Below are 115,343 nucleotides of genomic sequence, written 5' to 3' on the forward strand. Positions count from 1 at the left end.
CTTTGGGAGAAAGGCAGTCCGCTGCATAAATCTACGCAACAGGTTAGAACCCAAGGCCCGATACGGCATGCGGACTGCAGGCAGAGAAAACTGGCCGATTTTCTCTGCACTGGAGGGATAATACAAGGCCTGATAAGCGAAGCGCATCAGGCAATAATACGTTTGTCACCCAGCCTCTGGATCACATCAGTTCGGGCACTTATAAACCTGACCGATAATCTGGCTATCCGTCGGGACAAAACTGGACAACATTCCCTGCGACGGGCTACTGATGCCATAAATCACGTTACCGCCCATTGCAGCCGCCTGGTTGCGCAGATCGTTTGCTGCGCCGCGCATAGAACCGCCCTCTTCTCCGTGTTGCCCGGAAAGCCAGTTGCTTTGCTTACCTGTCGCAGTACCAATCAGCTGGCACTCTGCGCCTGGCTGCTCGTCCACAATGCGTACACTCTGACCGGCAGCACTCAATTCGTTGCTGGAGCTACAACCCGCCATCAGTAGCGCGGCACCGACAATCCCTGCTAAGTATTTTACGTGCATGTTATTCCCCATAATCAATGAGCTGGACGCCACTCGCGTCGTCCGTGTCTGAATCTTATACTAGAAAGATGACCAAAAGAAAAACCCCCAGACATTTCTGCCCGGGGGTTTGTTTATTTCTGCGAGGTGCAGGGCAATTACATCATGCCGCCCATGCCACCCATGCCGCCCATACCGCCAGCAGCGCCTAAGTCAGCTGCATCATTTTTCGGCAGGTCGGTAACCATGCACTCGGTGGTGATCATCAGGCCAGCCACAGAAGCCGCGTACTGCAGAGCAGAACGGGTTACTTTGGTTGGGTCCAGGATACCCATGTCGATCATGTTGCCGTATTCTTCGGTTGCTGCGTTGTAACCGTAGTTGCCGTCGCCGCCTTTAACGGTGTTAGCAACAACAGACGGTTCTTCGCCGCAGTTCAGGACGATCTGACGCAGCGGAGCTTCCATTGCACGCAGTGCAACTTTGATACCCACGTTCTGGTCTTCGTTCTGACCACGCAGGTCAGCCAGTTTAGACGCTACGCGGATCAGCGCAACACCACCACCAGCAACCACGCCTTCTTCTACCGCAGCACGGGTCGCGTGCAGGGCGTCTTCAACGCGTGCTTTTTTCTCTTTCATTTCAACTTCGGTAGCAGCACCTACTTTGATAACTGCAACGCCGCCTGCCAGTTTCGCTACGCGTTCCTGCAGTTTTTCACGGTCGTAGTCAGAAGTTGCTTCTTCAATCTGCTGACGGATCTGAGCAACACGGCCCTGGATTGCAGCTTCTTCACCCACGCCATCGATGATAGTGGTGGTGTCTTTGTTGATCACAACACGTTTAGCCTGACCCAGGTCTTCCAGGGTTGCTTTTTCCAGCTCCATACCGATCTCTTCAGAGATTACGGTACCGCCAGTCAGGGTTGCGATATCCTGCAGCATAGCTTTACGACGATCGCCGAAGCCCGGAGCTTTAACCGCAGCAACTTTCACGATGCCACGCATGGTGTTAACAACCAGAGTTGCCAGCGCTTCGCCTTCAACATCTTCAGCGATGATCAGCAGCGGTTTGCCTGCTTTGGCAACAGCTTCCAGAACCGGCAGCATTTCGCGGATGTTAGAGATTTTCTTGTCAGCCAGCAGGATGAACGGGCTTTCCAGTTCTACTGCGCCAGTTTCCGGCTTGTTGATGAAGTAAGGAGACAGGTAGCCACGGTCGAACTGCATACCTTCAACCACGTCCAGTTCGTCCTGCAGACCGGTACCGTCTTCAACGGTGATAACGCCTTCTTTACCGACTTTGTCCATCGCTTCAGCGATCAGTTTACCTACGGTTTCGTCGGAGTTAGCGGAGATGGTACCAACCTGAGCAATCGCTTTAGAGTCAGAGCACGGTACGGACAGCGCTTTCAGTTCTTCAACTGCAGCGGTAACGGCTTTGTCGATACCACGTTTCAGGTCCATCGGGTTCATGCCCGCAGCAACAGCTTTCAGACCCTCAGTGATGATAGCCTGAGCCAGTACAGTTGCAGTGGTGGTACCGTCGCCTGCAGCGTCGTTCGCTTTAGAGGCAACTTCTTTCACCATCTGCGCACCCATATTTTCGAACTTGTCTTCCAGTTCGATTTCACGAGCAACGGAAACACCATCTTTGGTGATGGTCGGTGCACCGAAAGATTTATCCAGAACTACGTTACGGCCTTTCGGACCGAGGGTAACTTTCACTGCATCTGCCAGTACGTTTACGCCGCGCAGCATTTTCACACGAGCGTCGTTACCGAATTTTACGTCTTTAGCTGCCATTATCTTTATTCCTTAAATTCGTATGTTCAGTGTCGTGCGAGGATTACGCTTCAACAATTGCCAGAATGTCGCTTTCGGACATGATCAACACTTCTTCATTGTCGATCTTCTCAGATTTCACACCGTAGCCATCGTTGAAAATAACGATGTCGCCAACTTTCACATCCAGCGGCTTCACTTCGCCATTTTCAAGGATACGGCCATTGCCGACAGCCAGCACTTCGCCGCGGGTGGATTTAGCCGCTGCAGAGCCGGTCAGAACGATGCCGCCAGCAGATTTAGTTTCAACTTCTTTACGCTTGACGATCACGCGATCATGCAATGGACGAATATTCATTGATAACTCTCCTTTGAGAAAGTCCGTATCTGTTATGGGTGACGCCGGAGCTTACGTGGTTTCCCGGCTGGTGACCAGAGAAATGGGGATGAGGATTCGCCCCTTCAAGGGGGAAAAAGAAAAAAAAATTCTGATCAGCACAAAATCGGGTGAAAACCCTGATTCACCTCACATTTCATCGCAATTTCTTCATCGCCGTCATAAGCGAATCTGATTGTGCTACCATCGAAAATCTACGCAGTTGCCCAAAATTTGGGCGCAATCGGATATCAACCCATGAGTGGACTCAAACAAGAACTGGGGCTGGCCCAGGGCATTGGCCTGCTATCGACGTCATTATTAGGCACTGGCGTGTTTGCCGTTCCTGCGTTAGCTGCGCTGGTAGCGGGCAATAACAGCCTGTGGGCGTGGCCCGTTTTGATTATCTTAGTGTTCCCGATTGCGATTGTGTTTGCGATTCTGGGTCGCCACTATCCCAGCGCAGGCGGTGTCGCGCACTTCGTCGGTATGGCGTTTGGTTCGCGACTTGAGCGAGTCACCGGCTGGTTGTTTTTATCGGTCATTCCCGTGGGTTTGCCTGCCGCGCTACAAATTGCCGCCGGGTTCGGCCAGGCAATGTTTGGCTGGCATAGCTGGCAACTGTTGTTGGCAGAACTCGGTACGCTGGCGCTGGTGTGGTATATCGGTACTCGCGGTGCCAGTTCCAGTGCTAATCTACAAACCGTTATTGCCGGACTTATCGTCGCGCTGATTGTCGCTATCTGGTGGGCGGGCGATATCAAACCTGCGAATATCCCCTTCCCGGCACCTGGTAATATCGAACTTACCGGGTTATTTGCTGCGTTATCAGTGATGTTCTGGTGTTTTGTCGGTCTGGAAGCATTTGCCCATCTTGCCTCGGAATTTAAAAATCCAGAGCGTGATTTTCCTCGCGCATTGATGATTGGTCTGCTGCTGGCAGGATTAGTCTACTGGGGCTGTACGGTAGTCGTCTTACACTTCGACGCCTATGGTGAAAAAATGGCGGCGGCAGCATCGCTTCCAAAAATTGTAGTGCAGTTGTTCGGTGTAGGAGCGTTATGGATTGCCTGCGTGATTGGCTATCTGGCCTGCTTTGCCAGTCTCAACATTTATATACAGAGCTTCGCCCGCCTGGTCTGGTCGCAGGCGCAACATAATCCTGACCACTACCTGGCACGCCTCTCTTCTCGCCATATCCCGAATAATGCCCTCAATGCGGTGCTCGGCTGCTGTGTGGTGAGCACGTTGGTGATTCATGCTTTAGAGATCAATCTGGACGCTCTTATTATTTATGCCAATGGCATCTTTATTATGATTTATCTGTTATGCATGCTGGCAGGCTGTAAATTATTGCAAGGACGTTATCGACTACTGGCGGTGGTTGGCGGGCTGTTATGCGTTCTGTTACTGGCAATGGTCGGCTGGAAAAGTCTCTATGCGCTGATCATGCTGGCGGGGTTATGGCTGTTGCTGCCAAAACGAAAAACGCCGGAAAATGGCATAACCACATAATCCGGCGTTTCGACATTAATCCTGGCGATCGTCTTTATGATCAAGGCGGTCGCGCTCATCATCCTTTCGCTGGTACTCACCATCAAAAGTATTACCGCCACCGGTCCCGGCGCTAAAACCGCCGCCTGGCATACGAGAAAAGCGCAAATGCGGCATCAACTTCACTGTCAGATGCTTTTGCACCGGCGGTAATAAAAGCAGAAGACCGAGGAAGTCGGTGAAAAAGCCCGGTAATAAAAGCAGCAAACCGGCAATGATCAGCGAAACACTTTTAATCATCTCCGCCGCTGGGTTTTCACCCGCCGCCATTTTTTGCTGCATCAGCACGAAATTCTTAAAGCCCTGGTTACGTACCAATGACATCCCGATAACTGACGTGAATATAACCAGCACGAGGGTCAGCAATACCCCCAATACATGGGCAACCTGAATAAAGATTGAAATCTCAATATAGACATAAAGGAAAATGGCAATAAAAGGTAACCAGCGCAAAGGTTTCTCCTGTAATAGCAGCCGGTAAAACCCGGCTACCTGAATGGGTTGCGAATCGCGTTCAGCTTATATTGTGGTCATTAGCAAAATTTCAAGATGTTTGCGCAACTATTTTTGGTAGTAATCCCAAAGCGGTGATCTATTTCACAAATTAATAATTAAGGGGTAAAAACCGACACTTAAAGTGATCCAGATTACGGTAGAAATCCTCAAGCAGCATATGATCTCGGGTATTCGGTCGATGCAGGGGATAATCGTCGGTCGAAAAACATTCGAAACCACATATATTCTGTGTGTTTAAAGCAAATCATTGGCAGCTTGAAAAAGAAGGTTCACATGTCAAACAACATTCGTATCGAAGAAGATCTGTTGGGTACCAGGGAAGTTCCAGCTGATGCCTACTATGGTGTTCACACTCTGAGAGCGATTGAAAACTTCTATATCAGCAACAACAAAATCAGTGATATTCCTGAATTTGTTCGCGGTATGGTAATGGTTAAAAAAGCCGCAGCTATGGCAAACAAAGAGCTGCAAACCATTCCTAAAAGTGTAGCGAATGCCATCATTGCCGCATGTGATGAAGTCCTGAACAACGGAAAATGCATGGATCAGTTCCCGGTAGACGTCTACCAGGGCGGCGCAGGTACTTCCGTAAACATGAACACCAACGAAGTGCTGGCCAATATCGGTCTGGAACTGATGGGTCACCAGAAAGGTGAATATCAGTACCTGAACCCGAACGACCATGTTAACAAATGTCAGTCCACTAACGACGCCTACCCGACCGGTTTCCGTATCGCAGTTTACTCTTCCCTGATTAAGCTGGTAGATGCGATTAACCAACTGCGTGAAGGCTTTGAACGTAAAGCTGTCGAATTCCAGGACATCCTGAAAATGGGTCGTACCCAGCTGCAGGACGCAGTACCGATGACCCTCGGTCAGGAATTCCGCGCTTTCAGCATCCTGCTGAAAGAAGAAGTGAAAAATATCCAACGTACCGCTGAACTGCTGCTGGAAGTTAACCTTGGCGCAACAGCAATCGGTACTGGTCTGAACACGCCGAAAGAGTACTCTCCGCTGGCAGTGAAAAAACTGGCTGAAGTCACTGGCTTCCCATGCGTACCGGCTGAAGACCTGATCGAAGCGACCTCTGACTGCGGCGCTTATGTTATGGTTCACGGCGCGCTGAAACGCCTGGCTGTGAAGATGTCCAAAATCTGTAACGACCTGCGCTTGCTCTCTTCTGGTCCACGTGCCGGCCTGAACGAGATCAACCTGCCGGAACTGCAGGCGGGCTCTTCCATCATGCCAGCTAAAGTAAACCCGGTTGTTCCGGAAGTGGTTAACCAGGTATGCTTCAAAGTCATCGGTAACGACACCACTGTTACCATGGCAGCAGAAGCAGGTCAGCTGCAGTTGAACGTTATGGAGCCGGTCATTGGCCAGGCCATGTTCGAATCCGTTCACATTCTGACCAACGCTTGCTACAACCTGCTGGAAAAATGCATTAACGGCATCACTGCTAACAAAGAAGTGTGCGAAGGTTACGTTTACAACTCTATCGGTATCGTTACTTACCTGAACCCGTTCATCGGTCACCACAACGGTGACATCGTGGGTAAAATCTGTGCCGAAACCGGTAAGAGTGTACGTGAAGTCGTTCTGGAACGCGGTCTGTTGACTGAAGCGGAACTTGACGATATTTTCTCCGTACAGAATCTGATGCACCCGGCTTACAAAGCAAAACGCTATACTGATGAAAGCGAACAGTAATCGTACAGGGTAGTACAAATAAAGAAGGCACGTCAGATGACGTGCCTTTTTTCTTGTGAGCAGTAACTTAAAAATAACAACCTAATATCAACTTGTTAAAAAACAAGGAAGGCTAATATGCTAGTTGTAGAACTCATCATAGTTTTGCTGGCGATCTTCTTGGGCGCCAGATTGGGGGGAATAGGTATTGGTTTTGCAGGCGGATTGGGGGTGCTGGTTCTTGCCGCTATTGGCGTTAAACCCGGTAACATCCCGTTCGATGTCATTTCCATTATCATGGCGGTTATCGCCGCTATTTCTGCCATGCAGGTTGCTGGCGGTCTGGACTATCTGGTTCATCAGACAGAAAAGCTGCTGCGCCGTAACCCGAAATACATCACGATCCTCGCACCGATCGTGACCTATTTCCTGACTATCTTTGCTGGTACTGGCAACATATCTCTGGCGACACTGCCAGTTATCGCTGAAGTTGCGAAGGAACAAGGCGTCAAACCTTGCCGTCCGCTGTCTACTGCAGTGGTATCCGCGCAGATTGCGATCACCGCATCGCCAATCTCAGCGGCAGTGGTTTACATGTCTTCCGTGATGGAAGGTCATGGCATCAGCTACCTCCATCTGCTCTCCGTGGTCATCCCGTCCACCCTGCTGGCGGTTCTGGTGATGTCCTTTCTGGTCACTATGCTGTTCAACTCCAAACTCTCTGACGATCCGATTTATCGCAAGCGTCTGGAAGAGGGCCTGGTTGAACTGCGCGGTGAAAAGCAGATTGAAATCAAATCCGGTGCAAAAACGTCCGTCTGGCTGTTCCTGCTGGGCGTAGTTGGCGTGGTTATCTATGCAATCATCAACAGCCCAAGCATGGGTCTGGTTGAAAAACCGCTGATGAACACCACCAACGCAATCCTGATCATCATGCTCAGCGTTGCAACTCTGACCACCGTTATCTGTAAAGTCGATACCGACAACATCCTCAACTCCAGCACCTTCAAAGCAGGTATGAGCGCCTGTATTTGTATCCTGGGTGTTGCGTGGCTGGGCGATACTTTCGTTTCCAACAACATCGACTGGATCAAAGATACCGCTGGTGAAGTGATTCAGGGTCATCCGTGGCTGCTGGCCGTCATCTTCTTCTTTGCTTCTGCTCTGCTGTACTCTCAGGCTGCAACCGCAAAAGCACTGATGCCGATGGCTCTGGCACTGAACGTTTCACCGCTGACCGCTGTTGCTTCTTTCGCTGCGGTGTCTGGTCTGTTCATTCTGCCGACCTACCCGACGCTGGTTGCTGCGGTACAGATGGATGACACGGGTACAACCCGTATCGGTAAATTCGTCTTCAACCATCCGTTCTTCATCCCGGGTACTCTGGGTGTTGCCCTGGCCGTTTGCTTCGGCTTCGTGCTGGGTAGCTTCATGCTGTAATGACCAATCGCGGGGCGTTCAAGCCCCGCTTTCTTTCCCGCCGACTAACATCCTTCCCCCGTCCGTTGTATAGTGACCTCTCTCTTGCGGTTCCATCTGTTCTTGCGAGGTGTTTATGCTTGATGAAAAAAGTTCGAATACCGCGTCTGTCGTGGTGCTATGTACCGCACCGGATGAAGCGACAGCCCAGGATTTAGCCGCCAAAGTGCTGGCGGAAAAACTGGCGGCCTGCGCGACCTTGATCCCCGGCGCTACCTCTCTCTATTACTGGGAAGGTAAGCTGGAGCAAGAATACGAAGTGCAGATGATTTTAAAAACTACCGTATCTCACCAGCAGGCACTGCTGGAATGCCTGAAGTCTCATCATCCATATCAAACCCCGGAACTTCTGGTTTTACCTGTTACACACGGAGACACAGATTACCTCTCATGGCTCAACGCATCTTTACGCTGATCCTGCTACTTTGCAGCACTTCCGTTTTTGCCGGATTATTCGACGCGCCGGGACGTTCACAATTTGTCCCCGCGGATCAAGCCTTTACTTTTGATTTTCAGCAAAACCAACATGACCTTAATCTGACCTGGCAGATCAAAGACGGTTACTACCTCTACCGTAAACAGATCCGCATTACGCCGGAACACGCGAAAATTGCCGACGTGCAGCTGCCGCAAGGCGTCTGGCATGAAGATGAGTTTTACGGCAAAAGCGAGATTTACCGCGATCGGCTGACGCTTCCCGTAACCATCAACCAGGCGAGTGCGGGAGCGACGTTAACTGTCACCTACCAGGGCTGTGCTGATGCCGGTTTCTGTTATCCGCCAGAAACCAAAACCGTTCCGTTAAGCGAAGTGGTCGCCAACAACGCAGCGTCACAGCCTGTGTCTGTTTCGCAGCAAGAGCAGCACACCGCGCAATTGCCCTTTTCCGCGCTCTGGGCGTTGTTGATCGGTATTGGTATCGCCTTTACGCCATGCGTGCTGCCAATGTACCCACTGATTTCTGGCATCGTGCTGGGTGGTAAACAGCGGCTCTCCACTGCCAGAGCATTGTTGCTGACCTTTATTTATGTGCAGGGGATGGCACTGACTTACACGGCGCTGGGTCTGGTAGTTGCCGCCGCAGGGTTACAGTTCCAGGCGGCGCTACAGCACCCATACGTGCTCATTGGCCTCGCCATCGTCTTTACCTTGCTGGCGATGTCAATGTTTGGCTTGTTTACTCTACAACTCCCCTCTTCGCTGCAAACACGTCTCACGTTGATGAGCAATCGCCAACAGGGCGGCTCACCTGGCGGTGTGTTTGTTATGGGGGCGATTGCCGGACTGATCTGTTCACCATGCACCACCGCACCGCTTAGCGCGATTCTGCTGTATATCGCCCAAAGCGGGAACATGTGGCTGGGCGGCGGCACGCTTTATCTCTATGCGTTGGGCATGGGCCTGCCGCTGATGCTAATTACCGTCTTTGGTAACCGCTTGCTGCCGAAAAGCGGCCCGTGGATGGAACAAGTCAAAACCGCGTTTGGTTTTGTGATCCTCGCACTGCCGGTCTTCCTGCTGGAGCGAGTGATTGGTGATGTATGGGGATTACGCTTGTGGTCGGCGCTGGGTGTCGCATTCTTTGGCTGGGCCTTTATCACCAGCCTACAGGCTAAACGCGGCTGGATGCGCGTGGTGCAAATAATCCTGCTGGCAGCGGCATTGGTTAGCGTGCGCCCACTTCAGGATTGGGCATTTGGTGCGACGCATACCGCGCAAACTCAGACGCATCTCAACTTTACACAAATCAAAACGGTAGATGAGTTAAATCAGGCGCTCGTTGAAGCCAAAGGCAAACCGGTGATGTTAGATCTTTATGCCGACTGGTGCGTCGCCTGTAAAGAGTTTGAGAAATACACCTTCAGCGACCCGCAGGTGCAAAAAGCGTTAGCAGACACGGTCTTACTTCAGGCCAACGTCACGGCCAACGACGCACAAGATGTGGCGCTGTTAAAGCATCTTAATGTCCTTGGCCTACCGACAATTCTCTTTTTTGACGGACAAGGCCAGGAGCATCCACAAGCACGCGTCACGGGCTTTATGGATGCTGAAACCTTCAGCGCACATTTGCGCGATCGCCAACCGTGAACGACACTTGCAGTGGGAAAGACGGAGGAAAATAGCGTGCAACGTGAAGATGTACTGGGAGAAGCCCTGAAATTATTAGAATTACAAGGGATTGCCAACACCACGCTGGAGATGGTTGCTGAACGTGTGGATTATCCACTGGACGAGCTACGCCGCTTCTGGCCAGACAAAGAGGCAATCCTCTACGATGCGCTGCGTTATCTTAGCCAACAGATAGATGTCTGGCGTCGTCAGCTGATGCTGGACGAAACGCAAACCGCCGAACAAAAGCTGCTGGCACGTTATCAGGCGTTATCGGAGTGCGTTAAAAACAACCGCTATCCGGGCTGTCTATTTATCGCTGCCTGTACGTTTTATCCCGATCCTGGCCACCCTATTCATCAACTGGCCGATCAGCAAAAAAGCGCGGCCTACGATTTCACCCACGAACTGTTAACCACACTGGAAGTTGACGATCCGGCGATGGTAGCAAAGCAGATGGAACTGGTGCTGGAAGGCTGTTTAAGCCGAATGCTGGTGAATCGTAGCCAGGCGGATGTCGACACTGCACATCGGCTGGCGGAAGATATCCTGCGCTTCGCCCGCTGCCGCCAGGGTGGTGCATTGACCTGACAGAAACACAGAAAAGAAGCGATTTGCCGCAATCTTAAGCAGTTGAATCGCTTTTACTGAAATTAGGTTGACGAGATGTGCAGATTACGGTTTAATGCGCCCCGTTGCCCGGATAGCTCAGTCGGTAGAGCAGGGGATTGAAAATCCCCGTGTCCTTGGTTCGATTCCGAGTCCGGGCACCAAATTCATATAAACGGACCTCCACGGAGGTCCGTTTTTCGTTTCAGGACGCCACGATTTAAGCGTTCTGCCTCCAAATCAATTCTCCCGAACTCAACCAGATTCTCCCCTCATCACCAGCAATTTGCGGGCATATCCCAATTCGGGAAAATTTGTTCCTGAGCGATAGCACTAACTGACGTGAAATGTCGTGCGGCCCCGTGATGTTGTTGAACGTCAAATGACGTCATCAGGAGCGTAACGCATCCATAAAGCACAACACCGGTCTGAACGCCGACTGATGAGATTTTCTGAATGAGAACAAAGAGAAATGTATCAGTCCGCTTGCTCATGCAAAGACTAACAATCCATTAAAATAGTAAGCGCTCCGGACAATTTTCCATGGATTATTTTCTGAACATTTTTCTTTGGCAAAGATGATGAATTTTGATGGTAAGGAATATTACTTCTGGTTCTCAGTAAAATCCTTTCGTAATACTATGTAATCAAGAAGTTTATGGCTGGTAAAAATAACGTCTTACATTCACCAATAATATGTAAATAAACCCATCTATAGATGGTAAAAATAGGTTGTGGCAATTATCATTGCATCATTCCCTTTTCGAATGAGTTTCTATTATGCAACAACCTGTAGTTCGCGTTGGCGAATGGCTTGTTACTCCGTCCATAAACCAAATTAGCCGCAATGGGCGTCAACTTACCCTTGAGCCGAGATTAATCGATCTTCTGGTTTTCTTTGCTCAACACAGTGGCGAAGTACTTAGCAGGGATGAACTTATCGATAATGTCTGGAAGAGAAGTATTGTCACCAATCATGTTGTGACGCAGAGTATCTCAGAACTACGTAAGTCATTAAAAGATAATGATGAAGATAGTCCTGTCTATATCGCTACTGTACCAAAGCGCGGCTATAAATTAATGGTGCCGGTTATCTGGTACAGCGAAGAAGAGGGAGAGGAAATAATGCTATCTTCGCCTCCCCCTATACCAGAGGCGGTTCCTGCCACAGATTCTCCCTCCCACAGTCTTAACATTCAAAACACCGCAACGCCACCTGAACAATCCCCAGTTAAAAGCAAACGATTCACTACCTTTTGGGTATGGTTTTTTTTCCTGTTGTCGTTAGGTATCTGTGTAGCACTGGTAGCGTTTTCAACTCTTGATACACGTCTTCCGATGAGCAAATCGCGTATTTTGCTCAATCCACGCGATATTGACATTAATATGGTAAATAAAAGTTGTAACAGCTGGAGTTCCCCGTATCAGCTCTCTTACGCGATAGGCGTGGGTAATTTGGTGGCGACATCACTTAACACCTTCTCCACCTTTATGGTGCATGACAAAATCAACTACAACATTGATGAACCGAGCAGTTCCGGTAAAACATTATCTATTGCGTTTGTTAATCAGCGCCAATACCGTGCTCAACAATGCTTTATGTCGATAAAATTGGTAGACAATGCAGATGGTTCAACCATGCTGGATAAACGTTATGTCATCACTAACGGTAATCAGCTGGCGATTCAAAATGATTTACTGGAGAGTTTATCAAAAGCGTTAAACCAACCGTGGCCACAACGAATGCAGGAGACGCTCCAGCAAATTTTGCCTCATCGTGGTGCGTTATTAACTAATTTTTATCAGGCACATGATTATTTACTGCATGGCGATGATAAATCATTGAACCGTGCCAGTGAATTATTAGGTGAGATTGTTCAATCATCCCCAGAATTTACCTACGCGAGAGCAGAAAAAGCATTAGTTGATATCGTGCGCCATTCTCAACATCCTTTAGATGAAAAACAATTAGCAGCACTGAACACAGAAATAGACAACATTGTTACACTGCCGGAATTGAATAATCTGTCCATTATATATCAAATAAAAGCGGTCAGTGCTCTGGTAAAAGGTAAAACAGATGAGTCTTACCAGGCGATAAATACTGGCATTGATCTTGAAATGTCCTGGCTAAATTATGTGTTGCTTGGCAAGGTTTATGAAATGAAGGGGATGAACCGGGAAGCGGCTGATGCATATCTCACCGCCTTTAATTTACGCCCAGGGGCAAACACCCTTTACTGGATTGAAAATGGTATATTCCAGACTTCTGTTCCTTATGTTGTACCTTATCTCGACAAATTTCTCGCTTCAGAATAAGTAACTCCCGGGTTGATTTATGCTCGGGAATATTTGTTGTTGAGTTTTTGTATGTTTCTGTTGGTATAATATGTTGCGGCAATTTATTTGCCGCATAATTTTTATTACATAAATTTAACCAGAGAATATCCCGCAATCCATTGTAAACATTGAATGTTTATCTTTTCATGATATCAACTTGCGATCCTGATGTGTTAATAAAAAACCTCAAGTTCTCACTTACAGAAACTTTTGTATTATTTCACCTAATCTTTAGGATTAATCCTTTTTTCGTGAGTATTCTTAGCGCCAGTTTGGTCTGGTCAGGAAATAGTTATACATCATGACCCGGACTCCAAATTCAAAAATGAAATTAGGAGAAGAGCATGAGTTCTGCCAAGAAGATCGGGCTATTTGCCTGTACCGGTGTTGTTGCCGGTAATATGATGGGGAGCGGTATTGCATTATTACCTGCGAACCTAGCAAGTATCGGTGGTATTGCTATCTGGGGTTGGATTATCTCTATTATTGGTGCAATGTCGCTGGCGTATGTATATGCCCGACTGGCAACAAAAAACCCGCAACAAGGTGGCCCAATTGCTTATGCCGGAGAAATTTCCCCTGCATTTGGTTTTCAGACAGGTGTTCTTTATTACCATGCTAACTGGATTGGTAACCTGGCGATTGGTATTACCGCGGTATCTTATCTTTCCACCTTCTTCCCAGTATTAAATGATCCTGTTCCGGCGGGTATCGCCTGTATTGCTATCGTCTGGGTATTTACCTTTGTAAATATGCTCGGCGGTACTTGGGTAAGCCGTTTAACCACTATTGGTCTGGTGCTGGTTCTTATTCCTGTGGTGATGACTGCTATTGTTGGCTGGCATTGGTTTGATGCGGCAACTTATGCAGCTAACTGGAATACTGCGGATACCACTGATGGTCATGCGATCATTAAAAGTATTCTGCTCTGCCTGTGGGCCTTCGTGGGTGTTGAATCCGCAGCAGTAAGTACTGGTATGGTTAAAAACCCGAAACGTACCGTTCCGCTGGCAACCATGCTGGGTACTGGTTTAGCAGGTATTGTTTACATCGCTGCGACTCAGGTGCTTTCCGGTATGTATCCATCTTCTGTAATGGCAGCTTCCGGTGCTCCGTTTGCAATCAGTGCTTCAACCATCCTCGGTAACTGGGCTGCGCCGCTGGTTTCTGCATTCACCGCCTTTGCGTGCCTGACTTCTCTGGGCTCCTGGATGATGTTGGTAGGCCAGGCAGGTGTACGTGCCGCTAACGACGGTAACTTCCCGAAAGTTTATGGTGAAGTCGACAGCAACGGTATTCCGAAAAAAGGTCTGCTGCTGGCTGCAGTGAAAATGACTGCCCTGATGATCCTCATCACTCTGATGAACTCTGCCGGTGGTAAAGCATCTGACCTGTTCGGTGAACTGACCGGTATCGCAGTACTGCTGACTATGCTGCCGTACTTCTACTCTTGCGTTGACCTGATTCGTTTTGAAGGCGTTAACATCCGCAACTTTGTCAGCCTGATCTGCTCTGTACTGGGTTGCGTGTTCTGCTTCATCGCGCTGATGGGCGCAAGCTCCTTCGAGCTGGCAGGTACCTTCATCGTCAGCCTGATTATCCTGATGTTCTACGCTCGCAAAATGCACGAGCGCCAGAGCCACTCAATGGATAACCACACCGCGTCTAACGCACATTAATTAAAAGTATTTTCCGAGGCTCCTCCTTTCATTTTGTCCCATGTGTTGGGAGGGGCCTTTTTTACCTGGAGATATGACTATGAACGTTATTGCAATATTGAATCACATGGGGGTTTATTTTAAAGAAGAACCCATCCGTGAACTTCATCGCGCGCTTGAACGTCTGAACTTCCAGATTGTTTACCCGAACGACCGTGACGACTTATTAAAACTGATCGAAAACAATGCGCGTCTGTGCGGCGTTATTTTTGACTGGGATAAATATAATCTCGAGCTGTGCGAAGAAATTAGCAAAATGAACGAGAACCTGCCGTTGTACGCGTTCGCTAATACGTATTCCACTCTCGATGTAAGCCTGAATGACCTGCGTTTACAGATTAGCTTCTTTGAATATGCGCTGGGTGCTGCTGAAGATATTGCTAATAAGATCAAGCAGACCACTGACGAATATATCAACACTATTCTGCCTCCGCTGACTAAAGCACTGTTTAAATATGTTCGTGAAGGTAAATATACTTTCTGTACTCCTGGTCACATGGGCGGTACTGCATTCCAGAAAAGCCCGGTAGGTAGCCTGTTCTATGATTTCTTTGGTCCGAATACCATGAAATCTGATATTTCCATTTCAGTATCTGAACTGGGTTCTCTGCTGGATCACAGTGGTCCACACAAAGAAGCAGAACAGTATATCGCTCGCGTCTTTAACGCAGACCGCAGCTACATGGTGACCAACGGTACTTCCACTGCGAACAAAATTGTTGGCATGTACTCTGCTCCGGCAGGCAGCACCATTCTGATTGACCGTAACTGCCACAAATCGCTGACCCACCTGATGATGATGAGCGATGTTACGCCAATCTATTTCCGCCCGACCCGTAACGCTTACGGTATTCTTGGTGGTATCCCACAGAGTGAATTCCAGCACGCTACCATTGCTAAGCGCGTGAAAGAAACACCAAACGCAACCTGGCCGGTACATGCTGTAATTACCAACTCTACCTATGATGGTCTGCTGTACAACACCGACTTCATCAAGAAAACACTGGATGTGAAATCCATCCACTTTGACTCCGCGTGGGTGCCTTACACCAACTTCTCACCGATTTACGAAGGTAAATGCGGTATGAGCGGTGGCCGTGTAGAAGGGAAAGTGATTTACGAAACCCAGTCCACTCACAAACTGCTGGCGGCGTTCTCTCAGGCTTCCATGATCCACGTTAAAGGTGACGTAAACGAAGAAACCTTTAACGAAGCCTACATGATGCACACCACCACTTCTCCGCACTACGGTATCGTGGCGTCCACTGAAACCGCTGCGGCGATGATGAAAGGCAATGCAGGTAAACGTCTGATCAACGGTTCCATTGAACGTGCGATCAAATTCCGTAAAGAGATCAAACGTCTGAGAACGGAATCTGATGGCTGGTTCTTTGATGTATGGCAGCCGGATCATATCGATACGACTGAATGCTGGCCGCTGCGTTCTGACAGCACCTGGCACGGCTTCAAAAACATCGATAACGAGCACATGTATCTTGACCCGATCAAAGTCACCCTGCTGACTCCGGGGATGGAAAAAGACGGCACCATGAGCGACTTTGGTATTCCGGCCAGCATCGTGGCGAAATACCTCGACGAACATGGCATCGTTGTTGAGAAAACCGGTCCGTATAACCTGCTGTTCCTGTTCAGCATCGGTATCGATAAGACCAAAGCACTGAGCCTGCTGCGTGCTCTGACTGACTTCAAACGTGCGTTCGACCTGAACCTGCGTGTGAAAAACATGCTGCCGTCTCTGTATCGTGAAGATCCTGAATTCTATGAAAACATGCGTATTCAGGAACTGGCTCAGAATATCCACAAACTGATTGTTCACCACAATCTGCCGGATCTGATGTACCGCGCATTTGAAGTGCTGCCGACGATGGTAATGACTCCGTATGCTGCATTCCAGAAAGAGCTGCACGGTATGACCGAAGAAGTTTACCTCGACGAAATGGTAGGTCGTATTAACGCCAATATGATCCTTCCGTATCCGCCGGGAGTTCCTCTGGTAATGCCGGGTGAAATGATCACCGAAGAAAGCCGTCCGGTTCTGGAGTTCCTGCAGATGCTGTGTGAAATCGGCGCTCACTATCCGGGCTTTGAAACCGATATTCACGGTGCATACCGTCAGGCTGATGGCCGCTATACCGTTAAGGTATTGAAAGAAGAAAGCAAAAAATAATTAGCTCGTACAAGGGAAGTGGCTTGCCACTTCCCTTTTTTGCTCATAAGGAGAACACATGAAAACACCCTCACAGCCGCGCGCGATATACTATATCGTGGCGATCCAAATCTGGGAGTACTTCAGTTTTTACGGCATGCGTGCCTTACTCATTCTCTATCTCACCCATCAGCTTGGTTTTGATGATAACCATGCCATCAGCCTGTTCAGCGCATATGCTTCTCTGGTTTACGTTACCCCTATTCTCGGCGGCTGGCTTGCCGACCGCCTGCTCGGCAACCGCACTGCAGTGATTGCCGGCGCGCTGTTAATGACCCTTGGCCATGTGGTGCTGGGCATTGATACAAATTCAACCTTTAGCCTGTATCTGGCGCTGGCAATCATTATTTGTGGCTACGGTTTATTCAAATCAAACATCAGCTGTTTGCTTGGCGAGCTCTACGACGAGAACGATCATCGACGTGATGGCGGTTTTTCGCTGCTGTATGCTGCAGGCAATATCGGTTCTATCGCCGCCCCAATCGCCTGCGGCCTGGCTGCTCAGTGGTATGGATGGCATGTTGGCTTTGCCCTTGCGGGTGGCGGCATGTTTATCGGTTTGTTGATTTTCTTAAGCGGGCATCGTCATTTCCAGTCCACGCGTAGTATGGATAAAAAAGCGCTCACTAGCGTGAAATTTGCCTTACCAGTATGGAGCTGGTTAGTGGTGATGCTCTGTTTAGCCCCAGTATTTTTTACCCTGCTGCTGGAGAACGACTGGTCGGGATATTTGCTGGCGATCGTTTGCCTCATTGCCGCACAAATCATTGCCCGCATGATGATCAAATTCCCCGAACATCGCCGTGCTCTTTGGCAAATTGTATTGTTGATGTTTGTCGGGACATTGTTCTGGGTACTGGCACAACAGGGCGGCAGTACCATCAGCTTGTTTATCGATCGCTTTGTGAATCGTCAGGCATTCAATATTGAAGTACCTACAGCACTATTCCAGTCGGTGAATGCAATTGCGGTGATGCTCGCTGGGGTTGTACTGGCCTGGCTGGCGTCGCCAGAAAGCCGCGGCAACTCAACATTGCGCGTCTGGCTGAAGTTTGCCTTTGGCTTACTGCTGATGGCTTGTGGCTTTATGTTGTTGGCATTTGATGCCCGACATGCAGCGGCTGACGGTCAAGCGTCAATGGGCGTGATGATATCCGGGCTGGCGCTAATGGGCTTTGCCGAACTCTTTATTGACCCGGTGGCGATTGCGCAAATCACGCGTCTGAAAATGTCTGGCGTATTAACCGGGATTTATATGCTGGCAACAGGCGCGGTCGCCAACTGGCTGGCAGGCGTCGTGGCACAGCAGACGACAGAGTCGCAAATTAGCGGTATGGCAATTGCAGCTTACCAGCGATTCTTTTCTCAGATGGGAGAGTGGACGTTGGCTTGTGTCGCGATCATCGTCGTATTGGCCTTTGCTACCCGTTTTCTGTTTAGCACGCCGACGAATATGATACAGGAGAGCAACGATTAACTGTCGTAAAAACAATTGGTTATGAATAAATTAACTTTCAGTTTATAACACTAACAAATCGAGATTAATAAGTCATTTAAACCATTTTGATGGTTATTTATTAGTGATATCAACTTGAGGTAAGCGTTAGTTTCGATAAGATAAACTGAGTTACTAATAGTCGAGGCAGATAATACAGTGTACCGATCTGTCTCTTTATCTACGCTAAATTGAAAGCTGGATTTAGAGGAACCAAAATGTCTGAACAAGAAACACGGGGAGCCAATGAGGCTATTGATTTTAACGATGAACTGAGAAATCGCCGCGAAAAACTGGCGGCACTACGTCAGCAAGGTGTGGCGTTTCCCAATGATTTTCGCCGCGACCATACCTCTGACCAGTTGCACGAAGAGTTTGATGCGAAGGATAACCAGGAACTGGAATCCTTAAACATTGAAGTCTCGGTTGCTGGCCGAATGATGACCCGTCGTATCATGGGGAAAGCCTCCTTTGTAACGTTGCAGGATGTCGGTGGCCGTATTCAACTGTACGTTGCAAGAGATAGCCTGCCAGAAGGTGTTTATAACGATCAGTTTAAAAAATGGGATCTGGGTGACATTATCGGTGCCCGCGGTACGCTGTTTAAGACGCAAACCGGTGAGCTTTCCATTCACTGTACTGAGTTGCGCCTGCTGACAAAAGCACTACGTCCTTTACCAGATAAATTCCATGGTCTGCAGGATCAGGAAGTCCGTTATCGTCAACGTTATCTGGACCTCATCGCTAACGATAAATCCCGTCAAACGTTTGTTGTCCGTTCAAAAATTCTGGCCGCTATCCGCCAGTTCATGGTCGCGCGCGGCTTTATGGAAGTAGAAACCCCGATGATGCAGGTAATTCCAGGTGGGGCATCTGCTCGCCCGTTTATTACCCATCATAACGCTCTGGATTTAGATATGTACCTGCGTATCGCGCCGGAGCTGTATCTGAAACGTCTGGTTGTAGGCGGTTTTGAACGGGTATTCGAAATCAACCGTAACTTCCGTAATGAAGGTATTTCTGTTCGCCATAATCCTGAGTTCACAATGATGGAACTCTACATGGCGTATGCGGATTACCACGATTTGATTGAACTGACAGAGTCCCTGTTCCGCACCCTGGCACAAGAGGTTCTGGGTACCACTAAAGTCACTTATGGCGAGCATGTGTTTGATTTCGGCAAACCGTTTGAAAAACTCACCATGCGCGAAGCAATCAAAAAATATCGTCCAGAAACCGATATGGCCGACCTGGATAATTTTGATGCTGCTAAAGCATTAGCTGAATCTATCGGAATTACGGTAGAGAAAAGCTGGGGGCTGGGACGTATTGTCACGGAGATCTTTGATGAAGTGGCAGAAGCACATCTGATTCAGCCAACCTTTATTACGGAATATCCGGCAGAAGTGTCACCGCTGGCGCGCCGTAATGATGTTAACCCGGAAATCACCGACCGTTTTGAATTCTTCATCGGTGGTCGTGAAATCGGTAATGGTTTTAGCGAATTAAACGACGCAGAAGATCAGGCTGAACGTTTCCAGGAACAGGTTAACGCTAAAGCTGCAGGTGACGACGAAGCCATGTTCTATGACGAAGATTACGTGACTGCGCTGGAATATGGTCTGCCGCCAACCGCTGGTCTGGGTATTGGTATCGACCGAATGATTATGCTGTTTACAAACAGTCATACTATTCGCGACGTTATTCTCTTCCCGGCGATGCGCCCACAGAAATAAATTTCACTTTAATGAACGAAGCAGTCAGGCGACTGCTTCGTTCGTCGTTCCGCAAATCCAGTTTTGAGGAGAGACGCTTCGTTTCACGATAACCAGCGGGTCCACTCAACTACAGCTCCTAAAAGAGAGAAAAAAGTAATGCCACAGGCAGACTCATTGGCCAGGTTATTCCGACCAGGAATGCACTAAGTAAACGAATATGTGTTTTCTCATGTGAGATAAACCAGATAATGACAAAGGATATGTTCACACCAATCACATAAAAAATTAATATTTTAGAGAATAGTGCCATTTTTTATGTTCTTCTTATCCTTCCTGGCTACTTGTAAAACTGACGGAAATAGTCATCAACTGTCATAATGTTGAGGTCAAAATCAATATCCGGTAAGTCTAAGCATTTAAGCCTGATTAAATCTTCGATTTCACTTGCGGCTAACGATGTCGTTATTGCGAAAGAATTTTCATTCAATTGTCGTGGTATCCCATATTCATCAGCCACGATAGAAGAGAAATTCATATCATACATCAATGATCTTAACCTTAAGAACACTGAGGAATAAGATGATGGATAATCAAAAGAAACAACATAAGTATTGAACTTGTTTTTACCTTCCATAATATGACTCCTATCAATATTGAATGCTCTGGGGACGCAAAAATTATTAACCCCGATTGATGATTCTCATATAGGAGATATTCTTTTTTTTGCTCAGTAAAGGGGATGACTTGGGACAAAAAAACGCGCTCTCTGCCCATTCTTTGTGCATCCCCCTACCCTTCAGATGCTCTCCTGCATCACTCCGCGGAGAGCATGAAAAATATCGTGACTCTGTACTCTCCCATCAACTGCGAATATCATCATACTCCCGCGTTTTATCAAATTCGTGTTTCGCAAATGGGCATAGTGGGATAATTTTTCGTTTTTCCCGACGCATTTTTTCCACGACTTTCGCAACCAGCTGTTTACCAATCCCCTGCCCTTTCAGGCTTTCATCGACATCGGTATGTTCGATAATCGCTAAATTCTCTCCGGTCGGCACAAAGACAATTTCAGCGATTTGCTTGCCCTGTTCGTCATTAATGTAAAATTTATTGTGGCCTTCGCGTATTTCCATTTTACCCTCGCTTATTTATGACGGTATTTCAGCGCACCACTCGGGCACGTATCAATCACTTTCACCACAGTGGCAACGTCGACTTCATCCGGCATGATCCACGGCTTTCGTTTGAGATTAAATAACTTGCCGTTGCCACGTACGCAATTGCCAGAATGCTGACATATCGCAGTGTTGAAATAGACATCGATCTTTTCGCCGGTATAACAGCGATAACCCTCGTCCAGTAGCGCCTGATCCATGACTTTCCCTCTCTCATCAGTATGATTATCGCTATAAGCATAGCCCTGGAATCTTCATACAGCACTGGCAGTTTCCGTTGCCAGAGTCTCTTCCCCTATATAGCCAATCATTCTTACTCCCTTTGAATTACCCGCCTCATCAGAGATAATGCTTAAGAAATTTGTCACACAAGGAAGCTGATGAGACATTCATTGCCCTACCGCATGTTACGCAAACGTCCGATGAAATTGAGTACCACAGTGATCTTAATGGTCAGCGCGGTACTGTTCTCGGTGCTATTGGTGGTGCATCTGATTTACTTCTCGCAAATCAGTGATATGACGCGAGACGGGCTGGCCAACAAGGCACTGGCAATGGCGCGTACCCTCGCCGACTCGCCGGAAATCCGTCAGGGCTTGCAGAAAAAACCGCAGGAGAGCGGAATCCAGGCCATCGCGGAAGCCGTGCGCAAACGCAACGATCTGCTGTTTATTGTCGTTACCGATATGCAAAGTCTTCGCTACTCGCATCCTGAAGCCCAGCGTATTGGTCAGCCATTTAAAGGTGATGACATCCTTAAAGCGCTGAATGGCAAAGAAAATGTCGCTATCAATCGCGGTTTTCTGGCACAGGCTTTACGCGTATTTACCCCCATCTACGATGAAAATCATAAACAAATTGGCGTGGTGGCGATCGGCCTTGAGTTAAGCCGCGTGACCCAACAAATCAATGACAGTCGCTGGAGCATTATCTGGTCGGTATTATTTGGCATGCTGGTCGGACTGATTGGCACCTGCATTCTGGTTAAGGTACTGAAAAAAATCCTTTTCGGCCTGGAACCCTACGAAATCTCCACGCTGTTTGAGCAACGCCAGGCCATGTTGCAGTCTATCAAAGAAGGCGTCGTTGCCGTGGACGATCGCGGCGAGGTCACGCTGATCAACGATGCCGCACAAGAATTGCTGAATTACCGTAAGTCGCAGGACGATGAGAAACTGTCGACGCTAAGCCACTCATGGTCACAGGTGGTAGATGTCTCGGAAGTGTTACGCGACGGTACGCCGCGCCGCGACGAAGAGATTACGATTAAAGACCGGCTATTACTGATCAACACCGTTCCGGTGCGCAGTAATGGCGTTATCATCGGTGCCATTTCAACCTTCAGGGACAAAACTGAAGTTCGTAAACTGATGCAGCGACTCGACGGTCTGGTCAACTATGCTGATGCACTTCGTGAACGATCCCACGAATTTATGAATAAATTGCATGTGATTCTCGGATTATTGCATCTGAAGAGTTATAAGCAGTTGGAAGATTACATTCTCAAAACAGCCAATAACTATCAGGAAGAGATTGGCTCTCTGCTGGGTAAGATCAAATCTCCGGTTATCGCTGGTTTTTTAATCAGCAAGATTAACCGCGCGACCGATTTAGGCCATACGCTGATTTTAAACAGTGAAAGCCAGCTGCCAGACAGCGGCAGTGAGGACCAGGTCGCGACGCTGATTACCACATTGGGAAATCTGATAGAAAACGCGCTGGAAGCATTAGGGCCGGAACCCGGTGGCGAAATTAGCGTAACATTGCACTACCGTCACGGCTGGCTGCACTGCGAAGTTAACGATGATGGACCGGGGATCGCACCCGACAAAATCGATCACATTTTTGACAAAGGTGTCTCGACAAAAGGAAGCGAGCGAGGCGTCGGTTTAGCACTTGTCAAACAACAGGTAGAAAATCTCGGCGGCAGCATCGCCGTGGAATCGGAACCCGGGATTTTCACACAATTTTTTGTCCAGATACCCTGGGACGGGGAGAGGTCGAACAGATGATCAATGTATTAATTATCGATGACGACGCAATGGTCGCGGAGCTGAATCGCCGATACGTAGCACAAATCCCAGGCTTTCAATGCTGTGGAACAGCCTCGACGCTGGAGAAAGCCAAAGAGATTATCTTCAATAGCGATACGCCTATCGACCTGATATTGCTCGATATCTATATGCAAAAAGAGAACGGGCTCGATTTACTGCCTGTCCTGCATAACGCGCGTTGCAAAAGTGATGTGATTGTCATCTCCTCCGCAGCCGATGCGGCAACCATTAAAGATTCGCTGCATTACGGTGTCGTGGATTACCTGATCAAACCCTTCCAGGCTTCCCGCTTTGAAGAGGCGCTCACCGGCTGGCGGCAAAAGAAAATGGCGCTGGAAAAACATCAGTATTATGACCAGGCCGAGCTTGATCAGCTAATCCACGGCAGCAGCTCCAACGAACAGGATCCTCGTCGCTTGCCAAAAGGCTTAACGCCGCAGACGTTACGCACGCTGTGCCAGTGGATTGACGCGCATCAGGACTATGAGTTTTCAACCGACGAGCTGGCTAACGAGGTTAACATCTCGCGTGTTTCCTGCCGAAAATACCTCATCTGGCTGGTCAACTGCCACATCTTGTTCACCAGTATCCATTATGGCGTCACGGGGCGTCCGGTTTACCGTTACCGTATTCAGGCAGAACACTACTCACTGCTGAAACAATATTGCCAATAACGGATCGCTGGTTATCTGTAAGTAATAATTATTACCGTAATGCAAAATACCCCTGGCACAAGTTACATCCTTCATCAGTAAAACTTGTGCCAGATCAAATATAATTATCCCTCCATCATCGCTAAAAATTAATATCTCTTCAGGTGAACGGTGTTTTTAATTTCAAAACGCTAACAAAAGTTAATTAACTATTATGTCACCCGCATTATGTGTATTTTTACCCACAAATGGGTAGATCAGATTAATCTTTAAACCTAATGATATCTGCCCTGAGAACAAAAAATAGACCGATAAATATCAATAAGATAACAGCAAACAAAACATTAACATCTGCGCAGTACAAACTATAAACCCATCGCCAGAGAGTTTTTCTCTCTGAAAAAGCCGCTTATCACAGTGCATAAATTTGCCGCTGCTTTAATCAGCCAATATTTACTGTGAGGTATTTGCTAAAGCCGGTAACGACCAAACGGATATTTAGTCAGGCTCTGAAAACAGTTCATACAAAACAGAACGTGACTGTGATCTATTCAGCAAAAATTTAAATAGGATTATCGCGAGGGTTCACACATGTTATTTACTATCCAACTTATCATAATACTGATATGTCTGTTTTATGGTGCCAGAAAGGGTGGTATCGCGCTGGGTTTATTAGGCGGTATCGGTCTGGTCATTCTGGTCTTCGTCTTCCACCTTCAGCCAGGTAAACCACCAGTTGATGTCATGCTGGTTATCATTGCGGTGGTGGCGGCATCGGCGACCTTGCAAGCTTCGGGCGGTCTTGATGTCATGCTGCAAATTGCCGAGAAGTTGCTGCGCCGCAACCCGAAATATGTCTCAATTGTCGCGCCGTTTGTGACCTGTACACTGACCATTCTTTGCGGTACGGGTCATGTGGTTTACACCATTCTGCCGATCATCTACGACGTCGCCATTAAGAACAACATCCGTCCGGAACGTCCGATGGCGGCAAGTTCTATCGGTGCACAGATGGGGATTATCGCCAGTCCGGTGTCGGTTGCGGTCGTGTCTCTGGTTGCAATGCTGGGTAATGTCACCTTTGATGGTCGCCATCTTGAGTTCCTCGACCTGCTGGCAATCACCATTCCATCGACGTTAATCGGTATCCTGGCGATCGGTATCTTCAGCTGGTTCCGCGGTAAAGATCTGGATAAAGACGAAGAGTTCCAGAAATTCATCTCCGTACCGGAAAACCGTGAGTATGTTTACGGTGATACCGCGACGCTGCTCGATAAAAAACTGCCGAAAAGCAACTGGCTGGCAATGTGGATTTTCCTCGGTGCAATCGCTGTAGTCGCCCTTCTTGGTGCTGATTCGGACCTGCGTCCATCCTTCGGCGGCAAACCGCTGTCGATGGTACTGGTTATTCAGATGTTTATGCTGCTGACCGGGGCGCTGATTATTATCCTGACCAAAACCAATCCCGCGTCTATCTCAAAAAACGAAGTCTTCCGTTCCGGTATGATCGCCATCGTGGCGGTGTACGGTATCGCATGGATGGCAGAAACCATGTTCGGTGCGCATATGTCTGAAATTCAGGGCGTACTGGGTGAAATGGTGAAAGAGTATCCGTGGGCCTATGCCATTGTTCTGCTGCTGGTTTCCAAGTTTGTAAACTCTCAGGCTGCGGCGCTGGCGGCGATTGTTCCGGTCGCGCTGGCGATCGGCGTTGATCCGGCATACATCGTGGCTTCAGCACCGGCTTGCTACGGTTATTACATCCTGCCGACTTATCCGAGCGATCTGGCAGCGATTCAGTTTGACCGTTCCGGCACCACCCACATCGGTCGCTTCGTCATCAACCACAGCTTTATTCTGCCGGGGTTGATTGGTGTGAGCGTATCGTGCGTCTTCGGCTGGATCTTCGCCGCGATGTACGGGTTCTTATAAATGCACTTTGCGTGCCGCCCGTGACTACGCGGCACGCCATTTTCGAATAACAAATACAGAGTTACAGGCTGGAAGCTATGTCAAACAAACCCTTTATCTACCAGGCACCTTTCCCGATGGGGAAAGACAATACCGAATACTATCTACTCACTTCCGATTACGTTAGCGTTGCCGACTTCGACGGCGAAACCATCCTGAAAGTGGAACCAGAAGCCCTGACCCTGCTGGCGCAGCAAGCCTTTCACGACGCTTCTTTTATGCTCCGCCCGGCACACCAGAAACAGGTTGCGGCTATTCTTCACGATCCAGAAGCCAGCGAAAACGACAAGTACGTGGCGCTGCAATTCTTAAGAAACTCCGAAATCGCCGCCAAAGGCGTGCTGCCGACCTGCCAGGATACCGGCACCGCGATCATCGTCGGTAAAAAAGGCCAGCGCGTGTGGACCGGCGGCGGTGATGAAGAAGCGCTGTCGAAAGGCGTCTATAACACCTATATCGAAGATAACCTGCGCTATTCACAGAATGCGGCGCTGGACATGTACAAAGAGGTCAACACCGGCACTAACCTGCCTGCGCAAATCGACCTGTACGCGGTAGATGGCGATGAGTACAAATTCCTTTGCGTTGCGAAAGGCGGCGGCTCTGCCAACAAAACGTATCTCTACCAGGAAACCAAAGCCCTGCTGACTCCCGGCAAACTGAAAAACTTCCTCGTCGAGAAAATGCGTACCCTCGGTACTGCAGCCTGCCCGCCGTACCATATCGCGTTTGTGATTGGCGGTACGTCTGCGGAAACCAACCTGAAAACCGTCAAGTTAGCAAGCGCTCACTATTACGATGAACTGCCGACGGAAGGGAACGAACATGGTCAGGCGTTCCGCGATGTCCAGCTGGAACAGGAACTGCTGGAAGAGGCCCAGAAACTCGGTCTTGGCGCGCAGTTTGGCGGTAAATACTTCGCGCACGACATTCGCGTTATCCGTCTGCCACGTCACGGCGCATCCTGCCCGGTCGGCATGGGCGTCTCCTGCTCCGCTGACCGTAACATTAAAGCGAAAATCAACCGCGAAGGTATCTGGATCGAAAAACTGGAACACAACCCAGGCCAGTACATTCCACAAGAACTGCGCCAGGCCGGTGAAGGCGAAGCGGTGAAAGTTGACCTTAACCGCCCGATGAAAGAGATCCTCGCCCAGCTTTCGCAATACCCGGTATCCACTCGTTTGTCGCTCACCGGCACCATTATCGTGGGCCGAGATATTGCACACGCCAAGCTGAAAGAGCTGATTGACGCCGGTAAAGAACTTCCGCAGTACATCAAAGATCACCCGATCTACTACGCGGGTCCGGCGAAAACCCCTGCCGGTTATCCATCAGGTTCACTTGGCCCAACCACCGCAGGCCGTATGGACTCCTACGTGGATCTGCTGCAATCCCACGGCGGCAGCATGATCATGCTGGCGAAAGGTAACCGCAGTCAGCAGGTTACCGACGCGTGTCATAAACACGGCGGCTTCTACCTCGGTAGCATCGGCGGTCCGGCGGCGGTACTGGCGCAGCAGAGCATCAAGCATCTGGAATGCGTCGCTTATCCGGAGCTGGGTATGGAAGCTATCTGGAAAATCGAAGTAGAAGATTTCCCGGCGTTTATCCTGGTCGATGACAAAGGTAACGACTTCTTCCAGCAGATCGTCAACAAACAGTGCGCGAACTGCACTAAGTAACCTCTTCGGCCCAGCGCCTGGCAGCATGCTGCCAGGTGATCCCCCTGGGCCACCTCTTTTGCGATTGTAATTTCACGCTTGCTGGTGAATAGTCAGTATTTTCCCTGACTTGCGAACTCACCATGACCCGCACACTCAAGCCGTTAATTCTTAACACCGGCGCACTGGCGCTAACGTTAATCCTGATTTATACCGGCATTTCGGCCCATGACAAACTCACCTGGCTGATGGAAGTGACACCGGTGATTATTGTCGTGCCGCTACTCCTTGCCACCGCGAAACGTTATCCGTTAACGCCGCTGCTCTATACGCTCATTTTCTTTCACGCCATCATCCTGATGGTCGGCGGACAATACACCTACGCGAAAGTCCCCGTTGGTTTTGAGGTGCAGGAATGGTTAGGGTTGAGCCGTAATCCGTATGACAAGCTGGGGCATTTTTTCCAGGGGCTGGTGCCTGCACTGGTGGCACGAGAAATTCTCGTTCGCGGGATGTACGTGCGCGGACGTAAAATGGTGGCGTTCCTGGTCTGCTGCGTGGCGCTGGCGATAAGCGCGATGTATGAATTAATCGAGTGGTGGGCGGCGCTGGCAATGGGCCAGGGAGCGGATGATTTTCTCGGCACCCAGGGCGACCAGTGGGACACGCAATCCGATATGTTCTGCGCGCTGCTTGGCGCATTAACGACGGTGATATTCCTCGCTCGCTTTCATTGCCGCCAGCTACGGCGCTTTGGCTTGATAACCGGATAACAACGTGCGCTTTGTTGATGCCGGATGCGGCGTGAATTCCTTATCCGGTCTACAAAATTTGCAAATCCAAAGCATTACATTAAGACGTGGCCTGATAAACATATCGCATCAGGCCATTTTCGTTAGCTATTGTCCACGTCAGGCTTTCACATCACTCACTGCACCGACCGGAATATCAGCATGAACAGGCTCGGGCGGTACTTTGCGATATTTATCCAGCAGATGAATCTGGATCCTGCGCAGCGTGTCGCCATTGAGGCGATAGAAACGGAAGTAGAGAATCAGCGTTACCATGAAAAACAGAGTTGGTAGAGCAATCATAATAAACTGCATACCTAATAGGGCTTGCGTAGACTGTTCAACATTCGGTACATAGCCAATCATCCCTAACACAACCGCAATGAAAAAAGCCGCAAAGGCTGAACCGCCCTTCACCACCATAGTCTGCACGGAGTAAGCGATACTTTCACAGCGTACGTGCAGTTTATATTCACCGTAATCAACGGTATCTGCCACCATGATGACCTGTAATACCCAGAAAAGCGCCGTTCCCACATTCAGCAAAATACCCGCAATCACAATGAGGACGACGTTGTGATAGCTCATTAATGCCATTAACAGGAGAACACCACAGCTTAACACCGGAAGAATAGATGCTCCGGCCCATAAAATGCGTCGGGATAATGATTTAACTAAGCGTGGGAAGAATACTAACGTCACCAGGTTAGCAGCTCCCGCATACGACAGATAATAGGGGAACAAATCCGCATCACCGATAACATATGAGAAATAATAGATAGCAAATCCGGTAATAATGTTGCTGGCTACATTATAAGCAAGAGCCATACCCAAGAGGCATGAAAGCTGATCGTTTTTATAAATTAGCGCAACGATGGCTTTAAGTGTCAGATGGCTTCCTTCAGCAGACGGTTGATTGTCTGACGAAAAGACTTCATGCACATTGCGCAGAGTGATGATGGTTGAAACAATAAAAAAGGCGATTAGTACCAGAGTGAACATCTGAAAGCCAAATCCCCGATCGCCACCGCCGACATAATTAACAAATGGTAGCGTCACACCTGCCGTAACAAAGCCTGCCAGACTGGCAAAAAAACGCGGATAAGGAACCAGTTGTTCGCGCTCACGTTTATCGAGCGTGATGGTTGGAACCAGCGACCAGAAGGGAATATCCATAATGGTGTAAGTCATGCCCCAGAGGATGTAGGTCACGCAAACAAAGACAATCTGAGTAGTACCTTCAAACAGATGCGCACTAAAGAGGAGAAATAAGATTACAGAGTTTGCCAACGTACCGATCAGGATCCAGGGTTTGAACTTACCCCATCGCGATCGCGTAGCATTTACAATCCATCCCATAATCGGATCGTTAATAGCATCCCAGATCCTCGCCACCAGAAACAAAGTACCGACCAAACCCACAGACAGCCCAACGACATCGGTGTAGTAATACATGAGGTACATATACACAATGCCGATCGCAAAATCCTTCCCGAACGCTCCAAATCCATAACTGAGTTTTGTAGTCATTGAAATGCTCATAGGGTATCGGGTCGCTGTTACCAACGCCCGCCTTCTGTTATTGGTATCGTCAGAGGTGTGCGCCGGAATAAATCCCCCGGCGCAGTAGCGTTTAGTCGCGTTTTAACGGTGCAACCAGCCTGGCAGCCAGTCGCCGTGGGCGGCAATCAGGTCGTCAACAAGAGCATATATTTCATCAATGCCCAGCACGGCAGCAGTATGCGGGTCCATCATCGCGGCGTGGTAAACACGGTCGCGATTTTCCGTAAGAATAGCTTCGGTCAGCAGCGTCTGTACGTTGATGTTGGTTTGCATCAGGGCGGCCAGATGCGAAGGTAGCGTACCGACTTTGGTCGGCTGAATGCCATTAGCATCAACCAGACAGGCTACTTCCACGCAACATCCTTGTGGCAGGTTATCAATCAAACCATCGTTACGGACGTTGCCGTAAATCACACTCGGCTCGCCAGTCCAGATAGCGTTCATGATTGTGCTGGCATATTCCCGTGACGGTTTAATATCAATCCGGGAGGCGTTTTTATACTCCTCCAGCTCTTTATGCCAGTTCGCCAGCTGCTCGACGCAGCGTTTCGGGTACTCATCCAGCGGTACTTTATAACGCTCAATCAAATCCTCACGACCTGGCTTAATAAACCACGGTGTGTACTCAGCAAAATGTTCTGACGATTCCGTGACGAAGTAGCCCAGCTTTTTGAACATTTCGTAGCGCACAATATTCTGGCAGCGAGTATTGCCATGAATATTCGGCTTCGGTGCCTGCCCTGCTTCATAAGCCGCCAGCAGTTCCGGGTAGAGATTCACATAACTGCCGTCGGCGGTTTTGCGCTCCAGCTCCAGGTAAAACGCCATATGGTTGATACCTGCGCAACGGTAACGCAGCGTAGCTGGGTCGATATTGAGGTCACGCGCCAGCTCTTCCGCCGTTCCCTGCACCGAATGGCACAGCCCGACCTGTTTGATATGCGGATAGCGGGCATACATCGCCCAGGTATTCATCGCCATTGGGTTAACATAGTTGAGCATGGTGGCATCGGGGCAGACTTCCGTCATGTCCTCGCAAATTTGCCACAGATGCGGAATGGTACGTAGCGCGCGCATAATACCGCCCGGCCCCAACGTATCGGCAATGGTTTGTTCCAGACCATGCCGCTTACAGACCTCGAAATCAGTCACCGTGCAAGGTTCATAACCGCCAATCTGAAATGCCACCACGACAAAATCGGCATCCTGTAAGGCTTCTTTCTGTTGGGTGTGGCAGGTGATTTTGCCGCTGGCCCCTGCTGAATCCATAAGCTTACGCACCACAATATGCGACTCTTCCAGGCGGGTAGGATCAATGTCCATCAGGGCAATATGCGCCGTTTTCAGCGCCTCGCGATGGAACACATCACCAAGAATATTTTTAACGAAAATCGTCGAACCAGCGCCGATAAATGTAATTTTGGGTGCAGTCATCATGCAGATCTCCTGGCTTGCTTGAATAACTTCATCATGGCAGGCGAATCTGCAGAAAACCTCCGGCTTCCAGGTTGAGCATTCCCATAAACTCAGATCCTGCGTGAAGCAGCAGTAAATCTGAGTTTATGGTAATAAGTTACCTGAAAAGCAGAGTTTTCGGCCTCATGATGCTCGGACGCTCCCCTCGCCTCTCTGGGAAGAGGGTGAAAACCGTGCTCCCACTCGCAGTCATCCTCCCTCACTCCTGCCATAATTCTGATATTCCAGGAAAGAGAGCCATCCATGAATACAGATACGTTTATGTGCAGCAGCGACGAAAAACAGACCCGCAGCCCGCTGTCGCTGTATTCGGAATACCAGCGGATGGAGATTGAGTTTCGCGCACCGCATATCATGCCCACCAGCCACTGGCATGGTCAGGTCGAAGTGAATGTGCCTTTCGATGGCGATGTGGAATACCTGATCAACAATGAAAAAGTGAATATCAATCAGGGTCATATCACGCTGTTCTGGGCCTGTACACCGCACCAACTAACAGATACCGGAACCTGTCAGAGCATGGCGATTTTTAATCTGCCGATGCATCTGTTTCTCTCCTGGCCGCTGGATAAAGACCTGATTAACCACGTCACTCACGGCATGGTGATCAAATCACTGGCCACACAGCAACTTAGCCCGTTTGAAGTGCGCCGCTGGCAGCAGGAATTAAACAGTCCGAACGAGCAAATTCGCCAGCTCGCCATTGATGAAATTGGCCTGATGCTCAAGCGATTTAGCCTCTCTGGCTGGGAACCGATTCTGGTCAATAAAACCTCGCGCACACACAAAAACAGCGTCTCGCGCCATGCGCAATTTTATGTTAGCCAGATGCTGGGCTTTATTGCCGAAAACTATGATCAGGCGCTGACCATCAACGATGTGGCTGAGCACGTCAAACTTAACGCCAACTATGCAATGGGGATATTCCAGCGGGTCATGCAATTGACGATGAAACAGTACATTACCGCGATGCGCATCAACCACGTTCGCGCGTTACTGAGCGATACCGATAAAAGTATTCTCGATATTGCCCTGACGGCAGGCTTTCGTTCAAGTAGTCGTTTTTACAGCACGTTCGGCAAATATGTCGGCATGTCGCCGCAACAATACCGCAAACTTAGCCAACAGCGCCGCCAGACGTTTCCCGGCTAAAGACGATATCAGTATCAGCCAAAAAAATAGTTTAGCCGTCGATAATAAGCAGTGAAAATAATTTAAAATAATCACATAACGCATTGTTTATAAAAATAAATATTTCAAAAATGTTTGTTTTTCACGCGCTTTACAGCCCGAAAAGGCCGGAAGATACTTGCCCGCAACGAAGATTCCTTCATAACCGGGTAAGCAATGATGAAAGTATTAATTGTTGAAAGCGAGTTTCTCCATCAAGACACCTGGGTCGGTAACGCCGTTGAGCGTCTGGCAGATGCTTTAAGCCAGCAAAATGTTACCGTGATTAAATCCACCTCCTTTGATGATGGTTTTGCCATTCTCTCTTCAAACGAAGCCATTGACTGCCTGATGTTCAGTTATCAAATGGAACATCCGGACGAACATCAAAACGTCAGACAATTGATCGGTAAGCTTCATGAGCGCCAACAAAACGTGCCGGTCTTCCTGTTGGGCGATCGGGAAAAAGCCCTCGCCGCAATGGATCGCGACCTGCTGGAGCTTGTCGATGAATTCGCCTGGATTCTGGAAGATACCGCCGACTTTATCGCCGGACGCGCTGTTGCCGCGATGACCCGCTACCGCCAGCAGCTGTTGCCGCCACTGTTCAGCGCGCTGATGAAATATAGCGACATCCATGAATATTCCTGGGCAGCGCCAGGCCACCAGGGCGGCGTTGGTTTTACCAAAACACCCGCCGGACGTTTCTACCATGACTACTATGGAGAAAATCTGTTCCGCACCGATATGGGCATCGAACGAACTTCCCTCGGTTCTTTGCTTGACCATACTGGCGCATTTGGCGAAAGCGAAAAATATGCCGCACGCGTATTTGGTGCCGATCGCTCCTGGTCGGTAGTCGTCGGTACTTCCGGCTCTAACCGCACCATCATGCAGGCTTGCATGACCGATAACGATGTCGTGGTCGTTGACCGTAATTGCCATAAATCCATCGAACAAGGCTTGATGCTGACAGGCGCGAAACCAGTCTACATGGTGCCAAGCCGCAACCGCTACGGCATTATCGGGCCAATCTATCCGCAGGAAATGCAACCTGAAACCTTGCAGAAGAAAATCAGTGAAAGCCCGCTGACTAAAGACAAAGCTGGGCAAAAACCGTCTTACTGCGTGGTGACCAACTGCACCTATGACGGCGTGTGTTATAACGCTAAAGAAGCGCAGGATCTGCTGGAAAAAACCTCCGATCGTCTGCACTTTGACGAAGCCTGGTACGGCTATGCACGTTTCAACCCGATCTATGCCGATCACTATGCCATGCGCGGCGAACCTGGCGATCACAACGGTCCTACCGTTTTCGCCACCCACTCCACCCACAAACTGCTGAATGCGCTTTCACAGGCTTCTTATATTCATGTACGTGAAGGTCGTGGGGCGATTAACTTCTCCCGCTTTAACCAGGCCTACATGATGCATGCCACCACCTCCCCGCTGTATGCCATCTGCGCATCCAACGACGTGGCGGTGTCGATGATGGACGGCAACAGCGGCCTGTCACTGACGCAGGAAGTGATCGACGAAGCGGTTGATTTCCGTCAGGCGATGGCGCGGCTGTATAAAGAGTTCACCGCTGACGGTAGCTGGTTCTTCAAACCGTGGAACAAAGAAGTCGTCACCGACCCACAAACCGGCAAAACCTATGACTTTGCTGACGCACCAACCAAACTGCTGACCACCGTTCAGGACTGCTGGGTAATGCATCCGGGCGAAAGCTGGCACGGCTTCAAAGATATTCCGGATAACTGGAGTATGCTCGACCCGATTAAAGTCAGCATCCTTGCTCCGGGAATGGGTGAAGATGGTGAACTGGAAGAAACCGGTGTTCCGGCGGCGCTGGTCACTGCCTGGCTTGGTCGCCACGGCATTGTGCCTACCCGCACCACTGACTTCCAAATTATGTTCCTGTTCTCTATGGGCGTAACCCGTGGGAAATGGGGGACTCTGGTTAACACCCTTTGCTCCTTCAAACGCCACTATGACGCCAACACACCGCTGGCGCAGGTGATGCCGGAACTTGTTGAACAATATCCTGACACTTACGCGAACATGGGGATTCACGATCTGGGTGACACCATGTTTGCCTGGCTGAAAGAAAACAACCCTGGCGCACGGTTGAACGAAGCCTATTCCGGCCTGCCGATGGCGGAAATCACCCCGCGTGAAGCGTACAACGCGATTGTCGACAACAATGTCGAACTGGTATCCATTGAAAATCTGCCAGGACGCATCGCGGCAAACTCAGTTATCCCGTATCCGCCAGGAATCCCGATGCTGCTGTCTGGTGAAAACTTCGGCGATAAAAACAGTCCGCAAGTAAGTTATTTACGCTCGCTGCAATCCTGGGACCACCATTTCCCTGGATTTGAACACGAAACTGAAGGGACTGAAATTATTGACGGTATTTACCACGTTATGTGCGTGAAAGCGTAACCACTATTCCGCTGAAGGCGTAATTGTTTAAATAACATTACGCCGCCTGGCCTTAGGCCTTTTGAGTATGGCAACGTTTTCATAAAAATTGCTGCAAACAAAAATGTCATACTTTTTGCGCGGCCCCACCCCGCGCTTTTTTTTGCCTGTTATTTATCCTGTAAAAAAATATGTACATGAGAAATTACTATAAAAATTTGTAATATTAGTAAAACTCGTTATTTTTATGCATGTTTATATTCATCATACAATTATATAACCATTTCCCGGTATCGCTTTGCTTTAGCGAGAACTGGTCTTTTATTTGCACTCAGGAGTACATGTATGAGGATTTGCAGCGACCAACCTTGTATTGTTTTATTGACTGAAAAAGATGTCTGGATAAGGGTGAATGGGAAAGAACCTATTAGCCTTAAAGCTAACCATATGGCGTTATTAAATTGTGAAAATAATATTATCGACGTCTCCTCTCTTAACAACACTTTGGTTGCTCATATTAGTCACGACATCATCAAAGATTACCTCCGGTTTCTGAATAAAGATCTCTCGCAAATACCAGTATGGCAACGTAGCGCTACGCCCATACTCACCCTGCCATGCCTGACGCCAGACGTCTTTCGCGTTGCCGCGCAACACAGCATGATGCCCGCAGAAACTGAGTCAGAAAAGGAACGAACACGCGCATTATTATTCACGGTGCTATCCCGTTTTCTCGACAGTAAAAAATTCCTTTCATTAATGATGTATATGTTACGTAATTGTGTAAGTGACAGCGTTTATCAAATTATTGAAAGCGATATTCACAAAGACTGGAATCTTAGTATGGTAGCCAGTTGTTTATGTCTTAGCCCAAGTCTGTTAAAGAAAAAGTTGAAAAGCGAAAACACCAGTTATAGCCAAATAATCACCACCTGCCGCATGCGTTATGCCGTAAATGAATTAATGATGGACGGTAAAAATATCTCTCAGGTATCACAGTCCTGCGGCTACAACAGTACGTCGTACTTTATTTCTGTCTTTAAAGACTTCTACGGTATGACGCCGCTGCATTATGTTAGTCAGCACAGAGAACGCACTGTCGCCTGATTTTTAACCTTAACGAAGAGCTATATTAATAACGGCATCAGCGATAACCCGGTCGATAATAATTCAACTATCGAATGCAGGCGTATGATATGACGTAATTTATTGTCACGAAGCTCGCCTTCGCAGGAGTTTAATTATGTCTTCGGATGCTGATGCTCACAAAGTGGGCTTAATCCCCGTCACCCTGATGGTGTCGGGGAATATTATGGGGTCAGGTGTTTTTCTGTTACCTGCAAACCTGGCCTCTACTGGCGGGATTGCCATTTATGGATGGTTGGTGACGATTATCGGTGCACTGGGGCTCTCGATGGTATACGCCAAAATGTCGTTCCTCGACCCAAGTCCTGGTGGTTCTTACGCTTACGCCCGCCGCTGCTTTGGCCCGTTTCTCGGTTATCAAACCAACGTCCTCTACTGGCTGGCCTGCTGGATCGGCAATATCGCCATGGTGGTCATTGGCGTAGGATATTTAAGTTACTTCTTCCCGATTCTGAAAGATCCATTGGTATTAACCATCACCTGCGTCGTGGTGCTGTGGATCTTCGTCCTGCTGAACATTGTCGGTCCGAAAATGATCACCCGTGTGCAGGCAGTTGCCACCGTGCTGGCGCTGATCCCCATCGTCGGGATTGCCGTATTTGGCTGGTTCTGGTTCCGTGGTGAAACCTATATGGCGGCATGGAACGTCAGCGGCCTGGGCACCTTCGGTGCAATTCAAAGTACCCTTAACGTTACGCTGTGGTCGTTCATCGGTGTGGAAAGTGCCTCCGTTGCCGCAGGTGTGGTGAAAAACCCGAAACGCAATGTCCCTATCGCCACCATTGGTGGGGTATTGATTGCCGCCGTTTGCTATGTACTTTCTACCACCGCGATTATGGGGATGATCCCTAATGCCGCACTGCGCGTTTCTGCTTCGCCATTCGGTGATGCCGCACGGATGGCGTTGGGTGACACCGCCGGGGCCATTGTTTCCTTCTGCGCAGCTGCGGGTTGCTTAGGTTCACTGGGCGGCTGGACGTTGCTGGCGGGTCAAACGGCGAAAGCCGCTGCCGATGACGGACTGTTCCCACCAATTTTTGCCCGTGTAAATAAAGCGGGTACGCCAGTGGCGGGGCTGATTATCGTCGGTATTTTGATGACCATCTTCCAGCTCAGCAGCATTTCACCAAACGCGACCAAAGAGTTCGGTCTGGTTTCTTCCGTCTCGGTCATCTTTACACTGGTGCCATATCTTTACACCTGTGCGGCGTTACTGCTGCTCGGACACGGTCACTTTGGTAAAGCACGCCCGGCATATCTGGCAGTTACTACCATTGCCTTCCTCTACTGCATCTGGGCCGTGGTGGGGTCCGGAGCGAAAGAGGTTATGTGGTCATTTGTCACCCTGATGGTCATCACCGCCATGTATGCGCTGAATTACAACCGGCTACATAAAAACCCGTATCCCTTAGATGCACCAATAAGCAAAGATTAATTCCCCTTAATCCAGCAAACATAAAAGCCAACCTTAAGAACTTAAGGTTGGCTTAATTTTGCTTTGCGAGCATATGCGCACTTTGTTCGATGGAAACACCGTGATGTTGAAGCGCCTACTAAAAAGACCCTCTTTGAATTTACTCGCCTGGCTATTGTTGGCCGCTTTTTATATCTCTATCTGCCTGAATATTGCCTTTTTTAAACAGGTGTTGCAGGCGCTGCCGCTGGATTCGCTGCATAACGTACTGGTTTTCTTGTCGATGCCGGTCGTCGCTTTCAGCGTGATTAATATTGTCCTGACACTAAGCTCTTTCTTATGGCTTAATCGACCACTGGCCTGCCTGTTTATTCTGGTTGGCGCGGCTGCACAATATTTCATAATGACTTACGGCATCGTCATCGACCGCTCGATGATTGCCAATATTATTGATACCACTCCGGCAGAAAGTTATGCGCTGATGACACCGCAAATGTTATTAACGCTGGGATTCAGCGGCGTGCTTGCTGCGCTGATTGCCTGCTGGATAAAAATCAAACCTGCCACCTCGCGTCTGCGCAGTGTTCTTTTCCGTGGAGCCAATATTCTGGTTTCTGTACTACTGATTTTGCTGGTCGCCGCACTGTTTTATAAAGACTACGCCTCGTTGTTCCGCAATAACAAAGAGCTGGTGAAATCCTTAAGCCCCTCTAACAGCATTGTTGCCAGCTGGTCATGGTACTCCCATCAGCGACTGGCAAATCTACCGCTGGTGCGAATTGGTGAAGACGCCCACCGCAACCCGTTAATGCAGAACGAAAAACGTAAAAATTTGACCATCCTGATTGTCGGCGAAACCTCGCGGGCGGAGAACTTCTCCCTCAACGGCTACCCGCGTGAAACTAACCCGCGGCTGGCGAAAGATAACGTGGTCTATTTCCCTAATACCGCATCTTGCGGCACGGCAACGGCAGTTTCAGTACCGTGCATGTTCTCGGATATGCCGCGTGAGCATTACAAAGAAGAGCTGGCACAGCACCAGGAAGGCGTGCTGGATATCATTCAGCGAGCGGGCATCAACGTGCTGTGGAATGACAACGATGGCGGCTGTAAAGGTGCCTGCGACCGCGTGCCTCACCAGAACGTCACCGCGCTGAATCTGCCTGGTCAGTGCATCAACGGCGAATGCTATGACGAAGTACTGTTCCACGGGCTGGAAGAGTACATCAATAACCTGCAGGGTGATGGCGTGATTGTCTTACACACCATCGGCAGCCACGGTCCGACCTATTACAACCGCTATCCGCCGCAGTTCAGGAAATTTACCCCAACCTGCGACACCAATGAGATCCAGACCTGTAGCAAAGAGCAACTGGTGAACACTTACGACAACACGCTGGTTTACGTCGACTATATTGTTGATAAAGCGATTAATCTGCTGAAAGAACATCAGGATAAATTTACCACCAGCCTGGTTTATCTTTCTGACCACGGTGAATCGTTAGGTGAAAATGGCATCTATCTGCACGGTCTGCCTTATGCCATCGCCCCGGATAGCCAAAAACAGGTGCCGATGCTGCTGTGGCTGTCGGAGGATTATCAAAAACGGTATCAGGTTGACCAGAACTGCCTGCAAAAACAGGCGCAAACGCAACACTATTCACAAGACAATTTATTCTCCACGCTATTGGGATTAACTGGCGTTGAGACGAAGTATTACCAGGCTGCGGATGATATTCTGCAAACTTGCAGGAGAGTGAGTGAATGAAAATTCTGATTGTTGAAGACGATACGCTGTTATTGCAGGGATTGATTCTGGCGGCGCAAACTGAAGGCTACGCGTGCGATGGCGTGACAACCGCGCGGATGGCGGAACAAAGCCTTGAGGCCGGTCATTACAGCCTGGTGGTACTGGATTTAGGGTTACCCGACGAAGATGGACTGCATTTTCTCGCCCGTATCCGGCAGAAAAAATATACCCTGCCGGTACTGATCCTCACCGCTCGCGATACGCTGACCGACAAAATCGCCGGGCTGGATGTCGGTGCCGATGACTATCTGGTGAAGCCTTTTGCGCTGGAAGAGTTACACGCCCGTATCCGCGCCCTGCTACGACGCCATAATAATCAGGGCGAAAGTGAGCTGATTGTTGGCAATCTGACGCTGAATATGGGTCGCCGTCAGGTATGGATGGGCGGTGAAGAGTTGATTCTGACGCCCAAAGAATATGCTCTGCTGTCACGGTTAATGCTCAAAGCAGGCAGTCCGGTGCATCGGGAAATTCTCTACAACGACATCTATAACTGGGACAATGAACCCTCGACCAACACCCTGGAAGTGCATATCCACAATCTGCGCGACAAAGTGGGCAAAGCCCGTATCCGCACCGTGCGCGGCTTTGGCTATATGCTGGTCGCGAATGAGGAAAACTAATTGAATCTGATGCATTTTCTGCGCCGACCAATATCGCTGCGCCAACGGCTGATATTGACCATCGGGGCCATTTTGTTGGTGTTTGAGCTGATCAGCGTCTTCTGGCTATGGCATGAAAGTACCGAGCAGATTCAGCTGTTTGAGCAGGCGCTACGCGACAATCGCAACAACGATCGCCACATCATGCGTGAGATCCGCGAGGCGGTCGCCAGCCTGATTGTCCCCGGCGTCTTTATGGTCAGCCTGACGCTATTTATCTGCTATCAGGCGGTACGCCGCATCACCCGCCCGCTGGCGGAGCTGCAAAAAGAGCTGGAAGCGCGCACCGCCGACAACTTAACGCCCATTGCCATTCACAGCGCCACCCTCGAAATCGAAGCGGTGGTTTCGGCGTTGAACGATCTGGTCAGTCGCCTGACCAGCACGCTGGATAACGAAAGGTTGTTTACCGCTGACGTCGCGCACGAACTGCGAACGCCACTGGCGGGGGTGCGTTTGCATCTGGAACTGCTGGCGAAAACGCATCACATTGATGTAGCACCGTTAGTGGCACGGCTTGATCAGATGATGGAGAGCGTCTCCCAGCTGCTGCAACTGGCGCGTGCCGGACAGTCATTTTCTTCCGGTAATTATCAACATGTAAAACTGCTGGAAGATGTCATTCTCCCCTCGTATGACGAACTCAGTACCATGCTCGACCAGCGACAGCAAACCCTGCTATTGCCAGAGAGCGCCGCCGACATCACCGTTCAGGGTGATGCAACCCTGCTGCGGATGTTATTGCGAAACCTGGTAGAAAACGCCCATCGTTACAGCCCGCAAGGCAGCAACATTATGATTAAGCTGCAAGAAGATGGCGGAGCGGTCATGGCAGTTGAAGATGAAGGACCAGGTATTGATGAGAGTAAATGCGGGGAGTTGAGTAAAGCGTTTGTACGTATGGACAGCCGTTATGGCGGGATTGGTCTGGGGTTAAGTATTGTCAGCCGCATTACACAGTTGCATCACGGGCAGTTTTTCCTGCAAAACCGGCAAGAGACTTCCGGCACGCGGGCCTGGGTACGGCTGAAGAAAGATCAGAACGTGGCAAACCAGATATAAAGAAAGCTGCTGACCACCAGCACGCTGAACACGGTAGTTAAACTTTCATAAACACGGTTTTTCATTGCACTCTCCTCCGTTAACCTGGAGGAGAGTATGCGCGTCAGAGATTAAGTGAACCTTAAGAGTTCAATTGGCCTGATAAGACAGCGTCACATCAGGCCATCCGTTTCAGCTTATTCATCAATTCGCGGATGTTGCTGCACCAGGCGGGTACGTTTCGCCTGCAAATCGGCAATCTCGTGGTCAATATTATCGATTTTCTGCTCGATATTATCGTAATGCTCGACGAGAATTTCCTTCGCTTCCTGTATATCTGACGCCGCCGGTGTCGCACCTTTCAACGGACGATTTGCCGTCTCTTTCATGGTTACGCCGGTGATTAAACCAATCACCGCCACTACCATCAGGTAATAGGCAGGCATCATCAGATTCTGCGAGCTTTCGACCAGCCAGGCCGCCAGTGTTGGCGTCAGACCGGCAACCAGCACCGAAATATTAAATGCCGCCGCCAGCGCGCTGTAACGGATATGCGTCGGGAACATCGCTGGCAAGGTAGAAGCCATAACGCCCGTAAAGCAGTTAAGGATCACCGCCAGCATCAGTAACCCGGCAAAAATCAGGCCGATGACGTTACTGTTAATCAGAATAAACGCCGGGATCGCCAACACAAACAGGGCAACACTACCAAGTAGCACAAACGGACGACGGCCAAAACGGTCACTCAGCAAGCCCATCACCGGCTGGACAAACAGCATACCGATCATAATGGCGATAATAATCAGCACCCCGTGGTCTTCGGAGTAATGCAGGTTATGCGACAAATAACTCGGCATATAGGTCAGCAACATGTAGTAAGTCACGTTGGTGGCAATTACCAGACCAATACATGTCAACAGGCTGCGCCAGTGTTTGGTGGCAATCTCTTTAAACGAGACTTTCGGGCCATCCTGCAAACCTTCGCGGTCGCCCTGTTCCAGTTTATCGACATGCTGCTGGAACGCCGGAGTTTCTTCCAGCGCATGGCGCAGGTAAAGCCCGATAATCCCTAACGGCAGAGCAATAAAGAACGGAATACGCCAGCCCCAGTCGAGGAAGTTCGCTTCGCCGACAATGGTCGAAATTAACACCACTACGCCAGCACCCAGCACAAACCCGGCAATAGAACCGAAGTCCAGCCAGCTGCCCATAAAGCCACGTTTACGGTCAGGTGAGTATTCCGCAACAAATATCGACGCCCCGGTATATTCACCGCCGACCGAGAAACCTTGTGCCATCTTACAGATCAACAGCAGAATCGGTGCCCAAATACCAATCGTGTCGTAGGACGGTATTAAGCCAATACAGAACGTACTGATCGACATAATCACAATAGTGATAGCGAGGATCTTCTGGCGACCATATTTATCGCCCAACATACCAAAGAAGAGCCCGCCAAGCGGTCGAATCAGAAAGGGAACGGAGAACGTGGCAAGTGCAGCAACCATCTGCACGCTGGGGTCAGCCCCCGGGAAAAAAACTTTACCTAATGCGTAAGCAACAAAACCATAAACACCAAAATCAAACCATTCCATTGCATTACCCAGTGATGCTGCGGTAATGGCTTTACGCAGTTTACCGTCATCAATAATGGTGACATCACGAAGGGTAATCGGTTTTACTTTTTTCCTTTTCAGCATAGCTTTCCTCGCAGAGTTGGCCCATTTCCGCAAACGCCAGAAAAATCAGCGCGACGGCCGCAAAAGGGGAGCGGGAATTGCAGGATGCAATCTCTGTAACAAGCGTAGCGGGTTTGCTTACACCCTCCGGTTAAGGAATGTACAATCAAACCAGTTGACGCCTGAATTGGGCAGTTAATGACCTTTTTACCCTACCAGTGTTTAAATTTGTGATCAACTTCACACATGGATTTCGTTTAGGACTCATTGATGTAACTGATTATTTACGCCAAATTTACAGAGAAGATTTCCTCGACCATTGCCCCCGCCAGACGCTGCGCTGAACAGAGTCGTGGCATCCCCAGCGCGACAGTTTGCCAGCGTTGGGTCACTGACCAGCAAACGGGTTGTTTATCTGCCGTGGTCCACTTTCCCAGCCAACTTAAAAAATCAGCATGATCCCCGCCCGTCGGAACGGTCGAAGAGGCAAACCACTGATGGTAATAGTGACGCGTGGTCGGGGCCGCATTGATACTCTCTGCCAGATGTTGTGTCGCTTTCACGCGCAAATCACCCAGCAACAACGCCACCGCTTGCGGGCTTCCCAGACGACAGGCATCGCCAAATGCCCCCCAACGCAACTCTTCGAGAACGATAAAACAGCGCCCAGGCAACGACCAGGCGTTATACGCCCCAGCACGCCAGCGGGTAAAAATTTGCTCGCTCTGATCACCTGCCTGCACCAGTAGGCCTCGTTGCGTTAACGCCTTTTCCTTCCAGCGGCAACGGGCTGAAAACCACTCATACAAGGCGGCAATTTGCTGGGGGAGCTCCGGGAAAGCAGAGTGCTGGCGGTGATCCATTTTTTGCAGCAGCGCCAGATGCTGCGCGATCTGCGTCAGCGCCAGATGACCGGGATCCAGCATCGACGCCAGTTTTTCCACCATTGTCAGTCGCAGGCTAAGCGGCGCATTTAACATGCCGCCGTTCGTCCATGTCTGAAGCTGCACGCGCGCAAGAAGTTCCTGCATCAGTCGTTCACGAAACTGCTGCTGATGGGCTTGTGGAAGGCGGGCATCATCGCCCTGCGCCAGATCCACTAAAAAGCGGGGATAAACCGACTCCAGCACGCGACCGGGGCCGTCAAGTAACGTCTTGGTCAATATCGTTCTGCCGTGAAAAGTGTTTGAATATCATCGCGTAACAGCTGGGCGTCGGTGTAAATCCAGCCGTGAGTCATCACAGTCTGCTGCAATTGCTGCTGCATCAGCCTGACCACCGATTCATTTTGTTGACGCAGAGCCAGACTTTCGCGTAAACGCGTCTGTAATTCCGTCAAACATGAAGCGAACTCAGCGAAAAAAGTATTCATGCCTGCCGTAACAGATTCATCGACCTGCTCTGCCAGAACTTTAGCCATTTGTTGGCAATAAAGATCGACTTCTGCGCTTAAAGCTCGTTGCAACACACTGTAATCAACCGTTTCTGTCGGGGATTTCTCATTTCCCCGTCCCCAGTCGGGCTGATTCAACCAGCGCGAAAAAGTCTCACGCACAACGCCTAAACGCGTGCTCTGCTCGTCCGTTGCATCCTGGCGCGAAATGACTTCACTGAACAGCTGGCGAGTGTTGAAGTGGGGAACTACGCCGTGAAAAACAGGAAAATGAAACCCAGGACGAAACCCTGACTCGCTCAATTCCATTTTGACTTGTTGCTCAATGGGCCGAATAACATCGGTTAACACCCGGCAAAGGGTGGATTCAAGCTCGGCAAAACGCAGCGTAAAGTCGCGACTGATGGTGTTCTGCGCCGTCTGTAACAGTGTCTCACAGCAGGTACGAATCTCGCTTAACGGCTCCGAATCATCCTGAAACAAGGCGGCTAACTGCGCATTCAGCGCATCTTGCTGTTGACGCAGAAAGTGGTTGGCGGAGGTCAGGGCCAGCTCGATTTCATGTTTAACCTCGCCGCTCACCTGCGCCTGATTGAGTTGCAATAGCTGCAAACTTTCTTCGACCTGATGGATATTTTGCCGCAATTGTTCACAAGCGACGTTTAACCCGTGCGCACGAAAATCCAGGTATCCCCGCGCCTGCTGCGCGTAATTCAACAGTTTATGCGCAGCAGATCGCAGAGCATACAACGAGGCGTTAGCGTAAGCGGCATGAAGCAACGCCTGAATTGGCTGGGCGAACAGCGAATCTTCCCACAACTGATCGGCAGCATGACGAATATGTTCGAGGTCCGCCAGATCGTCATGACGCCAGCGCCTGCCGAGCGCAGCATGGGCAAAATCTTCCACCCAGCGTTGTTGCTCTGGCGCTGGTAACTTACCGTTGTTGGCTAACTCATGGCGCGCTCGATTCGCCAGGTAGCCCCACATCGACGACACCGGAAATATCTGCTGTGGCGTAATACAGCCTTTCATCAGCGTCCCGGAAATCAGTGCCCGCACCTGGTCGGCGTCGTCACTGTTACGATCCTGTTGATCGAACTTATTGACCAGCACATACAGCGGCACCGATTGCCCCACCGCCAAAATCGCCTCACGGACCTCTTCATCGGAGATCGATTTCAGTTGCGTATAATCCAGCACCGCCAGTACCGCCGAGGCGCGTGCCAGCTGCTGGTTAAGCATTTTTTGCAGATGCGGTTGCCCGGCTTCATTTGGCCCGGGGGTATCCAGTAACGTCAACTGACCGGGATAACTCTCCAGCCCCGCCAGATGGACAAACTCCACTTCAATCACGGGAATATGCTCAATGGCGGCGTAAGCAGAAAAAGGAAAATCGACGTCCAGCGCCTTCGCCAGTCGCACTAAATCATTCAAACTTTTCAGACAATGAAAAATAGGCTGGGCACCCAGATAATATTTTTCGAAAGCGACGCCATTTTCGATCCGCTGCATAAGCGCACGCATATCTTTATCTATTTCCAGCACATCGGTCAGATGCTTAATATCGCAATCACGCAGGCGCTGTTGTAATTGTTGAATTAAACAATCGATTGGCGCGACATGTGAAAAATGCAGTACCGGTTCCTTTTGCCCGGGCGTATGGCGAATAAGCGTCGGCAGCGCAGTCATTGGGCGATTACGATTAGGCAGAACCTCCGTACCAACAATGGCATTAATGGTGGTTGATTTCCCTGCTTTCATGGTACCGACAATTGCCAGCACCATTTCCAGTCGGGAAATTTTACGCAACTCATTATTCAGCATCGCGTGACGTTCGGCGATATTAGGCTGACTCCAGGGTAAAGCCAGTTGTGGCGCGTCGTCTCCGGGTACAGAGAGAGGCATTTTTTCCAGTAACTGCAACTGTTGGCGAGAAAGCTGTAACAGGCGTTCAGCCTCCTGACTTAACTCATACAGGGTCTGTGTGTACATAGAAAATTCTTCCTTAAAGCAAATTTTGTTACTTTTATTTAGCCAGATTGTTTTTGAGTTCTGTTTTCGGCTTTTATAATTACTGCAAGAAATAATTTTATATTTAGTGTGTTGTTTTTTATCAGAATAAATAACGTCTTCTGATACGTTTAAAACGTCAGAAAGATAAAAATATCATGTGAATAAAAAAAAGAACAAGTAGAGCATTAACATTATCTTAAATAATAAATAGAGGCAAAAAGATTATTTTCTTTTTGCGTTTCCTTTCAAATGAAAACGATCGTCGTCTAAAATCAGCAGTACCCCCGACAAACTCAGGGATTTTGTGTATAATTGCGGCCTTTTTCGGCAATCTGCCGTTTTTTGGCGCTTTTGCCCTGCTGACTTTTGAGGAAATCCACATGTCATTACCACACTGCCCAAAATGCAACTCCGAATACACTTACGAAGATAACGGCATGTACATCTGCCCGGAATGTGCCTACGAATGGAACGACGCAGAACCTGCACAGGAAAGCGACGAGCTGATCGTTAAAGATGCTAACGGCAATCTGCTGGCTGACGGCGACAGCGTTACCATCATTAAAGATCTGAAGGTGAAAGGTAGCTCTTCGATGCTGAAAATTGGCACCAAAGTGAAAAACATCCGCCTGGTTGAAGGCGACCATAACATCGATTGCAAAATCGACGGTTTTGGTCCGATGAAACTGAAATCTGAGTTTGTGAAAAAGAACTGATTGTATTGTGATCGGTAAGCCGGATAAGGCGCTCGCGCCGCATCCGGCAACGATGCCGACTGCCTGATGCGACGCTGACCGCGTCTTATCAGGCTTCCCTCTCATCTGTATAAATTTCGAACTACACTTAACTGGCTTCTCTTAACTGAGGTCACCATCATGCCGTTAAGTCCCTACCTCTCTTTTGCCGGTAACTGTGCCGACGCAATTGCTTATTATCAACGTACGTTGGGCGCTGAACTGCTCTATAAAATCAGCTTCGGCGAAATGCCAAAATCAGCGCAGGACAGCGCCGAGAACTGCCCTTCCGGAATGCAATTTCCCGATACCGCCATCGCTCATGCCAACGTGCGCATTGCCGGAAGCGACATCATGATGAGCGATGCCATGCCGTCAGGAAAAGCCAGCTACTCCGGCTTTACGCTGGTGCTCGATTCGCAACAGGTCGAAGAAGGAAAACGCTGGTTTGACAATCTTGCCGCTAACGGAAAAATCGAAATGGCCTGGCAGGAAACTTTCTGGGCGCATGGCTTTGGCAAAGTCACCGATAAATTTGGCGTACCGTGGATGATTAATGTCGTCAAACAACAACCAACGCAATAATCCGCCGGGAGGCCCGCCCTCCCGCACTGTCATCGAATTCCCGTTAACTCTTCATCTGTTAGTCACTTTTAATTAACCAAATCGTCACAATAATCCGCCACGATGGAGCCACTTTTTTAGGGAGGCTGCATCATGCAAACGATTATCCGTGTCGAGAAGCTCGCCAAAACCTTCAATCAGCATCAGGCGCTGCATGCGGTTGATCTGAACATTCATCACGGTGAAATGGTGGCTCTGCTTGGGCCGTCGGGTTCCGGCAAATCCACCCTTTTACGTCACTTAAGCGGTTTGATTACCGGCGATAAATCCGCCGGCAGCCATATCGAGCTGCTGGGCCGCACAGTCCAGCGCGAAGGCCGTCTGGCGCGCGATATCCGCAAAAGCCGCGCCAACACCGGCTACATCTTCCAACAATTCAACCTGGTGAACCGCCTGAGCGTACTGGAGAACGTGCTGATTGGCGCGCTCGGCAGCACGCCGTTCTGGCGCACCTGTTTTAGCTGGTTCACCGGCGAGCAGAAACAGCGCGCGTTACAGGCGCTGACCCGCGTTGGCATGGTGCATTTTGCCCATCAGCGCGTTTCCACCCTCTCCGGCGGACAGCAGCAGCGTGTGGCGATTGCCCGCGCGCTGATGCAGCAGGCGAAGGTGATTCTGGCCGATGAACCCATCGCCTCGCTGGACCCGGAATCCGCCCGCATCGTGATGGACACCCTGCGCGACATCAACCAGAACGACGGCATCACCGTGGTCGTCACGCTACATCAGGTGGATTACGCCCTGCGCTACTGCGAACGCATCGTCGCCCTGCGCCAGGGGCACGTTTTCTACGACGGCAGCAGCCAACAGTTTGATAACGAACGTTTTGACCATCTCTACCGCAGCATTAATCGCATCGAAGAGAACGCGAAAGCTGCCTGACATCCCCATCATTGAGGAAAACGAATGAACGCTAAGATAATTGCCTCGCTGGCCTTCACCAGCATGTTCAGCCTCAGCACCCTGTTAAGCCCGGCACACGCCGAAGAGCAGGAAAAGGCGCTGAATTTCGGCATTATTTCAACGGAATCACAGCAAAACCTGAAACCGCAATGGACGCCATTCTTACAGGATATGGAGAAGAAGCTGGGCGTGAAGGTGAACGCCTTCTTTGCCCCAGACTACGCAGGCATTATCCAGGGAATGCGCTTCAATAAAGTGGATATCGCCTGGTACGGCAACCTGTCGGCAATGGAAGCGGTGGATCGCGCCAACGGCCAGGTCTTCGCCCAGACCGTCGCGGCGGACGGATCGCCGGGTTACTGGAGCGTGTTGATCGTCAACAAAGATAGTCCGATCAACAACCTGAACGATCTGCTGGCGAAGCGGAAAGATCTCACCTTCGGCAATGGCGATCCTAACTCCACCTCTGGCTTCCTCGTCCCCGGCTACTACGTCTTCGCCAAAAACAATATCTCCGCCAGCGACTTCAAGCGCACCGTCAACGCCGGGCATGAAACCAACGCGCTGGCCGTCGCCAACAAGCAGGTGGATGTTGCCACTAACAACACCGAAAACCTCGACAAGCTGAAAACCTCCGCGCCGGAGAAGTTGAAAGAACTGAAAGTGATCTGGAAGTCGCCGCTGATCCCAGGCGATCCGATCGTCTGGCGTAAAAACCTTTCCGAAACCACCAAAGACAAGATCTACGACTTCTTTATGAACTACGGCAAAACGCCGGAAGAAAAAGCGGTGCTGGAACGCCTGGGCTGGGCGCCGTTCCGCGCTTCCAGCGACCTGCAACTGGTGCCGATTCGCCAGCTCGCACTGTTTAAAGAGATGCAGGGCGTAAAAAGCAATAAAGGACTGAATGAGCAGGACAAGCTGGCGAAAACCACCGAGATTCAGGCGCAGCTGGATGACCTGGACCGCCTGAACAACGCGTTAAGCGCGATGAGTTCGGTGAGTAAAGCGGTGCAGTAATGTGCTCGATCGGTCCCCTCTCCCTTGAGGGAGAGGGTTAGGGTGAGGGGGAATGCGCACGCTGATGCCCTCACCCCGGCCCTCTCCCACAGGGAGAGGGAGAAAACATTAAACGGAGCCAAACATGCAAACCATCACCATCGCCCCACCCAAGCGTAGCTGGTTCTCGCTTCTGAGCTGGGCCGTTGTTCTCGCCGTGCTGGTCGTCTCGTGGCAGGGCGCGGAAATGGCCCCGCTTACGCTGATTAAAGACGGCGGCAACATGGCAACCTTCGCTGCCGACTTCTTCCCGCCCGATTTCAGCCAGTGGCAGGATTACCTCACCGAAATGGCCGTCACGCTGCAAATCGCCGTCTGGGGCACCGCGCTGGCAGTGGTTCTCTCCATCCCCTTCGGCCTGATGAGCGCCGAAAACCTGGTGCCGTGGTGGGTTTACCAGCCCGTTCGCCGCCTGATGGACGCCTGCCGCGCCATTAACGAAATGGTCTTCGCCATGCTGTTCGTGGTCGCCGTCGGTCTCGGACCGTTCGCTGGCGTGCTGGCGCTATTTATCCACACCACCGGCGTGCTCTCCAAGCTGCTTTCCGAGGCGGTGGAAGCGATTGAACCCGGCCCGGTGGAAGGCATTCGCGCCACCGGTGCCAAAAAGCTCGAAGAGATCCTCTACGGCGTGCTGCCACAGGTGATGCCGCTGCTGATCTCCTACTCCCTCTATCGCTTCGAATCCAACGTCCGCTCGGCGACCGTCGTCGGCATGGTCGGCGCAGGCGGGATCGGCGTCACCCTGTGGGAAGCGATTCGCGGTTTCCAGTTCCAACAAACCTGCGCCCTGATGGTGCTTATCATCGTCACGGTCAGCCTGCTGGATTTCCTCTCTCAACGGTTGCGTAAGCACTTTATCTGATAAGCGAGGCATTGATATCTATGCACTTGTCTACACATCCGACCAGCTACCCAACACGCTATCAGGAGATAGCCGCAAAACTTGAGCAGGAGCTTCGTCAACACTACCGCTGCGGCGACTATCTTCCCGCCGAGCAGCAACTGGCGGCGCGCTTTGAGGTGAACCGCCACACCCTGCGCCGCGCCATCGACCAACTGGTGGAAAAAGGCTGGGTACAGCGCCGTCAGGGCGTCGGCGTGCTGGTGCTGATGCGCCCGTTCGATTACCCGCTCAACGCCCAGGCGCGTTTTAGCCAGAACCTGCTGGACCAGGGTAGCCATCCCACCAGCGAAAAACTGCTGTCGGTATTGCGCCCCGCGTCCGGTCACGTCGCTGACGCGCTGGGGATTACCGAGGGCGAGAACGTTATCCATTTGCGCACCCTGCGTCGCGTCAACGGCGTCGCGCTCTGTTTAATCGACCACTACTTTGCGGACCTCACCCTTTGGCCGACGCTGCAACGCTTCGACAACGGTTCGCTGCACGATTTTCTGCGCGAGCAAACCGGAATTGCGCTGCGCCGCAGCCAGACGCGGATCAGCGCCCGTCGCGCCCAGGCCAAAGAGTGCCAGCGTCTTGAAATTCCGAATATGTCGCCGCTGCTGTGCGTGCGCACCCTTAACCACCGTGACGGTGAAAGCAGCCCGGCGGAGTACTCCGTCAGCCTGACGCGCGCCGACATGATTGAATTCACTATGGAGCACTGAATGCACGCAGATACCGCGACCCGCCAGCACTGGATGTCCGTACTGGCGCACAGCCAACCGGCTGAACTGGCAGCCCGCCTGAAAGCACTGAACATCACCGCCGACTATGAGGTTATCCGCGCCGCCGAAACCGGCCTGGTGCAGATTCAGGCGCGGATGGGCGGCACCGGCGAACGCTTTTTTGCCGGCGACGCCACGCTCACCCGCGCCGCCGTACGCCTGACTGACGGCACGCTCGGCTACAGCTGGGTGCTGGGGCGCGACAAACAGCACGCCGAACGCTGCGCGCTGATTGACGCGCTGATGCAGCAATCTCGCTATTTTCAAAACTTATCAGAAACCCTTATTGCCCCGCTGGACGCTGACCGTATGGCACGCATTGCCGCACGCCAGGCCGAAGTGAACGCCAGCCGGGTCGACTTCTTTACGATGGTTCGCGGAGACAACGCATGACCCTGGAAACCGCTTTTATGCTTCCCGTGCAGGATGCCCAGCACAGTTTTCGTCGCCTGTTAAAGGCCATGAGCGAGCCGGGCGTGATTGTCGCCCTGCATCAGCTCAAGCGCGGCTGGCAGCCGCTGAATATCGCCACCACCAGCGTGCTGCTGACGCTGGCCGATAACGACACGCCGGTGTGGCTTGCCGCGCCATTGAGTAACGATATCGTCAGCCAGAGCCTGCGTTTTCATACCAACGCGCCGCTGGTCAGCCAGCCGGAACAGGCGACCTTCGCGGTGACGGATGAGGCGATTTCCAGCGAACAGCTTAACGCCCTTTCCACCGGCACCGCCGTTGCGCCGGAAGCGGGTGCAACGCTGATTTTACAGGTCGCCAGCCTGAGCGGCGGGCGCATGTTACGTCTCACCGGCGCGGGCATTGCCGAAGAACGAATGATCGCTCCGCAGCTGCCGGAGTGCATTCTGCACGAACTCACCGAGCGCCCGCACCCGTTCCCGCTCGGCATCGACCTGATCCTGACCTGCGGCGAGCGCCTGCTGGCTATTCCGCGAACCACTCATGTGGAGGTGTGCTGATGTACGTTGCCGTGAAAGGGGGCGAGAAGGCGATCGACGCCGCTCACGCCCTGCAAGAGAGCCGACGCCGGGGCGATACCGATTTGCCTGAACTGAGCGTCGCCCAGATTGAACAGCAGCTTAATCTTGCGGTGGATCGCGTGATGACCGAAGGCGGCATTGCCGACCGCGAACTGGCGGCGCTGGCGCTGAAACAGGCCAGCGGCGATAACGTCGAAGCAATTTTCCTGCTGCGCGCCTACCGCACCACGCTGGCGAAGCTCGCGGTAAGCGAGCCGCTCGACACCACAGAGATGCGTCTCGAACGGCGTATTTCGGCGGTTTATAAAGACATTCCCGGCGGCCAGCTGCTTGGCCCAACCTACGACTACACCCATCGCCTGCTCGATTTCACCCTGCTGGCAAACGGTGAAGCGCCGACGCTGACCACCGCCGACAGCGAACAACAGCCGTCGCCGCACGTTTTCAGCCTGCTGGCGCGTCAGGGGCTGGTGAAGTTTGAAGAAGATAGCGGCGCACAGCCGGATGACATCACCCGCACGCCGCCGGTTTACCCCTGCTCACGCTCCTCCCGCCTGCAACAATTAATGCGCGGGGACGAAGGCTATTTGCTGGCGCTGGCCTACTCCACCCAGCGTGGTTACGGGCGCAATCACCCGTTCGCGGGCGAGATCCGCAGTGGTTACATCGACGTGTCGATTGTGCCGGAAGAGCTGGGATTTGCGGTAAACGTCGGCGAACTACTGATGACCGAGTGTGAAATGGTCAACGGTTTTATCGACCCGCCGGATGAGCCGCCGCACTTCACGCGCGGCTACGGGCTGGTATTCGGCATGAGCGAGCGCAAAGCGATGGCAATGGCGCTGGTCGATCGTGCGTTGCAGGCTCCGGAATACGGCGAGCACGCGACAGGCCCGGCGCAGGATGAAGAGTTTGTGCTGGCACATGCCGACAACGTCGAAGCCGCAGGCTTTGTCTCGCACCTCAAACTCCCCCACTACGTCGATTTCCAGGCCGAACTGGAGCTACTCAAACGTCTGCAACAGGAGAAGAACCATGGCTAATCTGAGCGGCTACAACTTTGCCTACCTCGACGAGCAGACCAAACGCATGATCCGCCGCGCTATCTTAAAAGCGGTGGCGATCCCCGGTTATCAGGTGCCGTTTGGCGGGCGCGAGATGCCGATGCCATACGGCTGGGGAACCGGCGGCATACAGCTCACCGCCAGCGTGATTGGCGAAAGCGACGTGCTGAAGGTGATTGACCAGGGTGCGGATGACACCACCAACGCCGTGTCGATTCGCAACTTCTTTAAGCGCGTGACCGGGGTAAACACCACTGAACGTACGGACGATGCGACGCTTATCCAGACGCGTCACCGCATCCCCGAAACGCCGCTGACCGAAGATCAGATCATTATCTTCCAGGTGCCAATCCCGGAACCGCTGCGCTTTATCGAGCCGCGCGAAACGGAAACCCGCACCATGCACGCGCTGGAAGAGTACGGCGTGATGCAGGTGAAACTGTATGAAGATATCGCCCGCTTCGGTCATATCGCCACTACCTACGCCTATCCGGTGAAGGTGAACGGGCGCTACGTAATGGACCCGTCGCCGATCCCGAAATTCGATAACCCAAAAATGGACATGATGCCCGCCCTGCAACTGTTCGGCGCGGGGCGCGAGAAGCGCATCTATGCGGTGCCGCCGTTTACCCGCGTGGAAAGTCTCGATTTCGACGATCACCCGTTCACCGTTCAGCAGTGGGATGAGCCATGCGCCATCTGCGGATCGACCCACAGCTATCTTGATGAAGTGGTGCTGGATGACGCCGGAAACCGCATGTTTGTCTGCTCCGATACCGATTATTGCCGCCAACAGAGCGAGGCGAAAAGCCAATGAATCAACCGTTACTTTCGGTCAATAACCTGACCCACCTTTACGCGCCGGGCAAAGGCTTTAGCGATGTCTCTTTTGATTTATGGCCGGGGGAAGTGCTGGGCATTGTCGGGGAGTCCGGCTCCGGGAAGACCACGCTGCTGAAATCAATCTCCGCGCGCCTGACGCCGCAGCAGGGGGAGATTCACTATGAGAGCCGTTCGCTGTACGCAATGAGCGAGGCCGACCGCCGTCGCCTGCTGCGCACCGAATGGGGCGTAGTGCATCAGCATCCGCTCGACGGCCTGCGCCGCCAGGTGTCGGCAGGCGGCAATATCGGCGAGCGGCTGATGGCGACCGGGGCACGTCATTACGGCGATATTCGTGCCACCGCGCAGAAGTGGCTGGAAGAGGTGGAAATTCCCGCCAACCGGATCGACGACCTGCCGACCACCTTTTCCGGCGGCATGCAGCAACGTTTGCAGATTGCCCGCAACCTGGTGACGCATCCGAAGCTGGTGTTTATGGATGAACCGACCGGCGGGCTGGATGTGTCGGTGCAGGCCCGCCTGCTCGACCTGCTGCGCGGCCTGGTGGTGGAGCTGAACCTGGCGGTGGTGATTGTCACCCATGATTTAGGCGTTGCCCGCCTGCTGGCGGACCGTTTGCTGGTGATGAAGCAGGGGCAAGTGGTGGAGAGTGGGTTAACCGACCGCGTGCTCGACGACCCGCATCATCCGTATACACAGCTGCTGGTGTCATCGGTTTTGCAGAATTGAGCCGGTGCCGGATGCGGCGTAAACGCCTTATCCGGCCTACAAATGCGCTCCCCGTAGGTCGGATAAGACGCGTCAGCGTCGCATCCGACACCCGAACCACGAGGCGAAAAATGATTAACGTACAAAACGTCAGTAAAACCTTCATCCTGCACCAGCAAAACGGCGTGCGCCTGCCCGTCCTCAACCGCGCCTCGCTCACCGTCAACGCGGGCGAATGCGTGGTGCTCCACGGTCACTCCGGCAGCGGCAAATCAACCCTGCTGCGCTCGCTGTACGCCAACTATCTGCCCGATGAAGGTCAAATCCAGATCAAACACGGTGACGAGTGGGTAGACCTGGTCACCGCGCCAGCCCGCAAAGTGGTGGAGATCCGCAAAACCACCGTCGGCTGGGTGAGCCAGTTTCTGCGCGTCATCCCGCGTATTTCAGCACTGGAAGTGGTGATGCAGCCGCTGCTCGATACCGGCGTTCCGCGTGAAGCCTGCGCCGCTAAAGCCGCGCGTCTGCTCACCCGCCTGAACGTGCCGGAACGCCTGTGGCACCTGGCGCCATCAACCTTTTCCGGTGGCGAACAGCAGCGCGTCAACATCGCCCGCGGCTTTATCGTCGACTACCCCATTCTGCTGCTCGACGAACCTACCGCCTCGCTGGACGCCAAAAACAGCGCCGCCGTAGTCGAGCTGATTCGCGAAGCCAAAACCCGTGGCGCGGCCATCGTCGGCATCTTCCATGACGAAGCCGTACGTAATGACGTCGCCGACCGCTTGCACCCAATGGGAGCCTCTGCATGATTATCAATAACGTCAAACTGGTGCTGGAAAACGAAGTGGTACACGGTTCGCTGGAGGTGCAGGATGGCGAAATCCGCGCCTTTGCCGAAAGCCAGAGCCGCCTGCCAGAAGCGATGGACGGCGAAGGTGGCTGGCTACTACCCGGCCTGATTGAGCTGCATACCGACAACCTCGATAAATTCTTCACCCCGCGCCCGAAAGTCGACTGGCCCGCCCATTCGGCGATGAGCAGCCACGACGCGCTGATGGTGGCAAGCGGCATCACCACCGTGCTGGACGCGGTGGCGATTGGCGACGTGCGCGACGGCGGCGATCGGCTGGAGAATCTGGAGAAGATGATCAACACCATCGAAGAGACGCAGAAACGCGGCGTCAACCGCGCCGAGCACCGTCTGCACCTGCGCTGCGAGCTGCCGCATCACACCACACTGCCGCTGTTTGAAAAACTGGTTCAGCGCGAACCGGTGACGCTGGTGTCGCTGATGGACCACTCACCGGGCCAGCGCCAGTTCGCTAACCGCGAGAAGTATCGCGAATATTATCAGGGCAAATACTCCCTCACCGATGCGCAGATGCAGCAGTACGAAGAAGAGCAATTGGCGCTCGCCGCACGCTGGTCGCAGCCGAATCGCGAATCCATCGCCGCCCTGTGCCGCGCGCGACAAATTGCGCTCGCCAGCCACGATGACGCCACGCACGCCCACGTTGCCGAATCCCACCAACTTGGCAGCGTGATCGCCGAATTTCCCACCACGTTCGAAGCGGCGGAAGCCTCGCGTAAGCATGGCATGAACGTGCTGATGGGTGCGCCAAATATCGTGCGTGGCGGCTCGCACTCCGGCAATGTGGCGGCCAGTGAACTGGCGCAGCTTGGTCTGCTGGATATCCTCTCTTCCGACTACTACCCAGCCAGCCTGCTGGATGCGGCGTTCCGCGTCGCCGATGACGAGAGCAACCGCTTTACGCTACCGCAGGCGGTGAGGCTGGTGACCAAAAATCCGGCGCAGGCGCTGAATCTTCAGGATCGCGGGGTGATTGGCGAGGGTAAACGCGCTGACCTGGTGCTGGCGCATCGCCAGGGCAATCACATTCATATCGACCACGTCTGGCGTCAGGGTAAAAGGGTGTTCTGATGATGGGAAAACTGATTTGGTTAATGGGGCCGTCCGGCTCCGGGAAAGACAGCCTGCTGGCGGAACTCCGCCTGCGGGAACAAACGCAGTTACTGGTGGCGCATCGCTACATCACGCGCGACGCCAGCGCCGGAAGTGAAAACCATATCGCCCTGAGTGAGCGGGAGTTTTTTACCCGCGCGGGGCAAAACCTGCTGGCCTTAAGCTGGCACGCTAACGGTCTGTATTATGGCGTCGGCATCGAGATTGACCTCTGGCTGCACGCTGGATTCGACGTAGTCGTCAACGGTTCACGCGCGCATTTGCCGCAGGCACGGGCGCGCTATCAATCGGCGCTGCTGCCCGTCTGTTTACAGGTTTCGCCGGAGATCCTGCGCCAGCGCCTGGAAAACCGTGGCCGTGAAAACGCCAGTGAAATTAACGCCCGCCTGGCGCGCGCCGCCCGCTATACTCCACAGGATTGCCATACGCTCAACAATGACGGCAGCCTGCGCCAGTCGGTCGACACGCTGCTGACGCTGATCCATCAGAAGGAGAAACACCATGCCTGCTTGTGAGCTTCGCCCGGCCACGCAGTACGATACCGACGCGGTTTACGCGCTGATTTGTGAGCTAAAACAGGCGGAGTTTGACCACCATGCGTTTCGCGTGGGCTTTAACGCCAACCTGCGCGACCCAAACATGCGCTACCATCTGGCGCTGCTGGATGGCGAAGTTGTCGGCATGATCGGCCTGCATTTGCAGTTTCATCTGCATCATGTCAACTGGATCGGCGAAATTCAGGAACTGGTGGTGATGCCGCAGGCGCGCGGTCTGAACGTCGGCAGTAAATTACTGGCATGGGCAGAAGAAGAAGCCCGCCAGGCCGGGGCCGAAATGACCGAGCTTTCCACCAACGTGAAGCGCCACGACGCACACCGTTTTTACCTGCGTGAAGGCTACGAGCAGAGCCACTTCCGCTTCACCAAGGCGCTGTAACATGAGCCTGACCCTCACGCTCACCGGCACTGGCGGCGCACAGGGCGTTCCGGCATGGGGCTGCGAGTGCGCGGCCTGCGCCAGAGCGCGGCGCTCGCCGCAGTATCGCCGCCAGCCATGCAGCGGCGTAGTGAAGTTTAACGACGCGATCACCCTGATCGACGCCGGGCGGCACGATCTCACCGATCGCTGGTCGCCTGGATCGTTCCAGCAGTTTTTGCTGACGCACTACCATATGGATCACGTCCAAGGGCTATTTCCGCTACGCTGGGGCGTGGGCGATGTGATCCCGGTCTACGGCCCGCCGGATGAACAGGGCTGCGACGATCTGTTTAAACATCCGGGCCTGCTTGATTTCAGCCACACAGTGGAACCGTTTGTGGTGTTTGATTTGCAGGGGTTGCAGGTCACGCCGCTGCCGCTTAACCACTCAAAACTGACCTTCGGTTATCTGCTGGAAACGGCACATAGCCGGGTGGCGTGGCTGTCTGACACCGCTGGCCTGCCGGAAAAAACGCTGAAATTTTTACTCAATAATCATCCGCAGGTGATGGTGATTGATTGCAGTCACCCGCCGCGCGCGGATGCACCGCGTAATCACTGTGATTTAAATACCGTGCTTGCGCTGAATCAGGTTATCCGCTCGCCACAGGTGATTCTGACCCATATCAGCCACCAGTTTGATGCGTGGCTGATGGAAAACGCACTACCGTCAGGGTTTGAGGTGGGGTTTGATGGGATGGAGATTGGGGTGGCGTGATGAGAGGGAATGTGCGCGCTGGCCCCCTCACCCTAACCCTCTCCCCAGAGGGGCGAGGGGACCGATTGTGCTCAATATTGAATATTGCGCTCGTTTTCTCCCTCTCCCCATTGGGGTGAGGGGCGATGCCTGCTCCATACCCAACCTCATCGCCCATACTCATCTTCCATTCTCCGCTCTTCATCCTCCAGTTGCCGACGCTCCAGATCAAGCTGGCGCTGGCGATCGTCCAGCTGCCTGCGGCGATCTTCAAACTGGCGGCGGCGGTCGTCATATTGTCTGCGCCGATCGTCGCTCACTTCACGCTGCCAGCCGTCGTCGCGCGAATCTTCATAGTCTCGCCCACGGTCAGGGTTATAAGCGTCATTAATCGCCTGCTGAATATTACCAATAGTATCGTCGATAATATCAGCCTGGGCCGGAACGGTGGACAGCGTGAGCAGGGTGAATAAAAGAAATAGCGGAAAGCGTTTCATTAGCCAACCTCAAAAAGAAACTCTATCCACATTAGTCATTACTCATCCATGCAAGTAGTGGATGAATCTCAATTTCTCCGCTGCTCTATTGCCGTAATCGCCTCCACGCGTTGTTGATGACGACCGCCTTCGTACTGTGCGCCCAGCCACGCATCCACAATCATTTTTGCCAGTTCGAGGCCAACCACTCGTGAACCAAAAGCCAGTGCAACTTCACTGGCATAATGCGGATAATCAGTGCGCTCTGACGACCTGGTGTCTTTATCAATCACCTCACTCATTGACCATGAATAAAAGGCTGGCACAGCAACGCAGAATCCTGCGGTGCCAGCGACATGACCGCCCATTGCTCCGGTACGTTTTTTAAAAAGAAACACCGGTTGCATTGATAAATTGTGCTCAGTATTTGCCGAAGTACAATATATATAATAAATATATAAAACACCTCATATTATTTACAGAGATAATAAATTCGCGTAATTTTCCCCCTTCAGCACAAATGCCTAATAAAATGGATCGTTCCGCTCACACTTCCACTTATTAAAGTCGAAAATTCCCAATTATGATAACCCCAGCTTTAAATGACGTATTTTGCATGGATTACATATTTACGACATAAATGATAAATGGAGATTTATATGAATAACTCTCGGTTATTCCGTTTGAGCAGGATTGTTATTGCGTTAACTGCTGCCAGCGGCATGATGGTAAATACCGCTTACGCAACAGATGAAGCGAAAGCCGCCACTCAATATACCCAACAGGTTAATCAGAATTACGCCAAATCATTACCGTTTAGCGATCGTCAGGATTTTGACGACGCTCAGCGTGGATTTATCGCTCCGCTGCTGGATGAAGGTATTCTGCGCGATGCTAATGGCAAACCATATTATCGCGGGGAAGATTATAAATTTGATATCAATGCGCCCGCGCCCGAAACCGTTAACCCTAGCCTGTGGCGTCAGTCGCAGTTAAACGGTATTTCCGGCCTGTTTAAAGTCACCGACAGAATGTACCAGGTTCGCGGTCAGGATATCTCCAACATCACCTTTATCGAAGGTGATACCGGGATTATTGTCATCGACCCGCTGGTGACGCCACCGAGCGCAAAAGCCGCCCTTGACCTTTACTTCCAAAATCGCCCGCAAAAACCGATTGTTGCGGTTATTTATACCCACAGCCATACCGACCACTATGGCGGCGTGAAAGGCATTATCTCTGAAGCCGATGTGAAATCCGGTAAAGTGCAGGTTATCGCCCCTGCTGGCTTTATGGACGAAGCCATCAGCGAAAACGTACTGGCGGGTAATATTATGAGCCGCCGTGCACTTTACTCCTACGGCCTGCTGCTGGCGCATAACCCTCAGGGTAACATCGGCAATGGTCTTGGCGTAACGCTGGCATCAGGCTACCCGAGCATCATCGCACCGAACAAAACCATCACCAAAACCGGTGAGAAGATGATTATCGACGGCCTGGAGTTTGACTTCCTGATGACCCCAGGTAGCGAAGCACCAGCCGAAATGCACTTCTATATTCCGGCCCTGAAAGCGCTGTGTACCGCCGAGAACGCCACGCATACCCTGCACAACTTCTACACTCTGCGCGGCGCGAAAACCCGCGACACCAGCAAGTGGACCGAGTATCTGAACGAAACGCTGGATATGTGGGGTAACGACGCGGAAGTCCTGTTTATGCCGCACACCTGGCCGGTCTGGGGCAATAAGCATATCAATGATTATATTGGTAAATATCGCGATACTATCAAGTACATTCACGACCAGACCCTGCACCTGGCGAACCAGGGCTACACCATGAATGAAATCGGCGACATGATTAAACTGCCGCCTGCACTTGCCAATAACTGGGCCAGCCGTGGCTATTACGGTTCTGTCAGCCACAACGCCCGCGCGGTGTATAACTTCTATCTTGGCTATTACGACGGTAACCCGGCTAACCTGCATCCGTATGGTCAGGTGGAGATGGGTAAACGTTACGTGCAGGCGCTGGGCGGTTCCGCACGCGTTATTAACCTGGCGCAAGAAGCGAACAAGCAAGGTGATTACCGCTGGTCGGCAGAACTGCTGAAACAGGTGATTGCCGCCAACCCGGGTGACCAGGTCGCGAAGAATCTGCAAGCGAATAACTTTGAACAGCTGGGCTATCAGGCCGAGTCCGCCACCTGGCGCGGTTTCTACCTGACCGGCGCGAAAGAGCTGCGCGAAGGGGTGCATAAGTTCAGCCACGGCACCACCGGTTCCCCGGACACCATTCGCGGGATGTCGGTCGAAATGCTGTTCGACTTTATGTCCGTTCGCCTCGATAGCGCGAAAGCCGCGGGTAAAAATATCAGCCTGAACTTCAATATGAGCAATGGCGATAACCTCAACCTGACGCTGAACGATAGCGTGCTTAACTACCGTAAAACGCTGCAACCGCAAGCTGACGCCTCTTTCTACATCAGCCGTGAAGATCTGCACGCCGTGCTGACCGGACAAGCCAAAATGGCGGATCTGGTAAAAGCGAAGAAAGCCAAAATTATTGGCAATGGCGCGAAACTGGAAGAAATTATCGCCTGTCTGGATAATTTCGATTTGTGGGTGAATATCGTAACCCCAAATTAATGTCACTCGCTTTTGGGGGCGCTGAAGCCCCCAAAAGCATTTATTTTAAAAATATATACAGCCAATTAATAAATAAAATATATAAGTTATGAATGCGGTGGCTGAATAAAGCTATTTTTATTCATCAAGAAAATAGCCATACTGACGCCTTCAATGGATGTTGATATTCACTACAGATATTGTTCGCAGCAGACAGGATGTATTTAATATGCCAACAGTTCTCTCTCGCATGGCGATGCAACTCAAAAAAACAGCCTGGATAATTCCCGTCTTCATGGTTTCGGGATGCTCATTATCTCCGGCAATCCCGGTGATCGGCGCTTATTATCCCAGCTGGTTTTTCTGCGCCATTGCCAGCCTTATTTTGACGCTCATCACGAGGCGAGTTATTCAGCGGGCAAATATCAATCTGGCATTTGTCGGAATTATTTATACCGCCCTTTTTGCTCTCTACGCCATGCTGTTCTGGCTGGCATTTTTCTAATCTATTTGAGACGCGCTCATGGAAAGTACGCCGAAAAAAGCTCCTCGCAGTAAATTCCCTGCTCTGTTAGTGGTTGCGTTGGCGCTGGTTGCCCTTGTTTTCGTTATCTGGCGCGTAGACAGTGCGCCATCAACTAATGACGCTTACGCGTCAGCAGATACCATTGATGTGGTGCCGGAAGTCAGCGGTCGCATTGTAGAACTGGCGGTCACCGACAACCAGGCAGTCAAACAGGGCGATTTGCTGTTCCGCATTGACCCGCGCCCGTACGAAGCCAATCTGGCGAAAGCTGAAGCCTCCCTCGCGGCGCTGGATAAGCAAATTATGCTCACCCAGCGTAGCGTTGACGCGCAACAGTTTGGTGCCGACTCGGTTAACGCCACGGTAGAAAAAGCCCGTGCCGCCGCGAAACAGGCCACAGATACATTACGCCGCACCGAGCCATTACTGAAAGAAGGTTTTGTCTCAGCGGAAGACGTTGACCGTGCGAGGACCGCGCAGCGCGCTGCAGAAGCCGATCTTAATGCTGTATTGTTGCAGGCGCAGTCAGCCGCCAGCGCCGTCAGCGGCGTGGATGCATTAGTTGCCCAGCGTGCGGCGGTCGAAGCGGATATTGCCCTGACCAAACTGCATCTGGAAATGGCGACCGTTCGCGCGCCGTTTGATGGCCGGGTCATTTCCCTCAAAACCTCCGTCGGGCAGTTTGCATCTACGATGCGCCCTATTTTTACCCTAATCGACACTCGTCACTGGTACGTGATCGCCAACTTCCGCGAAACCGATCTGAAAAATATTCGCTCAGGTACACCCGCAACGATTCGCCTGATGAGTGACAGCGGCAAAACCTTCGAGGGTAAAGTGGATTCGATTGGCTACGGCGTGCTACCGGATGACGGCGGCCTGGTGCTGGGCGGCCTGCCGAAAGTTTCTCGCTCTATTAACTGGGTCCGCGTTGCCCAGCGTTTTCCGGTCAAAATCATGGTCGATAAACCTGACCCGGAAATGTTCCGCATCGGCGCTTCGGCAGTCGCTAATCTTGAGCCGCAATAATGAGCGCGCTCAACTCCCTGCCATTACCGGTGGTCAGGCTGCTGGCGTTCTTTCATGAAGAGTTAAGCGAGCGGCGACCAGGCCGCGTGCCGCAGACCGTGCAACTCTGGGTAGGCTGCCTGCTGGTGATTCTGATCTCGATGACCTTTGAGATCCCTTTCGTGGCGTTATCGCTGGCAGTGCTGTTTTACGGTATTCAGTCGAACGCGTTTTACACCAAATTTGTCGCGATCTTATTTGTGGTCGCCACGATGCTGGAGATCGGCAGCCTGTTTTTGATCTACAAATGGTCATACGGCGAACCGTTGATCCGATTGATCATCGCCGGGCCGATCCTGATGGGCTGTATGTTTTTGATGCGCACCCATCGGCTGGGACTGGTCTTTTTCGCAGTCGCCATTGTCGCCATTTACGGGCAAACCTTCCCCGCCATGCTCGACTATCCGGAAGTGGTCGTGCGCTTAACGCTGTGGTGTATCGTTGTTGGCCTCTATCCAACCTTGCTGATGACGTTAATCGGCGTGCTGTGGTTTCCCAGTCGTGCCATTTCGCAAATGCATCAGGCGCTTAATGATCGGCTTGATGATGCCATTAGCCACCTGACGGACAGCCTCGCACCGCTACCCGAAACGCGGATTGAAAGAGAGGCGCTGGCGCTGCAAAAACTGAATGTCTTTTGTCTCGCGGACGATGCCAACTGGCGAACTCAAAGCGCATGGTGGCAAAGCTGCGTGGCAACGGTAACCTACATTTACTCGACGCTGAATCGCTACGATCCCACCTCTTTTGCTGATTCTCAGGCAATTATTGAATTCCGACAAAAATTAGCTTCAGAAATCAACAAGCTGCAGCATGCCGTTGCTGAAGGTCAGTGCTGGCAAAGCGACTGGCGGATCAGTGAAAGTGAAGCGATGGCGGCACGGGAATGTAACCTGGAGAATATCTGCCAGACGTTGTTACAACTGGGTCAGATGGACCCGAATACGCCGCCAACGCCCGCAGCCAAACCGCCATCAATGGCCGCCGATGCTTTTACCAATCCAGACTATATGCGCTACGCGGTAAAAACGCTGCTCGCCTGTTTGATCTGTTACACCTTTTACAGCGGCGTGGACTGGGAAGGCATTCACACCTGTATGCTGACATGCGTGATCGTCGCTAACCCAAATGTCGGTTCGTCGTACCAGAAGATGGTGCTGCGTTTTGGCGGGGCCTTTTGCGGCGCGATTCTGGCGCTGTTATTCACGCTACTGGTCATGCCCTGGCTGGACAATATTGTCGAATTGCTGTTTGTGCTGGCCCCGATTTTCCTGTTGGGCGCATGGATTGCCACCAGCTCTGAACGCTCTTCTTATATCGGCACACAGATGGTGGTCACCTTCGCGCTCGCCACGCTCGAAAACGTTTTTGGCCCAGTGTACGACCTGGTGGAAATTCGCGATCGCGCCCTGGGTATCATCATTGGTACCGTGGTGTCCGCGGTGATTTACACCTTTGTCTGGCCTGAAAGTGAAGCGCGCACGCTGCCGCAAAAACTGGCTGGCGCGCTGGGTATGTTAAGTAAAGTAATGCGGATCCCACGGCAGCAGGAAGTCACGGCTCTGCGCACTTATCTGCAAATTCGTATCGGTCTGCATGCGGCGTTTAATGCCTGTGAAGAGATGTGCCAACGCGTGGCGCTGGAGCGTCAACTGGACAGCGAAGAACGCGCCTTACTGATTGAACGTTCGCAAACGGTTATTCGTCAGGGCCGCGATATTCTTCACGCCTGGGATGCCACCTGGAACTCGGCGCAGGCGCTGGATAACGCACTACAGCCGGACAGAGCAGCTCAGTTTGCCGACGCCCTGGAGAAATACGCTGCCGGTCTGGCAACCGCACTCAGCCGTTCTCCTCAAATAACGCTTGAAGAGACACCCGCCTCGCAGGCCATCCTGCCCACCTTATTAAAACAGGAGCAACACGTCTGCCAGCTTTTCGCCCGCTTGCCAGACTGGACAGCCCCGGCATTAACGCCCGCCACGGAACAGGCACAAGGAGCCACGCAATGATCAATCGTCAACTTTCACGTCTGCTGTTGTGCAGCATTCTCGGCAGCACGACGCTGATTTCCGGCTGTGCCCTGGTACGTAAGGATTCTGCACCTCATCAACAGCTCAAACCGGAACAAATCAAACTGGCCGACGATATTCATCTTGCCAGCTCCGGCTGGCCGCAGGCGCAGTGGTGGAAACAACTCAATGACCCGCAGCTGGATGCGCTGATCCAACGGACGCTAAGTGGTTCACACACCCTCGCCGAAGCGAAACTGCGGGAAGAAAAAGCGCAGTCCCAGGCCGATTTGTTAGATGCCGGTTCACAATTACAGGTCGCAGCGTTAGGGATGCTCAACCGCCAACGCGTCTCGGCGAACGGCTTTTTAAGCCCTTATGCGATGGATGCGCCCGCACTGGGTATGGACGGGCCGTACTATACGGAAGCCACAGTAGGTTTGTTTGCCGGACTGGATCTTGATTTGTGGGGTGTGCATCGCTCAGCGGTTGCCGCCGCCATTGGCGCGCATAATGCCGCGCTGGCAGAAACCGCAGCAGTAGAGCTATCGCTGACCACGGGCGTAGCGCAGCTTTATTACAGTATGCAGGCCAGCTATCAGATGCTCGATCTGTTAGAACAAACTCGCGATGTGATTGATTACGCGGTGAAAGCGCACCAGAGTAAAGTGGCGCACGGTCTGGAAGCACAAGTGCCTTTCCACGGCGCGCGGGCACAGATTCTGGCGGTCGATAAACAAATTGCTGCCGTCAAAGGGCAAATCACCGAAACGCGAGAATCTCTGCGTGCATTGATTGGCGCGGGGGCCAGCGATATGCCGGAGATCAAACCGGTGGCATTACCACGAGTCCAGACCGGCATTCCGGCGACACTCTCTTATGAGTTGCTCGCCAGACGCCCGGATCTGCAAGCCATGCGCTGGTATGTTCAGGCGTCATTAGATCAGGTGGATTCCGCGCGGGCGCTGTTCTACCCGAGCTTTGATATCAAAGCGTTTTTCGGCCTTGATGCCATCCACCTGGATACCTTATTCAAAAAAACCAGTCGCCAGTTCAACTTCATCCCGGGTCTGAAATTGCCGCTGTTTGACGGTGGACGGTTGAATGCCAATCTCGAAGGCACGCGCGCCGCCAGCAACATGATGATTGAACGTTACAACCAGTCAGTACTGAACGCGGTGCGTGACGTTGCCGTCAACGGCACGCGTCTGCAAACGCTCAACGACGAGCGAGAAATGCAGGCTGAACGCGTGGAAGCAACGCGCTTCACCCAGCGCGCTGCCGAGGCCGCCTATCAGCGCGGCTTAACCAGCCGCTTACAGGCCACTGAAGCCCGGTTGCCAGTACTTGCCGAAGAGATGTCATTACTGATGCTGGACAGCCGCCGGGTGATCCAAAGCATTCAGTTGATGAAATCGCTGGGCGGCGGGTATCAGGCGGCTCCCGTCGTCGAGAAAAAATAAAATGTCTGCCGCGTGATGGCTGTCACGCGGTATTTCGTTTCGTCACGTCAAAACTGACGACAGCCTGTTTTTCGTCAGAGTTTTGAATAAATAGTGCCCGTAATATCAGGGAATGACCCCAAATAAAATGTGGCATAAAAGATGCATACTGTAGTCGAGAGCGCGTATGCGTGATTTGATTAACTGGAGCGAGACCGATGAAAAAAGTCGTCACGGTTTGCCCCTATTGCGCATCAGGTTGCAAAATCAACCTGGTCGTCGATAACGGCAAAATCGTCCGGGCGGAGGCAGCGCAGGGGAAAACCAACCAGGGTACCCTGTGTCTGAAGGGTTATTATGGCTGGGATTTCATTAACGATACCCAGATCCTGACCCCGCGCCTGAAAACCCCCATGATCCGTCGCCAGCGTGGCGGCAAACTCGAACCTGTTTCCTGGGATGAGGCACTGAATTACGTTGCCGAGCGCCTGAGCGCCATCAAAGAGAAGTACGGTCCGGATGCCATCCAGACGACCGGCTCCTCGCGTGGTACGGGTAACGAAACCAACTATGTAATGCAAAAATTTGCGCGCGCCGTTATTGGTACCAATAACGTTGACTGCTGCGCTCGTGTCTGACACGGCCCATCGGTTGCAGGTCTGCACCAATCGGTCGGTAATGGCGCAATGAGCAATGCTATTAACGAAATTGATAATACCGATTTAGTGTTCGTTTTCGGGTACAACCCGGCGGATTCCCACCCAATCGTGGCGAATCACGTAATTAACGCTAAACGTAACGGGGCGAAAATTATCGTCTGCGATCCGCGCAAAATTGAAACCGCGCGCATTGCTGACATGCACATTGCACTGAAAAACGGCTCGAACATCGCGCTGTTGAATGCGATGGGCCATGTCATTATTGAAGAAAATCTGTACGACAAAGCGTTCGTCGCTTCCCGTACAGAAGGCTTTGAAGAGTATCGTAAAATCGTTGAAGGCTACACGCCGGAGTCGGTTGAAGATATCACCGGCGTCAGCGCCAGTGAGATTCGTCAGGCGGCACGGATGTATGCCCAGGCGAAAAGCGCCGCCATCCTGTGGGGCATGGGTGTAACCCAGTTCTACCAGGGCGTGGAAACCGTGCGTTCTCTGACCAGCCTCGCGATGCTGACCGGTAACCTCGGTAAGCCGCATGCGGGTGTAAACCCGGTTCGTGGTCAGAACAACGTGCAGGGTGCCTGCGATATGGGCGCGCTGCCGGATACGTATCCGGGATACCAGTACGTGAAAGATCCGGCTAACCGCGAGAAATTCGCCAAAGCCTGGGGCGTGGAAAGCCTGCCTGCTCATACCGGTTATCGCATCAGCGAGCTGCCGCACCGCGCAGCGCATGGCGAAGTGCGTGCCGCGTACATTATGGGCGAAGATCCGCTGCAAACTGACGCGGAGCTGTCGGCAGTACGTAAAGCCTTTGAAGATCTGGAACTGGTTATCGTTCAGGACATCTTTATGACCAAAACCGCGTCGGCGGCGGATGTCATTTTGCCGTCAACGTCGTGGGGCGAGCATGAAGGCGTGTTTACTGCGGCTGACCGTGGCTTCCAGCGTTTCTTCAAAGCAGTTGAACCGAAATGGGATCTGAAAACGGACTGGCAAATCATCAGTGAAATCGCCACCCGTATGGGTTATCCGATGCACTACAACAACACCCAGGAGATCTGGGATGAGTTGCGTCATCTGTGCCCGGATTTCTACGGTGCGACTTACGAGAAAATGGGCGAACTGGGCTTCATTCAGTGGCCTTGCCGCGATACTTCAGATGCCGATCAGGGGACTTCTTATCTGTTTAAAGAGAAGTTTGATACCCCGAACGGTCTGGCACAGTTCTTCACCTGCGACTGGGTAGCGCCAATCGACAAACTCACCGACGAGTACCCGATGGTACTGTCAACGGTGCGTGAAGTTGGTCACTACTCTTGCCGTTCGATGACCGGTAACTGTGCGGCACTGGCGGCGCTGGCTGATGAACCTGGCTACGCACAAATCAATACCGAAGACGCCAAACGTCTGGGTATTGAAGATGAGGCATTGGTTTGGGTGCACTCGCGTAAAGGCAAAATTATCACCCGTGCGCAGGTCAGCGATCGTCCGAACAAAGGGGCGATTTACATGACCTACCAGTGGTGGATTGGTGCCTGTAACGAGCTGGTTACCGAAAACTTAAGCCCGATTACGAAAACGCCGGAATACAAATACTGCGCCGTGCGCGTCGAGCCGATCGCCGATCAGCGCGCCGCCGAGCAGTACGTGATTGACGAGTACAACAAGTTGAAAACTCGCCTGCGCGAAGCGGCACTGGCGTAATACAGTCCTTTCTACAGCCTCCTTTCGGAGGCTGTTTTTTTATCCATTCGAACTCTTTATACTGGTTACTCCCTACCCAATCGTATTATCAAAATGAAAAAAATTATCGCATTGATGTTGTTTTTGACATTCTTTGCCCACGCGAACGACTCCGAGCCTGGCAGCCAGTATTTAAAGGCAGCAGAGGCCGGGGACCGACGCGCACAATATTTTCTTGCCGACAGCTGGTTTAGCTCCGGCGATTTGAGCAAAGCCGAATATTGGGCACAGAAAGCCGCCGACAGCGGTGATGCTGATGCCTGCGCGCTGCTGGCGCAGATCAAAATCACCAATCCGGTCAGTCTGGACTATCCACAAGCAAAAGTTCTTGCAGAGAAAGCGGCGCAAGCGGGCAGTAAAGAAGGTGAAGTAACGCTGGCGCATATTCTGGTAAATACTCAAGCGGGTAAACCGGATTATCCAAAGGCGATTTCGCTGTTAGAAAACGCCTCGGAAGATCTGGAGAATGACTCCGCCGTCGATGCCCAAATGCTGCTTGGTTTGATTTACGCCAACGGCGTGGGCATTAAGGCCGACGATGACAAGGCAACCTGGTATTTCAAACGCAGCTCTGCAATTTCCCGAACCGGTTATTCCGAGTACTGGGCGGGAATGATGTTCTTAAACGGTGAGGAAGGTTTTATCGAGAAGAACAAACAAAAGGCGCTGCACTGGTTGAACCTGAGCTGTATGGAAGGGTTTGATACCGGGTGTGAAGAGTTTGAAAAATTAACCAACGGTTAAGGTAGGCCTGATAAGACGCACCAGCGTCGCATCAGGCATCCACACATTGCCGGGTGGATAACCCCGGCAATCTTCAATTATTGATCCGCAGTTTTATCAAATTTGCCCAGCACTTCACGCTCATAAGCCAGCGCCTTTTTGCGGTCAAATTTGTGTTCCCACTTGGCAATCACCAGCACCGCCAGCGCATTACCCACCACGTTCAGCGCAGTACGCGCCATGTCGAGGATACGGTCAACACCAGCAATAAACGCCAGGCCTTCCAGCGGAATACCTACGCTACCCAGCGTTGCCAGCAGCACCACAAACGACACGCCCGGCACGCCAGCAATCCCTTTCGAGGTCACCATCAGCGTCAGCACCAGAATGATTTCCTGCCAGATGGACAGGTCAATGCCATACAGCTGAGCGATGAAAATAGCGGCAATACTTTGATACAGCGTCGAACCATCAAGGTTAAAAGAGTAACCGGTCGGCACCACGAAGCTGGTGATCGACGCCGGTGCTCCGTAGGCTTCCATCTTCTCAATAATTCGCGGCAGTACGCTTTCAGAGCTGGCAGTGGAGTACGCCAGAATCAGCTCATCTTTCAGAATACGAATCAGGATCCAGACGCTTAACCCGCACAGGCGCGCCACAATTCCCAGCACTACCAGCGCGAAGAACAGAATGGCGAAATGCACCAGCAGCACCAGTTTCGCCAGTGGCCACAGAGAAGAGAAACCAAAGTTAGCCACCGTCACCGCAATCAGCGCAAACACACCCACCGGTGCATAACGCATCACCATGTGAGTCACTTTAAACATGGTTTCAGAGATGGAGCGGAACACGGTCACCAGCGGTTCACGATGCGTCGCGGGCAGGGAGGAAAGCCCCAGACCAAACAGCACCGAGAAGAAGATGATCGGCAGCATTTCGCCTTTCGCCATCGACGCCACAATGTTCGTCGGCACCAGCGACAAAATCGTGCCCATAATGCCGTGGGAACTGCTTTGTACCGCTTCCGTAGTGCTCTGATATTTCGAGATATCGACGGTCGCCAGCTGCGACATATCCACCCCGGCACCGGGCTGGAAGACGTTCGCCAGAGTGATCCCCAAAATGATGGCGACGGTGGTGATCACCTCGAAGTAAATAATGGTTTTCGCGCCAATACGCCCGAGCTGTTTGGCATCACCAACACCCGCGATACCCACCACCAGCGTGGAGATCACAATCGGCACAACAATCATTTTGATCAGATGGATGAAGATATCACCCGCCGGAGAGAGCAAATTGACGACCAGCCAGTCGCGGCTGTCGCTATGGTAGTGCAGGTAGCTTCCCAGGAGAATGCCCAGCACCATAGCAAACAGAATCTGCCAGGCCAGGCTGAATTTTATACTTTTCATCAGAATAACTTCCTCAATGGAGCGCCGTTCCCCGTTCAGAAACGCGAGAACGTGACATACTGCCAGGGCATGAATTGTGTTGCGTTGGTTTGTAGATTTTTTTAACGCTTATGATCAGTATCATTTGCGCGGTATGTTGCGCAACCCTTTAACAACAGAGCTTTTCGCTGCATTAATGCATAATAACGCGAGTTTATGGCAGGATTAATGAATAACCATTTGTTATGGAAAGATTTTTATTTGTTTAATCTGCAATAATACTGATTGGTGATTATTTTTGGCATATGTTCATTCGATTATTTTTTATACAACTCAATAACATAATCTTCATCACCAGATGATTAATCTGATCTCCGCTGCAACAATTTCGCCATATTAATCGACTCGACCAGCTGTGTCCGGTTGATCCGGGGTGAGTTGAGATCCATCACTTTTTGCCATAGTTCGATGGCTTGCGCGTAATTCGCCTGCATAAACGCATCGGAAGCCAGCAGCATCAGAGCGGTGATTTCGTTAGAGTCCAGCGCGAGGGCTTTGTCGATCATTGCGCGAGTCTGGGCGGTCATATGCTGGCTGGCCTGGTAATAAAGCACCGTCGCCAGCGCCGCATACAGTTCAGCGTTCTCACCACGTAGTTGCAACGCCTGACGGTACGCCAGCAGCGAATTGCTGTAATCGTTTTGCCACAGATAGTACTCGCCCAGTAACGCCCATTGTTCGCTGTTTTGTGGATTAGCGCGGATTTTATCCTGCAATGCCTGAAGCTGCGCTTCCGGGGTTTGCTGGCTGGCAAACTGATGTAGCGGATCGCGCTGACGCTGATATTCCGCATGTACCGCCTGCCATTTTGGACTTAACAGATAACTGCCGACACAGAGAAATACCATCAAAATCGTGAGTGTTGTCAGCATTTTCACCGGTATTTTGGGCTCTTTCATCGCTTCGCCCTCACTCGCCAGAGGATCAGTGCCATCAGCAGTAACAACACCACTGGCAGCGCCCACAACACCAGCGTCTGACCCGTTAACGGTGGGTTATAGCGAACAAAATCTCCGTAGCGTTCGGTCATCCAGCCAATGATTTCGACTTCGTTCTTCCCCTCCGCCACCATGCTGTAAACCTGATGGCGCATACTGACTGCCACCGGCGCGTTGGATTCCAGTAAGTTTTGATTCTGGCACTGCGGACAACGTAACTGGCTGGCAATATTTAACGCCTGTTGCTGTTGTTGCGGATTGGCGAATTGCCAGGTGTCTACGACCTGAGCGCGCGCAAAACAGGTAAATAACAGCAGTAGCGTGAGAAGTCCTTTATTCATCGCGCTTCCTCCCCCGCCATCCGCTTAACAATGCGCCCGCAATCATCAACAATCCTCCCCCCCAGATCCAGCGCACACCGCTTTGTACATACAAGCGAAAAGCGTAACGATCCGCTCCGGTTTTTTCACCCATGACCGCATACCAGTCATGGATGCCGTTCCAGCGAATTGACGGTTCCATCATTTGCTGACGACGTGCTTCGTAAAAACGCCGCTCCGGCATCAGTTCACCAATGCGTTGCTGATGGTCAAACAGTGCCACTATCGCTTTTTCGCTGGTGTAATTGCCTTTGGCTTGCAGATCGAGGCGCTCAAAACGGAAGGTGTATCCTGCCAGCGTCACCTGCTGACCCGGCTGTAAATTCAGGCTGATCTCCTGACGGCTGACGCTGGAAACCACGATCCCAGCGGCAAATAACAGCACGCCCGCATGAGCTACCAGCGCCGGAAGCTGCACGCGTTTGCCAGAGACAAACGTCGCCAGCACAATCACCACCAGCATCAACAGGCCAAACGGTAACGTCGCGCGGTTAAAATACGGCGCGCCAACGGAGAGGCGTCCCCAGCCCAGCAGACCGTAAATCATCGGATAAAGCGTTCCCACCAGCACGATCAGTAGCACTGCGCAAAACAGCAACAGCGTAGCGAGGATTAACATTTCCCGCGATAACCCCGAAAAACGCACCACCGGGCCACCGTCCCGCGCTCGCCAGCCATACAGAGCCAGAGACGCAAGGCTAATCAGTGCAAACAGGCTGAACAACGGCACGGCGCGGACGTTATCCAGTGCGAACGCATGAACCGAAACCAGAATGCCAGAACGGACAATTAAGGTACCCAGTAGCGACAGCATCAGAGTTACTATCGCCAGCAACAGCGACCAGTGGCGGAAAATCTCCCGCTGGCGTGTCAGGGACAAACTGTGCAGCAGCGCAGTGGCAGAAAGCCAGGGTAATAAAGAGGCGTTTTCCACCGGATCCCAGAACCACCAGCCGCCCCAGCCCAGTTCGCAATAGGCCCACCAGGAACCGAGGATGATCCCCGCCGTTAATGCGCTCCAGCCAGGTAGTGCCCAGCGCCAACAAATTCTGGCGCAGGCACCATCAAACTCGCCGCGCAGTAAACTCGCCAGCGCCACGCTCGCCGCCACCATCAAACCGCCATAGCCAAGGTAAAGCAGCGGTGGATGAAAGATAAGACCGGGATGTTGCAGCATCGGATTGAGATCGCGGCCTTCGATTGCTGGTGGAAATATCCGCACGAAGGGATCGGACCACAGCACTACAAACAGTAGCAGTGCGGCGAGCATGAGAGATAAAACGGCTAGCGTCAGCGGAAATAGCGGATCGGTTTGCTGCCGATAATGCCAGGCAAACAGCGCGCTCCAGGCGGAAAGCAGCAGCACCCAAAGCAGCAGCGAACCTTCATGGCCGCCCCACACCGCTGCCAGCTTGAGTTCCCACGACAGCAGGCTGTAGCTATGTTGGGCGACATAAATGACCGAGAAATCGCTGATGAGAAAACAATACGTCAGTACGCCAAAGGCGAGCAACAGGAGCGCGAACTGCGCCAGAATGCCGATGCAAGTGAGTCGCATCATGGCAGGCCAGCGCAACCGCACTCCCGCAAAGGCCGTCAACGGGGTCAACACGTTGACCCCGAGACTTAACAACAACGCCAGAAAACCGACTTCAGGAAGGAATACGTCCAGAAACCACCTCTTTTCTGGCTTACGCCACCGTTAACTGCCCGGCGTAGAGAATGAAAAAGCGCAGCATCAACACGCCGACCAGACTGGCCCCACACGCCGCCAGCACGGCAGGAATGCCGGAACTGCGATTGACCCACGGTTTGAGCAACATTGGCACAATCAGCCCCAGCCCGGCGACACCAAGCCAGAACCACCACGTCCAGAAACCGCCACCTAATGCCGCCACCAGCGCACGCACTTTACCGTCATCGCCCAGCGCCAGACCGACAAAAAACGCCACCAGCAGGAAGATTTCACCCCATACCACGGGGATTTCCATACGGTGTACAAACTGCGCTTCCATGGAATGCGGGTTACTGCGTTGGCGTATCGCCATGGCGATCAGCGCCACCGCCGCACCGGACGAGATGCCGGAGAAGAGGAACAGCACCGGCAGGATCGGGTTATTGAGGAACGGATACGATTTCAGCGCCGACAGCAGAAAGCCGGTATAAGCCCCCAACAACACCGCCAACACCAGCATCAATGTTTCCAGTCCGCGATGAACGGGCGTCAGCAGGCTCAGAACCTTTTGCACGATCCCCAGCTTCGGCAACCAGCGTTGTTGCAGGGCAAGCAAATCATGTTCAAAGATTTTCGCCAGCCACAGCACCAGCACCACCATGTAGAGCTGAAACAGCATCACCCCCATCGACATCACCGAGGTAAAACTGTAGTGGAACATCAGCTTCCAGAAGGTCCACGGTCTTGTCAGGTGGAAGACGAGGATCAACAGACCGAGGATCACCGCGCCCGGCCCGACAATCAGCGTGGTGCGCAGCAACGTACTGTCTGCACCGCCCGCCTGCGGGTAGAAGCGACGTAACAGCACGGCCAGCGTCACCAGACCGGCAGAAATACCAATCAAAAACAGGTAGATGGCAATCGGCCAGTCCCACACCAGCGATTCAAAATGAAATGCGGAAGTCTGCGTCATTGGCTCACCTCCCCGTATTTAAACGGTACGCGGTACAGCTTCGGTTTGGTTCCCAGCGCCAGCTTGTAGCGGTAAGTAGGCTTCTGGCGCAGCAGTTGCGAAATCTCACTGTTAGGATCGTCCAGATTGCCAAACGTCAGCGCCTTCGTCGGGCAAGCCTCAACGCACGCGGGCAGCTTACCGGCCTGCAAATTGGTTTTACGGCAGAAATCGCATTTGTCCGCCGTCTTCGTGACCGGATGGATAAAGCGCACGCGGTACGGACAGGCGGCGATGCAGTACTGACAACCGACGCAGAGATCAGGATTAACATCGACAATCCCGCTAGCGGCATCACGAAAAGACGCACCGGTCGGGCAGACGTCAACGCACGGCGCATGATCGCAGTGCTGGCAAGACTTACGGAAGAAGCGATATTTCACATCAGGAAATTCGCCCTGCGGCTCGCTACGAATAATCGTCAGGCGCGAGACGCCTTCCGGCACCTTGTTCACTTCCCGACAAGCATCCATACAGGCGGTACAGCCGATGCATAACGACTCGTCATGCACCATGCCGTAACGCACCCCATTGATATTCAACGTTTTCGCCACCACGCGCCCTGCGGTGCCGCTGACGGCTGCCAGCACGCCGACGCCGGTGAGAAACTGGCGACGAGACCAGGTCATGGCTGCTCCTTAAGCAACGGAACAGACGCCGGGTTAAAGTTCGGATTGGTGCGCTGATCGCTGTGGCAATCGACGCAAATCTTAATCCGTCCTTTGTCACTTAACGTCTGCATCGTATCTTGCTGTGGATGCAGGGAATGGCAGCTGGCGCACGCCACTTTGGTTACGTGGACATCGTGCGGCCAGAACGCTTTTTGCAACTGTTCCGGCAGATGACAGGACATACAGACGCTGTTCTGCTCTCCAACCTTGTACATCGGCTCGTTAAAGCGCATCACATCTTTCACCCCTTCGCGGTGTTGCGGTGATGGCTGGCCGTGACAGTTGGTGCAGGTGACCGGCAGTTTGTTATTCGGGTTGATAACGGAAGCATGTTTTCCATGCATACCTTCGGTATCTGGCTTATGACAGTCCAGACAGGCGGCATCCGGGTTACGCTGCTGGGTAACTTCGTAGCGATCATCAGATGCCTGCGCCGCAGGGGTAGCGGTAATTCCGTTCAGGCTCCACAACAGGCCCGACGCCAGCACCCCGGCAGTTAATAACGAACGTAATACGCTCATATTCACTCCATTGTGTTTTCCGCCCCTTGCGAGGCGGAACGGGGTTATTGGCTTAACAGACCGTTTTTACGTGCCTGTTCTTCCCACTGCGGGATCACCGTTTTGATGAAGTCCTGCTTCTCGGCCTTGATTTGTTCCATGTTCAGGCCAATAGCCTGCTGGGCTTTCTCTTTGGTTGAGATATCCGGGATCTGGATTTCATGGGTGATGCCTTTGGTCGCCAGCAGGCGCGCCAGTTTGGTGCGTGCATCCGCCGCTTTATCCATCGCCGTACCGAGCATCCGTAAACCTTCTTCCGGTGCGTGCATATGAATGCCGTGGGAAGCGATCGCCAGATCCCAGCGCCACTGGGCATGACGGATATCGTCCTGAATTGGCTTCATTTCGGCTTCCGTCGCGCCTGCATCCAGCGCTGCTTTCGCTTCGAAGTGAGCGTGAACCAGTTGATCTTCAACCTTGATTTTCAGGTCGTTAATCGACTGCTTACGTTCCGCGACCACTTTTTGCAAGGCAGCTTTGTCCTGGGTATGGCAGTTCGCACAAGTCTGGGCGAAGTTATCAAACGGATTACCAATTTTATGGTCGGTGTAGAGTTTGCCTTCGGCGTTCTGCACTTTTGGCATATGGCAGTCGATACAGGTCACGTTGTTTTTACCGTGAATGCCCGCTGTCCAGGTTTCATATTCCGGGTGCTGCGCTTTCAGCATTGGCGTTTTCGACAGGGAGTTAGTCCAGTCAGAGAAGGCAATTTTGTCGTAATACTGCTCCATATTTTCGACTTTCATGCCGTCATCCCACGGGAATTTAACCGCTTTGTTTTTGCCGTCGAAGTAATACTCCACATGGCACTGACCGCAAACCATCGATTGCTGGTCGAAACGTCCGGCTTTCTCAAAAGGTTTACCAATGGCTTCCATCGCGCGAGCCGCATACGGACGGGAAAGGGTTAACTCCGGTTTGCCTTTGGCGAACTCTGGTGAGGCGGTGTTATGGCAGTCGGCACAACCTAAGTTGTTGACGATTTCCGGGCCGCCGCGCGCCCACTTACCGTGGAAGTAGCCATCTTCGCCGTCTTTCTGGATCAGACGCGCCACATCCGGGCTTTTACAACTCCAGCACGCCATCGGTAGCGGACCATCTTCAGCGTTTTTCGGCGCACCGGTACGCAGGGTTTCACGCACATCGGTCACAGCAAAGGCATGTCCACGCGGCTTGTTGTAATCGCGCGAGAAGGGATACCCCGCCCACAGGATCACCAGCCGTGGATCTTCCGCCAGGGCGTCAACACGCTCTGACTGTTCCGAGGTGGCTTTCCAGGAGAGATATTGATCGGGATGCTGCGGGGCAAAGGTTTCATTCTTCGCTTCCACAGTTACAGGTTTTGCGGGAGCTGCCGTTTGTTCAGCGTGAACAGAAGTGAAAAAGAAAAAAGGAATCAATAAGCTGAAGATACGGCGTGCGTTTATTTTTATCCTTGTCATAGGGGCTTCATCCGAATTGCGCCATTGTTGCAATGGCGGTTTTTATTGTTTTCACGACAGTAACCGCACCTACACTGTCATGACATTGCTCGCCCCTATGTGTAACAAATAACCACACTGTGAATGTTGTCTTTAATCAATTGTAAGTGCATGTAAAATACCACTTTAGAGTTAGTCAGTATCTTCCTCTTTTTCAACAGCATGCATAACTGCATGTTCCTCAAAGAATTAATCAACTTTTGTTGCTGACCTTCAAAAATTACCCTGCCGTTTATTTGCACAATTCTACTTTTGCGTGATCTGTCGCCCAAATACTAAACAAAACTGCCAATACCCCTACATTTAACGCTTATGCCACATATTATTAACATCCTACAAGGAGAACAAAAGCATGAGCCAAATTCACAAACACACCATTCCTGCCAACATCGCAGACCGTTGCCTGATAAACCCTCAGCAGTACGAGGCGATGTATCAACAATCTATTAACGTACCTGATACCTTCTGGGGCGAACAGGGAAAAATTCTCGACTGGATCAAACCTTACCAGAAGGTGAAAAATACCTCCTTTGCCCCCGGTAATGTGTCCATTAAATGGTACGAGGACGGCACGCTGAATCTGGCGGCAAACTGCCTTGACCGCCATCTGCAAGAAAACGGCGATCGCACCGCCATCATCTGGGAAGGCGACGACGCCAGCCAGAGCAAACATATCAGCTATAAAGAGCTGCACCGCGACGTCTGCCGCTTCGCCAATACCCTGCTCGAGCTGGGCATTAAAAAAGGTGATGTGGTGGCGATTTATATGCCGATGGTGCCGGAAGCCGCGGTTGCGATGCTGGCCTGCGCCCGCATTGGCGCGGTGCATTCGGTGATTTTCGGCGGCTTCTCGCCGGAAGCCGTTGCCGGGCGCATTATTGATTCCAACTCACGACTGGTGATCACTTCCGACGAAGGTGTGCGTGCCGGGCGCAGTATTCCGCTGAAGAAAAACGTTGATGACGCGCTGAAAAACCCGAACGTCACCAGCGTAGAGCATGTGGTGGTACTGAAGCGTACTGGCGGGAAAATTGACTGGCAGGAAGGGCGCGACCTGTGGTGGCACGACCTGGTTGAGCAAGCGAGCGATCAGCACCAGGCGGAAGAGATGAACGCCGAAGATCCGCTGTTTATTCTCTACACCTCCGGTTCTACCGGTAAGCCAAAAGGTGTGCTGCATACTACCGGCGGTTATCTGGTGTACGCGGCGCTGACCTTTAAATATGTCTTTGATTATCATCCGGGTGATATCTACTGGTGCACCGCCGATGTGGGCTGGGTGACCGGACACAGTTACTTGCTGTACGGCCCGCTGGCCTGCGGTGCGACCACGCTGATGTTTGAAGGCGTACCCAACTGGCCGACGCCTGCCCGTATGGCGCAGGTGGTGGACAAGCATCAGGTCAATATTCTCTATACCGCACCCACGGCGATCCGCGCGCTGATGGCGGAAGGCGATAAAGCGATCGAGGGTACCGACCGTTCGTCGCTGCGCATTCTCGGTTCCGTGGGCGAGCCAATTAACCCGGAAGCGTGGGAGTGGTACTGGAAAAAAATCGGCAACGAGAAATGTCCGGTGGTCGATACCTGGTGGCAGACCGAAACTGGCGGTTTCATGATCACGCCGCTGCCTGGCGCTACCGAGCTGAAAGCCGGTTCGGCAACACGTCCGTTCTTCGGCGTGCAACCGGCGCTGGTCGATAACGAAGGTAACCCGCTGGAAGGCGCTACCGAAGGCAGCCTGGTGATCACCGACTCCTGGCCGGGTCAGGCGCGTACGCTGTTTGGCGATCACGAACGTTTTGAACAGACCTACTTCTCCACCTTCAAAAATATGTATTTCAGCGGCGACGGCGCGCGTCGCGATGAAGATGGCTATTACTGGATCACCGGGCGTGTGGACGACGTGCTGAACGTCTCCGGTCACCGTCTGGGGACGGCAGAGATTGAGTCGGCGCTGGTGGCGCATCCGAAGATTGCCGAAGCCGCCGTAGTAGGTATTCCGCACAATATTAAAGGTCAGGCGATCTACGCCTACGTCACGCTTAATCACGGGGAGGAACCGTCACCAGAACTGTACGCAGAAGTCCGCAACTGGGTGCGTAAAGAGATTGGCCCGCTGGCGACGCCAGACGTGCTGCACTGGACCGACTCCCTGCCTAAAACCCGCTCCGGCAAAATTATGCGCCGTATTCTGCGCAAAATTGCGGCGGGCGATACCAGCAACCTGGGCGATACCTCGACGCTTGCCGATCCTGGCGTAGTCGAGAAGCTGCTTGAAGAGAAGCAGGCTATCGCGATGCCATCGTAACCCACAATTGCCGGATGCGAGTCGGTAACGGTTTGTAGGCCTGATAAGACGCGACAGCGTCGCATCAGGCATTGATTGCCGGATGCGGCGTAAACGCCTTATCCGGCCTACATTCGGCAAGGGTTACCCGAGCGTTAACCTTCTCCCATAAGGGAGCGGGAATTAAAACAATCCCTACATTACCTCTGGAGAATCTGTGATGAATGGCACTATTTATCAGCGGATAGAAGACAATGCGCATTTCAGGGAGTTAGTCGAAAAACGGCAACGGTTTGCCACCATCCTGTCGATTATTATGCTGGCAGTTTATATCGGCTTTATTTTACTGATCGCCTTCGCGCCCGGCTGGCTGGGCACGCCGCTGAATCCGAACACCAGCGTCACACGCGGTATTCCAATTGGTGTTGGAGTGATTGTGATCTCCTTTGTTCTCACCGGTATCTACATCTGGCGGGCGAACGGCGAATTCGACCGTCTTAATAATGAAGTCCTGCATGAGGTACAAGCATCATGAAAAGAGTTCTGACGGCGCTTGCCGCCACACTCCCTTTCGCAGCTAACGCCGCGGATGCTATTAGCGGGGCCGTAGAGCGCCAGCCAACGAACTGGCAGGCGATTATTATGTTCCTGATTTTCGTCGTGTTTACGCTCGGCATTACCTACTGGGCATCAAAACGCGTACGTTCTCGTAGCGACTACTACACCGCAGGCGGCAATATCACTGGCTTCCAGAACGGGCTGGCGATTGCCGGGGACTATATGTCCGCCGCCTCATTCTTGGGGATCTCCGCGCTGGTGTTTACCTCCGGCTATGACGGCTTAATTTACTCGCTGGGCTTCCTGGTGGGCTGGCCGATCATTTTGTTCCTGATTGCCGAACGTCTGCGTAACCTGGGGCGCTACACCTTTGCCGATGTGGCCTCTTACCGTCTGAAACAAGGGCCGATTCGTATTCTTTCGGCCTGTGGTTCTCTGGTGGTGGTGGCGCTTTACCTTATCGCCCAGATGGTGGGCGCAGGTAAACTGATCGAGCTGCTGTTTGGCCTTAACTATCACATTGCGGTGGTGCTGGTCGGCGTGCTGATGATGATGTACGTCCTGTTCGGCGGCATGCTGGCGACCACTTGGGTACAGATTATCAAAGCCGTGCTGTTGCTGTTCGGTGCCAGCTTTATGGCCTTTATGGTGATGAAACACGTCGGCTTTAGCTTCAACAATCTGTTCAGTGAAGCGATGGCGGTACACCCGAAAGGTGTCGACATCATGAAGCCGGGCGGGCTGGTGAAAGATCCGATCTCCGCGCTCTCTCTGGGTCTGGGACTGATGTTTGGTACGGCGGGCTTGCCGCACATTCTGATGCGCTTCTTTACAGTCAGCGATGCCCGCGAAGCACGTAAGAGCGTGTTCTACGCCACCGGGTTTATGGGCTACTTCTATATTCTGACCTTTATTATCGGCTTCGGCGCGATCATGCTGGTTGGTGCGAATCCGGAATATAAAGACGCGGCGGGCCATCTGATTGGTGGTAACAACATGGCGGCCGTTCACCTGGCGAATGCAGTGGGCGGCAACCTGTTCCTCGGTTTTATTTCAGCGGTTGCTTTTGCCACCATTCTTGCGGTGGTTGCTGGTCTGACGCTGGCGGGCGCATCAGCGGTTTCGCATGACCTGTACGCTAACGTCTTCAAAAAAGGCGCGACCGAACGTGAAGAACTGCGGGTATCGAAAATCACCGTGCTGATTTTAGGTGTGATTGCCATTATCCTCGGCGTGCTGTTTGAGAATCAGAACATCGCCTTCATGGTAGGCCTGGCGTTTGCCATCGCAGCGAGCTGTAACTTCCCGATCATTCTGCTTTCTATGTACTGGTCGAAACTGACCACTCGTGGCGCGATGATGGGTGGCTGGCTGGGGCTGATTACCGCAGTGGTACTGATGATCCTCGGCCCGACGATTTGGGTACAGATCCTTGGTCACGAAAAAGCCATCTTCCCGTATGAATACCCGGCGCTGTTCTCTATCAGCGTGGCATTCCTCGGCATCTGGTTCTTCTCGGCAACCGATAACTCAGCGGAAGGTGCGCGCGAGCGTGAACTGTTCCGTGCACAGTTTATCCGCTCCCAGACCGGCTTTGGCGTTGAGCAAGGCCGCGCACATTAATCTCTCCCCTTCCCCGGTCGCCTGACCGGGGAATACTCTTCCTCTCCAGCATGCATCACCTTTTCCCATAATATTAAACAAATAAACTCATTAAAAAATGAGCGATTTTTGACAGTCGTAGAAAATGATAATGCAGAGAATATGCCTTTTCTTTCTTGTTAATTATAAGGATATTTTATGCGCTATAATGGTTTAAATAATATGTTTTTCTCTCTTTGCCAGATTAACGATAACCACTCTTTCACAAGTTCATCACATACAAAGAAAACAAAATCATATAATTACAGCAAACATCATAAAAACACGTTAATTGACAATAAAGCCCTCTCTCTTTTCAAGATGGATGATCATGAAAAAGTGATAGGTTTGATTCAGAAAATGAAAAGAATTTATGATAGTTTACCATCAGGAAAAATCACGAAGGAAACGGACAGGAAAATACATAAACATTTTATAGATATAGCTTTATATGCAAATAATAAATGTGACGATAGAATTACGAGAAGAGTTTACCTTAGTAAAGAAAAGGAAGTATCCATTAAGGTGGTATATTTTATAAATAATGTCGCCGTCCATAATAATACTATCGAAATTCCACAGACAGTAAATGGTGGTTACGATTTTTCACACCTTAGCCTGAAAGGTATCGTGATTAAAGATGAAGATTTATCCAATTCGAATTTTGCAGGTTGCAGACTACAAAACGCTATTTTCCAGGACTGTAATATGTATAAAACGAATTTTTATTACGCCATAATGGAAAAAATACTTTTTGATGATTGTATTCTCGATGACTCAAATTTCGCTCAGATAAAAATGGCCGACGGAACTCTAAATGCATGCTCCGCTATGCATGTTCAATTCTACAATGCAGCAATGAATAGAGCCAATATTAAAAATACCTTTCTTGACTATTCAAATTTTTATATGGCGTACATGGCTGAGGTAAATCTTTATAAAGTAATAGCGCCATATGTTAATTTATTTAAAGCCGACCTTAGTTTCTCTAAACTCGATTTAATTAACTTTGAACATGCTGATCTGTCTCGCGTCAATCTGAACAAAGCAATCCTCCAGAATATAAACTTAATTGATAGCAAACTCTTTTGTACGTGGCTAACAAATACATTCCTCGAAATGGTTATATGTACCGACTCTAATATGGCTAATGTTAATTTTAATAATGCCAATTTAAGCAACTGCCATTTCAACTGTTCTATTTTAACAAAAGCCTGTATGTTTAATACCCGTCTCTATCGGGTTAATTTTGATGAGGCTAGCGTCCAGGGAATGGGCATTTCCATACTCCGTGGGGAGGAAAATATCCCCATTGATAGTGATACCCTGGTAACACGACAGAAATTCTTTGAAGAAGATTGTACCTCTCATACTGGCATGTCACAAACTGAGGATAATATTAATGCAGTCGCTATGAAGATTACTGCAGATATTATGCAACACGCAGATTGAGGTTAAATCGAAGAACAGCCAATGAATTGACTTTACAAGAGAGATAACTTATTTGTTTTAGAATCATGAATGTTAGCCCGAGCTAACCTGTTAAAGGTGCAAAAGATTGCACCTTTTTCAGATTACCTCGGGCCTGGTTACGTCGCTTTCGGCTTACTGATTTTCCTCAATTAGCAACGCTTCAAGCAAATCGAGATCGTGCAGTAATTTTTGCAGCGTTTCGTTGCTGATCTCCCGCGTGGCGCGCAGGTGGTACAGTTCAGCACGTTCAGAACGCAATGCCGCCAGACGGAAGCGACGCTCAAGGTTCTCTTCCTGCACGGAACTTTCAACGTCGTTACGTCCATCGGCGCGACGACGCAGGTTACCAATGACGCGAGAACTGACCTCCGTAAGCAGCTGGTTATCGATATTCTCTTCGGTATCCGCCGCCAGACGCTCCTCCATTTTCTGGATCGCCACAATCGCCACTTCTGCCGTTGCCGCTCGCGCAATACGTTCCTCTTTCAATTGTTGCGAATGATCCGCGACTTCAATGTGTTGTAGCAGAATAGGCAACATCACCACGCCGACAAACAGCGAGAAGAGAATGACGCCAGCCGCCAGGAACACCAGCTCATAGCGCGCCGGGAAGACGTTACCATCCGGCAAGAGCAGCGGGATAGAGAGCACACCGGCCAGAGTGATCGCCCCACGCACCCCAGCGAAAGACGCGATCAGGATTTCTCGTGTGGTCCACGAACCAAACTCCATCGGCTTCTTCTTCAGGAAGCGGTTGCTGAACTTTTTCATCGTCCACAGCCAGCCGAAACGGACCAGCATCAGCGCCGCATATATCAGAATAATATCGGTAAACAGCATCCAGATTTCGACGTTAGGGTCGATTTCTGCCGCCATCAGCGACGTCTCCAGAATACCCGGTAGCTGCAGACCTAACAGCAGGAACACCATGCCGTTAAAGACAAATTCCAGCATCGCCCAGGTGCTGTTTGCACGCAGGCGCATTGCCAGCGGCGCACGGCGCATCACACCGGAGCGGGTGATGGTCATCCCGGCGGCAACCGCAGCGAGGATGCCGGAAACGCCAATATGTTCGGCAATCAGATAAGAAGCGAATGGCAGCAGGAACAGCAGGACGATCTGCGTCGCGGGTTCATCACCGCCCCAGCGGCTGAGGAATCGCAGCGAGCGACCGTACAGCCAGCTAACCACAAAACCGGCGAGAATACCGCCAATGGCTACTTTCATAAATTCGACCGTCGCACCGCCGACGGTGAAGATCATCGTCCCCATCGCCACTGCTACGGCAAACTTCAACGACACCAGGCCGGAAGCGTCATTCATCAACGCTTCGCCCTGCAAAATGCCCATGATTTTTTTCGGGATACGCCCTTCGCCAACAATCCCGGAGAGCGCCACAGCATCGGTCGGAGAAAGTACCGCCGCCAGCGCAAAGGCGGGGATCAGCGGAATGCCCGGCACCACCCAGTAAATAAGGAAGCCAATGCCGACCACGGTGACCACCACCAGCGCCAGCGCGAGGCCAAAAATCTCTCGACCATGTTCGAGAAATTCACGGGTCGGCGTTTTCCAGCCATCAGCGAACAGCAACGGCGGGATAAACAAGACTAAAAAGAGTTCAGGATCAAACTCCACATGCAAACCAAACGTCGGCCACGCCAGTAGCGCACCGATGGCGATTTGCATAAGCGGAAGCGGGATCTGAAAGGGCATGACACGAGTGACCACCCCGGACAGCGAGACCACGAGGGTCATTATCAGTATGGTGAAGAAGATTTCCATGCGTTCCCTGTTTGCGATGTTTTTTATGATCTGAGAAAGACGTTATGCCTGAATTCTCATTTTTTCAGAATATCGCAAAAGCTCACACAATGTGCGGAGAAAATAAAAACGGGCAGCCATTGCCACCCGTTTTCAGAATCCGATGAAAGATTAGATAGCCCAGCCACCCGCATAGAAGGTCACCAGCGCCACGGCGATAACGACCGTACCGATGTTCAACTTGCGCCATTCGCCGGAAACCAGACGACCAATCACCAGAGTCGCGAAGCCGATCATGATGCCTGTTACGATGTTACAGGTCAGCACGATGAATACCGCCGTAACCAGACCCGCCATCGCATCAACAAAATCAGCAAAGTCGATTTTCGCCACGTTGCTCAGCATCAGCAGGCCAACGTACATCAGCGCCGGAGCCGTTGCATACCCCGGAACGAGGTAAGAGAGCGGAGAGAGGAACAGAATCAGCAGGAACAGCACGCCAACGGTGATAGCCGTCAAACCGGTTTTACCGCCCGCCGCCGTACCCGCCGCAGACTCGATGTATACCGCTGCCGGAGCTGCACCCACCAGGCCAGAGAAAACGCTGCTCATGGAGTCAGTGGTCAGTGCTTTCCCACCGTCGATGATCTGCCCATCTTTATCCAGCAGGTTCGCCTGGCCGGCGACGGCACGGATAGTTCCGGTGGCATCAAATACTGCCGTCATCACCAGCGCCAGAACGCTTGGCAGGACTACAGGATTCAGCGCGCCCATAATGTCCAGGCTGCCAATCAGTGAATTGCCGTTTTCATCGCTCAATGAAGGCATGGCGAAAACGCCGGAGAAATGGACGTTAGGATCGAAGATCAAACCGACAATTGAGATACCGATAATGGTCAGCAGAATGCCACCAGGGACTTTCAGTTTTTCCAGGCCGATGATCACCGCCAGACCTACCAGTGACATAATCACCGGGAAGGTCGCGAAATCACCCAGCGCAACGGGCAGACCATCAAGCGGGTTTTTAATCACCAGACCGACACCATTAGCGGCAATGAGCAGCAGGAACAGACCGATACCGATCCCCGTGCCGTGCGCCACACCGTGAGGCAAGTTGCGCAAAATCCAGCTACGGATACCCGTGGCAGAAATTACCGTAAACAGCACACCCATCAGGAACACGGCACCCAGCGCGACAGGTACGCTAATATGTTGCCCCAGCACCAGGCTGAATGCGGTAAATGCCGTCAGGGAGATGGCGCAACCAATCGCCAACGGCAGATTAGCCCACAGACCCATCACGATAGAACCGAGTCCGGCAACCAGACAGGTTGCAACGAAAACTGCCGCAGGCGGGAAGCCTGCTTTACCCAACATACCTGGAACGACGATGACCGAGTAGACCATCGCCAGAAACGTTGTTAACCCGGCAACCACTTCCTGACGGACAGTGCTTCCACGTTGTGAAATTTTAAACCAGGCGTCGAGTGAACCGCCGGTACGCGCTGATGGCGTAGACATAAGAAAACATCCCCTGAGAGTTTAATTTTCGTCAAGATGCGTGGCGGACAATCCCCTGCCAGCGAAACGTTATCTTCCTGCTCCAGGTTTGCGACAATTTGCTGCGTCGCAAAAAAGCAAACGTTTAGCTCCGCGCATACAAAACGGGTGGTAAAAAAAGCAAACGATTATCCGGCGATCATAGCGGCTTTTTCAACCGAAGTTTGCTGCTTTTTTCTCTTTTATTGTCTTGACGATGAAAAACCAGGCAATTGATGCGCAAACGTTATCGTCGGTGCGCAAGATTGCAGCGTTATCGAGCCGTATACCGTTCAGGATTGCGATAAAAAATCGTCTGAGATGACAAAAATATTGCGGTTAAAAAGTATACTTTTACACTGGCGAAGAAACGTCGGTGACATACAATTAAAGCATCAACACCAACCGGAACCTCCACCACGTGCTCGAATGAGGTGTGTTGACGTCGGGGGAAACCCTCCTGTGTACCAGCGGGATAGAGAGAAAGACAAAGACCGGAAAACAAACTAAAGCGCCCTTGTGGCGCTTTAGTTTTGTTCATCTTCCAGCAAGCGTGCGCCGGTACCTTCTTCTCCTAAGCGGTCGCCCGGGTTACGCAACGGGCAATCACTGCGCGAAAGGCAGCCACAACCAATACATCCGTCCAGTTCGTCACGCAGCGCTACTAAGGTATGAATGCGCCGATCCAACTCTTCTCGCCATTGGGACGAAAGCTGTTTCCACTCTTTCGCACTTAACGTATGCCCTTCGGGCAACACGCCAAACGCTTCACCAATGGTCGCCAGCGGAATGCCAATACGCTGAGCAATTTTGATAATTGCAACATATCGCAACACATCACGTTTATATCGCCGCTGATTGCCGCTGTTACGGATACTGGTAATCAACCCTTTACTTTCATAGAAATGCAGCGCCGATACCGCCACACCGCTGCGTTTCGCCACTTCGCCGGGGGTTAGCAGCGCTTTAATGCGGGGTAATTTCTTTTCCATAAATCGCTTTACCTCAAGTTAACTTGAGGAATTATACTCCCCAACAGATGAATTAACGAACTGAACACTGAAAAGAGGCAGATTTATGTCCCATCAGAAAATTATTCAGGATCTTATCGCATGGATTGACGAGCATATTGACCAGCCGCTTAACATTGATGTAGTCGCAAAAAAATCAGGCTATTCAAAGTGGTACTTGCAACGAATGTTCCGCACGGTGACGCATCAGACGCTTGGCGATTACATTCGCCAACGTCGCCTGTTACTGGCCGCCGTTGAGTTGCGCACCACCGAGCGTCCGATTTTTGATATCGCAATGGACCTGGGTTATGTCTCGCAGCAGACCTTCTCCCGCGTTTTCCGTCGGCAGTTTGATCGCACTCCCAGCGATTATCGCCACCGCCTGTAATTTTATTGCCCGCGCGTTAACTCCCGCGCGGGTAATTGCTCCATCCATTGCATAAACACCTGCGGCGGCATCGCCTTCGCAAAGAACCATCCCTGGCAATAGCGCACGCCGCGTTTGCGCAGCCAGTTAACCTGCTCCTCAGTTTCGACGCCTTCAGCGATCGTTTTTAACCCCAGGCTGTGCGCCAGCTCGATGATGTGTTCCGCAATCAAATGACTGGTTTTGTGGGTGGTCAGCGTTTCAACAAACGATTTGTCGATTTTCAAAATATCGACATTCAATGATTTAAGGTTATGCAAGTTAGAGTAGCCAATACCAAAATCATCAATTGCCACTTCGTAACCAGCCTGGCGGAAAGCCAGAATAATCGGCGTCATTTTTTCGACATCAAGAAATGCATGCTCAGTCACTTCAAATTTAATTTGCTGCGGACGCACCGCGTATTGCTCTGTTTTCTGATTGATTCGCGCTATCAACCGTGACGTATGAAAATCGGAGGCCGACAGGTTAATAGAAACATAGCGATCTGCATGTGTTGCCAGGTAATCGCCCAGATCGCGGAAGACATTATCAATAACATAATCAGTTATCTGTTCTATCATCCCCTCCTTTTCTGCCAGCGGAATAAACTCTGCCGGATTCATTATTTGCCCCTGCTCACCAAGCCAACGTAACAACGCTTCAGCGCCGATACATTTTTCTGTTTTGATATCGATTATTGGCTGGTAATAAAGACAAAGTTGATGTTTTTCGAGGGCGCGTTGCAATTTACGTTTGGGAGATAAATAGTTTTGTCGAATACGTAGCCAGAGTAATAGCAGAACAAGACTCCCCAAAATACCGGCGGGCAACGCAAAAATAAGATGATTATAAAAATGGGTTATAAGACGTTGATATGAAGTCGCAACAATGGCTGCAATTGGGCGTTTTGTCGAATAAACTGTCGCATATAAATAGCCATTTCTTTGTACGGTTAAATCCTTCAAATGAATCAGCGGAGAAAACGTTGCTGCCGAGGCCTCTTTGCTTAACGAGAAAAAGGTTTTCGTCACCGTATCATACACACCCCATTGCAATGTCGGATCATCAGACATCACTTCACTCCAGAAGAGAGGGTTGATAACCGCCACATAATTTCCCCGCTGCATATAGGTCATTTTATAGCCAGAGAAAAAAGGCGTATCGCGGTAATAATAGATAGAAACGTTAGGTTCACGCTTATAATCGGCCGGTGCAATCGTATAGCCGTTTACAGGCGCTATCAGCGATGAGCATAAAAAATGGTTATCACGGGCATAGATCAATTCATTAATATAAAGATAGCCACGAATAATATTCAACATTCGCTTTTGATGGGCTGGAGTGCAAACTTGCCCCTGATAGCGTTCAGCTGCATCGCTCACTAAATCTGCCTGGCGAATGACCAGCTCGGATTTATCCAGTGCCAGTTGAGCAAAGGTTCGGAGCTGATTATTCACTTCTGATTTTGCCCAAAGGAAGGCAATCCATAGCGAAAGAATGATGGGAAAGAGAACTAAAAAGATAATGCCCGGCAACGCCAGTAATTGGTGTCGTGCACGATGACTCATTGCTATCAATTTCCTGCCTGTTTATACCCGGCCATTGCAAGGTGAAAACCCTGGGTACCGACGTCTTTAGATAAATCTTACGGTATAAATAGCACTTTTGCCTGATTTGAAATTGATACCTTTCTAATCGTCACCTGGATGAAAATAATTCATTGATATTCAAAATTAATTTCCTACAGGAATGCAGAGGCGGCGGGAAGATATGCCCTTAATGCCACTGAAAAACCACATAATCTGTACAGCAATAAAAGTCACGGCCTAATATGGCTAACAAACAATCAATTGTGATATAGTTCACAAAATTAATGAAACAAACAGAGTGTTTCATTTTTGTGTTCTGCAAGCCCCGCGATAGCCAGAGTGTACCACGCCTCCCGTGAACAACGCCGCGCTGTCCAGGGCATCGGCTCTTTTCAGAGGAATTGTTTGATGGCTACCCTCACCACTGGCGTGGTTCTTCTTCGCTGGCAACTTCTTAGTGCCGTAATGATGTTTCTGGCCAGCACACTCAACATCCGTTTTCGTCGGTCTGATTATGTCGGGCTTGCGGTGATCAGCAGCGGTCTGGGCGTTGTTTCCGCCTGTTGGTTCGCAATGGGGTTGCTTGGCATCACAATGGCGGACATCACCGCTATCTGGCACAACATCGAGTCGGTGATGATAGAAGAGATGAATCAGACACCGCCACAATGGCCAATGATTTTGACCTGATACGTAGAAGCCTCCATAACGGAGGCTTCTTTTTTATGGCTGGCAGATGCTTTAATCATCCACCTTAAAACAATATAACCTATTGTTTTAATGACAAATCAGAACGGAATGTCATCATCAAAGTCCATCGGCGGCTCGTTAGACGGCGCTGCCGGAGCGGACTGCTGCGGGCGAGACTGCGCGCCGCCGCTGAACTGATTGCCACCCTGCGGCTGCTGTGGCTGACCCCAACCGCCCTGCGGCTGACCACCACCGATATTGCCACCTGCCGGAGCGCCACCACCCTGACGACCACCCAGCATCTGCATGGTGCCGCCAACGTTCACCACGACTTCTGTGGTGTAGCGATCCTGACCGGATTGATCGGTCCATTTACGGGTACGCAGCTGACCTTCGATATAAACCTGAGAACCTTTACGCAGATATTCGCTCGCCACTTCTGCCAGTTTGCCGAACAGCACAACGCGGTGCCATTCAGTCTGTTCTTTCATCTCGCCGGTCGCTTTATCACGCCAGGATTCGGAAGTAGCCAGCGTAATGTTGGCAACTGCGCCACCATTTGGCATGTAGCGTACTTCCGGGTCCTGACCCAGATTACCAACGAGAATAACCTTGTTTACGCCTCTGCTGGCCATGTTCGTGTCTCCTGAAAAAAATCGTTCTGAATAAGTGTAAACGCGCGATTGTACCATTACCAATAGCGCTTTTACTATGTTGTGACCTCGGTTCCGGGAAACAAACCTGGCCAGACATTGTTACACAACACTCCGGGTAATGCATTCCAATACTGTATATTCATTCAGGTCAATTTGTGTCATAATTAACCGTTTGTGATCGCCGGTAGCACCATGCCACCGGGCAAAAAAGCGTTTAATCCGGGAAAGGTGAATGGATAAGATCGAAGTTCGGGGCGCCCGCACCCATAATCTCAAAAACATCAACCTCGTTATCCCCCGCGACAAGCTCATTGTCGTGACCGGGCTTTCGGGTTCTGGCAAATCCTCGCTCGCTTTCGACACCTTATATGCCGAAGGGCAGCGCCGTTACGTTGAATCCCTTTCCGCCTACGCGCGGCAGTTTCTGTCACTGATGGAAAAGCCGGACGTCGATCATATTGAGGGGCTTTCTCCTGCCATCTCAATTGAGCAGAAATCGACGTCTCATAACCCGCGTTCTACGGTGGGGACAATCACCGAAATCCACGACTATTTGCGTTTGTTGTTCGCCCGCGTCGGCGAACCGCGCTGTCCGGACCACGACGTCCCGCTGGCGGCGCAAACCGTCAGCCAGATGGTGGATAACGTGCTGTCGCAGCCGGAAGGCAAGCGTCTGATGCTGCTCGCGCCAATCATTAAAGAGCGCAAAGGCGAACACACCAAAACGCTGGAGAACCTGGCAAGCCAGGGTTACATCCGTGCTCGTATTGATGGCGAAGTCTGCGATCTTTCCGATCCGCCGAAACTGGAACTGCAAAAGAAACACACTATTGAAGTGGTGGTTGATCGCTTCAAGGTGCGTGACGATCTTACCCAACGTCTTGCGGAGTCGTTTGAAACCGCGCTGGAGCTTTCCGGTGGTACAGCGGTAGTGGCGGATATGGACGACCCGAAAGCGGAAGAGCTGCTGTTCTCCGCCAACTTCGCCTGCCCAATTTGCGGCTACAGTATGCGTGAACTGGAGCCGCGACTGTTTTCGTTTAACAACCCGGCAGGTGCCTGCCCGACCTGTGACGGCCTTGGCGTACAGCAATATTTCGATCCTGACCGCGTGATCCAAAACCCCGAGCTGTCACTGGCTGGCGGTGCGATCCGTGGCTGGGATCGCCGCAACTTCTATTATTTCCAGATGCTGAAATCGCTGGCAGATCACTATAAGTTCGACGTCGAAGCGCCGTGGGGCAGCCTGAGCGCGAACGTGCATAAAGTGGTGTTGTACGGTTCTGGCAAAGAAAACATTGAATTCAAATACATGAACGATCGTGGCGATACCTCCATCCGTCGTCATCCGTTCGAAGGCGTGCTGCACAATATGGAGCGCCGTTATAAAGAGACAGAATCCAGTGCGGTACGTGAAGAATTAGCCAAGTTTATCAGCAATCGCCCATGCGCCAGCTGCGAAGGGACGCGTCTGCGTCGGGAAGCGCGCCACGTTTATGTCGAGAATACGCCGCTGCCTGCTATCTCCGACATGAGCATCGGTCATGCGATGGAATTCTTCAACAATCTCAAACTAGCTGGTCAGCGGGCGAAGATTGCAGAAAAAATCCTTAAAGAGATCGGCGATCGTCTGAAATTCCTCGTTAACGTCGGCCTGAATTACCTGACACTTTCCCGCTCGGCAGAAACACTTTCCGGCGGTGAAGCCCAGCGTATCCGTCTGGCGAGCCAGATTGGTGCGGGCCTGGTTGGCGTTATGTATGTACTGGACGAGCCGTCTATCGGCCTGCACCAGCGCGATAACGAGCGCCTGTTGGGTACGCTTATCCATCTGCGCGATCTCGGTAATACCGTGATTGTGGTGGAGCATGACGAAGACGCAATTCGCGCCGCTGACCATGTGATCGATATCGGTCCTGGTGCGGGTGTTCACGGCGGTGAAGTGGTCGCAGAAGGTCCGCTGGAAGCGATTATGGCAGTGCCTGAATCGTTGACCGGGCAGTACATGAGCGGTAAACGCAAGATTGAAGTGCCGAAGAAACGCGTTCCGGCGAATCCAGAAAAAGTGCTGAAGCTGACAGGTGCACGCGGCAACAACCTGAAGGACGTGACGCTCACGCTGCCAGTCGGTCTGTTTACCTGCATCACAGGGGTTTCAGGTTCCGGTAAATCGACGCTGATTAACGACACACTGTTCCCGATTGCCCAACGCCAGTTGAATGGTGCGACCATCGCCGAACCGGCACCGTATCGCGATATTCAGGGGCTGGAGCATTTCGATAAAGTGATCGATATCGACCAAAGCCCAATTGGTCGTACTCCACGTTCTAACCCGGCGACCTATACCGGCGTGTTTACACCTGTGCGCGAACTGTTTGCGGGCGTACCGGAATCCCGTGCGCGTGGTTATACGCCAGGACGTTTCAGCTTTAACGTCCGTGGCGGGCGCTGCGAAGCCTGTCAGGGCGACGGTGTGATCAAAGTGGAGATGCACTTCCTGCCGGATATCTACGTGCCGTGCGATCAGTGCAAAGGTAAACGCTATAACCGTGAAACGCTGGAAATTAAGTACAAAGGCAAAACCATCCACGAAGTGCTGGATATGACCATCGAAGAGGCGCGTGAGTTCTTTGATGCGGTGCCAGCTCTGGCGCGTAAGCTGCAAACGTTGATGGACGTTGGTCTGACGTACATTCGCCTGGGGCAGTCCGCAACCACACTTTCTGGTGGTGAAGCCCAGCGCGTGAAGCTGGCGCGTGAGCTGTCAAAACGCGGCACCGGGCAGACGCTGTATATTCTCGACGAGCCGACCACCGGTCTGCACTTCGCCGATATTCAGCAACTCCTCGACGTGCTGCATAAACTGCGCGATCAGGGCAATACCATTGTGGTGATTGAGCACAATCTCGACGTGATCAAAACCGCTGACTGGATTGTCGACCTGGGACCAGAAGGCGGCAGTGGCGGCGGCGAAATCCTCGTCTCCGGTACGCCAGAAACCGTCGCGGAGTGCGAAGCTTCGCATACGGCACGCTTCCTCAAGCCGATGCTGTAATCGTTAAGGCCGCTTTCTGAGCGGCCTTTTCCTTTCAGAGTTGTACCAGCAATTTACGCTTTTCTTCCGGTAGTAAATTCACTGCCTGCTGATAAGACGCATCCACCAGATAATAGATTTGCGAATCCGGCAGCGAACCGTCGAGATACACGGTGCTCCAGTGCGCTTTATTCAGATGGCGGCTAGGACGCACATCGCTGTGCTGCTGACGTAGCAGCTCCGCCAGCTCCGGGCTGGTTTTCAGCGAAACAGCTGGGCGATTTTCTACTTCTTTCACCATCGCAAACAGTACATCTTCCACTTTGATCTGCGTCGCTTTCCAGTCGTTATGCACGCTCTGTTCTGCGCCTGGTTTTGCCATGCAATATTGTAGCAACTCCGAAATGGTCATTTTTTACTCCCCTTGTAGTGTCGCGATGATGCGACGCGATCCGCCGTGGATGCGATGTTCCCCCAGCCAGATGCCTTGCCAGGTGCCGGTCTGAATACGCCCTTTATGTAACGGCAATACAAGCGATGTTCCCAGCATTGAGGATTTGATATGAGAAGGCATATCGTCTGCTCCCTCATAGTCATGCTCATAATTTCCGTTGTCGGGAACGGTGCGGAGGAAAAAACGCTCCATGTCGTGGCGTACGGTGGGATCGCAGTTCTCATTAAGTGTCAGAGAGGCGGAGGTATGTTGCAGCAACAGATGCAGTAAGCCGATGTTAACGCGCGGCATATCAGCCAGCTGATTCAGAATTTCATCCGTTACCAGATGAAACCCACGAGATTTGGCGCTAAGCGTGAGCGTCTTTTGATACCACATGTGCTGCTCCTTGATAAAACTCTCTTAATCAGTTTGCAGCAAGACAGCGAAAGGATAAAGGTGTGATTAAAAAAACAGCATTCGGGAGAGCATCACGCTCTCCCGCTCTGTCAGTATTCTGAATTGACGATCACCTCTTCACCAAACGCACCCGCTTGTGGCAAGGGTTTGTAGGTAGAGTTGGAGGCGCGCAGAATGCGGATACCACGAGCGCCGATATCGCGTGCGGCGGTAATATCGTTATCGGAATCGCCATAAAAAATTCGGATATTTTTATCCTGCAGCCATTGCGATTTTGTATTTTGCCCTGGTTTATCGCCCGCAAAGATTACTGGATTCATGTTGGTGGCAGGAATATGAAAATTATCCGCCAGCGTTTTTGAAACCGTTTCTGTTTTCGTCGGGCTACGACCAGTCACAAAGAAGATCGCGTCACCGCGGCGTACATGCATATCAATCAGCTGGCGAGCGACCTCTTTTGGAATGCTGAATTCATCCCAGCCATTGTTCATTTTTTCCCAGAACACAGGATTTTTCAGATAATCTTCGCTTTCTGGTGAGAAGGTTTTTTTGCCGCGCCAGAAGCCCGGGCTGGAAAAAAGTACCGTGTCATCGATATCAAACCCCACCGCCATTGGCGGACGCCCTGCGAGGCTATTTTCAATTTGTGCGACCGAAACCCAATGAATTGGTGCCTGTTCAGCAAGCCTGGCAACGTTAGTCCCAGGGTTAAGCGGTGAAGGAGATGAGGCCAGGGCAACAGCGGAACTGTTTAGAGCGAACAATAAGCAAACGGCACTGATTGCCTGTGTGATCTTGCGCATATTTTTCCCTAAATAGTCAGTATGTTGAAACTTTTTATTGTGAGATTTGTTGCAAAAACCATCTGACCATAACGCCAGCTGCCGGGGAAAGGAAGGATTATCTGCGGTTTTTGTGATGAAAAGCAGGATGATTATATTTAACCCAGTAAATACGTTCCTGTCTTTTTTTGTATAAAAAATGTTTATTACTCGATGTAAGGATACATTAATTTTACGTTTATTATGATGAATCCTCGGCAAATGAGCGAAATTTGATAGAACATTTATCTGCTGTACGATTTAATGAACTTAATGATACAGCATTACAAAAACAATCGAAGTTTATAAAGATGATTCCTGATTGACCAGAACCCTATCCTACAATGGTGACTAATTTTATTACTCCCGATGGAGATGATGATATGAATATATCATATGTGAATAGCAACAAAACGACATCTTTACCTGTTGAGCTAGATGCACTAAATAATAAAGATATCTCTTATGCCAAAGATTTTTCTTATGCTAAAGATTTCTTTTTATACATAGAAACACAGTTAAAAATTGCAAAAGATTTTTGTAGACCTGGAGAAGAAGTATCAAGTTCTATTGCAAGTAAAGTTTTTCACGCATTTATTGATTTAGTTAACAAAATCAGGGGTAAGAAAGACTTTATGTATATTTGCACGCTTTGCTGTTTTGCCGAGGAGGTTAAAGGTGATTATTCTCATTACAGGACCTTTTTATTTGATATTGGTAATCAATATAAGGTTAAACTTACACAAAGCGGAAAAAAAGAGCTCTCTTTAACTTTAGAATTTAACGATACTATAATTGAATCTCAGAAAGTCACAGGCAATAAGGCAAAGCATATTCTTGAGGATATAGAAAAATTCTATCGTAACAAACCCGATACTTATTATTAAATTTAATAATAGTTAGATGTGCAGAAATTATTACTCCACCCAAAAAAACAGGATAAGGAATTCCAGATAATTAGGATAAGCTTAACAATAAAAGAACTAATAACGTTTATTATCTCTCACGTAGAACGATGGCATCAAAAAAATCATCTATAAAGAAAGAGTGAAAGCGACGACAGTTTAATTTCACTGCAGGCTGGGTAGCTCCAGCCTGCTTTCCTGCATTACATCACCGCAGCAAACGCCTTTGCCACACGTTGTACATTTGCCGTATTTAACCCGGCGACACACATGCGACCGCTGGCGATGAGATAGACACCAAATTCTTCACGTAGTCGGTCAACCTGAGCGGCACTTAAACCGGTATAACTGAACATGCCGCGCTGATTAAGCAGATAATCGAAATTGCGTTCTGGCATCTCTGTGCTTAATACCTTCACCAGTTCCTGACGCATTGCCAGAATGCGAGTACGCATCTCTTCTACTTCCGCCAGCCAGCTGGCTTTCAATGCCTCGTCATTCAGCACTGCAGCCACCACCTGCGCACCAAAATTCGGCGGGCTGGAGTAGTTGCGGCGAACTGTTGCTTTCAATTGCCCCAGTACGCGGCCAGCGGCTTCGGCATCTTCACACAGAACAGAAAGTCCGCCGACGCGCTCGCCGTAAAGGGAGAAAATTTTCGAGAACGAATTGCTCACCAGAGCGGGTAATCCAGCGCTGGCAATGGCGCGAATAGCGTAGGCATCCTCTTCCATACCGGCACCAAATCCTTGATAGGCAATATCGAGGAATGGAATAAGCTCGCGGGATTTGAGAATTTCAATCACCGCATCCCACTGATCATTAGTGAGATCGGCACCCGTTGGGTTGTGGCAACATGGATGCAGCAACACAATACTGCGGGCAGGTAATGTTTTCAGCGTCGCCAACAGGTCATTAAAGCGCACGCCGTTAGTCGCTTCGTCATACCAGGGGTAAGTACTCACTTCGAATCCAGCCCCGGCGAATATTGCTACGTGGTTTTCCCAGGTAGGATCGCTGACCCAGACGCCTGATTCCGGGAAGTAGCGTTTCAGGAAATCCGCGCCCACTTTCAATGCCCCTGAGCCGCCAAGGGTTTGAATGGTTGCTACGCGCTGTTGTTGCAGTACTGGATGGTCCGCACCAAACAGCAGCGGCGCAATGGCATGGCGATAGCTGTTAAGCCCTTCCATCGGTAAATAAAGCGAAGCGCCATGAGGCTGCGCATTCAGGCGCGCTTCCGCCTCCGCCACGGCTTGCAGTTGTGGAATAATTCCGTCTTCGTTGTAGTACAGACCGATACTTAAATTCACTTTGTCGCTGCGAGGGTCTTCTTTAAAACGCTCCATAAGCGTAAGAATCGGGTCGCCAGCGTAGGCGTCAACTTTTTGAAACACGCGATGGTTCTCCAGGTTTACGGGCAGGTGGTTAAAACACAATAAACCGGAAGAAGGCGAAGATCGAGTGGATGTTCAGGAGCGAACGGCAATTAGCAACAGAGTGAGACTCATGACAAACGTACATCCGCCAGAGGCACGACCTTTATAAGAGCATGAAAGAACATCAACTTATTGAATTTTTAGGATTTTATTGGCCGGATAAGGCATTCACGCCGCATCCGGCACAGACAATCAAATATTACAGAACGATTAATCCACGTATTTCATCGCGACCCTTGAAGTCAGGCGCGTAATAAGTTCGTAAGCGCTTACTTTCGTCATTTCAGCGATACGTTCTACGGGCAAACCTTCGCCCCATAGAATGACCGGATCCCCGGCTTTGTCCTGCGCTTGTGGACCTAAGTCTACGCAGATCATATCCATCGCCACGCGCCCGACAATCGGTACTTCGCGACCGTTCACCAGCACTGGCGTACCGGACGGCGCGGCGCGCGGATAACCATCGCCATAGCCCATCGCGACTACGCCAAGACGGGTATCACGTTCGCTTACCCAGGTTCCACCATAACCAACAGGTTCTCCGGCTTTATGCTCACGCACGGCAATCAGGCTGGAGGTTAGTGACATCACTGGCTGACAGCCAAAATCGGCACCGGTGGAGCGATCTTCCAGCGGCGAGACGCCATAAAGAATGATGCCCGGGCGCACCCAGTCAAAATGCGACTGTGGCCACAGCAGAATGCCACCCGATGCGGCAATGGAACGTTGACCAGGTTTGCCTTCGCAAAAGGTATTAAAGATAGCGAGTTGTTTCTCGGTTGCGCCACATTTTGGTTCATCCGCGCGCGCAAAATGGCTGACGATATTCACCGGCTGACGAACGTTTTTGCACTGGGTCAGGCGATGATAAAACGCCTCAGCCTGTTCCGGCCTTACGCCCAGACGGTGCATACCGGTATCGAGTTTCATCCAGACGGTAACCGGCTCGTCCAGGCTAGCCTCTTCCAGCGCAGCCAGCTGTTCTTCGTTATGCACGGCGGTATGAAAATGTTGCGCAGAAATCGTCGGCAGATCTCTGGCATCAAAAAAGCCTTCGAGTAACAGTACAGGTTTGGTGATTCCCCCCGCACGCAGTCGCAGAGCTTCTTCGAGACGGGCTACGCCAAAGGCGTCAGCATCGGGGAGCGTTCGCGCGGTCTCAAGAAGACCGTGACCATAAGCGTTCGCTTTCACCACCGCAACCATTTTACTGGCAGGGGCCAGTTCACGAAGACGTTGCAGGTTGTGTCGCAGAGCGCGGCGGTTAATCACAACAGTTGCCGCTTGCATTTGTGTTCCTTGATAAGTGTTTGCTTTAATTACCTAATTCATAAAATAATTATTATTCGTCGTCGTACTGCGGCCCCGCATAGTTGTCGAAGCGCGACCATTGACCGTTAAAGGTCAGGCGTACCGTCCCGATTGGGCCGTTACGTTGTTTACCGATAATAATTTCCGCGATGCCTTTTAAATCACTGTTTTCGTGATACACCTCATCACGATAGATAAACATGATCAAGTCCGCATCCTGCTCGATAGAGCCAGATTCACGCAGGTCGGAGTTGACCGGGCGTTTGTCGGCACGTTGTTCCAGAGAACGGTTCAACTGGGACAGCGCCACCACCGGCACGTTCAGTTCTTTCGCCAGTGCTTTCAGCGAGCGGGAGATTTCTGCAATTTCCAGCGTACGGTTATCGGAAAGCGCCGGTACGCGCATCAGTTGCAGGTAGTCGATCATGATAAGCCCGATGCCGCCGTGTTCACGGGCAATACGGCGTGCGCGGGAACGCACTTCCGTTGGCGTCAGGCCGGAGGAGTCATCGATATAGATATTGCGTTTTTCGAGCAAAATACCCATGGTGCCGGAAATGCGCGCCCAGTCTTCATCATCGAGCTGCCCGGTACGGATTTTAGTCTGGTCAACGCGCGACAGCGACGCCAGAGAACGCATCATAATCTGTTCTGAAGGCATCTCCAGCGAGAAGATAAGTACCGGTTTATCCTGCAACATCGCCGCGTTTTCGACGAGGTTCATCGCAAATGTTGTTTTACCCATCGACGGACGCGCGGCGACGATGATCAAATCCGACGGCTGCAAGCCAGCGGTTTTTTTGTTGAGATCGTCATAACCGGTGTTTACTCCGGTAACGCCATCGTGTGGCTGCTGAAACAACTGCTCAATACGCGCCACGGTTGCGTCGAGCACATCGGCGATGTTCTTCGGCCCTTCGTCTTTGTTTGCACGACTTTCGGCAATTTTAAAGACGCGGGATTCAGCAAGGTCCAGCAGATCTTCGCTGGTACGCCCCTGCGGATCAAAACCGGCTTCAGCAATCTCATTCGCAACCGAGATCATCTCACGGACAACGGCACGTTCACGCACGATGTCCGCATAGGCACTGATGTTCGCCGCACTTGGCGTATTTTTTGACAGCTCTGCCAGATAAGCAAAACCACCGACGCTATCGAGTTGCCCCTGGCGTTCCAGCGATTCCGCAAGGGTAATCAGATCGATAGGACTACCGCTTTCCTGCAAACGCGCCATTTCAGTAAAGATATGGCGGTGTGGGCGGGTGTAAAAATCGTCTGCCACCACACGCTCGGCTACATCGTCCCAGCGTTCGTTATCCAGCATTAAACCGCCCAACACCGACTGCTCCGCTTCGATCGAGTGCGGAGGCACTTTCAGCCCGGCAACTTGTGGATCGCGTTCGCGGGGTTCAGCCTGCTGTTTGTTGAAGGGTTTATTTCCTGCCATAGTGAATGGAGTTACCGAGATAAAGAATGGGTCGAAACTTTACCATATGAAGCAGACCCTGACGATACGTTCTGGAGGACACATGGCAACACGAATTGAATTTCACAAGCACGGTGGCCCGGAAGTACTTCAAGCCGTAGAGTTCACTCCTGCCGATCCGGCAGAGAATGAAATCCAGGTCGAAAATAAAGCCATCGGCATCAATTTTATCGACACGTATATCCGCAGCGGCCTTTACCCGCCGCCATCACTACCCAGCGGATTAGGTACCGAAGCGGCAGGCATCGTGAGTAAAGTCGGCAGTGGTGTAAAGCATATTAAGGCAGGCGATCGTGTAGTCTATGCGCAGTCGGCGTTAGGCGCTTACAGCTCTGTGCATAACATTAATGCGGATAAAGCGGCGATTCTGCCTGCGGCAATTTCTTTTGAACAAGCTGCAGCATCTTTCCTGAAAGGCTTAACGGTTTATTATCTGCTGCGCAAAACCTATGAAATTAAACCCGATGAACAGTTCCTGTTCCACGCAGCGGCTGGCGGCGTTGGCTTAATTGCCTGCCAGTGGGCAAAAGCCCTGGGCGCGAAACTTATCGGCACCGTAGGAACCGCGCAAAAAGCGCAGAGCGCGCTAAAAGCCGGCGCGTGGCAGGTTATTAACTATCGTGAAGAGAATCTGGTCGAGCGATTGAAAGAGATCACCGGCTGTAAGAAAGTGCGCGTAGTGTACGATTCCGTGGGCAGAGACACCTGGGAACGGTCGCTGGATTGCCTGCAACGCCGCGGCTTAATGGTCAGTTTTGGCAACTCATCAGGTGCGGTTACCGGTGTGAACTTAGGCATTCTCAATCAAAAAGGCTCGTTGTATGTGACACGCCCTTCCCTGCAAGGCTATATCACCACGCGGGAGGAATTAACCGAGGCCAGTAATGAACTGTTCTCTTTGATTGCCAGCGGTGTGATTAAGGTCGATGTCGCCGAGCAGCAGAAATATCCGCTGAAGGATGCGCAGCGTGCGCATGAGATTCTGGAAAGCCGGGCGACGCAAGGTTCCAGCCTGCTGATTCCATAAAAGAAATAGGGCTTCCACCTGGGAAGCCCTTTCTTTTTATAGTTCGGCTGTATGTAGGGTACAGCACGATGAATCTGTTAGAGGCGCAATAGTGACAGATTTGATTATCAATTCCTATTTTGTTCTAAGGATAAAACCTTAGGTTGTGATCATCCGCACAATCCCTTAGTAACGCCAGCGGTCATAACGCTGATATTTCGGCACTTTTGGTGCTTTAATCGCCTTAATAACCCACACCACCGCAATCGCCAGTAGTAACCACGGCAGCAACTTAATCATCAATGCCAGCATACCGCCGAGGAACATAATGGCCGTCGCCACAACCAGCGCGGCGATAATGCCCAGCAACGAAACGCCGGTGACCATCAGCATGACAAAAAAGCCAAACACAAAAAGTAGTTCCAGCATGATGCTCTCCCAAATATGAAATCTCTTGCTGGCATTACAAGAATCATGCCAAAAATAATCTATTGATTTAACAGCAAAACGCCCCGCGACGGTGCGCAGGGCGTGGTGAATTTGACTACTTTTTGGTGAAAAGTTAACGCTTATCCGCCACCAGTTTGAGCGCGTGTTCCAGCACATTAATGTCTGCACCCGCTTTATGGGCATTTTCACTTAAATAACGCCGCCACTGCCGCGCGCCAGGAATACCCTGGAACAAGCCCAACATATGCCGGGTAATATGGCCGAGATACGTCCCCTGGCTGAGTTCACGCTCAATGTACGGATACATGGCGCGCACTACCGCCACCGGATCGGCATCGGTATCCGAGGAACCAAAGATCTCCCGGTCTACCGCCGCCAGAATACCCGGATTCTGATACGCCTCGCGCCCGACCATCACGCCATCCATATGTTGCAGGTGTGCTTTGGCCTCTTCCAGCGACTTGATACCACCGTTAATCGACATTGTCAGATGCGGAAAGTCACGCTTCAGTTGATACACACGCGGATAATCGAGCGGCGGGATTTCACGGTTTTCTTTCGGGCTTAACCCCGAAAGCCAGGCTTTACGTGCGTGGATGATAAACATCTCACACTCGCCTTTGCCGGAAACGGTGTTGATGAAATCGCAGAGAAATTCATAGCTGTCCTGGTCATCGATGCCAATACGCGTTTTCACCGTCACTGGAATCGACACCACATCGCGCATCGCTTTCACGCAGTCGGCAACCAGCTGCGCATTACCCATCAGACACGCACCAAACATGCCGTTCTGCACCCGGTCAGACGGGCAGCCGACATTCAGGTTGATCTCATCATATCCGCGCGCTTCTGCCAGCTTTGCACACTGCGCCAGCGCCGCCGGATCGCTACCGCCGAGTTGCAACGCTACCGGATGTTCTTCTTCACTGTACGCCAGGTAATCACCTTTACCGTGAATAATCGCCCCTGTGGTCACCATTTCGGTATACAGCAACGTATTGCGGGAAAGCAGACGCAAGAAATAGCGGCAATGTCTGTCCGTCCAGTCGAGCATTGGTGCAACGCTAAACCGACCACTCCAGTGAACGTCAGTTTTTTCAGGCATTGCGCTGGTTTGGTTGATTTTTTGCATTTCAGAATTACCGTGCATTTTCAAATGTAGAGATTATTTTATCGATATATCATTGGGTTATGTTATTCAGCATCACTGTTCAGGAGGCTCAATAGCGGGGTACTATACCATAACAACAGGAAGCGCCTGTCTCATTGCAAAAGAAAATTGAGATCAAATCAAGGCATGAAGCTCTCACGAAGTGATGGAAATAATCTTATTAGCCGTTAGCCTTGTTAAGGACAATGATAAACAATCCAGGTTCGACGATAAATAAAAAATCACACATTAAACTCCGGTGATATCTCTTCCTGCTAATGGCACTGATAGAAGAAAAAAGAACCCAATAAGTATTAGGTTCTTTTATGTAATGCCTTCCATACCATCGAAGAACTTCACATATTATTTCGCCGATTTAACCCCGAACAAATCATAAATTAAATTAGAAGTATCTGTAAGTATTTTAATCTTTTCCTTTGAGTTTGGGTCAAACGACTTAGCAAAGTCAATTAATTTCGGTGCAGCATCTCGCATTTTGCTTAAAATATCAGGTTCGAGCTTTCCTTCATTCACCAGAAGTGACATTTTATCCAGATAGTCATCAAATTTCATCCCCCCCGGTCCGCCAGATGCTTCATCTCTCCCAGGTACTTCTTCATATCACGTTGAGATAATTCTTCAAACTGAGCTGTCAGATAGTTCTCATTATATTCATTAATATTCACTTTTTCTGCTCCGGCTAAATCTGTGTAGGCACTAGAATATGAAATTGAAATTAACAGCGAAGCAAATAATTTTAAGCTGTTGTCATCATGTTCCTGGCAGGCATTAACAAACGTTAAAAAACCAGAACCTATTGCTTGAAAATGTATATTCGCTAAAGGTTCATTATCCTTAGATTCCTCATAAAATAGCTGAACCGTGGAGGGAAGGCCATTCTTAGTTTCTACATCAAAAGTACATCGTTCAATGGGAGTCGCATCTTTATTATCCCCAGGATTACATATACTATTAATCGCGAAATGAAAAATAGCCCGGTCAACAACTGATGCAATAAAGTCACGATCGTTTAAATCCTCATCAGTGCAATCGTCAATATACTTATTGACCCACATTTTGAGATCATTTATTTGCTCAATTAAAAACACATTTTTTTACGTGCATGCCATAAATTATGCGTGATTCGTTGAATAAACAAATCTATTTTTGCAATAATTATATCCCGATGACGCAGCGCTGCATAATCAATAGATTTACCATATATATTATTTAATTTACCTTTGATTGAACCTCTATTATCTAATTTATCTTTGATTGCATCTTCATTATCGAATTGATTTGAATTGAGTGTTTTATTAAAGTATCCAGTTGCACCGGGTATTATCTTCAACATGATTCATCTACCTTTTTTGTCGTACCGTGTCCTCCTTATAATTCTTTTGCCATCTGGTCACTATCAAAAATCGCTCATAATTTCTGAACTACAGGTATGCGTTTAAACCCAGTTAAATAAATAGCGAGTTAACTTGAAGCAATTTATTTAAAAATGAATTATTAATTATTATCGTGTTGATAATGGTACGACAAGGCAACACAACACCTTACCTACAAAACAGAAAATCAACATTACGGCAACAATAAGGGTTCTCGGTGTTTTTCCTGGAACATGGTAAAGTAAGGACATTCTTAACCCCCACTTTGAGGTGCCCGATGGAAAAGACCACAACGCAGGAGTTATTAGCGCAGGCTGAAAAAATCTGCGCGCAGCGTAATGTGCGCCTGACCCCACAGCGCCTGGAAGTGTTGCGCCTGATGAGTCTGCAGGATGGCGCTATCAGCGCTTATGATCTGCTTGATTTACTGCGCGAAGCTGAACCGCAAGCCAAGCCGCCAACGGTTTATCGCGCGCTGGATTTTCTGCTTGAGCAAGGTTTTGTGCATAAGGTGGAATCCACCAACAGTTATGTGCTCTGTCATCTGTTCGACCAGCCCACGCATACGTCAGCCATGTTTATATGCGATCGCTGCGGCGCGGTGAAAGAAGAGTGTGCAGAAGGCGTGGAAGACATTATGCATACGCTGGCGGCAAAAATGGGGTTTGCCCTGCGGCATAATGTGATTGAAGCACATGGGCTCTGTGCGGCATGCGTGGAAGTGGAAGCGTGTCGTCATCCTGAACAGTGCCAGCATGATCACTCTGTGCAGGTGAAAAAGAAACCGCGTTAAGAGGGCGTACATCCTTGTACACGTCGGGCAGGAGGGATTAATTACCAGCGATATTCATTGCGGGTTTCCCAATCCACGACCTCTTTTTCTGCCTGATCTTTCTGATAACCATAACGTTCCTGGATTTTACCGACCAGTTGATCACGTTTACCTTCAATGATCGTCATATCATCATCGGTCAGTTTGCCCCATTGCTCTTTCACTTTACCTTTAAACTGTTTCCAGTTACCGCCGGCTTCATCTTTATTCATAATCAAGACCTCATCGTTAGGTTGTGAATGAGAGTACGTTCACTTTTCTTCTGAACGTGAGATTAAGTGTAGTCAGCAATTTGGCTTAGGATAATTTATTCAGAATTTTTAACCGTCACGTTGCGGCAAACCAGGTACCGTTGCGCCAGTGACGCCGCCAGATAGCCGCCAGAGAAAGCCCGCGCAACGCCAGAAAGACGGTTAATGCCAGCCACAAACCATGATTACCCAGCCACGGCAGCGTAAGGAGCGTCAGCGCAAAACCTGCGGCGGCCACCGCCATACTGTTACGCATTTCGGCGGCACGCGTTGCGCCTATAAACATGCCGTCCAGCAGATAACACCAGACGCCAACCAACGGCAAAATCACCTGCCAGATAAGATAGCGGTCAGCCAGCTGCTGAATCTGGGTTAACGACGTCAGCAACGCAATGATGTGTTCCCCTGCCAGCAAATAAACCACCGAAAACAGTAACGCTACAATCCCCGACTGGCGGCACGCTGCCCGCCATACATCCAGCAACTGGCTACCGTCGCGCGCACCGTATGCCTGACCGGAGTGCGCTTCAACCGCGTAGGCAAAACCATCAAGCGCATAGGCGGTAAAGGTGAGTAGCGTCATCAGAACCGCGTTAACAGCGACAATGTCACTCCCCAGTCGCGCACCAAGTACGGTGATCGCGCCGAAACAGAGTTGCAACAACAGCGAACGCAGCATGATATCGCGGTTAAGCGCCAGCAAGCGACGGAAGTTTCCTCGCCAGGCAGTTTTCAGCATTTCGCCGGAAATTCCGCGTAGTTTGAGGATTTTACGCACCATTAGCAGACCAATCAGCAATGTTGCATATTCCGCAATAACCGTCGCCAGCGCCGCGCCCTGCACGTTCATATGCAGCCCCATCACCAGCCAGACATCCAGCACAATGTTGAGGATATTGCCGACCACTAACAAAATTACTGGCGCACGGGCATATTGCACGCCGAGTAACCAACCGAGTAATACCAGATTCGCCAGCGACGCCGGAGCGCTTAACCAGCGGATTTCAAGAAAGCGCCGCGCCTGTTCCAGGACCGCTTCACTACCGCCAACAATATGCAGCGCCAGATCGATAATCGGTGTACGCAGCAGCGCAATTAACGCCCCAGCCCCCAACGCCAACAGCAACGGTTGCACCAGCGCACGGGCTAATGCCTGAGGATTTTTGGCACCATAAGCCTGCGCAGTCAGCCCGGTGGTGCTCATGCGTAAAAACAGCAACAGCATAAAGAGAAAGCTGGTCGCCGTTGCACCAACCGCCACGCCGCCCAAATAAACCGGGCTATCAAGATGACCAATTACCGCCGTATCGACCAGTCCCAGCAACGGAACGGTGATATTGGAGAAAATCATGGGTAAGGCGAGATGCCAAAGTGCTTTATCAGATGAAGTGAGGAATGCCATGCAGACAAGCCTGATGAAGAGAGATGAAAAACAAACCGCGACGCCTGGCGGCATCGCGGTCTCAGAGATATGTTACAGCCAGTCGCCGTTGCGAATAACCCCAACCGCCAGCCCTTCAATGGTGAAGCTCTGCTGACGAAGGTCAACGACAATTGGTTTAAACTCGCTATTTTCTGGCAACAGTTCGACTTTATTGCCCTGTTTTTTCAGGCGCTTAACGGTAACTTCGTCATCAATACGTGCGACAACGACCTGACCGTTACGTACATCCTGAGTTTTATGCACTGCCAGCAAGTCACCATCCATAATGCCGATATCTTTCATCGACATCCCGCTGACGCGCAGCAGGAAATCAGCATTCGGCTTGAACAAGGAAGGATCGACCTGATAATGACCTTCAATATGCTGTTGCGCCAGAAGCGGTTCACCGGCAGCCACACGACCTACCAGCGGCAACCCTTCTTCCTCTTCCTGCAACAGACGAATCCCGCGTGATGCGCCGGAAACAATTTCAATAACGCCTTTGCGTGCCAGCGCCTTCAGATGTTCTTCAGCCGCGTTTGGGGAACGGAACCCCAAACGCTGCGCGATTTCCGCACGCGTCGGCGGCATACCTGTCTGGCTGATGTGATCACGGATGAGATCAAACACCTCTTGTTGCCTGGCCGTTAACGCTTTCATTCCGCCCCCTGGGTGTATATACAGTTATGCTGTGAGTATATACAGCAAAAGGCGATTTTGGAACCATAAACTGCACAATAAACCAGAGATTTATCGAAATCTGGAAGGGTTATCCAAAATGCGACCATAACAGAATGCACCAGGTAATCACGGCGACGATAATGGCAATCAGCACCGCGGCGGATCCCATATCTTTAGCGCGTCCGGAAAGCTCATGGTATTCAGAGCCAATTCGGTCAACCACTGCTTCGATGGCGCTATTGAGAATTTCCACAATCATCACCAGCATCACGGAGCTGATAAGCAGCACGCGGGTAATTGCGTCCACATCCAGCCAGCAGGCGATGACCACCGCCAACAATACCGCTACGCCTTCCTGACGGAATGCCGCTTCGTTGATCCATGCAGCGCGTAAACCTTTCCAGGAATAGCCAGCAGCTTTGATAATTCGGGTGAATCCAGTGGTATTATTGGCCATTGAAAGAACCTTTTTACATTATGAGCGTCAATATCAGTGTACCGTTAAATCCGATGATTCGGGTTTGCGTAACGCCGCGCGAAACATGAGCGGATACCACAGAATTTCCCATGACTTTCTGCTATCCTTGCCGCGCATTTGCATTATTAACCAGAGGCTTTACATCGTTTATGTCCGGCTGGCCACGAATTTACTACAAATTACTGAATTTACCATTAAGCATCCTGGTAAAAAGCAAGTCTATTCCGGCAGATCCTGCCCCGGAACTGGGGCTGGATACTTCTCGTCCAATTATGTACGTTTTACCGTACAACTCGAAAGCAGATTTGCTGACGTTACGCGCCCAGTGTCTGGCTCATGACTTGCCTGACCCGTTAGAGCCGCTGGAAATCGACGGCACGCTACTGCCGCGCTATGTGTTCATTCACGGCGGGCCGCGTGTATTCACCTATTACACGCCGAAAGAAGAGTCTATTAAGCTGTTCCACGACTATCTCGATTTGCACCGTAGCAACCCAAATCTGGATGTGCAGATGGTGCCAGTATCGGTGATGTTTGGTCGCGCGCCGGGGCGTGAAAAAGGCGAAGTAAACCCGCCGCTGCGTATGCTTAACGGCGTACAGAAATTTTTCGCCGTACTGTGGCTCGGTCGCGACAGTTTTGTGCGTTTCTCGCCGTCAGTTTCGCTGCGCCGTATGGCGGATGAACACGGCACGGATAAAACTATCGCACAGAAACTGGCGCGCGTGGCGCGTATGCACTTTGCCCGTCAACGTCTGGCTGCTGTGGGCCCACGTCTGCCTGCTCGTCAGGATCTGTTTAATAAGCTGCTCGCCTCCCGCGCCATTGCCAAAGCGGTAGAAGATGAAGCGCGCAGCAAAAAAATCTCCCATGAAAAAGCGCAGCAGAACGCGATTGCGCTGATGGAAGAGATTGCGGCGAATTTCTCTTACGAGATGATCCGCCTGACTGACCGCATTCTGGGCTTCACCTGGAACCGACTTTATCAGGGCATCAACGTCCATAACGCCGAGCGCGTTCGCCAGCTGGCCCACGACGGTCATGAGCTGGTGTATGTGCCTTGCCACCGCAGTCACATGGACTACCTGCTACTTTCTTACGTGCTGTACCACCAGGGGCTGGTGCCGCCGCATATCGCCGCCGGGATCAACCTGAACTTCTGGCCGGCCGGGCCGATTTTCCGCCGTCTGGGGGCGTTCTTTATTCGCCGTACTTTTAAAGGCAATAAACTTTATTCCACCGTTTTCCGTGAGTATCTCGGCGAACTGTTCAGCCGTGGTTATTCCGTCGAGTACTTCGTGGAAGGCGGTCGTTCCCGCACGGGGCGTTTGCTGGATCCGAAAACCGGTACGCTGTCGATGACCATTCAGGCGATGCTGCGTGGCGGCACGCGTCCGATTACGCTGATTCCGATCTATATCGGTTATGAGCACGTCATGGAAGTGGGTACTTACGCCAAAGAACTGCGCGGCGCGACGAAAGAGAAAGAGAGCCTGCCGCAGATGCTGCGCGGTTTAAGCAAGCTGCGTAATCTCGGTCAGGGTTACGTCAACTTCGGTGAACCAATGCCGTTGATGACCTACCTTAACCAGCACGTACCAGACTGGCGTGAATCTATCGATCCCATCGAAGCGGTGCGTCCGGCCTGGTTAACGCCGACGGTCAATAATATTGCTGCCGATCTGATGGTACGCATTAACAACGCAGGCGCGGCAAACGCCATGAACCTGTGTTGTACTGCGCTTCTGGCATCACGTCAGCGCTCACTCACCCGCGAGCAGTTAACCGAGCAACTCAACTGCTACCTGGATCTGATGCGCAACGTACCTTACTCCACAGACTCTACCGTTCCTTCAGCCAGCGCCAGCGAGCTTATCGATCACGCGCTGCAAATGAACAAGTTTGAAGTCGAGAAAGACACTATCGGCGACATCATCATTCTGCCACGCGAGCAAGCGGTGCTGATGACCTACTATCGCAACAACATTGCGCATATGTTGGTGCTGCCTTCGCTGATGGCGGCAATTGTCACCCAGCATCGCCACATCTCCCGCGACGTATTGATGGAGCACGTCAATGTGCTTTACCCAATGCTGAAAGCGGAGCTGTTCCTGCGCTGGGATCGCGACGAGTTGCCGGACGTTATTGATGCGCTGGCAAATGAGATGCAACGTCAGGGGCTGATTACCCTGCAAGATGATGAGTTGCATATCAACCCGGCGCATTCTCGCACCCTACAGCTGCTGGCCGCAGGCGCGCGCGAAACGCTGCAACGTTATGCCATCACCTTCTGGTTGTTGAGTGCCAACCCGTCGATCAACCGCGGTACGCTGGAGAAAGAGAGCCGCACCGTCGCGCAACGTCTCTCCGTGCTGCACGGCATCAACGCGCCGGAGTTCTTCGACAAGGCGGTGTTCAGTTCTCTGGTGCTGACGCTGCGTGATGAAGGGTATATCAGCGATAGCGGCGACGCCGAACCGGCAGAAACGATGAAGGTTTATCAGTTGCTGGCGGAGTTGATTACATCAGACGTGCGTTTGACGATTGAGAGTGCGACGCAGGGCGAAGGGTAATCAGAGAGAATTGCCGGATGCGGCGAAAACGCCTTATCCGGCCTTCCATAATCTGCAAATTCAATAAATTGCGATGTGTTGTGTAGGCCTGAGAAGCGCCGCGCATAAGGCAACCCAGAAGAAAGCCGGATGATCATCCGGCTTTTTTACATCATCAGAAATGCCAGTAACTCATTGCCAGTCCTAAAAACAGTACCAGACCAACATAGTTATTATTCATAAATGCTTTAAAGCAGGCTTCACGCTCGCGGTTGGCAATCAGTTTTTGTTGATAAACAAACAGCGCGCCAGCCACCACAATTGACCAGTAATATCCCCAGCCTAAGCCATTTAACTCACCGATGATCGCCATCAGTGCCAGTACGCCAATCTGCAAAATACCAATAATCAATTTATCGTATTGGCCGAACAGGATTGCCGTGGATTTAATGCCAATCTTCACATCATCATCGCGGTCAACCATCGCATACTGCGTGTCGTAAGCCACCGCCCAGAGAATATTGGCGAGGAACATTAACCAGCAACTCAATGGCACCGACTCACTCACAGCGGCAAAAGCCATTGGAATCGACCAGCCAAACGCCGCGCCCAGCACCACTTGCGGGAGATGGGTATACCGCTTCATAAACGGGTACACCCACGCCAACGCCAGAGCGGCAATCGACAACAGAATGGTCATCGTATTCAGCGTCAGTACCAGTAAAAACGAAATCAGTACCAGCACTACAAACAGCGCGCGCGCCTCTTTCTCTGTTACCGCGCCGCTGGGAAGTGGTCGGTTCGCCGTGCGCTTAACATGACCATCAAACTTTCGGTCAGCATAATCATTCACCACACATCCAGCAGCGCGCATCAGCCAGACACCCGCGACAAATACCGCCAGGATCCAGAGCTGAGGAACGCCCGGTGTCGCCACCCACAACGCCCATAATGTTGGCCAGAGCAGCAGTAACGCGCCAATTGGCTTATCCGTACGCATTAAGCGATGAAACGCCAGCAGCTTATTCTGCGTCAGACTCCACTCCATATTTTTTTCCTCTTAGTACAACGGTGACGCCGGTAAAAACAGTTCTGTTAGCAACAGCGGTTTACCGCTTAATCGCAGGCGGGAACGTCGCCCCCACAGTCCGGCATCACGGCCTATCTCAATAAAGTCCCGGGTTAATGTCGATGATGTGAACAGATAGCGTCCTAACGGCGTTTTACCCAATTTTTGTAACGCCAGCTCCGGCCCGCTTAACGTTGACACAGGAACGACGGTACGACCGGCAAGCCACGGTTCACCATCGGCACATAACAAAATTTCACGTAACCAGTAACGAGACTCTTTCGGCAGCAGCGGCAGTTCTTCGGGGATTTCATTCTGCTCGACAAACCCTTCGCGGATCATCGTCACGCTTACCGTTTTTCCCTGCTGTTCAAAACGTTTTGTCATGGAATCCTCCAGCAACAGCCAGTCGAGCAGTTGCGGTTCCAGGGCAGGGATCTCTTTAAAATAGCGCAGCGCACGCAGTTGCGTTAACGCGGGGTGTGACATGCCGAACTCTCCGTTACATAACGTAAAGGCATTGTATCGCAGAAAAGTGTTTACGGGAGATGTAAAGCAAATTAAGTGATCTAATACGCAACAAAAACGCAACAATCGCATGAAGTGGTAAAACGCTGTTGAACCTTACGCTTTGCCGATGCCCGCGCTGGAGAGGGCAACCATAGGGGCATCACCGCCCAGGATGCCAGGAACGGTGATGTTTTCCTTTACTTAAACACCCTTATTCATTATACGATGAGCTCGCCAACTCGCAGTAAAAATGGGGAAAAGCGCATATTTACCATGAGATTTGGAGCTGAAAAGTGTTTCCTGAGTAAGATTAACAGGCAACATCTCATGTCTGGATTTGTAGATATACGTGGAATTCCAATTGGTATCTTTTGTAGGATTCAACATATCATGTAAGCGCTGGGAGCTTACCACCATAACAGGCCCATCATCGACAGAGGAGAACAGGATAAATATATTATCGTTTCGTGTTAATTTATTAGTGTTAAAGGTTCTTAACTTTTCTTCAGTTTCTATAAATATAGGTGAAACATCATCACTACGAATCCACTCTTTATAAAGATACCAGGCATTTGCTTTGATCATATCATCCGTTGATCGTAAGGCCTGATCGATAAGTTGGATAAAAAAATTGTTATTTTTATCAATCAGCCCTTTATTCATATTAAACCTGTTAATAAAATGGATCATCTGTTGGGTATCGAAATCCACCTTGCTGAATCGATGTTGACGCATAAAATCATCGAACTTGTTATCTTCACCAGAATGGATATAACTGCGTATAATTGGATCTTTTATATAAGGACAATGGCTAAATGTTTTCTTCATATTCTCAATAAAGTTTTTATTAACAATATTAAGAATTTTTAATTGCATAACCAGTTTTACTGCCAGAACGGATTTCAATATCATTGCATTATCTGGCAATGTATCAATCATTTTTATAATGTTATTGATATAACCATCGAGATCTTCATTCCCAAATATATCTGAATAATCAATAGTTAATTCCAATTGTTCTGTAATGCAATCTTTAAAATTCCCTGTCGATATTCGCACATGATCAAACATAACAGCTGTCATATTCGATTTAATAAATGATATTTCTTTGGCAGACAGAAACTCTGCTCTGGTGAAGTGCGAAGCGTAAAGATAACAATTATCGAAGTTTGAATTTCTAATCTGATATTCGCGAAAATTACTCTGAGTAAGTTGACTCTGCGAGAAGTCAACTGTATCAAGAATATTTTTGCTGAAATCGACACATTCACCACTCGCTTTGATAAAAATCACATTGTGTAAACGTCGACATCTAAATATGACATTATCAACTATTGCAGTAGTAAAATTGCAATCCCCAATTTCTTTACATTCGAATGTTACATGTTGTAGATTTGATGATAAAAAAGACACCTTCGATATAACGTCACCTTTAAAATGACAACTTGTTAAATCCAAATCAGACAGGTCGATATACCCCTGCGCATCTTTATCCATCAGAAAATTGCAAGCGCATTCAATTTTTTTCATTTCTGTAGAATTTTACACTTATAGTATCATTACTGATTGAGACTTCACGAAACATATTTATTGCATGATTTTTTCGTTCCGTTGTTTTATATTTGAAAAAATATTGCTGATATAAATAAAGTTATCTCTGTTTAAACCTGGCACCCCATTGAAATTACGTAGTAAATCAAGATCTACTATATTATTTCCTTGCACCACATCATGTTTCATCAAAGAGTTATTGCCGCCAGAATTTAGGATATGACTTATCATAAAACCTCTGCATAACAGAAATAAAATAACCTGGAAAAGTAGCCTGAATGTCCAGACACTACCGGCGAAAGGAAAAGAATCTCTGATAAGGCATTGAGATAATGGATATTCTTAGTGAAGAAGAAGTGAGTTACTATAAAAAATCGCTCATATCCCAGGAAGGAAGCATAAAAAAAGGTGCGCCAGGAGACGCACCAGTTGTTGCAAAATCAGCACTGTGGGGCGTAATTACCCCTTGCCTTTTACACTGCTGATAAAGGTGGAACGGGCAGATGTCGATCCCAGGCGTTCAGCTTCATCAAGCAGTTTTAACGCCTTATCAACATCACCTTTCGCGACAGCGTTTTTGATC

Annotated in this window: 101 protein-coding genes, 1 tRNA gene and 4 pseudogenes (1 of these 106 running past the window's edge); 60 read left to right on the top strand and 46 right to left on the bottom strand. The window is 51.0% G+C overall.

Annotated elements, in window-relative coordinates:
• Positions 1-186: 186 nt before the first annotated feature.
• The 3 genes from ACJHXA_RS10385 to ACJHXA_RS10395 form a co-directional block, all read right to left on the bottom strand.
• Positions 187-540: a DUF4156 domain-containing protein gene (locus ACJHXA_RS10385; protein ID WP_000558209.1), complete on the bottom strand. Its 354-nt coding sequence runs from the start codon at positions 538-540 to the stop codon at positions 187-189.
• 137 nt (positions 541-677) lie between these two features.
• On the bottom strand, positions 678-2,324 hold the full coding sequence (gene groL, locus ACJHXA_RS10390; protein ID WP_000729117.1) for a chaperonin GroEL: 1,647 nt from the start codon (positions 2,322-2,324) through the stop codon (positions 678-680).
• Between the two features lie 43 nt (positions 2,325-2,367).
• On the bottom strand, positions 2,368-2,661 hold the full coding sequence (locus tag ACJHXA_RS10395; RefSeq protein ID WP_001026276.1) for a co-chaperone GroES: 294 nt from the start codon (positions 2,659-2,661) through the stop codon (positions 2,368-2,370).
• A 276-nt stretch (positions 2,662-2,937) separates the two neighbouring features.
• Between ACJHXA_RS10395 and yjeH the strand changes: the two genes are divergently transcribed.
• Positions 2,938-4,194 carry an L-methionine/branched-chain amino acid transporter gene (gene yjeH, locus ACJHXA_RS10400; protein WP_000015837.1) on the top strand — a complete coding sequence of 419 codons (1,257 nt, stop codon included), beginning with the start codon at positions 2,938-2,940 and terminating at the stop codon, positions 4,192-4,194.
• A gap of 15 nt (positions 4,195-4,209) precedes the next feature.
• On the opposite strand, the gene ACJHXA_RS10405 is transcribed toward yjeH, so the two are convergent.
• Positions 4,210-4,686 (bottom strand): FxsA family protein, encoded by a 477-nt coding sequence (locus ACJHXA_RS10405; RefSeq protein WP_001267448.1) that lies wholly within the window; start codon positions 4,684-4,686, stop codon positions 4,210-4,212.
• Positions 4,687-5,022: 336 nt separating this feature from the next.
• Between ACJHXA_RS10405 and aspA the strand changes: the two genes are divergently transcribed.
• The 12 genes and pseudogenes from aspA (at position 5,023) to lysS (ending at position 20,151) form a co-directional block, all read left to right on the top strand.
• On the top strand, positions 5,023-6,459 hold the full coding sequence (gene aspA, locus ACJHXA_RS10410; protein ID WP_000069437.1) for an aspartate ammonia-lyase: 1,437 nt from the start codon (positions 5,023-5,025) through the stop codon (positions 6,457-6,459).
• Between the two features lie 117 nt (positions 6,460-6,576).
• The gene (gene dcuA / locus ACJHXA_RS10415; protein WP_000961959.1) at positions 6,577-7,878 is read left to right on the top strand and encodes an anaerobic C4-dicarboxylate transporter DcuA; all 1,302 of its coding nucleotides are present in this window, start codon (positions 6,577-6,579) and stop codon (positions 7,876-7,878) included.
• A gap of 115 nt (positions 7,879-7,993) precedes the next feature.
• Positions 7,994-8,332: a divalent cation tolerance protein CutA gene (gene cutA / locus ACJHXA_RS10420; protein ID WP_000883400.1), complete on the top strand. Its 339-nt coding sequence runs from the start codon at positions 7,994-7,996 to the stop codon at positions 8,330-8,332.
• Positions 8,308-10,005 carry a protein-disulfide reductase DsbD gene (gene dsbD, locus ACJHXA_RS10425; RefSeq protein ID WP_000068978.1) on the top strand — a complete coding sequence of 566 codons (1,698 nt, stop codon included), beginning with the start codon at positions 8,308-8,310 and terminating at the stop codon, positions 10,003-10,005. The genes cutA and dsbD overlap by 25 nt, the downstream gene beginning before the upstream one ends.
• A 36-nt stretch (positions 10,006-10,041) precedes the next feature.
• Positions 10,042-10,617 carry a transcriptional regulator gene (locus tag ACJHXA_RS10430; protein WP_001188520.1) on the top strand — a complete coding sequence of 192 codons (576 nt, stop codon included), beginning with the start codon at positions 10,042-10,044 and terminating at the stop codon, positions 10,615-10,617.
• A gap of 106 nt (positions 10,618-10,723) precedes the next feature.
• A tRNA-Phe gene (locus ACJHXA_RS10435) sits at positions 10,724-10,799 on the top strand.
• Between the two features lie 197 nt (positions 10,800-10,996).
• A pseudogene (locus ACJHXA_RS10440) lies at positions 10,997-11,156 on the top strand (integrase); the annotation flags it as partial.
• 259 nt (positions 11,157-11,415) lie between these two features.
• On the top strand, positions 11,416-12,954 hold the full coding sequence (gene cadC / locus ACJHXA_RS10445) for a lysine decarboxylation/transport transcriptional activator CadC (protein WP_001187183.1): 1,539 nt from the start codon (positions 11,416-11,418) through the stop codon (positions 12,952-12,954).
• Positions 12,955-13,319: 365 nt separating this feature from the next.
• A complete protein-coding gene (gene cadB, locus ACJHXA_RS10450; protein ID WP_000092909.1) occupies positions 13,320-14,654 on the top strand; it encodes a cadaverine/lysine antiporter in 1,335 nt (444 codons plus the stop codon).
• A 79-nt stretch (positions 14,655-14,733) separates the two neighbouring features.
• The gene (gene cadA / locus ACJHXA_RS10455; RefSeq protein ID WP_001295383.1) at positions 14,734-16,881 is read left to right on the top strand and encodes a lysine decarboxylase CadA; all 2,148 of its coding nucleotides are present in this window, start codon (positions 14,734-14,736) and stop codon (positions 16,879-16,881) included.
• 58 nt (positions 16,882-16,939) lie between these two features.
• On the top strand, positions 16,940-18,397 hold the full coding sequence (dtpC, locus tag ACJHXA_RS10460; RefSeq protein WP_000856829.1) for a dipeptide/tripeptide permease DtpC: 1,458 nt from the start codon (positions 16,940-16,942) through the stop codon (positions 18,395-18,397).
• A gap of 236 nt (positions 18,398-18,633) precedes the next feature.
• The gene (lysS, locus tag ACJHXA_RS10465) at positions 18,634-20,151 is read left to right on the top strand and encodes a lysine--tRNA ligase (protein ID WP_001295074.1); all 1,518 of its coding nucleotides are present in this window, start codon (positions 18,634-18,636) and stop codon (positions 20,149-20,151) included.
• 118 nt (positions 20,152-20,269) lie between these two features.
• Here lysS and ghoT read toward each other — a convergent pair whose 3' ends face one another.
• From ghoT to yjdI, 4 genes are all read right to left on the bottom strand, one after another.
• Positions 20,270-20,443 (bottom strand): type V toxin-antitoxin system toxin GhoT, encoded by a 174-nt coding sequence (ghoT, locus tag ACJHXA_RS10470; protein WP_001173343.1) that lies wholly within the window; start codon positions 20,441-20,443, stop codon positions 20,270-20,272.
• Between the two features lie 27 nt (positions 20,444-20,470).
• Positions 20,471-20,767, bottom strand: a complete 297-nt coding sequence (gene ghoS, locus ACJHXA_RS10475) for a type V toxin-antitoxin system endoribonuclease antitoxin GhoS (protein WP_000398619.1) — start codon at positions 20,765-20,767, stop codon at positions 20,471-20,473.
• A 226-nt stretch (positions 20,768-20,993) separates the two neighbouring features.
• Entirely contained in the window at positions 20,994-21,266 is a 273-nt protein-coding gene (locus ACJHXA_RS10480) for a GNAT family N-acetyltransferase (RefSeq protein ID WP_000405647.1), read from the bottom strand.
• An 11-nt stretch (positions 21,267-21,277) separates the two neighbouring features.
• Complete coding sequence (yjdI, locus tag ACJHXA_RS10485) at positions 21,278-21,508, bottom strand: 4Fe-4S mono-cluster protein YjdI (protein ID WP_000371698.1); 231 nt, start codon at positions 21,506-21,508, stop codon at positions 21,278-21,280.
• Positions 21,509-21,688: 180 nt separating this feature from the next.
• Between yjdI and ACJHXA_RS10490 the strand changes: the two genes are divergently transcribed.
• The 5 genes from ACJHXA_RS10490 to ACJHXA_RS10510 all read left to right on the top strand — a co-directional run bounded on the left by ACJHXA_RS10490 (position 21,689) and on the right by ACJHXA_RS10510 (position 28,423).
• Positions 21,689-23,320, top strand: a complete 1,632-nt coding sequence (locus tag ACJHXA_RS10490; RefSeq protein ID WP_001216461.1) for a sensor histidine kinase — start codon at positions 21,689-21,691, stop codon at positions 23,318-23,320.
• Entirely contained in the window at positions 23,317-24,036 is a 720-nt protein-coding gene (dcuR, locus tag ACJHXA_RS10495) for a two-component system response regulator DcuR (RefSeq protein WP_000611288.1), read from the top strand. The genes ACJHXA_RS10490 and dcuR overlap by 4 nt, the downstream gene beginning before the upstream one ends.
• Positions 24,037-24,606: 570 nt before the next feature.
• Entirely contained in the window at positions 24,607-25,947 is a 1,341-nt protein-coding gene (gene dcuB, locus ACJHXA_RS10500) for an anaerobic C4-dicarboxylate transporter DcuB (protein ID WP_000899522.1), read from the top strand.
• A 77-nt stretch (positions 25,948-26,024) separates the two neighbouring features.
• Positions 26,025-27,671 carry a class I fumarate hydratase gene (gene fumB / locus ACJHXA_RS10505; RefSeq protein WP_000066681.1) on the top strand — a complete coding sequence of 549 codons (1,647 nt, stop codon included), beginning with the start codon at positions 26,025-26,027 and terminating at the stop codon, positions 27,669-27,671.
• A gap of 122 nt (positions 27,672-27,793) precedes the next feature.
• Positions 27,794-28,423 (top strand): DUF2238 domain-containing protein, encoded by a 630-nt coding sequence (locus ACJHXA_RS10510; RefSeq protein ID WP_000198740.1) that lies wholly within the window; start codon positions 27,794-27,796, stop codon positions 28,421-28,423.
• Between the two features lie 138 nt (positions 28,424-28,561).
• Here ACJHXA_RS10510 and melB read toward each other — a convergent pair whose 3' ends face one another.
• Both melB and melA read right to left on the bottom strand, forming a co-directional pair.
• Positions 28,562-29,983 carry a melibiose:sodium transporter MelB gene (melB, locus tag ACJHXA_RS10515; RefSeq protein ID WP_000028114.1) on the bottom strand — a complete coding sequence of 474 codons (1,422 nt, stop codon included), beginning with the start codon at positions 29,981-29,983 and terminating at the stop codon, positions 28,562-28,564.
• 102 nt (positions 29,984-30,085) lie between these two features.
• On the bottom strand, positions 30,086-31,441 hold the full coding sequence (melA, locus tag ACJHXA_RS10520) for an alpha-galactosidase (protein WP_000988031.1): 1,356 nt from the start codon (positions 31,439-31,441) through the stop codon (positions 30,086-30,088).
• 282 nt (positions 31,442-31,723) lie between these two features.
• Here melA and melR point away from each other — a divergent pair, with 282 nt between their 5' ends.
• From melR to pmrB, 7 genes are all read left to right on the top strand, one after another.
• The gene (gene melR, locus ACJHXA_RS10525; protein ID WP_001090758.1) at positions 31,724-32,632 is read left to right on the top strand and encodes a transcriptional regulator MelR; all 909 of its coding nucleotides are present in this window, start codon (positions 31,724-31,726) and stop codon (positions 32,630-32,632) included.
• Between the two features lie 198 nt (positions 32,633-32,830).
• Positions 32,831-35,098: an arginine decarboxylase gene (gene adiA / locus ACJHXA_RS10530; RefSeq protein ID WP_001307519.1), complete on the top strand. Its 2,268-nt coding sequence runs from the start codon at positions 32,831-32,833 to the stop codon at positions 35,096-35,098.
• A gap of 324 nt (positions 35,099-35,422) precedes the next feature.
• Positions 35,423-36,184 (top strand): DNA-binding transcriptional activator AdiY, encoded by a 762-nt coding sequence (adiY, locus tag ACJHXA_RS10535; RefSeq protein WP_001217059.1) that lies wholly within the window; start codon positions 35,423-35,425, stop codon positions 36,182-36,184.
• A gap of 136 nt (positions 36,185-36,320) precedes the next feature.
• Positions 36,321-37,658: an arginine/agmatine antiporter gene (gene adiC / locus ACJHXA_RS10540; protein ID WP_000093154.1), complete on the top strand. Its 1,338-nt coding sequence runs from the start codon at positions 36,321-36,323 to the stop codon at positions 37,656-37,658.
• A gap of 103 nt (positions 37,659-37,761) precedes the next feature.
• Entirely contained in the window at positions 37,762-39,405 is a 1,644-nt protein-coding gene (eptA, locus tag ACJHXA_RS10545) for a phosphoethanolamine transferase EptA (RefSeq protein WP_001298860.1), read from the top strand.
• A complete protein-coding gene (gene basR / locus ACJHXA_RS10550; RefSeq protein ID WP_000697915.1) occupies positions 39,402-40,070 on the top strand; it encodes a two-component system response regulator BasR in 669 nt (222 codons plus the stop codon). Before eptA ends, basR begins: the two co-directional genes overlap by 4 nt.
• Complete coding sequence (pmrB, locus tag ACJHXA_RS10555; protein WP_001051093.1) at positions 40,071-41,171, top strand: two-component system sensor histidine kinase PmrB; 1,101 nt, start codon at positions 40,071-40,073, stop codon at positions 41,169-41,171.
• Here the strand turns inward: pmrB and pmrR are convergent.
• The 4 genes from pmrR to crfC all read right to left on the bottom strand — a co-directional run bounded on the left by pmrR (position 41,147) and on the right by crfC (position 46,217).
• Positions 41,147-41,236: an LpxT activity modulator PmrR gene (gene pmrR / locus ACJHXA_RS10560; protein WP_000797656.1), complete on the bottom strand. Its 90-nt coding sequence runs from the start codon at positions 41,234-41,236 to the stop codon at positions 41,147-41,149. The two genes, pmrB and pmrR, sit on opposite strands and share 25 nt — an antisense overlap.
• 111 nt (positions 41,237-41,347) lie before the next feature.
• Complete coding sequence (proP, locus tag ACJHXA_RS10565; protein WP_001296882.1) at positions 41,348-42,850, bottom strand: glycine betaine/L-proline transporter ProP; 1,503 nt, start codon at positions 42,848-42,850, stop codon at positions 41,348-41,350.
• 263 nt (positions 42,851-43,113) lie between these two features.
• Positions 43,114-43,992, bottom strand: a complete 879-nt coding sequence (locus tag ACJHXA_RS10570; protein WP_000169183.1) for a YjcZ-like family protein — start codon at positions 43,990-43,992, stop codon at positions 43,114-43,116.
• A complete protein-coding gene (gene crfC, locus ACJHXA_RS10575; protein ID WP_000288592.1) occupies positions 43,989-46,217 on the bottom strand; it encodes a clamp-binding protein CrfC in 2,229 nt (742 codons plus the stop codon). The genes ACJHXA_RS10570 and crfC overlap by 4 nt, the downstream gene beginning before the upstream one ends.
• 401 nt (positions 46,218-46,618) lie before the next feature.
• Between crfC and ACJHXA_RS10580 the strand changes: the two genes are divergently transcribed.
• From ACJHXA_RS10580 to phnP, 16 genes are all read left to right on the top strand, one after another.
• Positions 46,619-46,954, top strand: a complete 336-nt coding sequence (locus ACJHXA_RS10580; protein WP_001300891.1) for a zinc ribbon domain-containing protein YjdM — start codon at positions 46,619-46,621, stop codon at positions 46,952-46,954.
• Between the two features lie 159 nt (positions 46,955-47,113).
• On the top strand, positions 47,114-47,557 hold the full coding sequence (gene yjdN / locus ACJHXA_RS10585) for a VOC family metalloprotein YjdN (protein WP_001131322.1): 444 nt from the start codon (positions 47,114-47,116) through the stop codon (positions 47,555-47,557).
• A 132-nt stretch (positions 47,558-47,689) separates the two neighbouring features.
• A complete protein-coding gene (gene phnC / locus ACJHXA_RS10590; protein WP_001193391.1) occupies positions 47,690-48,478 on the top strand; it encodes a phosphonate ABC transporter ATP-binding protein in 789 nt (262 codons plus the stop codon).
• A 24-nt stretch (positions 48,479-48,502) separates the two neighbouring features.
• A complete protein-coding gene (gene phnD, locus ACJHXA_RS10595; protein ID WP_000992002.1) occupies positions 48,503-49,519 on the top strand; it encodes a phosphonate ABC transporter substrate-binding protein in 1,017 nt (338 codons plus the stop codon).
• A gap of 124 nt (positions 49,520-49,643) precedes the next feature.
• Positions 49,644-50,423, top strand: a complete 780-nt coding sequence (gene phnE, locus ACJHXA_RS10600; RefSeq protein WP_103262021.1) for a phosphonate ABC transporter, permease protein PhnE — start codon at positions 49,644-49,646, stop codon at positions 50,421-50,423.
• A 20-nt stretch (positions 50,424-50,443) separates the two neighbouring features.
• On the top strand, positions 50,444-51,169 hold the full coding sequence (gene phnF, locus ACJHXA_RS10605) for a phosphonate metabolism transcriptional regulator PhnF (RefSeq protein ID WP_001315960.1): 726 nt from the start codon (positions 50,444-50,446) through the stop codon (positions 51,167-51,169).
• The gene (gene phnG, locus ACJHXA_RS10610) at positions 51,170-51,622 is read left to right on the top strand and encodes a phosphonate C-P lyase system protein PhnG (protein ID WP_000542768.1); all 453 of its coding nucleotides are present in this window, start codon (positions 51,170-51,172) and stop codon (positions 51,620-51,622) included.
• Positions 51,619-52,203 (top strand): phosphonate C-P lyase system protein PhnH, encoded by a 585-nt coding sequence (gene phnH / locus ACJHXA_RS10615; protein WP_000171603.1) that lies wholly within the window; start codon positions 51,619-51,621, stop codon positions 52,201-52,203. Before phnG ends, phnH begins: the two co-directional genes overlap by 4 nt.
• On the top strand, positions 52,203-53,267 hold the full coding sequence (gene phnI, locus ACJHXA_RS10620; RefSeq protein WP_001297706.1) for an alpha-D-ribose 1-methylphosphonate 5-triphosphate synthase subunit PhnI: 1,065 nt from the start codon (positions 52,203-52,205) through the stop codon (positions 53,265-53,267). The genes phnH and phnI overlap by 1 nt, the downstream gene beginning before the upstream one ends.
• Positions 53,260-54,105 carry an alpha-D-ribose 1-methylphosphonate 5-phosphate C-P-lyase PhnJ gene (phnJ, locus tag ACJHXA_RS10625; protein ID WP_000002284.1) on the top strand — a complete coding sequence of 282 codons (846 nt, stop codon included), beginning with the start codon at positions 53,260-53,262 and terminating at the stop codon, positions 54,103-54,105. Before phnI ends, phnJ begins: the two co-directional genes overlap by 8 nt.
• Positions 54,102-54,860, top strand: coding sequence for a phosphonate C-P lyase system protein PhnK (gene phnK / locus ACJHXA_RS10630; protein WP_001075526.1), 759 nt, complete (start codon positions 54,102-54,104; stop codon positions 54,858-54,860). The genes phnJ and phnK overlap by 4 nt, the downstream gene beginning before the upstream one ends.
• Positions 54,861-54,970: 110 nt before the next feature.
• Complete coding sequence (phnL, locus tag ACJHXA_RS10635; protein ID WP_000611404.1) at positions 54,971-55,651, top strand: phosphonate C-P lyase system protein PhnL; 681 nt, start codon at positions 54,971-54,973, stop codon at positions 55,649-55,651.
• The gene (gene phnM, locus ACJHXA_RS10640) at positions 55,648-56,784 is read left to right on the top strand and encodes an alpha-D-ribose 1-methylphosphonate 5-triphosphate diphosphatase (protein ID WP_000586301.1); all 1,137 of its coding nucleotides are present in this window, start codon (positions 55,648-55,650) and stop codon (positions 56,782-56,784) included. The genes phnL and phnM overlap by 4 nt, the downstream gene beginning before the upstream one ends.
• Complete coding sequence (gene phnN / locus ACJHXA_RS10645) at positions 56,784-57,341, top strand: ribose 1,5-bisphosphokinase (RefSeq protein WP_000971891.1); 558 nt, start codon at positions 56,784-56,786, stop codon at positions 57,339-57,341. Before phnM ends, phnN begins: the two co-directional genes overlap by 1 nt.
• Positions 57,328-57,762, top strand: a complete 435-nt coding sequence (gene phnO, locus ACJHXA_RS10650; protein WP_001110490.1) for an aminoalkylphosphonate N-acetyltransferase — start codon at positions 57,328-57,330, stop codon at positions 57,760-57,762. The genes phnN and phnO overlap by 14 nt, the downstream gene beginning before the upstream one ends.
• Before the next feature lies 1 nt (position 57,763).
• Entirely contained in the window at positions 57,764-58,522 is a 759-nt protein-coding gene (gene phnP / locus ACJHXA_RS10655; protein WP_000059926.1) for a phosphonate metabolism protein PhnP, read from the top strand.
• 146 nt (positions 58,523-58,668) lie between these two features.
• Here the strand turns inward: phnP and yjdP are convergent, their stop codons facing one another.
• Both yjdP and ACJHXA_RS10665 read right to left on the bottom strand, forming a co-directional pair.
• Positions 58,669-58,998, bottom strand: a complete 330-nt coding sequence (yjdP, locus tag ACJHXA_RS10660; RefSeq protein ID WP_000819743.1) for a DDRRRQL repeat protein YjdP — start codon at positions 58,996-58,998, stop codon at positions 58,669-58,671.
• A 68-nt stretch (positions 58,999-59,066) separates the two neighbouring features.
• On the bottom strand, positions 59,067-59,384 hold the full coding sequence (locus tag ACJHXA_RS10665) for an RpiB/LacA/LacB family sugar-phosphate isomerase (RefSeq protein ID WP_001183287.1): 318 nt from the start codon (positions 59,382-59,384) through the stop codon (positions 59,067-59,069).
• A gap of 252 nt (positions 59,385-59,636) precedes the next feature.
• Between ACJHXA_RS10665 and yjcS the strand changes: the two genes are divergently transcribed.
• The 7 genes from yjcS (at position 59,637) to yjcO (ending at position 69,798) form a co-directional block, all read left to right on the top strand.
• Complete coding sequence (gene yjcS / locus ACJHXA_RS10670; RefSeq protein ID WP_001315959.1) at positions 59,637-61,622, top strand: alkyl sulfatase YjcS; 1,986 nt, start codon at positions 59,637-59,639, stop codon at positions 61,620-61,622.
• 208 nt (positions 61,623-61,830) lie between these two features.
• Positions 61,831-62,106: a YtcA family lipoprotein gene (locus ACJHXA_RS10675; RefSeq protein WP_001295389.1), complete on the top strand. Its 276-nt coding sequence runs from the start codon at positions 61,831-61,833 to the stop codon at positions 62,104-62,106.
• Between the two features lie 18 nt (positions 62,107-62,124).
• Positions 62,125-63,156, top strand: a complete 1,032-nt coding sequence (gene mdtN / locus ACJHXA_RS10680) for a multidrug efflux transporter periplasmic adaptor subunit MdtN (protein ID WP_000446383.1) — start codon at positions 62,125-62,127, stop codon at positions 63,154-63,156.
• A complete protein-coding gene (mdtO, locus tag ACJHXA_RS10685; RefSeq protein ID WP_001275192.1) occupies positions 63,156-65,207 on the top strand; it encodes a multidrug efflux transporter permease subunit MdtO in 2,052 nt (683 codons plus the stop codon). Before mdtN ends, mdtO begins: the two co-directional genes overlap by 1 nt.
• Positions 65,204-66,670: a multidrug efflux transporter outer membrane subunit MdtP gene (mdtP, locus tag ACJHXA_RS10690; protein ID WP_000610574.1), complete on the top strand. Its 1,467-nt coding sequence runs from the start codon at positions 65,204-65,206 to the stop codon at positions 66,668-66,670. Before mdtO ends, mdtP begins: the two co-directional genes overlap by 4 nt.
• 197 nt (positions 66,671-66,867) lie before the next feature.
• Complete coding sequence (fdhF, locus tag ACJHXA_RS10695) at positions 66,868-69,015, top strand: formate dehydrogenase subunit alpha (protein ID WP_001300547.1); 2,148 nt, start codon at positions 66,868-66,870, stop codon at positions 69,013-69,015.
• 93 nt (positions 69,016-69,108) lie between these two features.
• Complete coding sequence (gene yjcO, locus ACJHXA_RS10700; RefSeq protein WP_000719886.1) at positions 69,109-69,798, top strand: Sel1 family TPR-like repeat protein YjcO; 690 nt, start codon at positions 69,109-69,111, stop codon at positions 69,796-69,798.
• A 77-nt stretch (positions 69,799-69,875) separates the two neighbouring features.
• Here the strand turns inward: yjcO and gltP are convergent, their stop codons facing one another.
• The 8 genes from gltP to nrfA form a co-directional block, all read right to left on the bottom strand.
• Positions 69,876-71,189 (bottom strand): glutamate/aspartate:proton symporter GltP, encoded by a 1,314-nt coding sequence (gene gltP / locus ACJHXA_RS10705; protein WP_000835799.1) that lies wholly within the window; start codon positions 71,187-71,189, stop codon positions 69,876-69,878.
• A gap of 341 nt (positions 71,190-71,530) precedes the next feature.
• Entirely contained in the window at positions 71,531-72,127 is a 597-nt protein-coding gene (nrfG, locus tag ACJHXA_RS10710; protein WP_000662608.1) for a heme lyase NrfEFG subunit NrfG, read from the bottom strand.
• Positions 72,124-72,507 (bottom strand): heme lyase NrfEFG subunit NrfF, encoded by a 384-nt coding sequence (nrfF, locus tag ACJHXA_RS10715; RefSeq protein WP_001032546.1) that lies wholly within the window; start codon positions 72,505-72,507, stop codon positions 72,124-72,126. Before nrfF ends, nrfG begins: the two co-directional genes overlap by 4 nt.
• Entirely contained in the window at positions 72,500-74,218 is a 1,719-nt protein-coding gene (locus ACJHXA_RS10720; protein WP_071524619.1) for a heme lyase CcmF/NrfE family subunit, read from the bottom strand. Before ACJHXA_RS10720 ends, nrfF begins: the two co-directional genes overlap by 8 nt.
• Before the next feature lie 19 nt (positions 74,219-74,237).
• Positions 74,238-75,194, bottom strand: coding sequence for a cytochrome c nitrite reductase subunit NrfD (gene nrfD, locus ACJHXA_RS10725; protein WP_094249328.1), 957 nt, complete (start codon positions 75,192-75,194; stop codon positions 74,238-74,240).
• The gene (gene nrfC, locus ACJHXA_RS10730; protein ID WP_000220281.1) at positions 75,191-75,862 is read right to left on the bottom strand and encodes a cytochrome c nitrite reductase Fe-S protein; all 672 of its coding nucleotides are present in this window, start codon (positions 75,860-75,862) and stop codon (positions 75,191-75,193) included. Before nrfC ends, nrfD begins: the two co-directional genes overlap by 4 nt.
• The gene (gene nrfB / locus ACJHXA_RS10735) at positions 75,859-76,425 is read right to left on the bottom strand and encodes a cytochrome c nitrite reductase pentaheme subunit (RefSeq protein ID WP_001295391.1); all 567 of its coding nucleotides are present in this window, start codon (positions 76,423-76,425) and stop codon (positions 75,859-75,861) included. The genes nrfC and nrfB overlap by 4 nt, the downstream gene beginning before the upstream one ends.
• Positions 76,426-76,469: 44 nt before the next feature.
• A complete protein-coding gene (gene nrfA, locus ACJHXA_RS10740; RefSeq protein ID WP_000196875.1) occupies positions 76,470-77,906 on the bottom strand; it encodes an ammonia-forming nitrite reductase cytochrome c552 subunit in 1,437 nt (478 codons plus the stop codon).
• A 391-nt stretch (positions 77,907-78,297) separates the two neighbouring features.
• On the opposite strand from nrfA, the gene acs reads away from it, so the two are divergent.
• The 4 genes from acs to ACJHXA_RS10760 all read left to right on the top strand — a co-directional run bounded on the left by acs (position 78,298) and on the right by ACJHXA_RS10760 (position 83,886).
• A complete protein-coding gene (gene acs, locus ACJHXA_RS10745) occupies positions 78,298-80,256 on the top strand; it encodes an acetate--CoA ligase (protein WP_000078239.1) in 1,959 nt (652 codons plus the stop codon).
• 199 nt (positions 80,257-80,455) lie between these two features.
• The gene (locus tag ACJHXA_RS10750; RefSeq protein ID WP_001014565.1) at positions 80,456-80,770 is read left to right on the top strand and encodes a DUF485 domain-containing protein; all 315 of its coding nucleotides are present in this window, start codon (positions 80,456-80,458) and stop codon (positions 80,768-80,770) included.
• On the top strand, positions 80,767-82,416 hold the full coding sequence (gene actP, locus ACJHXA_RS10755) for a cation/acetate symporter ActP (protein WP_000832572.1): 1,650 nt from the start codon (positions 80,767-80,769) through the stop codon (positions 82,414-82,416). Before ACJHXA_RS10750 ends, actP begins: the two co-directional genes overlap by 4 nt.
• A gap of 177 nt (positions 82,417-82,593) precedes the next feature.
• Positions 82,594-83,886, top strand: a complete 1,293-nt coding sequence (locus ACJHXA_RS10760) for a pentapeptide repeat-containing protein (protein WP_001270130.1) — start codon at positions 82,594-82,596, stop codon at positions 83,884-83,886.
• 153 nt (positions 83,887-84,039) lie between these two features.
• On the opposite strand, the gene ACJHXA_RS10765 is transcribed toward ACJHXA_RS10760, so the two are convergent.
• The 3 genes from ACJHXA_RS10765 to soxR form a co-directional block, all read right to left on the bottom strand.
• Entirely contained in the window at positions 84,040-85,689 is a 1,650-nt protein-coding gene (locus ACJHXA_RS10765) for a Na+/H+ antiporter (protein ID WP_000402207.1), read from the bottom strand.
• A gap of 150 nt (positions 85,690-85,839) precedes the next feature.
• Positions 85,840-87,189, bottom strand: a complete 1,350-nt coding sequence (gene ghxP, locus ACJHXA_RS10770) for a guanine/hypoxanthine transporter GhxP (RefSeq protein WP_000106882.1) — start codon at positions 87,187-87,189, stop codon at positions 85,840-85,842.
• A gap of 545 nt (positions 87,190-87,734) precedes the next feature.
• Positions 87,735-88,199, bottom strand: a complete 465-nt coding sequence (soxR, locus tag ACJHXA_RS10775) for a redox-sensitive transcriptional activator SoxR (RefSeq protein WP_000412428.1) — start codon at positions 88,197-88,199, stop codon at positions 87,735-87,737.
• 85 nt (positions 88,200-88,284) lie between these two features.
• Here soxR and soxS point away from each other — a divergent pair, with 85 nt between their 5' ends.
• Positions 88,285-88,608, top strand: coding sequence for a superoxide response transcriptional regulator SoxS (soxS, locus tag ACJHXA_RS10780; protein ID WP_000019358.1), 324 nt, complete (start codon positions 88,285-88,287; stop codon positions 88,606-88,608).
• Positions 88,609-88,610: 2 nt separating this feature from the next.
• Here soxS and pdeC read toward each other — a convergent pair whose 3' ends face one another.
• A complete protein-coding gene (pdeC, locus tag ACJHXA_RS10785) occupies positions 88,611-90,197 on the bottom strand; it encodes a c-di-GMP phosphodiesterase PdeC (protein ID WP_000019536.1) in 1,587 nt (528 codons plus the stop codon).
• 429 nt (positions 90,198-90,626) lie between these two features.
• Between pdeC and ACJHXA_RS10790 the strand changes: the two genes are divergently transcribed.
• Positions 90,627-90,908: a YjcB family protein gene (locus ACJHXA_RS10790; protein WP_001295689.1), complete on the top strand. Its 282-nt coding sequence runs from the start codon at positions 90,627-90,629 to the stop codon at positions 90,906-90,908.
• Between the two features lie 98 nt (positions 90,909-91,006).
• Here the strand turns inward: ACJHXA_RS10790 and ssb1 are convergent, their stop codons facing one another.
• Positions 91,007-91,543: a single-stranded DNA-binding protein SSB1 gene (ssb1, locus tag ACJHXA_RS10795; protein ID WP_000168305.1), complete on the bottom strand. Its 537-nt coding sequence runs from the start codon at positions 91,541-91,543 to the stop codon at positions 91,007-91,009.
• Between the two features lie 253 nt (positions 91,544-91,796).
• Between ssb1 and uvrA the strand changes: the two genes are divergently transcribed.
• The gene (gene uvrA, locus ACJHXA_RS10800; protein ID WP_000357740.1) at positions 91,797-94,619 is read left to right on the top strand and encodes an excinuclease ABC subunit UvrA; all 2,823 of its coding nucleotides are present in this window, start codon (positions 91,797-91,799) and stop codon (positions 94,617-94,619) included.
• A 34-nt stretch (positions 94,620-94,653) separates the two neighbouring features.
• Here uvrA and ACJHXA_RS10805 read toward each other — a convergent pair whose 3' ends face one another.
• The 3 genes from ACJHXA_RS10805 to aphA all read right to left on the bottom strand — a co-directional run bounded on the left by ACJHXA_RS10805 (position 94,654) and on the right by aphA (position 96,254).
• Entirely contained in the window at positions 94,654-95,010 is a 357-nt protein-coding gene (locus tag ACJHXA_RS10805; protein WP_000155657.1) for an MmcQ/YjbR family DNA-binding protein, read from the bottom strand.
• Between the two features lie 3 nt (positions 95,011-95,013).
• Positions 95,014-95,430, bottom strand: a complete 417-nt coding sequence (locus tag ACJHXA_RS10810; RefSeq protein ID WP_000270372.1) for a secondary thiamine-phosphate synthase enzyme YjbQ — start codon at positions 95,428-95,430, stop codon at positions 95,014-95,016.
• A gap of 110 nt (positions 95,431-95,540) precedes the next feature.
• Positions 95,541-96,254, bottom strand: coding sequence for an acid phosphatase AphA (gene aphA, locus ACJHXA_RS10815; protein ID WP_001315956.1), 714 nt, complete (start codon positions 96,252-96,254; stop codon positions 95,541-95,543).
• A gap of 401 nt (positions 96,255-96,655) precedes the next feature.
• Here aphA and ACJHXA_RS10820 point away from each other — a divergent pair.
• Positions 96,656-96,878: pseudogene (locus ACJHXA_RS10820) on the top strand (hypothetical protein).
• A gap of 29 nt (positions 96,879-96,907) precedes the next feature.
• Positions 96,908-97,159, top strand: coding sequence for a hypothetical protein (locus ACJHXA_RS10825; protein WP_000275035.1), 252 nt, complete (start codon positions 96,908-96,910; stop codon positions 97,157-97,159).
• A gap of 221 nt (positions 97,160-97,380) precedes the next feature.
• On the opposite strand, the gene tyrB is transcribed toward ACJHXA_RS10825, so the two are convergent.
• From tyrB to dnaB, 3 genes are all read right to left on the bottom strand, one after another.
• Complete coding sequence (tyrB, locus tag ACJHXA_RS10830) at positions 97,381-98,574, bottom strand: aromatic amino acid transaminase (protein WP_000486997.1); 1,194 nt, start codon at positions 98,572-98,574, stop codon at positions 97,381-97,383.
• 252 nt (positions 98,575-98,826) lie between these two features.
• Positions 98,827-99,906 (bottom strand): alanine racemase, encoded by a 1,080-nt coding sequence (alr, locus tag ACJHXA_RS10835; RefSeq protein ID WP_001147328.1) that lies wholly within the window; start codon positions 99,904-99,906, stop codon positions 98,827-98,829.
• A gap of 52 nt (positions 99,907-99,958) precedes the next feature.
• Entirely contained in the window at positions 99,959-101,374 is a 1,416-nt protein-coding gene (gene dnaB / locus ACJHXA_RS10840) for a replicative DNA helicase (RefSeq protein WP_000918363.1), read from the bottom strand.
• Positions 101,375-101,456: 82 nt separating this feature from the next.
• Between dnaB and ACJHXA_RS10845 the strand changes: the two genes are divergently transcribed.
• Positions 101,457-102,440 carry a quinone oxidoreductase gene (locus tag ACJHXA_RS10845; RefSeq protein WP_000235518.1) on the top strand — a complete coding sequence of 328 codons (984 nt, stop codon included), beginning with the start codon at positions 101,457-101,459 and terminating at the stop codon, positions 102,438-102,440.
• 165 nt (positions 102,441-102,605) lie between these two features.
• Here ACJHXA_RS10845 and pspG read toward each other — a convergent pair whose 3' ends face one another.
• From pspG to ACJHXA_RS10860, 3 genes and pseudogenes are all read right to left on the bottom strand, one after another.
• Complete coding sequence (gene pspG, locus ACJHXA_RS10850) at positions 102,606-102,848, bottom strand: envelope stress response protein PspG (RefSeq protein WP_000891389.1); 243 nt, start codon at positions 102,846-102,848, stop codon at positions 102,606-102,608.
• 133 nt (positions 102,849-102,981) lie between these two features.
• The gene (gene dusA / locus ACJHXA_RS10855; RefSeq protein WP_001298868.1) at positions 102,982-104,019 is read right to left on the bottom strand and encodes a tRNA dihydrouridine(20/20a) synthase DusA; all 1,038 of its coding nucleotides are present in this window, start codon (positions 104,017-104,019) and stop codon (positions 102,982-102,984) included.
• 363 nt (positions 104,020-104,382) lie between these two features.
• Positions 104,383-105,373: pseudogene (locus tag ACJHXA_RS10860) on the bottom strand (DUF2713 family protein).
• A 317-nt stretch (positions 105,374-105,690) separates the two neighbouring features.
• Between ACJHXA_RS10860 and zur the strand changes: the two are divergent.
• Positions 105,691-106,206, top strand: a complete 516-nt coding sequence (gene zur / locus ACJHXA_RS10865; protein WP_001295691.1) for a zinc uptake transcriptional repressor Zur — start codon at positions 105,691-105,693, stop codon at positions 106,204-106,206.
• A gap of 41 nt (positions 106,207-106,247) precedes the next feature.
• Here zur and ACJHXA_RS10870 read toward each other — a convergent pair whose 3' ends face one another.
• The 4 genes from ACJHXA_RS10870 to dgkA all read right to left on the bottom strand — a co-directional run bounded on the left by ACJHXA_RS10870 (position 106,248) and on the right by dgkA (position 109,057).
• Positions 106,248-106,457 (bottom strand): CsbD family protein, encoded by a 210-nt coding sequence (locus ACJHXA_RS10870; protein ID WP_001030593.1) that lies wholly within the window; start codon positions 106,455-106,457, stop codon positions 106,248-106,250.
• Positions 106,458-106,572: 115 nt separating this feature from the next.
• A complete protein-coding gene (dinF, locus tag ACJHXA_RS10875) occupies positions 106,573-107,898 on the bottom strand; it encodes an MATE family efflux transporter DinF (protein WP_001298861.1) in 1,326 nt (441 codons plus the stop codon).
• A 72-nt stretch (positions 107,899-107,970) separates the two neighbouring features.
• On the bottom strand, positions 107,971-108,579 hold the full coding sequence (gene lexA, locus ACJHXA_RS10880; protein ID WP_000646078.1) for a transcriptional repressor LexA: 609 nt from the start codon (positions 108,577-108,579) through the stop codon (positions 107,971-107,973).
• 109 nt (positions 108,580-108,688) lie between these two features.
• Entirely contained in the window at positions 108,689-109,057 is a 369-nt protein-coding gene (dgkA, locus tag ACJHXA_RS10885; RefSeq protein ID WP_000002907.1) for a diacylglycerol kinase, read from the bottom strand.
• Between the two features lie 170 nt (positions 109,058-109,227).
• Here dgkA and plsB point away from each other — a divergent pair, with 170 nt between their 5' ends.
• Positions 109,228-111,651, top strand: coding sequence for a glycerol-3-phosphate 1-O-acyltransferase PlsB (gene plsB, locus ACJHXA_RS10890; protein WP_000017354.1), 2,424 nt, complete (start codon positions 109,228-109,230; stop codon positions 111,649-111,651).
• A 154-nt stretch (positions 111,652-111,805) separates the two neighbouring features.
• On the opposite strand, the gene ubiA is transcribed toward plsB, so the two are convergent.
• The 4 genes and pseudogenes from ubiA to malM all read right to left on the bottom strand — a co-directional run.
• Positions 111,806-112,678, bottom strand: coding sequence for a 4-hydroxybenzoate octaprenyltransferase (gene ubiA, locus ACJHXA_RS10895; RefSeq protein ID WP_000455228.1), 873 nt, complete (start codon positions 112,676-112,678; stop codon positions 111,806-111,808).
• A 12-nt stretch (positions 112,679-112,690) separates the two neighbouring features.
• On the bottom strand, positions 112,691-113,188 hold the full coding sequence (ubiC, locus tag ACJHXA_RS10900; RefSeq protein ID WP_001297295.1) for a chorismate lyase: 498 nt from the start codon (positions 113,186-113,188) through the stop codon (positions 112,691-112,693).
• A 222-nt stretch (positions 113,189-113,410) separates the two neighbouring features.
• Positions 113,411-114,991, bottom strand: a pseudogene (locus ACJHXA_RS10905) (SopA family protein).
• A gap of 228 nt (positions 114,992-115,219) precedes the next feature.
• On the bottom strand, positions 115,220-115,343 hold the final stretch of the coding sequence (malM, locus tag ACJHXA_RS10910; RefSeq protein ID WP_000783444.1) for a maltose operon protein MalM. The gene runs 797 nt beyond the window's last position; only the last 124 of its 921 coding nucleotides appear in the window; the start codon falls outside the window, past its right edge; it ends in the stop codon at positions 115,220-115,222.

Source organism: Escherichia sp. WS33, from assembly GCF_046486385.1.
Lineage (GTDB): Bacteria > Pseudomonadota > Gammaproteobacteria > Enterobacterales > Enterobacteriaceae > ECMA0423.

Bases quoted from the DNA above. Each gene is read 5' to 3' on its own strand.
- phnM (WP_000586301.1), top strand. From the start codon at position 55,648: ATGATTATCAATAACGTCAAACTGGTGCTGGAAAACGAAGTGGTACAC.
- ACJHXA_RS10385 (WP_000558209.1), bottom strand. From the start codon at position 540: ATGCACGTAAAATACTTAGCAGGGATTGTCGGTGCCGCGCTACTGATG.
- eptA (WP_001298860.1), top strand. From the start codon at position 37,762: ATGTTGAAGCGCCTACTAAAAAGACCCTCTTTGAATTTACTCGCCTGG.
- phnK (WP_001075526.1), top strand. From the start codon at position 54,102: ATGAATCAACCGTTACTTTCGGTCAATAACCTGACCCACCTTTACGCG.
- ghoT (WP_001173343.1), bottom strand. From the start codon at position 20,443: ATGGCACTATTCTCTAAAATATTAATTTTTTATGTGATTGGTGTGAAC.
- dsbD (WP_000068978.1), top strand. From the start codon at position 8,308: ATGGCTCAACGCATCTTTACGCTGATCCTGCTACTTTGCAGCACTTCC.
- nrfF (WP_001032546.1), bottom strand. From the start codon at position 72,507: ATGAATAAAGGACTTCTCACGCTACTGCTGTTATTTACCTGTTTTGCG.
- lysS (WP_001295074.1), top strand. From the start codon at position 18,634: ATGTCTGAACAAGAAACACGGGGAGCCAATGAGGCTATTGATTTTAAC.
- phnG (WP_000542768.1), top strand. From the start codon at position 51,170: ATGCACGCAGATACCGCGACCCGCCAGCACTGGATGTCCGTACTGGCG.
- ACJHXA_RS10665 (WP_001183287.1), bottom strand. From the start codon at position 59,384: ATGCAACCGGTGTTTCTTTTTAAAAAACGTACCGGAGCAATGGGCGGT.
- ACJHXA_RS10810 (WP_000270372.1), bottom strand. From the start codon at position 95,430: ATGTGGTATCAAAAGACGCTCACGCTTAGCGCCAAATCTCGTGGGTTT.
- ACJHXA_RS10750 (WP_001014565.1), top strand. From the start codon at position 80,456: ATGAATGGCACTATTTATCAGCGGATAGAAGACAATGCGCATTTCAGG.
- yjeH (WP_000015837.1), top strand. From the start codon at position 2,938: ATGAGTGGACTCAAACAAGAACTGGGGCTGGCCCAGGGCATTGGCCTG.
- yjdP (WP_000819743.1), bottom strand. From the start codon at position 58,998: ATGAAACGCTTTCCGCTATTTCTTTTATTCACCCTGCTCACGCTGTCC.
- phnE (WP_103262021.1), top strand. From the start codon at position 49,644: ATGCAAACCATCACCATCGCCCCACCCAAGCGTAGCTGGTTCTCGCTT.
- cadC (WP_001187183.1), top strand. From the start codon at position 11,416: ATGCAACAACCTGTAGTTCGCGTTGGCGAATGGCTTGTTACTCCGTCC.
- dcuR (WP_000611288.1), top strand. From the start codon at position 23,317: ATGATCAATGTATTAATTATCGATGACGACGCAATGGTCGCGGAGCTG.
- phnC (WP_001193391.1), top strand. From the start codon at position 47,690: ATGCAAACGATTATCCGTGTCGAGAAGCTCGCCAAAACCTTCAATCAG.
- ACJHXA_RS10805 (WP_000155657.1), bottom strand. From the start codon at position 95,010: ATGACCATTTCGGAGTTGCTACAATATTGCATGGCAAAACCAGGCGCA.
- basR (WP_000697915.1), top strand. From the start codon at position 39,402: ATGAAAATTCTGATTGTTGAAGACGATACGCTGTTATTGCAGGGATTG.
- melA (WP_000988031.1), bottom strand. From the start codon at position 31,441: ATGATGACTGCACCCAAAATTACATTTATCGGCGCTGGTTCGACGATT.
- mdtO (WP_001275192.1), top strand. From the start codon at position 63,156: ATGAGCGCGCTCAACTCCCTGCCATTACCGGTGGTCAGGCTGCTGGCG.
- fumB (WP_000066681.1), top strand. From the start codon at position 26,025: ATGTCAAACAAACCCTTTATCTACCAGGCACCTTTCCCGATGGGGAAA.
- ACJHXA_RS10765 (WP_000402207.1), bottom strand. From the start codon at position 85,689: ATGGAAATCTTCTTCACCATACTGATAATGACCCTCGTGGTCTCGCTG.
- cadA (WP_001295383.1), top strand. From the start codon at position 14,734: ATGAACGTTATTGCAATATTGAATCACATGGGGGTTTATTTTAAAGAA.
- pmrR (WP_000797656.1), bottom strand. From the start codon at position 41,236: ATGAAAAACCGTGTTTATGAAAGTTTAACTACCGTGTTCAGCGTGCTG.
- ACJHXA_RS10790 (WP_001295689.1), top strand. From the start codon at position 90,627: ATGGCTACCCTCACCACTGGCGTGGTTCTTCTTCGCTGGCAACTTCTT.
- aphA (WP_001315956.1), bottom strand. From the start codon at position 96,254: ATGCGCAAGATCACACAGGCAATCAGTGCCGTTTGCTTATTGTTCGCT.
- dgkA (WP_000002907.1), bottom strand. From the start codon at position 109,057: ATGGCCAATAATACCACTGGATTCACCCGAATTATCAAAGCTGCTGGC.
- phnF (WP_001315960.1), top strand. From the start codon at position 50,444: ATGCACTTGTCTACACATCCGACCAGCTACCCAACACGCTATCAGGAG.
- dtpC (WP_000856829.1), top strand. From the start codon at position 16,940: ATGAAAACACCCTCACAGCCGCGCGCGATATACTATATCGTGGCGATC.
- ACJHXA_RS10395 (WP_001026276.1), bottom strand. From the start codon at position 2,661: ATGAATATTCGTCCATTGCATGATCGCGTGATCGTCAAGCGTAAAGAA.
- ACJHXA_RS10760 (WP_001270130.1), top strand. From the start codon at position 82,594: ATGCGCTATAATGGTTTAAATAATATGTTTTTCTCTCTTTGCCAGATT.
- yjdI (WP_000371698.1), bottom strand. From the start codon at position 21,508: ATGGATCAGGCGCTACTGGACGAGGGTTATCGCTGTTATACCGGCGAA.
- ubiA (WP_000455228.1), bottom strand. From the start codon at position 112,678: ATGGAGTGGAGTCTGACGCAGAATAAGCTGCTGGCGTTTCATCGCTTA.
- ACJHXA_RS10870 (WP_001030593.1), bottom strand. From the start codon at position 106,457: ATGAATAAAGATGAAGCCGGCGGTAACTGGAAACAGTTTAAAGGTAAA.
- melB (WP_000028114.1), bottom strand. From the start codon at position 29,983: ATGAGCATTTCAATGACTACAAAACTCAGTTATGGATTTGGAGCGTTC.
- adiY (WP_001217059.1), top strand. From the start codon at position 35,423: ATGAGGATTTGCAGCGACCAACCTTGTATTGTTTTATTGACTGAAAAA.
- adiC (WP_000093154.1), top strand. From the start codon at position 36,321: ATGTCTTCGGATGCTGATGCTCACAAAGTGGGCTTAATCCCCGTCACC.
- soxS (WP_000019358.1), top strand. From the start codon at position 88,285: ATGTCCCATCAGAAAATTATTCAGGATCTTATCGCATGGATTGACGAG.
- nrfG (WP_000662608.1), bottom strand. From the start codon at position 72,127: ATGAAAGAGCCCAAAATACCGGTGAAAATGCTGACAACACTCACGATT.
- ACJHXA_RS10675 (WP_001295389.1), top strand. From the start codon at position 61,831: ATGCCAACAGTTCTCTCTCGCATGGCGATGCAACTCAAAAAAACAGCC.
- phnI (WP_001297706.1), top strand. From the start codon at position 52,203: ATGTACGTTGCCGTGAAAGGGGGCGAGAAGGCGATCGACGCCGCTCAC.
- mdtP (WP_000610574.1), top strand. From the start codon at position 65,204: ATGATCAATCGTCAACTTTCACGTCTGCTGTTGTGCAGCATTCTCGGC.
- gltP (WP_000835799.1), bottom strand. From the start codon at position 71,189: ATGAAAAGTATAAAATTCAGCCTGGCCTGGCAGATTCTGTTTGCTATG.
- ssb1 (WP_000168305.1), bottom strand. From the start codon at position 91,543: ATGGCCAGCAGAGGCGTAAACAAGGTTATTCTCGTTGGTAATCTGGGT.
- mdtN (WP_000446383.1), top strand. From the start codon at position 62,125: ATGGAAAGTACGCCGAAAAAAGCTCCTCGCAGTAAATTCCCTGCTCTG.
- alr (WP_001147328.1), bottom strand. From the start codon at position 99,906: ATGCAAGCGGCAACTGTTGTGATTAACCGCCGCGCTCTGCGACACAAC.
- ubiC (WP_001297295.1), bottom strand. From the start codon at position 113,188: ATGTCACACCCCGCGTTAACGCAACTGCGTGCGCTGCGCTATTTTAAA.
- phnD (WP_000992002.1), top strand. From the start codon at position 48,503: ATGAACGCTAAGATAATTGCCTCGCTGGCCTTCACCAGCATGTTCAGC.
- nrfA (WP_000196875.1), bottom strand. From the start codon at position 77,906: ATGACAAGGATAAAAATAAACGCACGCCGTATCTTCAGCTTATTGATT.
- cadB (WP_000092909.1), top strand. From the start codon at position 13,320: ATGAGTTCTGCCAAGAAGATCGGGCTATTTGCCTGTACCGGTGTTGTT.
- zur (WP_001295691.1), top strand. From the start codon at position 105,691: ATGGAAAAGACCACAACGCAGGAGTTATTAGCGCAGGCTGAAAAAATC.
- melR (WP_001090758.1), top strand. From the start codon at position 31,724: ATGAATACAGATACGTTTATGTGCAGCAGCGACGAAAAACAGACCCGC.
- dcuB (WP_000899522.1), top strand. From the start codon at position 24,607: ATGTTATTTACTATCCAACTTATCATAATACTGATATGTCTGTTTTAT.
- cutA (WP_000883400.1), top strand. From the start codon at position 7,994: ATGCTTGATGAAAAAAGTTCGAATACCGCGTCTGTCGTGGTGCTATGT.
- pspG (WP_000891389.1), bottom strand. From the start codon at position 102,848: ATGCTGGAACTACTTTTTGTGTTTGGCTTTTTTGTCATGCTGATGGTC.
- dcuA (WP_000961959.1), top strand. From the start codon at position 6,577: ATGCTAGTTGTAGAACTCATCATAGTTTTGCTGGCGATCTTCTTGGGC.
- phnL (WP_000611404.1), top strand. From the start codon at position 54,971: ATGATTAACGTACAAAACGTCAGTAAAACCTTCATCCTGCACCAGCAA.
- dusA (WP_001298868.1), bottom strand. From the start codon at position 104,019: ATGCACGGTAATTCTGAAATGCAAAAAATCAACCAAACCAGCGCAATG.
- dnaB (WP_000918363.1), bottom strand. From the start codon at position 101,374: ATGGCAGGAAATAAACCCTTCAACAAACAGCAGGCTGAACCCCGCGAA.
- phnJ (WP_000002284.1), top strand. From the start codon at position 53,260: ATGGCTAATCTGAGCGGCTACAACTTTGCCTACCTCGACGAGCAGACC.
- ACJHXA_RS10510 (WP_000198740.1), top strand. From the start codon at position 27,794: ATGACCCGCACACTCAAGCCGTTAATTCTTAACACCGGCGCACTGGCG.
- adiA (WP_001307519.1), top strand. From the start codon at position 32,831: ATGAAAGTATTAATTGTTGAAAGCGAGTTTCTCCATCAAGACACCTGG.
- phnN (WP_000971891.1), top strand. From the start codon at position 56,784: ATGATGGGAAAACTGATTTGGTTAATGGGGCCGTCCGGCTCCGGGAAA.
- plsB (WP_000017354.1), top strand. From the start codon at position 109,228: ATGTCCGGCTGGCCACGAATTTACTACAAATTACTGAATTTACCATTA.
- yjcO (WP_000719886.1), top strand. From the start codon at position 69,109: ATGAAAAAAATTATCGCATTGATGTTGTTTTTGACATTCTTTGCCCAC.
- phnP (WP_000059926.1), top strand. From the start codon at position 57,764: ATGAGCCTGACCCTCACGCTCACCGGCACTGGCGGCGCACAGGGCGTT.
- proP (WP_001296882.1), bottom strand. From the start codon at position 42,850: ATGCTGAAAAGGAAAAAAGTAAAACCGATTACCCTTCGTGATGTCACC.
- dinF (WP_001298861.1), bottom strand. From the start codon at position 107,898: ATGGCATTCCTCACTTCATCTGATAAAGCACTTTGGCATCTCGCCTTA.
- ACJHXA_RS10480 (WP_000405647.1), bottom strand. From the start codon at position 21,266: ATGGAAATACGCGAAGGCCACAATAAATTTTACATTAATGACGAACAG.
- lexA (WP_000646078.1), bottom strand. From the start codon at position 108,579: ATGAAAGCGTTAACGGCCAGGCAACAAGAGGTGTTTGATCTCATCCGT.
- acs (WP_000078239.1), top strand. From the start codon at position 78,298: ATGAGCCAAATTCACAAACACACCATTCCTGCCAACATCGCAGACCGT.
- ACJHXA_RS10825 (WP_000275035.1), top strand. From the start codon at position 96,908: ATGTATATTTGCACGCTTTGCTGTTTTGCCGAGGAGGTTAAAGGTGAT.
- ACJHXA_RS10490 (WP_001216461.1), top strand. From the start codon at position 21,689: ATGAGACATTCATTGCCCTACCGCATGTTACGCAAACGTCCGATGAAA.
- crfC (WP_000288592.1), bottom strand. From the start codon at position 46,217: ATGTACACACAGACCCTGTATGAGTTAAGTCAGGAGGCTGAACGCCTG.
- ACJHXA_RS10580 (WP_001300891.1), top strand. From the start codon at position 46,619: ATGTCATTACCACACTGCCCAAAATGCAACTCCGAATACACTTACGAA.
- phnO (WP_001110490.1), top strand. From the start codon at position 57,328: ATGCCTGCTTGTGAGCTTCGCCCGGCCACGCAGTACGATACCGACGCG.
- groL (WP_000729117.1), bottom strand. From the start codon at position 2,324: ATGGCAGCTAAAGACGTAAAATTCGGTAACGACGCTCGTGTGAAAATG.
- yjcS (WP_001315959.1), top strand. From the start codon at position 59,637: ATGAATAACTCTCGGTTATTCCGTTTGAGCAGGATTGTTATTGCGTTA.
- yjdN (WP_001131322.1), top strand. From the start codon at position 47,114: ATGCCGTTAAGTCCCTACCTCTCTTTTGCCGGTAACTGTGCCGACGCA.
- aspA (WP_000069437.1), top strand. From the start codon at position 5,023: ATGTCAAACAACATTCGTATCGAAGAAGATCTGTTGGGTACCAGGGAA.
- ghxP (WP_000106882.1), bottom strand. From the start codon at position 87,189: ATGTCTACGCCATCAGCGCGTACCGGCGGTTCACTCGACGCCTGGTTT.
- pdeC (WP_000019536.1), bottom strand. From the start codon at position 90,197: ATGAGTCATCGTGCACGACACCAATTACTGGCGTTGCCGGGCATTATC.
- nrfD (WP_094249328.1), bottom strand. From the start codon at position 75,194: ATGACGCAGACTTCCGCATTTCATTTTGAATCGCTGGTGTGGGACTGG.
- soxR (WP_000412428.1), bottom strand. From the start codon at position 88,199: ATGGAAAAGAAATTACCCCGCATTAAAGCGCTGCTAACCCCCGGCGAA.
- nrfB (WP_001295391.1), bottom strand. From the start codon at position 76,425: ATGAGCGTATTACGTTCGTTATTAACTGCCGGGGTGCTGGCGTCGGGC.
- phnH (WP_000171603.1), top strand. From the start codon at position 51,619: ATGACCCTGGAAACCGCTTTTATGCTTCCCGTGCAGGATGCCCAGCAC.
- ghoS (WP_000398619.1), bottom strand. From the start codon at position 20,767: ATGGAAGGTAAAAACAAGTTCAATACTTATGTTGTTTCTTTTGATTAT.
- ACJHXA_RS10845 (WP_000235518.1), top strand. From the start codon at position 101,457: ATGGCAACACGAATTGAATTTCACAAGCACGGTGGCCCGGAAGTACTT.
- nrfC (WP_000220281.1), bottom strand. From the start codon at position 75,862: ATGACCTGGTCTCGTCGCCAGTTTCTCACCGGCGTCGGCGTGCTGGCA.
- uvrA (WP_000357740.1), top strand. From the start codon at position 91,797: ATGGATAAGATCGAAGTTCGGGGCGCCCGCACCCATAATCTCAAAAAC.
- actP (WP_000832572.1), top strand. From the start codon at position 80,767: ATGAAAAGAGTTCTGACGGCGCTTGCCGCCACACTCCCTTTCGCAGCT.